Raw genomic sequence first — 86,861 nt, forward strand, 5'->3', positions numbered from 1 at the left:
AACAGAAAGATCAACTGGTAGTAATCCGTACTGAACATATTATACATTATTTTCAGTATAGTTGAGCTTATTATTGACTAGAGTCATGCTCCCCCAGCTACGCCCTGGATGAGGCGGTGGTGGACTACTATTACCGGGCAGCCCACCAGGCGGGGGCTCAATTTGCCCCCCGTTCTTTTCTCACCGGCAGGCTCAATTTGCCCATCCAAGACGACTTTCGCGTGGTGGCCAAGCCCATGGCTCTGGTCTGGGGAGAACAAAATCGTCTCACCGGCCCAGAACAGGCAGAGCGGTATCGCGCTTTGCGCCCGGAGGTGCCGATATACCGGTTGCCAGGGGCTGCTTTTCCGCACATTGAAGCGCCGCAGACCTTTTTGTCGGTGGCTTTGCGCTTCTTGGCCGAAGCCGATCCTGCCCTGCCGGGATAGACAGATGGGGGATCCCTTTGCCCCTTGGCAGAAAAAAGTGGGAGATTGGCGCAAGAAGCAGCCCTGACATCAGGGGGAACGACCGTACTCTCGGCTGACGCGACCACCCCCAGCCACTTCCCTGAGGGGAAAGGGGAGTTGATACAAGCCCGGCAACTTAAGTGGGCTCCCCGGCCTTATCTTCCCAGGGATCACCATCCACAGGAGTGGAGCTGGAAGGAGGAGGGGCAGGCTCAGAAGGAGGGGCCTCTTCTTTGGCATACTCCTGTTCCCAAGCCGGTTGTTCGGGGGCGGGTGCGGGCTCAGGCGGGCGTGGACGCACAGGCTGCGGCTCAGGTTCAGGCTCTTCTTCTGCGTAAACGTCTTCTTCTTCGGCTTCGTATTCCTCGTCGTATTCTTCTTCGTAATCTTCCTCGACGGCGGAACTCTCGACAGCACTGGGCAGGGCAGGAGCAGGGCTAACTCCGGCTTCCCAAGGGGGCTTGCCGATTCCCAGGGTTTCCAAAATCCCCTTGGCCAGTTGGGTTAGGCGGGTCTCGGCGCCATCGGCAACAATGAGGCGATCCCCGCCCACAGAGACAATCTCATCGGTGGAGAGCAGATAGGTGCTGAGGATGAAGCCGGGTAAAAAGGTGAGGCCGAGGTTGGAGAGCACCAAACCCGTGATGATGCCGGAGACGGAGTTGAACTCAAAATCTTTAACTTTGCCAAGGCGGATCCCTTCTTCGGTTACCACCTCGCTGCCAACCACGCGACTCAGGCCCTCCAAGTCCAAGTTGTCGAAAACTTCTTCGCTGGGGACAAGAACTGCATCCTGACCCAACGCTGTTACCTGCCGCAGCTCCATCAAACGGGGGGATCCGGCAAGGGCTTTTTCCAGCACCCCCAGCACCAGAACCTGCTTGGCTTCCAGATCCGCCCAAACTTCGCTGACTACCCCAAGCCGGGCTGCGTTGCCCTGGCTGATCACCTGCGTTCCCAGAACCTGTGACCGCCGACGAACCTCTGATCGCACCAGCGCAACAGATCCTTTCCCAGTCGTCATGATGGTTTCCCCGTCGTAAGTCAAAACGTTCCCGTTGTTGGGCTGCGTGTCTGACACAGTTCGCCAGAATTAAGTAAGTTAATAGTACCACTGCCTGTCTCCTCCCTCGCGGGCTGCCCAGGTGGGATCCCGGCCAATCTGCCTGCTCCAGGCCAGAAACTGCTCTGCCATCGCGCCCAGGGAATAGTGCTCTTCTGCCCGTTGCCGACAGCGGCTCCTGTCGATGTGATCTAGGCGCTCTACAGCCTCTGCCAAAGCTGCCACGTTGTCCGGCTCGACGATCCAGCCGGTTTCTCCATCGCTGACAATTTCCGCGGGCCCACCCCGGCGGTAGGTAATCACCGGCACGCCACAGGCCAAAGCTTCCACCGCCACCAAGCCAAAGGCCTCCACCCACTTGGGGGTCATGATCAAGGCTGAGCATTGCCCCAAGATCCGCTGCATTTGCGGGGTGGGCAAAAACCCTCGGTAATCCAATTGGGCATGCGGGTACTGCTCTTGGATCTGCTGCCAGTAGCCTGGCTCTTGCAGGTGGCCTAGGATCACCACCGGCCTTCCCGTCTTCTCGGCCAGGGCAGCACAGTCTTCTAGGCCCTTCTCCGGGGCAATGCGGCCAATCCAACACAGGGATCCATTCCCCTGGGGCACAAAGTCGTAGAGGCGCAGATCCACCCCGCAGGGCAGATAGACAAAGGGATCCCGACCTGCCGCCATCTCGGCTCGGGCAAAGGCAAAGGTCTGGGCTTGCGCCCGCGAATGCACCGCCAGCCGACCAGGATAGCGATGGGCAATGTGCTCTAGAGCCTGATCGACGGCATCGCTGAGGGATCCCATGCTAACAATGTGGGCCACCGGGGTGCGGAAAAAATCCGTCAAATAAAACGAGAGCCAATCGTAGCTCCAGTTCACGATTAGATCGAACTGATCTTGCAGGTGGGCAGCCCGCTGCCACAGGTTGGCCAGCAGAGAGGGGGTGTGGATCAGAACCGGCTGATCGCGGCGCTGGGTCTGCGCATAGGCCGGGGGAAGGCCCGCCACCGGCTCGATCACCTCCTCCGGCAACTCCGCCATTCGGGATCCCACAGGGGCCAACACCCGCACTTGGGATCCCATCTGGAGTAAGACACGCGTCAGGTTGGCAAGATTGAGCTCCACACCACCACCGGCCCCGGATCCCAGAGGTCCAACAGGGGTGGAGAGGAACAGATAGCGGTAGGGACGAGCCATAGGGAGAGCCTCGGTAGCTCAGCCCATTGTCTTCTCAATCCGGATACCCGACTCCTTTTGCCTGGCCTCAAAGCCCACAGCCTGCCCAGAACTTTATGAGGCTTTGGCTACAAAAATTTCTCCCTTCTCCACCTTGACCTTGTAGATGGCCAGGTCTGCATTGGCCGGGCCACGGGTACGGCTGCCATCGGCAGCAAAAGCCGAGCCATGACAGGGGCAGACAAAATTCTCGCCCCGCCAGTTCACATCACACCCCGCATGGGGACAGGCGGCATCCAAAGCCAGCAGAGAATCTTCTTTTTGCGGATCCCCGACCAGCCAGAGGGTGGCGGTGTTTTTCCCAAAGGCGTTTTCCACCTTGAAGGGGCCATCTTTGAGATCGGCCAGAGTGGCAACTTTCACAAACTCCGGCTCAGAAGCCTTAGAGCCAGAAGCAGTTCCCTGGGCCAGGGCAAAACGGCGCCGGGTAAACCCAGGTAACCAACCCACCAACGAGCCAAAACCGAGAGCCAGCCAGCGAAGAAAACCACGACGATTGTTGTACATGGCTATGTGTCCTTGGAGGTGTGCAAAATGTAGGTCATGAGCCAGCAAAAGACCGGCCCCTTCAGAAGGGATCCCCGTACAAATGCTGCCCTTAACATTTTGTTACACCGGAACAGTTTCGGCCAGGGCCAAGCCGCACTTTTTCCGGCTAGAGTACGCAGCAGCAGGCATCTTGGTTGCTTCATTGATTTGGCCGATGGGATGGGATCCCTTTCGGCTGTTGTACGCCTGGAGCCTAGGGTCGGGAGGTAAACAGCTCAGCAACCGTGCAGACAAAGCCGGGCAACAGGGGAGAAGACAACGCATCCTGAGCCAACAGCGTTTCTACCAAGACCAACTGGGCCTGTTGTCTGCGATACACCTCTACTCTCTGAGCCAGCCGATCGACGATCCAGTACTCTTGCACCCCATGCACAGAGTAGAGTTTCCGTTTTGCCAAGCGGTCTCGATCCTCATGAACTTTTCCAGGTGATAGGACTTCAACCACCAGCTCAGGGGCACCCCGAAAATGTCCTGCTTCATCTTGAATCTGTGATAGCCGCTCATAACTAACCCAAACAACATCGGGAGACACATTATCAAATTCGGAAAAGAGGATCCCTGGCATGATTGAGGGTTCTCCCAATCCTGTTTCTAGCGACCACCGATGCAGTGCGGAGAACAAACACCCGATAATGTGCTGATGTTTGTGATGAGGAGAGCGAGTCACCAGCAGTTCTCCGTCGATGATCTCGTAGCGGATCCATTCATTCTCTGGAAGAGCCTCGATATCCCGAGTGGTCCAGCGTACTTCTGTAGCAGTCATTAGCTATCCCTATAGCAATAAATGGTGCTATGCCCAGGGCACCCTGCTGCTGTACCTACGACACTGGGCCGACAACTGCAACGCTGTCGCAACAGCGGGAACCGCACTTGGCGTAGCCAAATCTTAGCCCAGGATCCCGTTCACAGAAGCGAGACGGAGTCCTTCCTCTCTAACCACGACGGCTCAATGGGTAGAGCTTCTACGGAGCTGAACTATCGGTTGAGCTATCGTGTGGGGCTAGTTGGGATAGATGCGCAAGCGGCGGTTGGGCTCTTCGCCAAAGCTTTGGGCCCGCAGGTGGTAATGTTCCACCAACTGGTGTTGGAGCTTGCGGATCAGAGGCGAACGGGGCAAAAGTTCCACCGGCTGAGACTTGGGAATGACAATTTGCTCCACCGCCAGGCGGGCTTCTTCCAGAGCTTCGGTTTCATCGCCTGAGCTGGCGCGAATGAACAGCTCCAGGTCGGAATCGGATCCCTCTTCGCTTTCAATGTTGAGAATATGGCGCAGGGCGCGAGCCAGGGCAATCAGAGTATTGGCCTTGACGGTGTGAATCGGGATCTGGCGGGAGTAGGCCATCTGCTGGATCTTGGAACGGCTGCGCACCTGGGATCGCAAGGCCAAGACAATGTCTGCCTCGTCTAGATCTTTGGTGACATCCGCCGACAGTTTCAGGGTTTGGATCACCTGCTCCAGGTAGAAGCGGCTCACTCCGTAGGGGTAGATCATCAGCGGCCCATCCGGATTCTGCTGCCGTCCTGTCGGGGCTAGGGCGGATCCCTCCCAGTCCAAATCTTCTTCATCAGAGCCCGATTCCGCTTTGGATTCGGCCACCACCTGAGGGGCAGGACGGGATCCCGCCGGCGTTAACGGGACAGAGTCCTCTTGCCTATCCAGGAGCAAACCCGATGCTCCTCCCTGCGGCGAGCGACTTTCAAGCGGCTCTGAAGGCAGAGCTTCCATCCGTCCAGAGCGTTGCCATCCTCCCCGCTCCCGTGCTGCGGAGATTGTGCTGCCGGCAGGGGGCCATTGGGGGCCAGATAGAGCCGGGCGCCCGTTTGCGCCAGCGGTGCTCCGCACTATCACCACCTGGCCGCGTTCGTCTAGACTGCGGGTTTGGGTCAGGGGCTCGCGGTTGCGCAAGAGGCGATCCACAGTGGCGGCCACATCTTCATGGATGACCCAGCGGGATCGCTCCAGCATCTCTATGGCAATCTCAAACGTAGGGGGAGCTTTGCGCTCCAACACACTCTTTTGAGAGCCGCGCCGCCGCGCCTCTTCATCTCCTAGGGTGACGGATTGGATCCCGCCTACCAAGTCGGAGAGGGTGGGATTTTTGATCAGGTTGTCGATGCGGTTGCCATGGGCGGTGGCCACCAGTTGTACCCCCCGCTCGGCAATGGTACGAGAGGCCAAAGCTTCCAGTTCAGTGCCGATCTCGTCGATAACTACCACTTCGGGCATGTGGTTTTCCACTGCCTCGATCATCACCTTGTGCTGCAGCTCTGGGCTGGCCACCTGCATCCGTCTGGCCCGACCAATACCCGGATGGGGCACGTCTCCATCGCCGGCAATCTCGTTGGAAGTGTCGATAATGACCACTCGTTTGCCCAGCTCATCCGCCAGCACACGGGCAATCTCCCGCAGGGCCGTGGTTTTGCCCACCCCTGGTCGGCCTAGCAACAGCATGGAGCGCCCCTGTTCCACCAGGTCGCGGATCATGCTGATCACGCCGATAACGCAGCGACCCACCCGACAGGTAAGGCCAATGATCGTGCCTTGGCGGTTGCGAATGGCACTGATCCGGTGCAGGGTAGAGGCAATGCCTGCGCGGTTGTCACTGCTGAACTCTCCAACCCGGCTGATCACCTGATCCAAGTCGGCCCGGGTGATCACGTCCTCGGAAAGGTAATCGGCAAAGCCGGGGAAGCGGGCTTCGGGGCGGCGACCCAAATCCAGCACCACCTCCACCAATCGATCCAAGTGGGGATGCTGTTCTAGGCGCTCGCGAATCGGAGCCGGCAGGATATCCAAAAGCTTGCTCAGGTCGTCGCTGTATTGAACCTGGCCGGGAAAGCCGGTACGTTCACGTAAGCGGTGCGGAGCACTTTCCGGATCCATCGACGGACTTGGGGTTGAGGGCTGTACGGGGAAACTCATGGCTGAGCAACGTCGTTAAACGCAGGAAAAACAGGTTTGCCTAAAAGCAACGGATCGCCGCTTTACTTGCTGCACCAACTGCTTGGCCAACGGGATCCCTGCCGCCAATCCGGGATTCCATCCTGACTCCGATGAGCTGTGAGCTGGCCCTTCCAGATAGGCTGACACCAACTGTCGCGCATAGCTGCCGAAGGCCACCCCCGCCACTGGCCATCGGGGATCCAACAGCGGCACCGTTTGGGCATTGGTTCCTCCCGCCAATTGCACATAGCCTGGCAGACCCATATTCAGTACCTTCTCGGCCAACTTTAGGGCAGCTTTGCCGGTGCCAGCTCCAATATCCCCACTCATAGGCCGGCCATCCACCTGCCAGATCAACACCTCCGGCAAGGGATCCATAAGAGCCAGCAAATCCCTCAAGTAAGCCTCTAGGCCCGGGCCATCGTTAAAGCTAATTGAGATTGCCTGGAGCTGAGGTAGCCAGGGCTTCAGGGATCCCCACAATTGCTCGAATGACCTCTGGCGACCGATGCAGGTGTGAATCTCCACCGCTTGAATGCCCAGCTCGACCAAAGGCGGCAAAACTTCTGACAAAGCGACCTGGTAGCCGAAGGTGGCAATGCGCCGGTGGGGGCAAACCGGCTCGCAGCGCCCACAGCCGTAGCACAGCTCTGTCTGGATGTGGACTTGAGCAGGAAGGGCTGCCTGGGTCAAGGCATGGGGAGGACAGACTGCCAAACAAGGCTGAGGACAGTCGGCAGGACAGACGGGAGCCGTCAGCACCGCCTTGCGGAAATGCACGTCTTCGCCGTCATTGACGCTGACCATCAACCAAGGGAACCCCGCCTGGGGATCTTCGGCTTGTGCCCGTCGGATCCCTTCTTGAGCGGCCCGCACAATGGCCGGATCGGCAGCAACATCAATGCAATCTGCCCCGGCCAGCGTGTAAAGGAAAGCCAGCTCCCGAACCGAGGGCAAGTGGTGGAAACTTGCACCGCAGATCAGCTTAAACCAGGTACCCTGTTGCAGCGAGGCGGTTGGCAAGGTCACAGGCACGAGAAACCGCTAGCAGGATGGGGATCTGAGCCGCAGGCCATCTACTTGAGATGGTAGCAAAGAAATTTCCAGGATCCTGAAGAGAGCATGACTCTAGTCAATAATAAGCTCAACTATACTGAAAATAATGTATAATATGTTCAGTACGGATTACTACCAGTTGATCTTTCTGTTTACTTTCGAGTCTGCCAACATGGTAGCCAAAGCAAAGCAGAAAATTGGTAGTAAGACGACACGGAAACTGCGCTTTGGGTATTCTACTCAAAGCTTTGCGGGATACCGCCATTCTGTTTGGACTCCGTCCCGCTGACGCGAATGGAAACAAACAGAATGCTATCGCTGCATAGTTGAACAGTGATGTTCAGCAGTGTTCAGCGTAAATGTATCAGGTTCAGGCGCTCTGCAGAGGTTGCCAACGAATTGACCGTTCTCGGCCCAGTTCCACCACAAACTTCACTCCCTTGTCTTCCCGACTCAGCTTCACCAGGTAGGAGAGTTCCTGTTGGCTGAACACATGCCCCTCGTAAAACCAAAACACCAACCCCTTAGCTTTTGGGGGCAAGGTGGCCCGATACTGCTCGATCAACGCGGGAAAGAAATAGGTGCGCCGCTCCGATTTGCCCAGCGTGGCAGGCCGTACCCCATGAATGCGCGTCAAATAGCTGGCCAGATCCCCGATTCCCTTACTGGAGAGGGTGACCACCTCATACCCAGCTCCGCGCAGCCGCCGCAGGTAGTGCCCTTCGGATCCCCCCTCTGGGGTTACAAAGATGGCCAAAGCCCCAGATTGCTCCAGTTGCTGCACAAACTTTGCACCTGAGCCGACCAGCAGCATAGGAAGAACTCCATGACTCGTCTAGGGTTGGACAAGCAGCCCACCTGCGCTCATTGTAACGGGATGGCGCCTGAAGCTGGGGATAGAAGCTGCCAATGGAACCCATAGAATACTGGCTATCTCCCTGTTTTGCAGAAGGGAGCGTAAAGAAGGGTTAAGATACGGGTAACCTGCTTGCAGGTCTCAACCCACAGGTGGCGGACAAAGGCGGATGGATCCCCCTAGTAGGGATGGCCTCCCCGCCACTTACACAGCGACAACAGATGAACCTCATCATGCGACGACGCGAGCTGTTGACCTTGGCGGTGGCCGGGTTGATTACAGCACCCCTCAGCTTAGCAGGAGAGCAAAGAGCAATGGCCCAACAGACTTATCCCTTCACCAAAACCGACGCCGAGTGGCGGCAACTGCTCACCGAAGAGCAATACTATGTGCTGCGCCGAGAGGGCACTGAGCCCCCCTTCCGCAACGCTTACTACGACAACAAGGCCCCAGGTATCTATGTCTGTGCCGGCTGTGGTCAGGAGCTGTTTTCCTCGGCGGCCAAGTACGACAGTGGCACCGGTTGGCCCAGCTTTTGGGAGCCGATTGCTCCCCATGTGATCGGCACCAAGACGGACTGGAAATTGTTTGTGCCCCGCACGGAAGTCCACTGCTCTAACTGCGGTGGGCATCTGGGGCATGTGTTTCGGGATGGCCCCCCACCCACGGGTTTGCGCTACTGCATCAATTCTGCTGCCCTCAAGTTCATCCCAGCCACCACTTAGAAATCCTCTTGGCTCCAGCTAAAACTGAGCCGCCTGTCTGGGTGAGCCTATGTCGGACTACACGTTCCTGGATGCTGCTTCGATTCTGCTGCGGGAGGGCCTGGAAGCTCTCTTGGTGCTGGTGGCACTGCTGGCCCTTATGAGCAAGAGCGGGCAATCGGCTCAGAAGCGCTGGGTGTGGATAGGGGGATCCGCGGGCTTGCTGGCAGCGGTGATGCTCGGTCTGCTGGTGAAGCTGTTTTTCCAGCAGATGCTCACCCACACGCGACAAGAGGTGCTGGAAGGGATCACCGGGCTGGTGGCAGCAGGTTTGTTGTTCTCGGTCAGCCTTTGGTTGCACCGCCGGGCTGCAGTGGCTTCTTGGCAAACCTTTGTGCGGGAACAGGCGCAGGCGGCACTGGCCACGGGTCAGGTTTTTTCCTTGGCTTTTCTGGCCTTTGTGGCGGCGTTTCGCGAGGGGGCGGAAACGGTGCTGTTTTATGTGGGGTTGGCCCCTTCCCTCTCGGCAAAAGATTTTTGGCTGGGGATCGGCCTGGGATCCCTGGTGTTGGTGGCGGTGGCGATCTTGCTGCTGCAGGTGGGGCTGAAATTGCCGCTGGGAGTTTTTTTCCGGGGTCTAAGTCTGCTGATTTTCTACTTGGGCTTTAAGTTTTTGGGCAGTGGCTTGCACGCTCTACAGGTGGCGGACTGGCTGCCCATCACTCCTCTTGTTGGGATCCCAAAGCTGCGCTGGCTGGGCATATATCCCACTTGGCAGACGCTGCTCCCCCAACTGCTGCTGCTGGGAATAGCCTTCGCCTTGTGGGTGGGGCAATGGCTGCGAGCTGATCCGGCTCGAAAGCTTTCTTCGTGAAAAACGTTCTCCACGAGCCCTGTGGATTCCACCAGCCTTGAGCTTGATGAGTCCTGGTTTTGGTTTCGATGGATGGCAACCAAAAGGCTGCACCCAGTCAAGCCTTCCAGTCCAAGAAAGCAAAGCCTACCGGCAGGGATCCGGCAGGCCGCTGGATTTTGTCGGAGATCCCCAGTAGGAAACCCTGTCGATCGCTACGGAATCGACAGAGAGCATCCACTCTGTGGGGTTCCCGAGAATCAGGTATCGTAGACCCGGCATTCAACAGCATCTGGGTTTTCAGCGCAGTGCTTCTCTAGGCTGCTGGGAGTCCTCGGCTGGTGGCTGCGAGCTGCCAGCACTTCTTCAACCGCATCCCAGGCCGCACGGCAGTGGGGATCCCCTTCGCCGTACTCAGAGCAGACGTTGCGAGCATTTTCCAGCTCTTTGGCGATCACTTCAGACAGTCCCATGTTCTCAAGCTCCTTTAGACTAGATGGGGCCGGTGGCCCGCTGATGTAACCGGTTGACGCAGAACCTGTAGGGATTCGGTGTAACCGAGGATCAACAGGTAAAAACCAGCCGATCCAGACGGGGAATAAGTTCAGGATAATGACCTTGTGCCAACCGAATTGATCAACCGGATACATTACCTATTCTAAACAGTGACGGCAGGGGGGTGCAGCTGCGCTTTCGCGATCTCTTTGGGATCAGGATGCGCAGGGATCCCTCAGGCTCCAAACAGTTGTTCAATCCGTTGCCGCACCTGCTCTGGGGATCCCTGTTGACGCACTTGACCTTCCGAGAGCAAAATCGCCCCGTCTGCCCATTCCAGTTCCGCCAGCCGATGGGTTACCCAAAGGGCGGTGATGCCTTCTTGATCCACCAGTTGCCGGATGCACCGCAGCAAATCCGCCTGGCTGTCGGGATCCAACAGGGCTGTCGGCTCGTCCAAAAGCAGCACCTCGCTGCGCCGGGCCAAAGCCCCTGCCACCGCCACTCGTTGCTTCTGTCCGCCGCTGAGGCCATGGATGGGCCGACGGATCAGGTGCTTTAATCCGACTTGCTCCAAGGCTGTTTCCACCCGCTGGTGAATTTCCGCCAAGGTCAGAGCCTCTGCTCCCAAGCCAAAGGCCACATCGGCTCCCACCGTGGGCATGAACAGTTGGTGATCCGGGTTTTGAAACACATAGCCCAGCCGACCGCGAATCTCCAGGTGGCCCGAAAGGGGCTGGGGATGGGTCAGGGATCCGGACAACAGTTGCAACAAAGTGGACTTGCCGCTGCCATTGGGCCCCAAGAGCATCCACAACTGGCCCTTGGGAATGACAAAACTGCACGCCTGCAAAACCGGCGGACGTTCCGGCCAAGCAAAGGTCAGGCTCTCCACCCGAATGGCCACCTCAGACATGGGGATCCCTTAGCGGCAGAGAGAAAAGGGCTGTCCTCAGCTTTGCAACTGGGCCAAAAAACCGGGACGGGCTCCCATGGGGCTGGCGCCGCCCGACTTGGAAGTCATTTGCACGCCACATAGCTCACCGGTGAGCAGGAAAACCTTTTTGCCGGTGCGGTCGCAGGTCAGCTCCAAACTCTGAGGGGATCCACTCTGCAGAGCATTGACGATGCTTTGGTAGGCCCGGTTGGCCGCTTCTTCCTCTTTTTGGTGGACAACGATGGGGGCAGGGTTCCCTTTCAGGAGCAGTTCCAGAGTGTACATGGCTGACCGTTGCGTAGTGGGCCGTGGGACAAAAGAGAGGCACCCAGAGGACGCCGTTGGCGACAGCAGGACGAAGTCCTTTTCCAGTATCGCAGGTTGGGCCAGGGTACCGGCAGGCTCAACAAATGACGGGGGAGTTTCTCTCGCCAGATTAGGCCAGGCCGGTGCCGAGAAAAGGCAGCAGGCTAATCAGCAACAGGCCCAACGTGGCCAGGGATCCCGCCAAGAAGGAGAGGGATCGCCCAATGGGAATATCGGCAATGTAGAAAAAGTTGTAGAGCAGCCGCGCCAGCAGAAACACCCCACACAGCACAGCTACCCCTTCATCTCCGCTGAGGCCAAAATACCAGGGATCCGAGTGAGGGCCGGTGATGTAGGCGATCAACGCTGCTGCCGCAAACATCCCAAAGGTCTCAAACCCGTTGGCGTGGGCCCAGGTGGCCCGTTGCCCGTAGGGAGGTAGCCTATCAAACATAGCCCGAGGAGCATGCAGGTCGTAGCCAACGCGGGCACGGGCATAGCCCACCACCCCCATGGGCAGATAGACCAAGAGCATGGCTGCCGCAATAGAGAACAGGGGGATAGCTGCGAGAGGAAGGCTTGGCAACATAAGGCAAAAGGGCGGTGCACAATGACAGAGGAGAGAAAAGAGCCCAGCTTGGGTGGGAGCTATTGCCGGGAAAATCAACACCAAAACCATTATCCATCTATCGGGCTGTCTATCCAGGCAGATGCTTGCGTCAGGAAATCTTGCGGATTTGCCGGCGGCGCTCCTCATATTCAGCGCGGGTGATCAAGCCCTGTTTCAACTGGCTTTCCAACTGCTGTTCGGGATCCCGGGCTTCTCGCCCTTCCACACTGGTCCATTCCAGCTCGATCAGCTCTCGGTTGAATCGAAAATCGAAATCGGCATTGCTCATGGTCAGGATCCACAGCCCTTCCAGCAAACAAAGGGCGCGTACCCCGTAGCTGAGAATCTGCAGCGGGATGGAGGGAACGAACACCATCAGCCCCACCACCAAGTAGCCCCAGCCCCAGCGTTGGTGCCCCATATAGAAGCGCTGCAACCCTGGAATGAACACCCCCAGCATCGCCAGCCAGCCGGCCACCTCGCGGACCAACCGCCGACGTTCCTGTGGGGGCATATCAGGGCCCCTGCTCTCGGCCATAGACTGCACCAGCTAGATGTGCCATTAAGCTAGCTCAGTTTTGGCCGCACAGGGCTCAGGAACTTGGATCCAACCTCAGAAGATTTTTGAGCAGAATCCTGCCGCCTATACTTGATGGGGGCAGTTCGGGGAAGGAACATGGCAGAGCGGGAGCTATCGGTAGCGATCTTGGCAGCGGGCAAGGGCACCCGGATGCGGTCGCAGTTGCCCAAGGTGCTGCACAAACTGGGATCCCTGTCTCTGATCGAGCGGCTGCTGCGCACGGTGCTAACCTTGAAACCCCACCGCTGTCTGGTGATTGTGGGTTATGAACAAGAGCAGGTGCGCCAAGCCCTGCGGGAGTACCCGGTTGAATTTGTGGAGCAGGCCCAGCAATTGGGCACCGGACACGCCGTTCAACAGCTGTTGCCCGTCCTGGGCGGTTTTCAGGGGGATCTGCTGGTGATCAACGGGGATGTGCCCCTGCTGCGGGCAGAAACCCTGCAAGCTCTGGTGGAGCGCCACCGCCAGATGAACCCAGAGGTAACCTTGCTCTCGGCTCAGGTGGCGGATCCCTATGGCTATGGACGGGTGTTCTGCGATGCCCAACAGCAAGTGCTGGAACTGGTGGAAGAGCGAGACTGCACCCCAGCCCAACGGCAAAATCGCCGCATCAACAGTGGGGTGTATTGTTTTCACTGGCCGGCTCTGGCTCAGGTTTTGCCCCATCTCAATCGCAACAACGCACAGCAGGAGTACTACCTAACAGATGCCGTCAAGCGGGTGGGCAAAGCCATCGCTCTGGATGTTGCCGATCCGCAAGAAATTGTGGGCGTCAACGACCGCCGCCAACTGGCCCAGGCGTACCAGATTTTGCAGGATCGCCTCAAAGAAGCCTGGATGGAAGCCGGGGTCACCTTTGTGGATCCCGACAGCAGCAGCCTGGAGGAAACGGTGGAATTGGCCCCCGATGTGATCATCGAGCCCCAAACCCATCTGCGAGGGGTGTGCCGCATTGGCTCGGGAACCCGCCTGGGGCCGGGCAGTTGGATCGAGTCCAGCGAGATTGGATCTGGGTGTCACATTCTCTACTCGGTGGTCAGCCACAGCCGCATCGGCAACCACGTCTGGATAGGCCCCTACGCCCACGTGCGCCCCCACAGCCAGATTGGGGATCATTGCCGCATCGGCAACTTTGTGGAAACCAAAAATACCCAGATTGGATCCCACAGCAATGCCGCCCACTTGGCCTACCTGGGAGATGCCAAGCTGGGATCCCAGGTCAACATCGGCGCGGGCACCATCATCGCCAACTACGACGGCCAGCAAAAGCACTTTACCGAAATTGGGGATCGCAGCAAAACAGGCGCCAACTCGGTTCTGGTGGCTCCTTTGCAGGTGGGATCCGATGTCACCATTGCTGCCGGCTCCACCATCCCTGCCCGCTACCCCCTGCCGGATGACTGCTTGGTGATCGCTCGCTCCCGCCCGGTGGTCAAGCCCGGTTGGCGACCCGGGATCCGCTCCTCCCGCCGCCAAGAGCTCCAGCCCATGCCACCGGGATCCCTCAAGATTTATCCCTTGCGCCTCTTCCCCGGCCAAGATCTCAAGCAGGAACTGGAGCGATTGGCCCGGCAGCAGCCCTTGCAAGCGGGGTTTGTCCTCAGCGCCGTCGGCAGCCTTAGCCAAGCCACCCTGCGCCTGGCCGACCAAATGGGGGATCACCTGCTGTCGGAACGCCTGGAGATCCTGGCCCTGAGTGGATCCCTGTGCCCTGACGGAGTCCATCTCCATCTCACCGTTGCCGATGCCCGAGGCCAAACCTGGGGGGGACACCTGCGCCCCGGCTGCCTCATCTACACCACCGCCGAAATTGTCCTCGCCGACAGCCCGGAGTATCGCTTCTCCCGTCAACCGGATCCGGCCACCGGCTACCTGGAGTTGCACATCCAACCCGTGGCAGGGGATCCCTGCTGGCCGTCCCCACCCCCCCAACCCCAGCAAAACCAGCAGACAAAACCAGAGGCTGACAACAGCAGGCCGAAAAGCTTACAGTAGTCAACATGAGTTACCTAAAGCTAAAGGGGGCTTGTGAGCGCCAAGCCGAAAGCTTCACGGAACTCATGGACGCTTTGCGGTGTGGCGGGCATGTTACTGGGTTTTCGGACGCAACTCATTCTTAACCGCAAGCAAACAACTCTAGCCGCCCAACACGCTGGGGTAGCCCGCCACGCCTATAACTGGGGCTTAGAAGTCTGTCGGCAAGCCCTGGAGAACCAGCAAAAACTTCCCACCGCCATTGACCTGCACAAGCGCCTAGTGGCCGAGGTGAAGAAAGAACATCGCTGGTACTACCAGGTCTCCAAATGCGCCCCTCAGCAGGCATTACGCAACTTGGAGCAAGCCCTTAAGCGCTGGCGGGGTGGGTTGGGGAAGTTTCCCCGCTTCAAACGCAAGGGAGTGCGAGACAGCTTTTACCTGGAAGGGAGTATTCGCACTTCTGGCAACCGCATCAAGGTACCTATCTTCGGTTGGCTGCGCTGTGCAGAGCTGCTCCCGGTGACCACACCCAAGAACGTGGTTGTTAGCTTGAGAGCATGACTCTAGTCAATAATAAGCTCAACTATACTGAAAATAATGTATAATATGTTCAGTACGGATTACTACCAGTTGATCTTTCTGTTTACTTTCGAGTCTGCCAACATGGTAGCCAAAGCAAAGCAGAAAATTGGTAGTAAGACGACACGGAAACTGCGCTTTGGGTATTCTACTCAAAGCTTTGCGGGATACCGCCATTCTGTTTGGAAACAAACAGAATGCTATCGCTGCATAGTTGAACAGTGATGTTCAGCAGTGTTCAGCGTAAATGTATCAGACGCGACAGGCACTGAACACTCTGGAAGTGTTTGTTAGCGTTTCGTAGGTCTTTCGGAGCGGTCATCAGTACCCCGTTGAGCAGCCAGAAATTGTTAAGCTTAACGCACGGATGGCAGTATCCGGCCATGCCCCGAGTGACAACTGCTGACGATCTGCTGACAGAATATGCCTCTGGCGAGCGCAACTTTCAAGAATCCAACCTGGTGGGGGTGGACTTGGTGCGCTCCAACCTGCAAGGGGTGAATCTGAGAGGGGCCAACCTCTCCTTTGGCAAGCTGAGTGGCATTAACCTGCAGGAAGCCGATTTGCGCGGCGCCGATCTCAGCTCGGCCAACTTGATGGGGGCCAACCTCCGCGGGGCCAATCTTTGGGAAGCCAACTTGATCGGCGCGGATCTCAGCTTTGCCGACTTGCGGGAAGCCAACTTGCACGGTGCCTACCTTTGGGAAGCCAAGCTAACCCGTGCACAACTGCAGGGATCCGATCTGAGCGGGGCAAAAATCGGCGGAGCAGTGCTGACCGGCGCTGACCTCAGGGGGGCCATCCTACCTGACGGGAGTGTGCTGGCTTGAGCCACCCCCCAGCAGACAAGGCAGAATGGAACTGTTGCGACGGGATCCCTGATGTTACTGCTGTTCAACTTGGTCTTGACACTGCTGCTGGCTTTGGGAGTGGCAGTCCTGGCCGGGCAAAACCCCACCACCCTGACCGTACATTTCTTAATGTGGCGCTCGGTGGAGCTGCCTTTGGGATTTCTCATCGCCGCGGCTGTCGGCTTGGGCCTGTTGACGGTGGGGCTGGGCTCTCTCCTCTGGCCTGGGCGCAGCTTTTCTGCCACCGCCCGCCAATTACAAGAGCGGGTGCGCCAACTGGAAATGCAGGATCAACCGCCCCAATAACGGCCAATTCCCAAAGGGATCCCTCTGCTTTCTGGCTTTGGCTCAACGGCTTCGATCCCCTGCAATTCTACCTGCAATTCTATAGTTGACTTGACAATCTTGTCGCTGGCCCTAGGGAAAGCATGCTGGAATGGCCCACCGATGCGAGACTGGGCGTAAGCTGAGATCAGGATCCCTTCGCCGTCTGCTTGAGCAGTGCATATCTCCAACCGTAACCATGGCTTATTTTCAACCTACTTCCCCGGATAGCTCTCCCCAAGACCCACGGGCCCTGCGCAAAGCCCTGCGCGGATCCAGCACCTACTTCGCCAAGGGGTTTGAAGAACACAAGGATCAGGCTCAACTGGAGCTGCAAACCACCTACAAAAGCCCCCTTGTGGAGCAAATCCGTGCCCAGTCCTACCGCTATCAGCGGGGCGACATTACCATTCACCTGGCCAGGGCCTTTGGCTTTTGCTGGGGCGTGGAACGGGCGGTGGAATATGCCTATGAAGCGCGGCGACGCTTTCCGGATCGGCAACTGTGGATCACCAACGAGATCATCCACAACCCTCTGGTAAACCAGCACCTGAAGGAGATGGGGATCCGCTTTGTGGAGAAAGGCCCGGACGGCAAGAAGGACTTTTCTCAGATCCGGCCCCAAGATGTGGTGATTTGGCCTGCTTTTGGGGCGAGTGCCTCGGAAATGGCGTTTTTTCGGTCGCAGGGCAATGAGATTGTCGATACCACCTGCCCCTGGGTTTCCCGCGTGTGGAACCAAGTGGACAAGCACCGCGCGGCCCAATTTACCTCTGTCATCCACGGCAAGTACAACCACGAAGAAACCGTAGCCACCAGCTCCTTTGCCGAAAAGTACCTGGTGGTGCTGAACCTGGAAGAAGCGGAATGGGTCGCCCGCTACATTTTGCAGGGCGGAGATGCGGCAGAATTTCGGCGGCGCTTCGGCAAGGCCACTTCCCCCGGTTTTGATCCGGATCGCGATCTGGAGCGGATCGGCATCGCCAACCAAACCACGATGCTGGAAGGGGAGACCCGCGCCATTGCCAAGCTGTTTGAGACCACCATGCTGCGCAAATATGGCCCCCAGGAGTTAGACAACCACTTCATGAGCTTTAACACCATCTGCAATGCCACCCAAGAGCGGCAGGACGCCATGTTCGAGCTGCTGGAGCAGCCTTTGGATGTGGTGGTGGTGATCGGGGGGTTTAATTCCTCGAATACCACCCACTTGCAGGAAATTGCCCTGGCCAAAGGCCTGCCCTCCTTCCATATCGATGGCCCCGACTGCATCCAACCCAACAACCGCATCCGTCACAAGCCTCTTCACCAAGACCCGACGGTTACCGAAGGGTGGCTACCCGATGGGCCGGTGCAAATCGGCATTACCTCCGGTGCCTCTACCCCAGACCGCGTTGTTGAAGAGGTGATTCAACGCATCTTCGCCCTGCGTGAAGAACCTCGGCGGATCCCTGCCTAGGGATCCCTTCCCTCTTCCCTTTGAGCGTGCTCAACACCCTTTTTCAGGTTTATCCTCCCTTGCTGGGCTGGACGCTGCTGGGTTTTTTTCTCCAGAAGGGGCTGCCCGGCGACTGGAAGCGTTGGCTGGATCCTCATGCTTTGGGGCGGTTCATGTTTTGGGTGGGGGTGCCCTTCAGCATTGTTGGGTTTATGCAGGGAGTGGATCTGTCGGGTCAAATCTGGGTCGCCCCTCTGATCTGTTGGCTGTCGGTGGGGCTGGGGTTTGCCTTGACCAGCGCTTGGCTGTGGTGGCAGCACCGTGGTGTGGGGGATGTCCCCAACTGTTGGAGCAGTGCCCAGCAGGGCAGCTTTCACCTAACCGCCACCCTGGGGAACACCGGGTATTTGGGCTATCCCATCTGTCTGGCTGTGGCCGGAAGGGCTTACTTTGGCTGGGCCCTGTTCTATGATCTGCTGGGCACTCTGTTCATGGCCTACGGGTTTGGCGTGTGGGTGGCCAGCCGCCACGGCAGTTCCCATGCCCAACCTTGGCAGGTGGGCCTCCACATTCTGCGCACCCCTGCTCTTTGGTCTTTTGCTATGGGCCTACTGCTGACCCGCGAACCCCTGCCGGGTTGGCTCTCTCAAGGGTTGGCGGCTTTTGCCTGGAGCATGATCCCGCTCAGTTTGATGATTTTGGGGATGCGGCTGGCCCAGGTGAAGCGCTGGGGATCCTTTCTTGCCGCCGGAGTGGCCCTCTTGATCAAAATTGTGATTGTGCCGCTCTTGGTGGGAATCGGCCTTGCCTTCACCCCCTACCCGCCTCTGGCCAAGCTGGTGCTGGTCCTGCAGAGCGGTATGCCCCCCGCCATCGCCACCCTGGTGCTCACGGAAGAATACGACTTGGATCGGGAAATTACCGTAACTGCCTTGGCCGTGGGGTACTTAGCCGCCTTGCTGACCTTGCCCCTCTGGCTGGGACTCTGGGGATCCTAATAGGCCAGGTGAGACAAGGTTTGCTCGAGGTAGCTATGCACCAGTTGATCCAGCTCTGCTTCCTGAGTGGGCAACTCCCGGCCCTGGAGCCATCCCCGAAAACCCGAGCTTTCCACAATGGCCTGCCGCAATGGCTTCCAAACTGCTTGCGTGCGCAGTGCTGTGAGGGCCTCTGGCTCGCTGGAGTGCTCCGCACCGCTGTTGCGAGCGTGAACGGAGCTGAGAGCAGGATTGGTCATGAGAAGAAGGTGAGTAGGAGTGATCCACCCTCAGAATAACTCGGATCCCAGTTGGCTTTGGCTCTCTAGGATACAAATCTCCCCCTCTGTTCTGAACAAGCCTTCTCTCAGTCGCTCAAGCCAAAAAATCCTCAATATAGTCATTCCAAACTAGATTGAGACACTCCCCAGGCGTTCCGCGCTGCTTCCGCGGCCACCCCCAGACCTTCTCCCAGAGGGAGAGAGGAGCTGGACAGAAATGTTTCATTCCTGTTTAAAATGACCATACATCCCATCAACTCGAGCAAGAGGCCCAGGGATCCCTAAACGAACAATTGGCTGCGCTGCTCGACCCGCAAAGTTGGCCCCAAGGCATTGAGAAGAGAGACGCCGTAGCTGCGGACGATAATGCGGCTATCCAAAATGGCCACCCATCGGGTGGATGAGCTGGAATCTTCTCCCGAATCAGAGCTTTGCCGCAGAGGCGCAACAGCCCGTTGCAACTGGGCAGCGGCCACCGGCAAAAGGTACTGACGGAACCAGTCCTGCTGGGTGCGTTGCAGATATTGCACCCGTCCGGCCACCCTCGGGTCTTCCACAGAAGGGAAGGGCAAAGTGGCGATCACCATCAGCTCAGGGCGCGGCAAGCCGGCCTTGTGGTGCAGCCAGTAGGGCCAGTCGCAGACCAAAATGCCCTTTTCGCCGGGGAACGGGCTGTTTACCCGCACCCGTGAGCCGAATTCGGCAGCCAAAGCCGCTCCCACCTGTGCTTGCAGAGGCTGATCCGACACCAACACCACCACAAAGCCTTGCGCTTGAGGGATCAGCTTTTTCAGCTCTTGCAGCAGGTGATCCCGAAATAGAGGGCTGTTGGGCAGGGGGAGGCGCGGCAAGTAAAGGGAAAGCTCCGCCCCGCCGGAACGGGGCCAACCCTCGCCTGAGGCAAACCGCAGCGGCGTCAGATCCGGCAAGCCCAACCGTCGCCGATAGGTTTCCGCCTGGCGATCCAGATCCAGCGCTTCCCCAATAATCACCACCGGCTGTGTGGCCCAAATGGGGGCCAACCAATCCTGCAGAGCCGTCGGGCTGTGGTGAAGGGTGAGGCGACCGGTTTCTCGGTCGGTTTCGGCCCACCAAATCCATTTGGAGACGGGATCCCCCTCAGAGCTGAGCCGCCGGCGGATTTGATCCCAGGGATCCGGCAGCCAGCCGGGGTAGCCTGTCACCAAAGACAGCACAGCATCCAGGTGAACCTGTTCATCCGCATGAAGCAGACAGCGGGAAAGAGGCCGCCGCAAAAGCTGAAGGGACAAATTGACCTGAACCTGGGAGAGCTGCTCCGCCTCGGCAGGGAAGATTTGCCGGAGCTGTTGCCAATGGCTGGCTTCCAGGGTCACCGTTAGCGCCTGGTAGGCCCAATCTTCCAGGTCTTCGGCTCCATCCAGGATCAAAGGGATCCCTGTCGGCACTTCCGAGGATCCCTTTCTCAGGCGAGCTTGCAGCCAATCCAGGGGATCCACCAACAGCAACCCCTGGAAATCGGGATCCGGCCAACGGTCTTTTTGCAGGACGGGCTTATGCAACTGCAGGGTGTGCTGTAGCCAGGGGATCTCTTCCCCCAAAATTTGCGCCTGCACAGGAGCTGTGGCACAGAGCAAGGTGGGGTTGGGCCACATCAGGGCCGGCAGCAGATAACTGAGGCGGTGCTGACCCCCAGCAGGCACCTGGATCAAGGTGCTGCGACCCAACCGCAACCCTCGCGCCACCATGCGAGCCATCGTCAACTGGTGGGGCCACAGGGCTTCGGGAGACTGCCGCAAAAGCTGCCGCAACTGTTGGTGGACTTCAACCTCAATCACAGTTCAGTACGCCGGGGATCTGCCACAGACGGTAGGGTGGACTAGCCTATTCTAGGGTAGAGAAGAAAACCAAATCCCATCTCTGGGGTGAGCGATGTCTCTTCTTTCTGCTGTTCCCACAGAGGGCCAACCCGTTGCACAGACGGGATCCCTGCTTCTGGATCGCTCCGGGTGGGGCCGTTTGCGCATGAAGGGATCCCCAGGCTTGGACTATCTGCACAACCGAAGCACCCAAAATCTGAAGGCCCTCAAGCCAGGGCAGGGGGCCGACACGGTTTTCGTGACCCCCACCGCCGGCATCCTGGATTTGGCAACGGTGTACGTGGGAGAAGAAGACTGCTGGATCTGGACTTCACCTCAGCGGCGCAGCCTGCTGATGCAGAGTTTGGGGCGCATGCTGCCTTTGGTGCGGGGAGCAGAGTTGAAAGATGAGACAGATCAGACCTTTGGTTTTGGGTTGCTCGGCCCCCAGAGTCAGGCTCTCCTGGAGCAAGTGGTGAGCTCAGAAGAGATTCCGACCAGGCTCAATGAGCACTGCGCCGTGGAGATCCAGGGGATCCCTGTCCATCTGGCTTGTGGCACGGGTCTTGCCCAGCCGGGGTTTACCCTCTGGGGCACCATTGACCAGAAAGTCGCTCTTGAAGAATGCTTGCTCCAAGCCGGAGCCAAGCTGGCCCCACCTGAGCTGTGGGAAGTCCTCCGCCTAGAAGCGGGTCGCCCCGCCGCCGACCGAGAGCTGACCTCAGACCACAACCCCCTAGAAGCCGGCCTGTGGCGAGCTGTTTCCCTTGACAAAGGTTGCTACGTTGGCCAGGAAGTCTTGGCCAAGCAAGTAACCTACAAGCGCATTCGGCAAACCCTGTGGGGGATCCGCCTTCAAGGAGAAGCTCGTCCTGGCACAGAGATTTTGCGGCAGGGGGAAAAGATTGGGCTGCTGACCAGTGCAGGCCTAACTTCGCAAGAGTACCTGGGATTGGGATACGTGCGCACCAAGTTTGAGCCCGCCGAAGGTCTACAAGTAGAAGTCGGCTCGGTGCCGGGAGTCCTGACTCGAATGCCGTTTTTGAGCTTTCCGCCTATTGTCTGAGGTTGTTTTTGCAGACCTCTCTCCTCTCTTTTCTAGAGGGAGAAGCGTAGGCGAAACACCGCAACTCACCAGTCAAAGTGGCGGCGAAAGCGGGGATCCCGTCGATCCTTTTTGCGTCGGTTACAGGTTTTGCACAACGTTTGCAGATTGCTGATGTCGTTGCTGCCCCCTTGGGCAATGGGGATGATGTGATCGATCTGAAGCTGAACCTCTGGGGGCGACTTTCCGCAACCGCGACAACGGAAGCCGTCTCTTTGGAAAACATACTCCCGCACGGCTGCTGGAATTAGAATCCTTTCGCCGGATTTTCTTTCTTTCATCGTTATTCATCCATACTGCGAAGATCGTCCAGTGGAGACTTTTCATCTAGAGGTTCTAATATCTCTTGGTCGGGTTCTTTTATCAGAAATTCAGGATTGTCAGGATAAAAGTCAATCGTAACTTCTACTCTTACTTTTACTCTACCGGTCTGCCAACCGTTAGTTTTAGGAGAAAGAATCGAGCATGGAACTCCTTTATAGAAAAAATGAACCTGATCTTCATGGGGAATACCTGTTTGTATCTCAGACGAACTCAAGTGACTGTTTAGTCCGCTTCCCATTTGGTCAAACCTCAGGAAATAAGAATTGATAGAATCGCAAAGCTTGGAAATCATGTAGACTTTCTGCTTATTGTTCTTGTTGATAAAAGTGATAACTCCGTCTCCCAGTTGGCTAAGATTAATGGATGTTTTTGTCATCTTATCGACCTCAAGACATAGAGACAACTTGAACAGCCCGTAAATCATCCAGTATAGAATCCTCTAGTTTTCTGGGAGCGCTATCTCCAGAATCTCTATATGGGTCATCAGGAACAAACTCGAGATAAACTTTGACTGATATCTTGCCAGAGATCCACGACTTTCTGGGCTGTAAGACTCTAGATTCTATTCCATCCACGAGCATTCTAATGTCCGCATAAACCTTTCTTGATTGAAGGTAACCGTTTGTCCGGAAAGTATCTGAAAGAAGGTAATTAATAATTGCACTATGCAAGCTACTTGGAAGGTAGACTTGATCACCAATTTCAACGACAGTTTCCCTATCATCTGACCTAAAAACTATCGGATCGGCCACAGCATTGTCTCCTATTGCTCACAGACTTTACTGACTGACATCTCCCCGAATGTCATCCAAAAGAGATCCAATGCCTCCTGATCTGGAGGGCTGTCGAGCTCGCTAAAGCAATCTTGAGCTTGTTCAGAAAGATTATCTGGCACTTGATCAACCTCCTGGATCAACCTCCTGGTGCATTTTTCCAGTTAAGTTATTCCTCACCTCCGCGAAGGTCATCCAGAGGGGATCCACTGCCGCCCTCTGAGACTGTATCCTCTGGCTCAAACTCTACAATGATCCGCAATCTGACTCTGCCTTTTTCCCAATCCTTCTTGCCTGGCACCAAGAGCTGACAAGCAAGTCCCTGCCCAAACCACTTCGCTTCTTGCAACAATTTTTCTTCTGGCTTGGGAGCAAGAAGGCTACTGGCAATGTTGAGCAAGTCTTCCGGCGGCAGGATCCCTGAGGATCTCAAGGCCGCAATGAACAAGCGATGCAGCTCTTCTTTCTTGGTCAAGTCCTCTTGGGCTGCTTTGACCAAGTTGGCAACCTTGAAAGTTTTTTCCCCTATGGAGAGGATCCCTTCTGGGTGCTGCTGTAGAGGTATCGATCTGGATCCCATGACTTTATCTGGATCAAGTGAAAGGCCAAAAACAAAGACAAGCCGCTCTATCTCAAATCATCGAGAATGCTATCCAACTCTGGAAAACTCTCGTCTATGGGTGTAGAACGACCAAGAGCGACTGCTTCGCTTGCATTGCTGTCACCTACTTGCTGTTCAGGAAGACTTGCCAAAATCTGAACTGACTCACCAACAGAGGAAGGTTCAGGACGAGTAATCAAGGGCAGCATCTCGCGATTGAGGCCCAAAGCTTGCAAGCAGAGGTTGATCCCAGAAACAGCTTGGTTGTACTTGTCTATGCTTGCCTCCAGTTCTTTCAGCCGCTGTTGGTTAAGCGCAATTTTCTCTTCAGCCTCTTTTCTGAGAGTTGCTTCCATGAACTGCTTTGCTTCTGGGTACTTTTGCAAAATCTCATCGGCTACTTGCTTGGCAACCGGCAATAGCTGAGTTTTTAGAGTATTGTTGGTCTCTTGTCGGAAGCTAGAACGCACTGTCTGGTTAATTTTCGGCTCAAAGTCAAGCTTGAGTAATTGTCGGATTCCAGGCTCTGCGTCGCGAATAGCAGAGATGTCGTATGATTGGCTGGTTTGTTTTAGGACTTCTCGAAACTGGTAGATCGAGAATGTTCCTTCGTCGTAGAAGCGGGGACTTTCTCTGAGGTAGCGGTCGCACTCTTTTCGGGCACCATTGACAAGAGAACTCAAAGTTACCTCCTTAACCAAAAGAAGCTTTTTCTCCAAGTCCCCATCGGATCCCAGTAGGCGAAACAACTGCCTGTAGTAGCTCGAGCTGCGAACTTCATCAACAAGGCGACGAAAGAAGTTCTCTACAAGCGTGCTGGCTGATTCTACCAGGATGTCTTCTAGATGGTTGGATAAATAGTAAAAGGCTTCGACCAATACAGCTAAAAATGGAGCTGTGGAGTTGCGGGGACGAATGCGAACGGCTTGACTGTAAACATTGTCCAACGAAAAAGTATCCAAAAGCTCATCTAGCCTCCGTACCATCCTAGCCTGCAATTTACGGAAATCGTTCTCAAATTCTTTGTTTTCTCCGTTAATAACTTTATTGACTACTGTCTGGATATGCTCGTCAAACTCTCGGCCAATACTGGCTAGCTGCTGATTGATCAGCGTCAGCTCATAGGAAATCATGCTGTCAATCTCTTTGGGCTGGCTATCAATGTCTCGGTAGAGATCTAGATAGGACTTCCTCATCTCGATGCAGAGAGGTTGCAAATCATCGGCCAGCGCGGAAAATAGCTGTGGCCGCTTTTCTTCCGTTAAATAACGAGTGATCCCAGCCCGAAAGTCTTCAATACCGCTATCTTTAATCATATACTCAATCAAAGGTTTTCCCCACTCCCTCAGAATCCGAACGTAGTTATTTATGGGTGTGTCGTACCCATGTACAGAAGGGCGGAACGGGGATCCAACTAGCCTACCCGACGTGCAGTACTTATTAAACTCGCTGACAAACTGGGGCGTTTCTTCCTCACCACCCAATTCTTTGATGCTTTCTGAAAAAATCGTATCCAGTCCAAATCGATCCTCGGGGGTAGTTGCCTTGATCTGGGAACCATAGAAGCCGAGAAGGCCGCTTGTCTTAAATACGCGGAGTTGACGAAACTGCTGGTCGATAATGTTTTCTAGTCTCTGCTTTAGTTGTGCGTTGTACCAAGTCTCGTCAATCCGGTTAAATACATAGAAGACCCGATCCCTGATGCTATCATTACTTTGAATATGCTCAATAAGCTCTGTCTCTTCCTTGGTCAGCTCACCCGTTGCAGCACACTTGAGAACGCAAACAACTGCGGACGTATCCGGATCGGCAATTTTTCGATAAGTACGCTCTGCATCCGCTTTGACTGGAGCATCGATCCCAGGAGTATCGACAATAACGTTTCCATCTTCCAGCAAGGGGTGGTGGCAATAGTATTCCACCTTTCGCAAAACTGCGCTATTGGCGCCGCGCCGGGCAAAACCCGCAGCTTCCCTTAGGTTGCCGAAGTTGAGCTGCTCCATTGAGAAAACTTTGTTCTCGGTAGGGTGAATTTTGTCCCGGTTCTGCTGGAAACCTGTAATCAACAAGCGGAGGGCATCTGCCTGCTTTGCCCGCTCTGACTTGCTTTTACCTCCCTCCTGTTGAATAATAGCCTCAGCACGCTCCTTCAGGGGATTCAGTGCAGTGTCTTCCAGCCTGCTGAGTGACGGAGCCAAGTTTAGGAAAGCGCAGAAGGCGGTCATCTGTTCTTGCACTTCCTGCTCGCTGAGAAAAGTGAGCACCACTCTCTCAGCATTTGGCTCTGCGTAGCCAATGTAGCACTCTGTCCCTGTGGCGTGCCCTTCGGCGCTGTAGAGAAGCTCTCTTTCTAAGAGGGCATTGATTAGCATAGACTTGCCAGCACTGAAAGCACCGGCAAAGACAATCTCGAAGGTTGGAGAAATAGCTTTGCTGAGGGAAGCTTGAATCCGAGTGGTATCTTGCTTGCCTGAAAAAGTGGAATCCTGATGCCAGAGTTGCAGGATAGCTTCAACCTGCTCTTTCAAGTTCTCACACTGAGGCAGGAGCTTTACAGACATAAGAGAGCAATCTCCACAGAGGCTGCCGGGATTATAACTTGCCTATGCTTGAGGTGAGGATTCCTACAACAATTTTCTTCAGTCCCGGAGCTGTGTGGCTATATGTGCATACACGTGAAGAGAGAAGAGCAGAACTCCCCAGACCGACATAGCAAAAAGGCTTAGGTCGTTGACCCAAGCCCGCCTCAGCATACTCATACCAGATGCCAGGAACCAGACTTGAACTGGTGACACGAGGATTTTCAGTCCTCTGCTCTACCAACTGAGCTATCCCGGCTTTGGACCTACTATCTTACGATGTCGAGGGGGGTTTTGACAACTGGTGGCGCCCCCAATTTAGCCAATCAATTTCTCCAAAGCCTCCATCTGGGGGATGCAGAGAACATCTCGGTTGCGATCCCGGCGGATCAGCTCCTCTTGCTCCAGCTTGGACAGGACGCGAGTGACCGTTTCCCGGGCTAGGCCACTTAGGCTGCTCAGCTCCCGATGGGGCAAGTTGGGGATCTCTACACCACTCCGGCTAACCCGGCCACGAGATTCGGCCAAGAACAGCAGGATATCGGCAACACGGGCCGTACTACTGGCCTCGCGCAACTGCAGACGACGGTTGATCTGCCGTAAGCGGCGCGACATGAGCTGAGCAAGGCGGATGCCGGCCTGAGGATCAGAAGCCAAAAAAGCCAGGAAGTGTTGGGCCGACAGACAACTGACTTTGGTGGCTGTTAGGGCTACAACGTCGGTGGAACGAGGCGCTTCGTCCAAAGCAGCCATTTCCCCGAAGATTTCCCCTGGACCAAGAATGGTGAGGGTGATCTCCCGGCCTTCGAGATCATGGGTGCGAATCTTGACCCACCCTTCCAGGATGAAATAAACGGCGTTACCCCAGTCATTTTGTAACAAGATGGCCTGGTTGACCGGGTGGGAGCGCAACGACATTTGCCCGGCCAGAGGCTCTAGCCTCTCAGGAGGAAAGCCCTCAAACAGGAGCATCAGGCGTAGGTCATCTGGAGTTACATCGCTCACCGTGGGATCCTCCTGCACGTGGTCAGTTCTGGTCGAGTGGGATGGGAAAAGGGTGGGCCTGCACAGACACGTCAACATGCCCCTCAGCCTACCGTCTCTCTCAGGTCTATGGCCCGCCGAGGCGAACTGCGTACCAATAGGACAGAGCTTTAGACCCAATTTTGACCTCTACTTTAGAAAGGGATCCCTGCCCAAAAAAGCTGCTGCCATCCTCTAGCCCAGAAACGGCAAAATCCATCTTGCTGATAGCAATTTTCTCGAGTTTGTGCAGTTTGAGTCGAGATCTAGACCTGCTGAAGTTGAGATGGCCAATCTTGGCTGGTATCCAAAACCTTTAAAAAAGGCCGTTCCGAATCGGAAAAATCCTGCCAGTGGGCCTGCTGTTGGGAGAGCATCTCGGCGGTGGCATCAGCAATGTCGGCAGAGTGCTGCTGATCTCCATCGCTGGAACCAGCTGGGGCCAAGAGGGGCTGAGGAGCTGAGCTGCGGCGTTGCAGGCGCTCCCGCAAAACAGGTTCAGGGGCGTAGCAGTGGAGGATGCGCAGTGGGATCCCTTGGCGTTGGGCCTGATCAATGGCCATCCCCCGCAGCGCCTGCCGGTCAAACTTGGCGTCCAGAATCACGGTGTAGCCTTCCTGGGCCAGCTCTACTCCCAACTGCACCAAGCGGCGGTAGGTTTTATCGGTCATCTCCGGGGTATAAACCTCCGGCCCCCCCCGTTGCCGCAGAGGGATCCCGGCCAAATGCTTGCGCACCGCATCGGAGCGAATGTGAATGGCTCCCCGCTGACGGGCCAAGTGGCGGGCTACCGTGCTTTTGCCGGATCCCGACAATCCCGACATCAGGAACAACTGCCCCCGCTTGGGGAGGGTGTATTCCCAGGCAAGACGGTAATAGCGGGCGGCAGTGCTAAAGGCTGTGGCCTTGGCTTCCTCTGCTGCAGTGGGATCCTCCAGCAAAAAAGAGGTGACCTTGGCCCGCACGTAGGCCTGCCGATTGAGGTAAATAGGCAAGATCTTCAACCCTTCCCAATCTCCGGTTTCTTCCAGGTAGGTGTTCAAATAGGCGTTTCCCAGATCGGGGCGATGGCGGGCATCCAGATCCATCACCCCATAGGATACGTCGTACATGACATCCACAAAGCGGAAGGCTTCGTTGAACTCGATGCAATCAAAAAGCAGGATCTTCCCTTCCCAAAAACAGATGTTGCCTAGGTGCAGGTCTCCGTGGCATTCACGAATGCGGTTTTGTTCTATTCTTTGTTGAAACAGCTCCTGCCGCTCAGCAAAAAAGCGATCGGTGTAGGCTTGGGTTTCTCGATATTGCTGAGCCGTTTGCGGGCCGCCGACGTAGCGCTGGGTTTGGGCGTAATTCTCGTCAAAGGCTTCTCGCACCCGTTCTGGCCGGCCAAAGCTGCGGATGTAGTCGTTGGTCTCGGTTTGGGCATGAAACGTCGCCACCACCCGCCCCAGCTCCTCCATCAAGGACGGCGTTAGCTCTCCCCGCTCAAACAGGTTGCTGAACAGTTGCTCTTGGGGAAATTGCCGCATTTGCAGAGCGTATTCTATGGGCTCGCCGCTGCCGTTGAACTGAAATCGGCCATCGGTCTGGACAATGGGCAACACTTGCAGATAAAGGCCGGGAGCACCGCGCTGGTTCATGCGCAGCTCTTCTTGGCAAAAGTGGCGCCGCCTCTCCAGGGTGGTGAAGTTCAAAAAGCCAAAGTCCAAAGGCTTTTTCACTTTATAGGCATAGTCGCCTGTCAGCAGAATATAGGAAATGTGGGTTTGAATAAGCCGAATGGGATCCTGTACCGGATGAGGGTAGAAGGCGGGATCCAGCATCGCTTGGATCAAGGGGGGCAGGTGGGTATCGACCATGAAAAACGATAGAGATGGAAAAAGGGCTTGGACGGGGATCCCTATCTTCCGCCGACAGAGCAGATTGTCCTCCACCTATTCCTTAAAGGGCAAGGCGGCTTCTTGGGGGGAAAGACGGATGAGGCTGATCCCCTGCTGAATTAGCGTATCTTGAGCAGCACCGGAAAGAGCGTAGGGCCAGACCAGATATTTGGTGTTGATGTAGTCTTGTCCGCGCTTGGCCAGGTTCACCTGTTCCGAGAGCATGCGCACGTCTGGCCCGCGGCTGATAGTGGCTTCGGCCCGGCGAATGCGCTGCATCAGTTGGCTGAACAGCTCTTGGGGCTGCTGTACAAACACCACAATGGCCAAGTCACAGGGGTTGTAATAGTTGCCGATGCCGCAGAGGAGCAGGGCTTCACTGGAGAGAACAAGGGTTTCTTGATCCCCCAGAGCCACCACCGGATACAGAAAGGTGCGCACATCCTCCAGTTGCCAGTGGTTAAAAGAGTGGCTATCTACCTCCCCCCGCACCCAAGAGGAGATGGCAGGAAAAACTGCTTCGCTCAACAGTCGATAGGCCGTCTGGGGTCGCCCTAGCCAGCAGAGGGCATTTTCGTAGAAGCTCTCGTTCTCCAGCAGGTGGGGGGTGAGAGGAGCAACCATGGGCAGATCCTCAACGGGCTTTCTCCAGAATGCCTACTCGGGGATGGTTAAGGCAATTTTGCCCAGAACGGATCCCTGCTCCAGCAACCGGTGGGCGGCAGCCGCTTCGGCCAGAGGAAAGGTGTGGCTGAGCTGGATCCGCAGTTGGCCTTGGTCGATGAGGCGGGCACATTGCCTGAGGATTTCCGCCTGATTTTGTTGGGCGTTGGTCAGGCTTTTCAGCATCGGGGTGAGCATCAGCTCAAATCCCACCCGCAAGTTGCGGTCGCGAGCCACCCGCCAGTCGATCTCTGGGGCCGGGGCCAGCAGGGTGACGATATCTCCGTACACGCGCACTGCGGGGAAGGTCTGCTCCAATAGCTTGCCGCCCAAGGTATCTAGGGCAAGATCCACCCCCTCTCCCCCTGTCCAGTCCAAAACGGCGCGCACAAAGTCTGTCTGCCGGTAGAAGATGGGCAAGCCGGCGCCTAGGGAACGGACAAACTCCGCCTTTTCCGGGGTGCTCACGGTGGTGGCCACTTTGGATCCCCGTAGACGGGCCAGTTGAATGGCCACATGGCCAACTCCACCCGCTCCCCCGTGGATGAGCACACTTTGGCCGGCCTGGAGACGCCCCCGGTCGTAAAGCGCTTCCCAGGCGGTGATCAGCACCAGCGGGGCAGCAGCAGCCTCCGCAAAGCTCAGAGTTCTGGGCTTGGGAGCCACAAAACGCTCGTCCACCACGATCAGCTCGGCGTAATTCCCCGCCTGCCTGCCCAGACCCCCGTGGCAGAAGTACACCTCTTCTCCCACTGTAAAGTGCCTAACTCCGGATCCCACGGCTTCCACAACGCCGGCACCGTCACACCCCAAAATGGCGGGCATCTCCTCTGGATAGAAGGTGCCCCGTTGCCGCAGTTTGGTGTCGATGGGGTTGACGCCGGCTGCCCTCAGACGGATGCGCAGCTCCCGCTCGCCGCGAATTTGGGGCTCAGGTACTTCTCGGAGCTGCAGAACCTCTGGCCCGCCGGGCACACTCATGACTACGGCTTTCATGCGCTCAAGTTGTCAGCTTCAGTTGGGTTGGCCCGCTCAAAGGATGCAGGGTAGAGTTTGTTCTGGTGATGAGAAGATGGGCATCTCCCCATTGGGGTGTTGCTTTGCAACCCTGCGGAGTCTTGCAGCTGCTCTCTAGCCTATTTTAGCTAAACCGCCGAGAAGCCCCGCGCTGTATGCGCAGGGTCAACATACCCACGCAAAACCGAAGCCGTCACCCCACTCCATGAAGCAATAAAAAGGCTAGTGGCTAGTCACTACGCACTACTCTACAGGGCGGTGGGGCATCCCGTCCTTTTCGCGTCAGCGGGACGTAGTCCTTAAGCTCAGGAAATGTGTAAACTACCCGACCCTGACTGCTTCGCAGTACAGAGCAGGCTTTCGGTAGCCCTGCAGTTGGCAAGCCAACCACGAACCTCTAGGCTGGTTTACAGCAGCCCCCAAAAGCGCAATCACATTCGCACCATTCAAATCCGCATCCCCTTCCCATCCACAGTGTCCACACTTAAACTTCTTTCCACTGCGATAGGATTGCGCAGGGTCGGGATGAATGTGCAAACACCGGTGGCAGGTCTGCGACGTGTAGGCAGGCGGCACAAGAATCAGAGCAACCCCCGCACGCAGAGCCTTGTACTCCAAAAATTGACGGAGTTGATAAAACGCCCAACTATTTGCCCGCCTACGCTCTGTCTTGCTGCGTGGCTGTTGATTGACCCTTTCCCGAATCCCTGTCAAGTCTTCCAGAGCAAGAGCGCTATTTGTCGCCTTTGCCCTAGAGACAATAGCTTTGGAGATGCGATGATTGACCCACGCCTGAAAGCGTCTCTCCTTGCCAGACAGCCGTTGCAACAGTTGACGGCATCTGCGCCGCGAACTGCGGGTGCCCTTACTGGCTTTGCGTTGGAGTGCCGCCCTCAGCTTGGAGTAGTGGTCTCGGACTCTGTTCAACTGCTGTCCATTCCAGTTGTCCCCCTCTGACGTATGGGCGATATCCGTCCTGCCCAAGTCCACCCCGATCACCTTGTCGGTATCTTGTTGCTTGGGCGGGTTTTTCTCTACGCAAATCTGGATGTAGTAGGAGCCGTCCTTCCGCTGGACTAGGGTGGCCGATTTGGGGTTAGAGCCAGCCAGCATTCCCCTCTGGTAGTTGCCAATGGCTAGCTCAAAGCGTTCTCTTCCATCAACCGTGGTCAGCGACACCGTCCAGTCTTTCTCGCGGAATGAAAAGATACGTGCGTCGTAGGTAACGAACCTACGCTTGAACTCTTTAACCGGACGGTTGCGCTGTCTCGCCACTTTGCGAGCGCCTGCCACCCGTCTGCACACCTGTTGAGCCAAGTTACTGGACAAGCCGAACCGAGCTCGAATCTCGTAGTAGCAAAGGGATTGCAGTTTAACCGCGTTGACGATCTTCTCCGGCGTGTTCTGGTTGACCCAGTTCAATGCCTGCACAAAGACATCCATCGTCGCGTCCAATTTGGCGGCTTGCGACTGGGACGCCTTGAGCTTACAGGATATGGTCAGGACTTGGCTCATAAGTTCATTGTACTTCATCAAAGCGCATTCCTCCCGGCACTGACCCTACGGGTACAGTGCGGGGCTCCTGCGATTTCTAGCTGAGAAGCCCGCGCTGTGTGCGTAGCAACCCTGCGGGAAGCTAGCTACAGCGTCGGGAGTATGTCACGCAGCCTGCGACTTCATGGGCTCCGAGCAGGCCAAAATGAACTGGTCGATCTCCAGCAGGATGCGTTCTGCCTCGGCCAGAGAGGCCGGTACGCTTGCCAGCACCTGGGCATCTACTTCCGCAGCCTGCTCCGCTTCTTGCAAGAGGTTCATCGAGTCATGGCCGAGCAGGAGCTCCAGCTCGTTCAGGGTTACCATAGCCAGTTGCTGTTCGGCTTGATGGAGCTTATTTCGTAAAGTCTGAACTTGTTCGGTTTGCGCCTTCAGCCCGACTTCCGCCTGCTCAGCGCGAGATACAGCCAGTTGTGCAGCTTGCTGGGCCTCATCCCGCTGAGCTTTCAGGAAGGCCATCTCTTGCTCCAATTGTGCCAATCGCTCTTGCAGGCTGTAAATGTGCTGATCCCGGTCTCCCAAAGCTCGCTCCAGCTCGCGATTTCGAGCCTCCATCTGCTGACAAGCTTCGTTCGCTTGGGCCAGCTGTTCCGCCAAGTTTGCCATTTCCTCTTCCATGTTGGTGAGCCGACTCAAGCGTTCCAAAACCTGAGCATTTTCGGCTTCCAGTTTCTCAATCAGCGCTTGAGCGCTCAACAGTTCTGCTTTGGTGGAGTCCAGCTCGCCACAGACTTGATCGTAGTTGGCGATTAGCTCGCCAAGCCGGGCTTCTTTGGCTTGCAGTTCTTCTCGCAAGGAGTTCATCCAGCGGTCGCTCTGCTCAATCCGCTGTTGCAAGAGCGGCAGTTGAACCAGAGCTTGTTGGGCAGCACTGAAATAGCCAAGGAGTCGTTTGAAGTGGCGCTGTAGGTGGCTGTGGGACTGATCCAATTTGTCGAAGGCTTCGTTGAGAGAAAGATAGGCCTCGCACAGTTTCATGTAGCGCCGAGCCACAGAATCAGGATGATCCATAGGGTTATAGAGTCCAGGTGGGGGTGCCGTGTCTATTTTATGCTGTTCATTCTATTGGCCAAGCCCGGAAAAGGAGGCATTCGATACAACAACTGGGGGCTTAATTTTACTTTAATATCCAGTGCCTCGATCTCTCTTGCGAGCCAAGGCCAAAGAGTCTGCCCAAATACAGCTTCAGACGTTACCCACAGGCTACACAGAGACTAAAGCGGCTCCTCAAAAGCAATTGAAATCTTGTCTTGACCAAACAACCGGTTCATCTACATATTTAGTGTTCATGAGAAGATGCCCACGAGCTCTAGCGCTAGATGTGCTGCAAAAGTAGGGCTCTTCATGGCTCAGACCGGCTGGGCATTGGGGATCCCTAGCTTCTCCAAATAGGCGGCTGCCCGCAGCAACTTGGCTTCTTGGTAGGGGGCGGCCACCAGTTGTACGCCAAAGGGCAGGGATCCGCTCTCGCGCAACGGCACTGAAAGCACCGGCAGGCCGATAAACGAGAGGGGCTGAGTGTAGAGGCCGAGGTTGGGCCGAGTGAGAACCTCTACCCCATCGATCACCATCTTCTCTTGGCCGAGCAAGGGGGCAAAGCAGGGGGTGGTGGGGGCGATGAACAGATCGATCTCCTGAAAAATGGCCTGCACCTGCTGGCGATACCAGCGGCGAAAGCGCTGCGCCTGCAAGATCCAACTGGCAGGCAACAGGGCTCCGGCCAAAAAGCGATCCCGGGTGGCCGGGTCAAAGTCGTGGGGGCGAGTTCGCAGGTTGGGCAAGTGCAGGTTGGCTCCCTCAGCAGCCGTGATCAGGAAGGCGGCGGCACGGGCGCGCTGGGCTTCCGGGATCCGCACAGTCTGGCCGACCCCCAAGGCTTGGGCCACCTTTTCTACCCCGGCCAAGATGGGGGGCTCTGCCCCTCGGGCAAAGTAATCATCCGCCACCGCGATGCGCAAGCCCTCGATCCCCTGCCCCAATTGCCCAAAGGTGGGATCTACAGGACGCCGGGTACAGACGGGATCTTGGGGATCCGGCCCTTGCATGACATCGAAGCTGAGGGCAATATCGGCCACCGAACGGGCCAAGGGGCCCACGTGGTCAAAGCTGGCGGCAAACAGAGCCGCTCCTGCCCGCGATAGACGGCCATAGGTGGGCTTGAGGCCGTAGACGCCACACAAAGAGGCCGGTACCCGAATCGAGCCGTTGGTGTCGCTGCCCAGGGCAAGGGGCACCAAACCTCCTGCCACCGCTGCTGCCGAGCCGCCGGAGGATCCCCCCGCACTGCGGCTGAGATCGTGGGGGTTGTGGGTGGGGCCGTAGTGGCTGTTTTCGGTGACGAAGCCGTAGGCGTACTCGTCCATGTTGAGGGTGCCCACCAAGATTGCCCCTGCCTGCTTGAGACGAGCCACCACCGTTGCATCTTGGATGGCCGGGGGATTTTCGCGGTTGATCGCCGAGCCAGCCAGGGTGGTGAGGCCGGCCACGTCAAATAAGTTCTTGACGGCAAAAGGCACCCCTGCCAACGGGCCTACAGGGATCCCTTGAGCCACCTGTCGATCCACCTGCTCCGCTGCTTGCAGAGCCGATTCCTCCAGCACGGCTGTGAAGGCATTGAGCTGGGGATCCCGCCGGCGAATCCGCTCCAGACAGTCGGCCACCACCGCTTGGGCGCTCACGGATCCCTGGCGGACAGCCCTGGCAATAGAGACCGCGTCAGCGCTGCCGAGAAGGTGGGGATCCCCGGTCATGGCTGAGGGTCAAAGGTGGGATCTGGCTCAACTATCGGCGGCAACGGGAACTCCAGCACCTGTTGAGCAATGGGCAAAAAGCGGGCAAAGTTTTCGATCACCCCTGCTCGGTGTTCAGGATGCAGGGGCAGTTGCAGCAGTTGGGCCATTTGATCGACGTAGGTTTCGGGATCCCAGGGCTGCATGGTTTTGGGGTCAGGGAGCCGATTGCAGCAAAAATACCACCACTAGCCTCCAACAACAAGACCGTCGTCGACTAGGGAGCGGACATTTGCACAGTGTTGCCCTGCAGCGACCAGAGACGCTCGTTGGGCAAGACAGGGCGGGTTATCGCCTGCCGTTCCAGCTCATTCAAAGCAACGCGACGGCTATGTGCAGAGCGATTGGAAGCAGCGCTGGCTTGCAGGCGTTTGCGGAACAGACGCAACTGCTGCTGCTCTGCTTCGGGAGAAACATGCTGGGCAAAGAGGGGATGCAAGATTTTCTCCTCCTGATCAAACTGAGCCCGCAATTGCCGATAGAAGTGAAGGGCAGCAGAAGGATCCACCTGCTGCGGGGTGCGCTCTGATTGGTGCAAAAAGCGCGTCAGCTCTGGAATCTGATCCCGCAGATGTTGCTCCAGCCGCTCAGTTTGGGCGCTAAGGTGGGGATCCGCCTGGAGAGCCGACCTGAGCAGGGGGTAGAGAACATGGCGCTCCAGTTGAATGTGGCGGGAGAGGCGCTGTCGCAACCTTTGTACACAGAGGCGTCGCTGCTCCAGATCCAACTCCGGCGCTCGAGACAGGCGAGTCAAAAACTGCAGGATGACGCGGTGCTGTTCAGCACAAAGGGCAACCAGCGTACCGGCAGGGGCTGCTCGCGTCAGCGGGAGGGACTCCTCAGAAGACATGGCAGTTGACAGCAGAGAAGTTTCATCTCAGCTTAACTTTGTCAAGAAATGATGGCCTGCGTAGGGGTACGGAAATGGCCTAGATGTTTTGTATACACCCGGACGGCAATCCCGAGAACGGCTGCCCTGATTTGAACTCCGGCCAGGTATTGCCGCTCCCTAGGCTTGCACAGGCCAGCGGCGTTTCCAAGCAGAAGTGGGCTCCAAAGGGGATCCCTGCTGTTCCTGCTGGCGTTGCAGCCGGATTTGGGATCGCTCCCCTTGCAAGGTGGGATCCCGGTAGGGCACGGCAGCGCGAGTTTTCAGGTGCTCCCACTCCATGGGGGAAAGAGGCGGCAGGTGGTCAGGTTGGGGCGAGGCCACTGTCCCCGGCCAAGGACGACCTACCGGGGGGGTAGAGCCGATGAAAAGCCCTGCTTCCAACAGAGCCGCTCGCACCGCCGCTGCACAGGAATAGGTGGCCAAAATCCCGCTGGGGCGCATCCGTTCGGCCACGGCCCGCAAGAAATCCACCGTCCACAGCTCTGGGCAAACAGAAGGCGAGAAGGGATCCAAAAACACCGCATCTGCCCACCCCAGCGGCACCTGCAACACCGTTTGCCGGGCATCGCCCCACAGCAGCGTTCCGCGCCAGCGCTCCGATTGCCAGGATCCCTGTTCAATCCAGTGTTGCCATTCTTGCCCAAAGCTCCAGGTGGATCCCACCCCCGCCTGCCAAGCCTGGCGAGGCACTTCCGGGGATCGCTCCAGGCCGATTACCTCCACAAGACAATCGGGCCGGATTTGCCAAATGGTTTCTAGGGCAAGGCCGGAGTTGTAGCCCAAGCCAAAGCAAATATCCAAAAGGCGAATGGGCTGGGCGGGATCCCGCTCCAAAGGCAGCCGATCCAGCCGGCAAGGGCGGACAAACTTCTCCAAAGCCTCCTGGGCGGCACCACTGACGTTGTGAAAAGCCTGTCCAAACTCTTCCGAGAAAAAGGTCAGGGATCCATCCCCTGTGGTCAGCACCTGCCACCGAGTCTCCATCGCTTGCTGTTGTCTCTATTTTCAGTCGGGCGATTCTTTGATAGCTTGAGAACGTTGAGATGTGTTTCGCAGCTCACCGGCAGGGCTCTCGACATCCCTGAGCAGGGAGGATATTTCAACAGCTATGTCTCTACTGGATTGGTTTGCGGAGCGGCGCAGACAAACCTCTCTAAACCTGACAGGTAGCAGCCCCTTCGACAAAGAGCGTCAGGTGAGAGAAATTGCCGATGGCCTCTGGCAAAAGTGTCCTGCCTGTGACACCCTGACCTACACCAAGGATCTGCAGCAAAACTGGCAAGTCTGCCCTAGCTGTGGGCATCACCATCGCATTACAGCTCCAGAGCGGCTGGAACAGCTTTTGGATCCCGGATCCTGGCAGCCCCTGGACGAACACCTGGCTCCCACGGATCCCCTACACTTTTTCGACCAAAAGCCCTACTCCGAGCGCTTGGCCACCTACCAGGAGCGCACCCAGCTCAAGGATGCCGTCCTGACAGGGTTGGGAAGCCTGGAAGGGATCCCGGTGGCGATTGGAGTGATGGACTTTCGCTTCATGGGCGGCAGCATGGGCTCGGTGGTGGGAGAGAAGATCGCCCGCCTCACGGAACGGGCCACCTGCGATCACCTGCCCTTGATCCTGTTTTCGGCTTCGGGGGGGGCCCGCATGCAGGAAGGGATCCTCAGCCTGATGCAGATGGCCAAGACCTCAGCCGCCCTACAAAGGCACCGCGACGCCAGACAATTGTTCATCTCCGTGCTCACCCATCCCACCTATGGCGGGGTAACTGCCAGCTTTGCCATGCTGGGAGATTTGATCCTGGCCGAGCCGGGCGCGCAGGTGGGGTTTGCCGGGCCCAACGTAATCGAGCAAACCATCGGCAAGGGCAAGCTGCCAGAAGGCTTCCAAACCGCCGAGTACCTGCTGGCCCAAGGGCTCATCGACGCGATTGTGCCCCGTACTGAGCTGCGCAAGCGGCTGGCCCAGTTGCTCTCTATGCACCGCCCCCGTTTGCATGTGTCCCTTCCCTCCATAGACTCGGAGGCTTTAACCCTGCAACCTATGCTGTAGGTAGATCTGGCTGGAACCTGAGATGGGTGGCCGAGGCCGGATCCCTTCCCTGCGGGGGATGGAGTTCCTGCTAAGCTCTGGGGCGGCTCTTACTTCATGGGTTTACACGGCTTCCCTCTGGCTTGTTGGGAGAGGAGCTGGGGGCGAGAGGGCAGATGTTTTTGGAGGGAGCCGCGCTGTCCCTGGGGATCTTCACAAGATTTCCTGGTGGGCGGTAGCGGATGGTGTTAAGGTGGGGCATGAGGTCTTCACTGGAAACGATGGATTTCAAGCTGCGCATCCGTACTGCTGAGACTCCACAAGGGCAAAAACTGGCGATTGTGCCGCTGGAGGGTCGTTTTGATGCCAAGGCCGCCTCAGAAGTTCGGCAATTGCTCCAGCAGGTTTTAGATTTCGGTTACACCAATATGTTGATCGATATGTCGTCGGTCACTTTTATGGACAGCTCTGGGCTGGGGGTGTTGATCTCTGCTTTGCGCAAGTGCCGTGCTGCTGGGGGCAACATTAGCCTTTGTTGCGTGCCGGAAAATGTGGCCCTCGTCCTCAACCTCACCTCTATGGAAAAGGTATTGACCTGCTTTAGCGACCTGGAGACCGGCATCGCCAACTTTTCCAGCGCTCCCACGGCTCGTTAGGCCGACATTAGGCCTTACTTTTGGGGATCCCCCGATGCTCTTTTCAGCCCATCAGCGAATTCTGGTGATCCCTCTAGCAATTTTCTCAACAATCTTCAGCCATGCCCCAGACCGGCCTCGATACCTTTCAGCTTCTCTACCAGCACCACCGTGGCCCCAGCTTCTGCGAGCGCATGCTGGCAACAGCTCCGGGGCGCTTTAACGAGGCGTTTTGGCACTTCTGGCAGATGCACATCGAGCCCTGCCTGCCTCCTGCACCGCGCTTGTTGGATCTGGGAACCGGGCCGGGGTTTGCTCTGGGTCAGTGGGCGCAACGCTATCCCGGAGGGCACTTCATCGGGGTGGATGTGATGCCCTACATGTTGGAGCGAGCGGCGGCAGATTTGAAGGGGATCCCTGGAATCCAGCTGCTGCAGGCCGACCTGCACGACCCTCACTTGCCGCTTGCGGCCAACAGCATCGATGCAGCTCAGGCAGTGGTGGTGTTGCACGAGATGGTGCAGCCCTTGCGCTTGTTGCAGGAGGTGTTGCGTCTACTCAAGCCGGGGGGGCGATTTTTGCTGGTGGATTGGGTGCGCGCCCCGCTCAGCCTCTACTTCGATGCCGATACAGAGGCCCAACTCTTCCAGCCCGATACCCCTTTGGAAACGCTGCTGGATCAGTTTACCCACTTCTACGAGCACAATCGCTTTAGCGCCGAAGACCTGGTGTGGTTGCTGGAGAGGGTGGGTTTTGCGGTGGTGGCTCAGCAGCTCTACAACCAAAATCGCTTTGTGCGACTTGCAGCCGAAAAGCCTATCTCCTAAATGTCCAACTGCCCATAACGAGATGTTTTGGACTACGGAGTGCAGAATAGACCAATAAACAGAACAGTGTCCAGATCAATTCAGATTACTCTCGCTGTTTTCGTTCATGGCTGCAGGGATCCGATGGTCAGGCTGCGCCTGGGCAAACACCTGCACTTCAGTGCTCATCTTGCGCAGTTGGCGGGCTAACTTGATTGCCTTGTCGCGGGGAAGGGGTGGGCTCACCACCGCCGGCAGACAGCCCAATAGGGGTTTCAGGGCCGTTTTGGGCAGGCGTGCGTAGAACGATAAAGCCGAGAGGATCTCCTCTTCAAAATAGGGGTTGCGATACTCTAGGAGGCGCACCTGATACAGCTCTGGGGGAAGAGGCCGTCCTTGGGTTAAACGAATCAGGGATCCCACCGTTCCCATCACATAGAGTTGATCGCCTTCTTTCAACAGGGTCTTGCCCTCTTTTTGCCAGATCTTGGGAAAAACACAGGGTTTCCCCGGTCGGGAGCGATGCAGCAAGATCACCAGGTCATAGTCCTGGGCCAGTTGGCGCAAGGATAGCCCCAGGTAGTGGCAATCGGCCGAGACCTCCAGCAGTGTCACCAGCAGAGTTTCCCCCTGCCAAGCCAGGGTGCCGTAGACGGATCCCACCAGTGCTGCGGTGGCAAAAGCCCGTGCCCCCAGCCCGGTAGCGCTGTAGCTGATCCCCAGGGTCTGCATGTGGCGCTGCATGCGAGCCGCCAATTCGGGATCGGTAACCCGCAAAATGGTGCGGATCCCCGGCTGCAGGCTGTGGGCCGTCAGGGCCGTCTCCAGGTTGGTGAGATCGTCAGGGGTGGTGCAGATCAGGCAGCGGCTGCCCTGAATGCGAGCCTGTTGCAGCGTGCTTGCCAGGGCGTAATCCCCACGAATCACCACTGCCCCCTCCCGTTCCGCCGCCTCCAAGAGAGGGTTCTCGCTATTGGGATCCACCACCACCACCTCGTAGCCCATCTGCCGCAACAACTGCAGCACCAAATAGCTCAGCCGCCCCAACCCTGCGATCACCACATGATCCTCTTTGGGCATACGGGCAGCCCGACCCAAGCCAAAGCGACTGCTCACCAATTTGTCGGTCACCAAGCCGTAAATCAACCCCACCAGGGCAGCCCCCACCAAGGTCATCATCACCGCCAGCACCTTCACCCCCAGCGGTGTTTCCGGCTGTTGAAAAGCCTCAATATCCCCGTAGCCCCCTGTCAGCACCACGATCGTCAGCAAAAGTCCATCGATGAGGGGTTTGCCGATCATCCTGAAGTTGATCACCCCCAGCACCAGCATGGCCCCCAAGGTGAAGGTGAGGGTGCGCACGATGGGCTTGACCTGTAGGAGTCCCTGCACTCCTCTGCGCAACCAAGACCCAAGGGATCCCCGCCCCAACGACCTGCCTTGCCGTTGTTGTCGCTTATCCTGCACCTGTTCGCTGGCCCAGCGCTGCGCCCGTGAGGAGCCCCGTCGCCCGTTGCGTTCCAGCAGTTGCAGGTAGGCTCTGGGATCGCAAATGACCAAAACGCGATCCCCCTCCAGCAGCTCTGCCTCGTGGTCAAAGTCGTCGAAAACTCGCTGTTTGGAAAAGTTAGAAAGCCCATCCACCGGGTAATGAAACAGCACCCGCGCCCCAAAAGTTTCCTCCAGCTCCGAGAGGGGCATATGCAGCAGGCGGGAGTTGTATCCGATGGTCAGCTCTACCACGTTCCAGAGGGTGGTCTCTCGGTCTGAGACAAAGTAAGCCGGATCTGCCAGCTCTGGCGGAAGCGTGGCCGGCTGGGCTTCCAGCTGGGGCAGCTCAAAGTAGCCAACAAATTCGTCGGAAACAGCCTTAAGGGCAAAAGCCGGGGCAGCCAAAGCCGCCACCGATAGGGAAAAATGCTGCGGCAAAGCCGAGTCGAGATAGCGGGCAAGGCTGTGGTTGAACAGACGGGAGACGACACGCACCTGTGGATTGAGATCTCGAATCAGCAAAGCCAGCTCGAAATTGGCTTGGTCGCTGTCCTCCAGGAGCAGCGCCACCCTAATCCGCTCGATCCCAGCCCGCTGCAACACCCCCGGCTGGCGGGGATCCGCCTGTAGGTATTGCCACTGCTCTTCCAAATGAGGGGGCAGGTCGGGAGCAACTACTACAGCGCGATGTCCAAAAGCTTCTAGGGCTTGGAGAGTGAGCTCCACCAAATCGTTGTAGCCGCAGACCAGGATAGAGACACCTGGATCCCTGCTACTCTCTTGCACCTGTGCATGAGGCGATCTCGAAAGGGAGCTCACCATAGCTCTGTCATCTACCCTGCTCCCTTTATACCCGAAGCCTCTTCAGCTTTCGCGAGTGCTGTCAATACCGCTGACCGCAAAGCCCTGGGTAGAGACCCGTTGCTCAACAAGACCGGCTGCGTTGCTGGCCATCTCAGGCGCTGTCGAGGACAAGGGGAAGCCACCCAGTTTCATCCCAAAGGGTGAGAAGTGAGAACAACTCCCAAGAGCTTGACCTGGTACTTGAGATCTCCTATCATTGCCTCAAGGCAAAGTTCTTGAATAAAAGTCTCAATAAGGTTGGCCCAAGATAAGAGCCAACAGAGTGAGGCTTGCGGGGACTGTCTTTGTCCTTTGGGCTTGGCTTTCCGGTGCTTTCTCAGAGAGAGCCTGGCCGGTGGAGCTGTGTCTCTTGAGATGTTTTTGAACTTAGGAGTTGGGTATGCGCTTATCGCGACGGCAATTTGTCAGTGGAGCCACGCTAGGTTCTGCGGCTCTGGCAGCAGGGTCTCTTCTGCGTCCGGCCCATGGCGCCAATCGGGAAGTGAACCTCTACACCTCGCGACACTACAGCACAGACGAGAAATTGTACGAACTTTTCCAGCAGAAAACGGGCATTACCGTGAATTGGGTGCAGGGCAAAGCCGATGAGATCATCGAGCGCATCCGCAGCGAGGGATCCAACAGCCCCGCCGACATCTTCATGACGGTGGATGTTGCCCGGTTGTGGCGGGCTCAGAACGAGGGCTGGTTTCAACCCATCCAGTCGGAGACGCTCTCCAAAAATATTCCCGAGTCTCTGCGGGATCCAGAGGGGTACTGGTTTGGCCTCACCAAGCGGGCGCGGGTGATCATGTACAACAAAGACAAGGTGGATCCCAAGGAGTTGTCCACCTATGAGGACTTGGCAAACCCCAAATGGCGGGGCAAGGTGCTCACCCGCTCCTCCAGCAACGTCTACAGCCAATCCTTGACGGCCTCGATCATCTTGGCCCACGGGATCCCGGAAACGGAGCAATGGGCCCGAGGCTTGGTGGCCAACTTTGCCCGTCCGCCGGAAGGGGGAGACACGGATCAGATCAAGGCCGTGGCCGCCGGGGTGGGAGACGTGGCTTTGGCCAACACCTACTATTTGCCGCGTTTGATCAAATCCGACAATCCAGAAGAGCGCGCCGTAGCCGAGAAAATCGGCGTCTTCTTCCCCAACCAGCAGGATCGTGGCACCCACGTCAACATCAGCGGGGCCGGCATTCTGAAAACAGCTCCCAACAAAGAAGCGGCCATCCAATTTTTGGAGTTTCTCTCCGGGCCAGAGGCGCAGGCCATTTTTGCCCAGAGCAACAATGAGTACCCGGTACTGCCCGGGGCTGAGATCGACTCGTTGGTGGCCAGCTTTGGCACCTTTAAGGAAGATACGATCAACGCCGCCAGCATTGGCCGCGTCACCCCTGATGCCCTAAAGGTAATGGATCGGGCCGGTTGGAAGTAGATCAGGCCTCCAGGACAGGCCCTGAGTGCAGCCTTTCATTGCTTGACGCCGTGAACGTTAAGCAGCTCGACGGTTCTTGGCCAAGCGTCGATACTCTAGGACGGCGTTGCTTCCGTTCGAGGCCGCTCAGGCGTCCTGTCTTTCTTTTTCAAAAGCTTCTGGAGGTTTGCCAAATGAAACAACTGCGAACAGCAGGCTTGTTCTTGCTCCTGCTTTCTTTAACTTCTTTCTACACCAATAGCCCGGCAAAGGCAATTGAAAACCTTCCCGAAAAGGCTCCTGTTCCAAAGCGGGATCTGCTTTTGAACACAGAAAACAAAGAAGAAGTATTTGACATTATGTCGATCCCCAATTATCCCCACGACAAGCCCGAGGGGTTGGCCATTCTCAACTCAACTACCCTAGCGATAGTTAACGACGACGACTTTGGCATCGTCTCGGAAAAGGGCGCGGTTCAAGAAAAAACTATGCCTTACCTTGGTAACAAGCAAGACGAGAACATCGTTTATTTCGTTAAGCTGCCCAAGAGCTTGTTTTGAGAGAAAACTTGGTTGGGGATCCCTGGAGGATCCCCTTTTCTTCCCCAGGAGTTGCTCAAGAGGTAGCTCCCGCCTGTTGAGATGGACAAAGAGATGAGGTTGAAGTTGTTGAGCAAATCTCTGCCGGGAAGTGGCTTCTTTCCTCTGAACGGCTGGGCGCTTCTGACTCTGACCCTCAGCGGTCTCATTCTCGTTCCTGTCCTTACGGTGTTGCTCAGCCTTTTTGCGGACGAGCGGCAGGTTTGGGAGCACCTGGCCGATACGGTCTTGGGGCTTTATGTGCGCAATAGCCTGGTGATGATGGCAGGGGTGGCGGCGGGGGTCATCCTGGTGGGCAGTGGCACTGCCTGGCTGGTGACCATGTGTCAGTTTTGGGGGCGGGCCTGGCTGGAGTGGATGTTGGTGCTGCCCCTGGCGGCCCCCACCTATGTGTTGGCCTACGCCTACACCGATTTTTTGCAGGTAACCGGCGGTTTCCAGATCTGGCTGCGGCGGGTAACAGGTTGGGGGATCGGCGACTACTGGTTCCCTAACATTCGCTCGTTGTGGGGGGCGATCCTGCTGCTGATCCTCACCCTCTATCCCTATGTTTACCTCTCGGCCCGGCTGGCCTTTCAGGAGCAATCGGTGGCCTGCTTAGAGGTAAGCCGCTCCCTGGGCTACGGGCCTTGGGCCAGCTTTTTCAAGGTGGCTTTGCCGCTGGCCCGACCGGGGATCGTGGCCGGCTGTCTGCTGGCCTTGATGGAAACCCTCAACGATTTCGGCACCGTCAGCTATTTCGGGGTAGATACCTTTACAACCGGCATCTACCGCACCTGGACGGCCCTGGGCAATCCGGTGGCGGCGGCTCAGCTTTCGGCGCTGCTGTTGCTGCTGGTGTTGCTGCTGATAACGATGGAGCAGGTCTCCCGCCGGCGGGCGCGCTACTATCGCCAAGGGTTCAAACCCACCCCAACCCGTTACCGCCTACAAGGGATCCGGGCGGTGGGGGCTTGGCTAGCCTGTGGGATCCCGATTGGGCTGGGCTTCGTCGTGCCGGCCTTGATCCTGCTCCACATGACCCTGCGGCAGGGGGAGTTGGGTCGCCGCTTTTGGAGCTACGCCCAGAACAGCTTTCTGCTATCCACCATCACGGCTATCATTGCTGTTTCCGTGTCGGTGGTGGTGCTTTACGGGCTGCGCATGCAGGGGCTAGGACGGGCGGGATCCCCGTGGGGCCTGCGGCTGGCAGTGCAGTTGTCTTCTCTGGGCTATGCGCTGCCTGGGGTGGTGATTGCAGTGGGGGTTCTGATTCCCCTAGGGTGGTTGGATCAACTGCTGAGCTACCTGCGGCAGGTGGTGCTGCAACAGCCACCTGGCCTGGTGATCAGTGGCACCCTCACGGCTTTGGTGTTCGGCTACCTGGTGCGGTTTTTGGCCGTGGCTTTGGCCACCGTCGAGGCCACGCTGCTGCGCATTCCCCCCAGTTTGGATGAAGCGGCCCGCAGCCTGGGACAGGGATCCCTGGGCACCCTGTGGCAGGTGCATTTGCCCTTGATGAGGGGTGGCCTCTTGGGGGCTATGCTGCTGGTATTTGTGGATGTGATGAAGGAGCTGCCGGCCACGATGGTGCTGCGGCCCTTCAACTTCGACACCTTGGCGGTGCAAACCTACCGCTTGGCAGCCGATGAGCGTCTGGCGGAAGCAGGGGCACCGGCTTTGGCCATTGTCTTAGTGGGGATTTTGCCGGTGGTTCTGCTCAACTCCCAAATGGCGCGGCAACGCAACCTCGGCTCCTCAGGGGATCTCCTTTGATAACCCTACAAGGCCTCCGCTCCGGCCACCACCTCCAGGATCTCCTGGGTAATAGCCGCCTGGCGAGCTTTGTTGTAGGCAAGACCCAGCGTGCGAATGAGCTCGCTGGCATTGTCGCTGGCGTTGTTCATGGCCGTCATGCGAGCTGCCAATTCGCTGGCCGCCGCCTCCTGCAAGGCCCGTAGCAACTGGTTGTTCAGGTACAGCGGCAGCAGTGCATCCAAAATCTGCACGGGATCCTGCTCAAAGATCATGTCCTGAGGTGGGGCCGAGACCGCTGCAATGACTTTGCTGCGCTCGACAGTAAACTCCCCACCCCGCACCAAAAGACGAAAAATTTCATCGTCTTGAGTGGCCAACCGCGACGGATCGAGGGGCAACAGGGATTGTACCACCGGACGGGAGCTGATCAAAGAGACAAAGCGGGTATAGAGCAGCTCTACCTTGTCCACCTTCTCCGACAAGAAGGCCGCCAGGAGCTGATCCCCAATCTGGGCAGCCTCAGCCGCCGTGGGGATCTGCGACAAATTCACGTAGGTCTTGGCGATGGGAGCGGAGCGCCGCTGGAAATACTGCACCGCCTTGCGGCCCACCAGGTAAAGCTGCACCTGCTGCCCTGTCTCCTGCAGCTCGCGAACCCGCTCCTCGGTGCGCTTAATCACGTTGGCGTTGTAGGCTCCGCACAAGCCCCGATCCCCGGCCACCACCAACAGCCCCACCGTCTGGATGGGCCGCTGCTTCAGCAGAGGCAAGTTGACATCCTCCAGTCGCAGCCGCGTCTGCAGTCGATAGAAAACCTGGGCCAGCCGGTCGGCGAAGGGACGGGTGGCCATCACTTGCTCTTGGGCGCGCCGCACCCGAGCTGCTGCCACCAGCCGCATGGCCTCGGTAATTTTGCGGGTGTTTTTCACCGCTTTGATGCGATCGCGGATGCGCTTGAGGTTTGCCATAACCTACTCCCTCTATTTTGGTGGTCGACAGGGATCCGGGCCAGGAGAGATCCGCGTCACCCTAGGCCGCCTTGGCCACGAAGCTCTGCTTGAACTCTGTGATGGCCGTTTTCAAGATTTCTTCTGCCTCGTCGGTGAGTTGCTTGGTGGAGAGGACGATCTCGCCATACTTAGGATGGGTGGTGCCCAGGTAAGCCAAGAGGCCCTGCTTGAAGCTGGAGACCTTCTCCACCGGAATGTCATCCAAATAGCCTCGCGTCCCCGCATAGATAATGGCCACCTGCTGATCCAGAGACAGGGGAGAGTATTGCGGCTGTTTCAGCAACTCCTGCAGCCGTTGGCCGCGGGCCAACTGCTTTTGGGTGGCCTCATCCAGGTCAGAGGCAAATTGGGCAAAGGCCTCCAGATCGCGGTATTGCGCCAGTTCCACCTTGATGGAGCCAGCCACCTTTTTCATCGCCTTGGTCTGAGCTGCCGAGCCGACGCGGCTGACGGAAATCCCGACGTTGATGGCCGGGCGGATGCCAGCGTTGAACAGATCCGATTCCAAGAAGATCTGCCCATCGGTGATGGAGATAACATTGGTGGGAATGTAGGCCGACACGTCATTGGCCTGGGTTTCCACGATCGGCAGTGCCGTCATGGATCCCTCTCCCAGTTGGCTGCTCAGCTTGGCGGCTCGCTCCAATAGCCGCGAGTGCAGGTAGAACACATCCCCAGGATAAGCTTCCCGACCGGGTGGACGGCGCAGCAGCAGCGACATTTGCCGATAAGCCACCGCCTGCTTGGAGAGGTCGTCATAGACCACCAGGGTGTGTTTGCCCTGGTACATGAAGTATTCGGCAATGGTGGCACCACAATAGGGGGCCAGCCACTGCAACGGAGCTGGACTATCGGCGCCGGCAGCCACCACAATGCTGTAGTCCATGGCCCCTCGCTCGGTCAGGATGCCCACCACCTGGGCGATGGTGCTCTGCTTCTGACCAATGGCCACGTAAATGCAGATCACATCCTGCCCTTTTTGGTTCAGAATTGTGTCCACAGCAACGGTGGTCTTGCCGGTTTGGCGGTCGCCGATGATCAGTTCCCGCTGCCCCCGCCCGATGGGGATCAGGGCATCGATGGCGGTAATGCCGGTTTGCAGGGGCTCGTACACAGAGCGGCGATCGACAATGCCAGGTGCCGGAGATTCGATCAGGCGAGACTCCGTACACTGGATCGGGCCTTTGCCGTCGAGGGGGTTGCACAGGGGATCCACCACGCGGCCCAAGAGGGCTTCCCCCACCGGGATGCTGGCAATCTTGCCCGTGGATTTGACGGTGGATCCCTCTTGGATATTCCGCCCGGAGCCGATCAGCACGGCACCGATGTTGTCTTCTTCCAGGTTGAGGGCAATACCGGTGGTGCCATCCTCAAATTCCAGCAGCTCGCTGGCCATCACCTTATCCAAACCGTAGATGCGGGCAATGCCATCCCCCACCTGCAGAACTGTCCCCACATTGGAGACCTGCATCTCCTGGTTGTACTGCTCAATCTGCTGTTTGATGATGGTGCTAATCTCGTCTGGGCGAATGGTAGGCATAGCAGTCCTCTCAAGTAATGGGAAGGGATCCTCAAAAACCAACTTAGGCCAACTGCAAGGCCAGCCGGCGCAACTGTCCACGCAAGCTGAGGTCGATCACCTGGGATCCAATCTTGATGACCACCCCTCCCAGCAGCTCCGGATCCTGAGTGGCTTGCAACTCCACACCGCTGGCCTGGGTGAAGTCCATCACCCGCTCGCGAATTGACTGCTGCTGAGCTTCCGTCAAGGGTATCGCCGTCGTCACCTCGGCCAGGACGATGTTCTGGAGCTTCCGTTGCAGATCCAAAAAGCGCCGGCAGACGGCCCCGAGAAACATGATACGGCGGCGGTCGGTCAACAACTTCAGCGCATTGAGCAGCAGAGGGTGGATCTGATCGGCAAATACTTGCTGCAGCAGGTTCTTTTTGGCCTCGGCCTTGATCACCGGGTTGGCGAGAAACTGGCCCAGCTCCGGCGTAGCCCGCAAAACCTCGGCAATAAAGCGCATATCGGCGGCAAAAGTGTCCAGCAATCCCTGGCCTGACCCAAGAGCAATGAGAGCCTCGGCATAGGGATCCACCACCTTCTCAGCCATTGTGCTGCTGATCATACCTTTCTCCTCCTTGAGAGCTAGCGGGCAATCATTTGGATCCCTTTCTCGATCAAGCTGCGGTGAACCTCTTCGTTGAGGTGCTGCGGCAACTCCTGCTCCACCTTGCTCAGGGCTTGGCGAACGATCTGCCGACGCAACTCTTGAAGAATCCGCTCCTGCTCGCTGGACAACTCTTTCTCAGCATTGGCCCGCAGCCGCTCCACTTCCCGCTCCGCCTGCTCCAACAACTCTTGCCGACGGGCTTCGGCGTTGGCTTCCGCCTGCTTGCGGATACGTTCAGCCTCCTGCTGAGCCTGGGCCAGCTTTTGCTGCTCCTCCGCCAGCTTCTCGATGGCTTCCTGTTTGCGCTGCTCCGCCTGCCGCAGTTCTTCTAGGATCCCCTCCCGCCGCTTGGCCAGGGCTTCTCCCACCACTTTGCGACCCAAGATAAACAGCAAGGTGAGAATGATCGCGATGTTGATCAGGTTGCTCTCGAGAATCTTGGCCAAGAGATCCCCCTCTCCTGCCTTGGCTTCTGGGAGTAGCTCCGTGGTCTCGGCCACAGCCAAGATCCAACCGGCCACCCAACTCCACACAGGCATCGCAAGCTCCTCCAAAAGTACTTCCAACCAGCGATCTAACGAGCACTGCCCAACAGTTTCTGGGTAATCTGGGCGGCAATGGCATCCACCTGCTGCTGCAGCTGTTCGAGGGCTGCCTGCTTCTCTTGCTCGACCTGTAGCCGCGCCGCCTCCAGCTTCTGCTGGATCTCTGCCTGCACAGCAGCCAGTTTCTCGGAACGAATGCGAGCAGCTGCAGCCTCTGCCTCAGCGATCACCTGCTGGGCTTGCAAGCGGGCCTGGCTGATCTCAGACTCATACTGTCGGGTCAACGACACCGCCTTGTCCAACCGCTCTTGGGCTTCCGCTTGAGTGGTGCGGATGTAGTCGCTGCGGCTGTCGATAGCCCGCGTAACCGGCTCATAGAAGAGGGAGTTGAGCACTGCCACCAACAGCAAAAACTGAATGGCAATCAGGGGCAGGGTGGCATCCAGATCGAAAAGACCACCTTTTTCAGCCGCTTCAACAGCCAATAGAGTTTGGAAGAGCATGGGTGTTATGACCCCAACAGAAACTTAGGTCTACCGTCAGGCCGGGTTGGGGGGCGGATATGGCTCACCTCGGCCATCGCTGCGGCCCGCCCCCGTAGGACACTAGGCGAAGGGGTTGGCAAACAAGAGCACCAAAGCCACCACCAAGCCGTAGATGGTCAGAGCTTCCATGAAGGCCAGGCTAACCAGCAGGTTGCCGCGGATCTTGTCTTCCGCCTCAGGTTGGCGGGCCACCCCTTCCATCGCAGCAGCAGCGGCGTTCCCCTGTCCGATCCCAGGACCCAGGGATCCCAGACCAATGGCCAGAGCAGCAGCCAGAACAGAAGCAGCAGAGGTTAACGGATCCATAGTGAGATGCTCCTTGGTGATTGACACAACAACAACGTCTCTTGAGCTTCAGAGGTGATCGGGTCTGATACACTACAGCCTCAAATCACTCCCTTGTCGGCGGCTTTCAGAACCAATCTGTCAGCCCCAACAAACCTTACCAAAAGAAGGGATCCCTTGCGCTGGCCCACTTGAGATGATCCTCCGTGAAAAGGCCAAGGTGATCGGCCAAACAGCGGGATCAATCGTGGTGATCCCCTCCTCCATGACCTTCCAGCGCCTCTCCAATGTAAGCTGCCGAGAGGGTTGAGAAGATCAAAGCCTGAATTGCCCCCGTAAACAGGAACAGAACCATCACCGGCACGGGGATAAACAAGGGCACCAGCAACACCAACACCGCTATCACCAGCTCTTCGGCCAGGATGTTGCCGAACAGACGGAAACTCAGGGAGAGGGGCTTGGTGAAATCTTCCAAAACATTGATGGGCAGCAGAATCGGGGTAGGCTCAATGTATTTTTTGAAGTAAGACAGCCCCCGCTTGCTGATGCCGGCTACGAAATACATGATGCTGGTAAGCAGCGCCAAGCCAGCAGTGGTGTTGATGTCGTTGGTGGGAGAGGCCAGCTCCCCTTCCGGCAGAGGAATCAGCTTCCACGGGAAGAGGTTGCCCATCCAGTTGGAGACAAAGATAAACAGGAACAAGGTGCCGACATAGGGTACCCAGGGCCGGAAGTTTTTCTCGCCAATCTGGGCACGGGCAATGCTCTGCACAAATTCCAGGGCATACTCGACAAAGTTTTGCAGACCAGCCGGCTCCCGCTGCAGTTGACGGGTGCCCAAGATAACCACCGTCAAGATCAGGGCAATGGCGATCCAGCTGGCGATCAAAACCTGCCCGTGAACCGTGAATTTGCCCAGGTGCCAGTAAAGGTGATGGCCGACCTCGAGTTCTGCCAAAAGAGGAGGAGAGGAGAAGGACAGGTTCATGGGCATCACACAGAAGAAGATGAACGGGTCAAGGTCTGGACAAGATGAATGAGCAGGGTGACCTTGTAGGTCATGAACCCCAGGAAAATGGGCAATATCTGTAAAGACTTCACCTGAGTGGCTAAAACGATCAGCCCGACAAACAGAGCCAAACGCGTCACCCCCAAACGGTTGCGGCTTTTGCCCAGCTCCGCTACGCCGCGGCCCAGCATGCGCAGATAAACCACGCCAACAACCGCCCCCAGCAAGTAGTTGGCAGCTACCCTCAGAGAGTAAACCAGGGCCACTCCCACGGCAATGGCCAGACTTACCCCCAAGGTAACCAGCACCAGCCACAGCTGCAGCGCTTCATAGCTCCCGCTGCCAGCAACTGCTGCCCCCCTAGCTCCACCCTTCACCTTCCTCGCCAAATCGGGCTTCCCCAGGGCAAGGGGTGGCTCTGACGCAACTGGATCCCCTGTCTCTTCCTCCCGCTTCGGAGAAGGAGGTGCATTCTCCAAGGGAGGCAGTGGTCTGGGCTTCCACTGGGTCGCCTTCCAACGGGTAGAACTGTGAGAGAGGAGTCTGGAAGAACGGGCCATGGTTTCGAGGTCATGCCTCTCAAGGTTTGACCTTAACCCAAGATAACACGATTAAGTAACAATACTTAATGAGATTAAGTTGGGCCAAGGTCTGAAGGAGACTCCGCTGGTCGCTCAGACAGGCAGCTGGCCTTCCGAACGACAGGGATACTGATACATTTACGCTGAACACTGCTGAACATCACTGTTCAACTATGCAGCGATAGCATTCTGTTTGTTTCCAACCAGAATGGCGGTATCCCGCAAAGCTTTGAGTAGAATACCCAAAGCGCAGTTTCCGTGTCGTCTTACTACCAATTTTCTGCTTTGCTTTGGCTACCATGTTGGCAGACTCGAAAGTAAACAGAAAGATCAACTGGTAGTAATCTGTACTGAACATATTATACACTATTTTCAGTATAGTTGAGCTTATTATTGACTAGAGTCATGCTCCTCTGAGGAGCTAGCTAAGAATCTACCACTTTCGGGGATCGGTAGCGGCAAAATGGAAAACTTTCTGAAAGCTGTCTGGTGTAAAGTTTTGCTGGGGATGGTCAGCAGGCGTTAACATTCCGTAACTCTCTGTGTCCCGTCCTGGATCCCCCAGGTTTCATATACTAAGGGGCAGGAGTGGCAGAGGGTGAGGATGACTCCCCAGAGTTGGCTGGTGGATGCAATCTGGCTGGACTACCGCTTGGCAGTGGCGCTGACGGTGGTGATGCCATTGCTGCTGCTGATTTGGGCTTTTGCGGTGGGGTTGCGGCCCTTGATTCAGCTATTGATCGTTTATTGGCGGGTATCGAGCCTCTTGGCGGTGACGGTGTACCTGATGATTGGGGGCCTGCCCGTCAGCTTTCTCAGTGGAGCAATGGCGCGGCTGTTGATCTTGGTTTGTCTTTGGTTTTGGCGGGACTGGAGTGCTGCTCTCGAGCAGTCGAGAACCTGGGCGGCGCGAGCCTTTTTGCTCTGGCGGTGGGGCCTGACTGGTTATATGGGGGCCGGGATCCTCTTTTCGGGGGCCTTTGTGCCCTGTGCTTTCCGCACTTCTCTGCCAGAGGAGTGCCGGGCTTGGTTTGGGCCACCGCTGGGGTTTCGGGAGATCTTCCATCCCAATGTATCGCCGGAGCTGCTGGGGAGCGTGGGGGCCTGGGGGCTGGTGGCCTACCTGCTCTACAGCCTCTACTTTGTCTGGCGGCTGCGACCCGGAACTGATAAGGGGGAACTGGAAGCATGAGGGCCCTGCCTTGGCCCTTGGCCTTGGAGCGCTATAGCCAAGACCACCCGCAAGAGGTGCTACGGGTGGAGGTGGAAAGCGAGGGAGAAATGGACTTGGTTCTTATCTACCGAGGCTACAGCAGCTCTTTGAGGCGAGCTACCCCCAGCGACCCCGAAGCGGCGGTGATCCCTCCCCAGGCCCGCTTTTTGCAGTTGGAGCGCTTGGCTGCCCCCTATCACCCCGATCGCTCACGGGTTCTGGCTGTCTATCGCAACTGGGGAGAGCTAACAGCATGGCTGGCCCAAGAAGGGATCCCAGTGACGGAGTAAGGGATCCCTGGCACCTACCGCCCCACAGGGCTGGGTTGCCGCTGGAGAATGGTATATTCTGCCGGCTGCAAAAGCGAGCGTCCTGTCATTTCGGGGGGCTGAGGCAGGCCCAAGATCTCCAGCAGGGTGGGGGCCACGTCGGCCAAAGTGCCGTTGGAGCGGAACTTGACATCGCCGCCACAGCCGGGGATTTTGCGCCTTTCCCCCTCCACCAGAATGCAGGGAACGGGGTTGGTGGTGTGGGCCGTCCAGGGGTTGCCGTTCTCATCCCACATCAGCTCTGCATTGCCATGATCCGCCAGGATCAAAGTGGTGCCTCCCGCATCTACCACTGCCGCCAGCAGCCGGCCCAAACAGCGATCCACCGTTTCCAGGGCGCGGATGGTGGCTTCGTAGTTGCCAGTGTGGCCCACCATGTCGGGATTGGCATAGTTGAGCACCACCAGGCTGTATTCGCGGCGGGCGATGGCCTCTATCGCTTTGTCGGTCACTTCCACTGCCGACATCTCTGGCACCTGGTCGTAGGTGGTCACCAGCGGGCTTTGCACCAGGATGCGATCTTCGCCGGGGAAGGGCTGCTCAATGCCGCCGTTGAAGAAGTAGGTGACATGGGCGTATTTTTCCGTCTCAGCAATGCGCAATTGCTTGAGGCCGGCCTCGCTCACCACTTGGCCCAGCAGGTGATCCAGGTTCTGCGGCTTGAAAAGCACCTGCACCGGCAGCTCCGCCTCGTACTGAGTCATGGTGATGAAGGTGAGATCCGGCAGCAAGGGGCGCTGAAAGCCTGAGAAATCTGGGCAGACAAAGGCTTGGGTAAGTTGGCGGGCGCGATCTGGGCGGAAGTTGAAGAAAAGCACTGCATCTCCCGGCTGCACAGCCCCCGGAGCCAGGCGGGTGGGCGGGATGAACTCATCTGTGAGATCCTGGGCATAGAAAGCTTCCATCACCTCCGCGGCGCTTTGTCCACGGCCAGGGCCGTCTTGGGTCATGATCTCGTAGGCCTTTTGGGTGCGCTCCCAACGGCGATCCCGATCCATGGCGTAGTAGCGTCCGCTCAGGGTGGCGATGACGCCATTGCCCAGCCATTGCAGCTCTTTTTCCAGGGCGGCCAGAACCCTGGCACCATCGCGGGGCAAGGTGTCGCGGCCATCGGTGATGGCGTGGACATAGGCCGGAATCTCAGCCTGGGCCGCCAGCTTGAGCAACCCATAGAGATGGTCGATGTGGGAGTGAACCCCCCCCTCGGAGCAAAGGCCAACGAAGTGAAAACGGCCCCCTCGCTCTCTGAGCTGGCGACAAACTTGCATCAACAAGGGATCCTGGAAAAGGGATCCTGTCTCTATCGCGTCGCTGATGCGCACCAATTCCTGCGGCACCACCCGCCCTGCCCCCAAGGTCAGGTGCCCGACTTCAGAGTTGCCCATCTGTCCTGCCGGCAGGCCCACGGCCCGACCCGAAGCTTGCAGCAGGGTGTGGGGATAGGCAGCCCAAAGGCTATCCAGGACAGGGGTTTCCGCAGCCAGCACCGCGTTGCCATCGAGAGCATCCCGATAACCCCAGCCATCCAGGATCACCAAAACCACAGGTGCTACCGATTGCGAATCCATGAAATGGCCTCTCGTTTTATTTAAGACATAATACCAGCCCAGGCAACACGATACCGGATCTTACATTTGCACTCAAGATTTCAATATTATCAATCTTCTTTTGAGAGGATAAGGAAGTGCCTGCACAGGCAGGATGGAGTCTTTAGAGCCAACTCCTATGGACAACTGTGCTGCGGTCAAGAGTATTTCTGCGGATGAAATTGCAGATGGGATCCTCAGGGGCTGGGCTGCAACCGTTTGCGCAGAGACTCCGAGCGCCGCTTGGCAATGGCATTTCGGGGATCCAACTTCAGGGCAGTTTCGTAAGCTTCCAGGCTTGGGCCATAGAGATTTTTCTTCTCATAGGCATGGGCCAGATTGTTCCAAGCAGTTACATAACCGGGATCCGCAGCCACGGCATCCTTGTAGTAACGGATGGCCAAGTCGTACTGCCCCTGGCTGAAGTAGGCAAAACCGAGGGCGTTGCAGACGGGGGGAATGTTCTCCCCGGCCACTTCTAGGGCTTTTTTAAGCTGGGCAACCGCCTGGTCGTAGAGGCCTTTTTGCAAATAGACGCTGCCCAACTCGTAGTGCTCCTGCGGGGATCCCTTGCCTTTGCTCAGGCGGGGCTGCAGCTCACGGATGACCTTTTCCTGGGCCCGTACCCGCAGCACCTCCCGCAGGACAAAGAAGCCCGCCACGCCGAGGATACTGGCCAGAGCCACCAAATACAGGAGGGGAACGTTAACGCCCATTTTGCTTGATCCACTTGCCTGTGACTGGCCTCGCTGGCGTCACGCCTGCAGGTGAGCCTCGATAAACCAAAGATCTTTGTCAATCTGGCGCGAGATCTCGGTGAACAGGTCTGCTGTGTCGGCATCCCCCAGTTCGGTGGTGCGGTCAATGTTGCGGCGGACGGAAGCTGCATATTGAGCGTAACGGGCTGCCAAAGCCTGCAGGTGATCCCGGCCCTCTTCAGCGGCCAGATCGTACTCCGGCAAGGTGGAGGTTTGGGCAACGATGCGAGCCGTGCCGCGGGCGATGCCCCCCAGCGCCGTAACCCGTTCCGCCAGCATGTCCACGTAGTTTTCCAGGGTGCTGGCAAAAGTGTCGAACATCTCGTGCAAGGCGATGAAGTGCATGCCTTTAACGTTCCAGTGGGCCTGTTTCACCTGCGTCTTCAGATCCAACGTGTCTGCCAAGGACTGGTTGAGCAGCTCCACCAGTTGCGCGCGAGCCTCTGCCGGCAAGTCGATCCGGGTGGGGTAGAGACGGGTTTTCTCGGCGGTAACCATGCCTAATCTCCTAATTGTGTTTCCATTATCGGGGATCCGCTTCGGCTTCCCAACTGAGCCCATGGTAACACAAACTCAGAATGAGTATGAGTTAGGAGGAGTCTATAGAGTTACTTGCCGATGCAGAAGCGGCTGAAGATCTGATCCAGCACTGATTCCGAGATCTCCTCGCCAGTGATCTGGCCAAGGGCATGCAGGGCGCCCCGTAGGTCGATGCTCCAAAAGTCCAGGGGGAGCTGAGCTTGGATGGCCTGCCCCACCTGTTCCAGGCTGGCTTGGGCTTGTCGGAGGGCAGCAGCCTGCCGCTGGTTCAGGCTTATCTCCAGATTGGGCTGGGGACGTCCCTGGGTGACAAGCTGCTCCAGGGCTTCTTCCAGCTCCGGGATCCCTTTCCCTTGGGCGGCAACGGCGGGGACGCGGTGGGCAATCTCGGGGGGGAGAGGGATCCCCTCTGGCGGGGCGAGGTCGGTTTTGTTGATCACCAGGATGAGGGGGCGATGGCGGATCGACTCGTAGATGGCGGCGTCGGCAGCCGTCCAGCCCGCTTGGGCGTCGATGACCAGCACCAGCACATCGGCAGCCTGGGCTAGGCGTTGGGAGCGCTCCACCCCCAGCCGTTCCACCGGATCTTCGGTGGCGCGGATGCCGGCAGTGTCCAGCAGTTGAACGGGGATCCCTTTCACCACCAGGTGGGATTCCACCACGTCGCGGGTGGTGCCGGGCAGATCGGTGACGATGGCCCGATCCTGTCCTGACCAGGCATTGAGCAAGCTGGACTTGCCCACATTGGGCCTCCCGACGATGGCCACCTTCACCCCGGTGCGCAGCAGTTGTCCCCGTTCTGCCGTGGCCAGCAGGGCTTGCATCTGGGCTTGAATAGCTTGGAGCCGGGCCTGCCAAGCGGCAACATCCAAGGGGGGCAGATCCTCTTCAAAGTCGAGGCGAGCCTCAATTTCTGCCAACAAACCCAGCAGCTCCTGGCGCAGGGCGCGAATGGATCCCCCTAACTTACCCTGCAAGCCTGCTAGGGCCATCCGGGCCGCCTGAGGGGAGCGGGCCGCCACCAGATCGGCCACACTCTCGGCCTGGGTGAGGTCAATGCGGCCATTCAGAAAAGCGCGCAGGCTAAACTCCCCCGGCTGAGCCAGCCGCGCCCCCTGCCGCAGGCATTGTTGCAACGTGGCCTGAACCACCATGATGCCACCGTGGCAATGCAGCTCTGCCACATCTTCGCGGGTGTAAGAACGGGGGGCCTGCATCCAAACAGCCAGCGCTTCGTCTAGGATTTGGCCTTTCTCGTCGCGGATCCAGCCGTAGAGGAGCCGATGGCTCTCCCAGACTGCGTTGCGGCGGGCAGGGGTGAAGATGGCTTGGACAATGGGAAGGGCTCGTGACCCGGAAAGGCGCACAATCCCCACACTGCCCTGTTCAGGCACCACCGCAGTGGCAATGGCAGCGATCGTATCGGCCAGGGGCGCAGTCGGATCCATCCTAAACAAAGCCCTGAGGGAGTTCGAGCAGCCGTTGGATTACAGCTCGGCATCCACTGGATTACAAATCGACATTCAAGTTAAAAAGCCACGCCCTCAGGCTGAGGGCAAGGTAGCCTGACAGTGGAAACAACGCTCTTCCCGGATTCTCTATGAAGCCGCTACGGACGTTCAAGGTCACTCCCTACCTGCCTACTCCGCTGGAAAGTCTGCGCTTGTTGGCTTACAACCTGCATTTTAGTTGGAACGTGGAAACCCGCAGCCTATTCCGGCGCATGGATCCCGATCTGTGGGATGCCTGTGCCCACAACCCGGTGGCTCTTCTGGGTCGGATCCGGCAGGAACGGCTGGATGAATTGGCGGAGGATCCCGGCTTTTTGGCCCAGTTGGAACGGGCCAGCCAACAACTGCAGAGCTATCTGCAGGAAGACACTTGGTACCGCAAGTATCGTTCGGCCCAAGCGGTGGAAGGGGAGTGCTACGCTTATTTTTCGGCCGAGTTTGGCTTGGCCGATTGTCTGCCCATTTACTCAGGGGGCTTGGGGGTGTTGGCCGGGGATCACCTCAAGGCGGCCAGCGACCTGGGCTTGCCCCTGGTGGGTGTGGGCTTGCTCTACCAAAAGGGGTATTTCCGCCAGTACCTCAACCCCGACGGCTGGCAGCAGGAACGCTACCCAGTTAACGATTTCTTTAACATGCCCCTGGAGCTGCAGAGAGATGCGGAGGGCCGCGAAATTCGCATTGAGGTGGATTATCCCAACCGCAAGGTGTTCGCCCGCATTTGGAAGGTGACGGTGGGGAGGGTGCCCCTCTATCTTCTGGACACCAACATCGAGCCCAACAGCCAGTACGACCAAGACATCACCGATGAGCTGTACGGTGGCGACCAAGATCTGCGCATCCACCAGGAGATCATGCTGGGGATCGGCGGCGTGCGGGCTTTGCGCGCCCTTGGCATCCATCCCACCGTCTACCACATGAACGAAGGGCACTCGGCCTTTTTGGCAGTAGAGCGGATTCGCCTGTTGATGGTGGAGCAGGGGCTGAGCTTTGAAGAGGCCTGGCAGGTGGCCAAGTCCAGCCAGATGTTTACCACCCACACGCCGGTGCCCGCCGGGATCGACCTATTCCCGCCCGACAAGATCGATTACTACCTCGGCTTCTACTACAGCCAGATGGGCCTGAGCCGGGAGCGCTTTTTGGCTTTGGGACGGGAAAATACTGGCGACTTCCAATCTCCCTTCAGCATGGCAGTGCTGGCCATCAACATGGCCTCTTTTGTGAACGGTGTGAGCAAGCTGCATGGGGCGGTTTCCCGCAAGATGTTCAGCCGGCTGTGGCCTGGGATCCCGCTGGAAGAAGTGCCGATTACTTCCATCACCAACGGGGTACATGTCCGCACCTGGGTGGGGGAGGAGAACCAAGCCCTCTACGACCGCTACCTGGGGCCGGATTGGGCAGAGGCTCCTCCTTCGGATCCCCTCTGGCAAAAGGTGGATCGGATTCCGGATGGGGAATTGTGGCGGGCCCACGAGCGCAGCCGCTCCCGCCTGATTAACTTTACCCGCGAGCGCTTGATGGAACAGCTCCAGAAACGGGCTGCCTCAGCGGCTGAGATCCAACGGGCCTCTGAGGCCCTCAACCCGGAGGTGCTTACCATTGGGTTTGCCCGCCGCTTTGCCACCTACAAGCGGGCCACCCTTTTGTTCCACAACCTGGAACGGCTCAAGGCCTTGCTCAACCATCCTCAGTACCCGATGCAGTTTATCTTTGCCGGCAAGGCCCACCCCCGCGACATACCCGGCAAAGAGCTGATCCGCCAGATCGTGCAGGTGTCGCGGCAGCCGGAGTTTCGCCAGCGCTTGGTTTTCATTGAGGACTACGACATGTATGTCACCAGCTTGATGGTGGCCGGGGTGGATGTGTGGCTGAACAACCCCTTGCGCCCCCGGGAGGCCAGCGGCACCAGTGGCATGAAGGCGGCAGCCAACGGTGGACAGAACCTCAGTATTTTGGACGGCTGGTGGGACGAGGCTGACTATTACCAGACCGGCTGGCCCATTGGCCGCGGTGAGGAGTATGAGGATCGCGCCTATCAAGATGAGGTGGAGTCGAATGCCCTCTACGACCTGCTGGAACAAGAGGTTGCCCCTCTCTTCTACCAGCGCGGCAGCGATGGCCTACCCCATCAGTGGATCCAGCGCATGAAGCAGGCGATTCGCCTCAATTGCCCCCAGTTCAGCACGCAGCGCATGGTGTTGGAGTACGTCCAGCGAGCCTACATTCCTCTCAGCAACTACTTCGACCGCATGCGCCGTGACCACTTCGAGTCGGCCCGCCAGTTCGTTCGTTGGCAAAACCACCTGCAGGAGCATTGGTACAACATCCAGGTTCTCAACGTCCAGATCGAAACCCCGAAGAAAGCTGCCGCTGCCGGCCTTGCCTTGGCACAGGATGACCAAGTGGTGATGGCCAGGGATCCCCTCACCGTGACGGTGGAAGTGCGGCTGGGATCCCTGCAACCTCAGGATGTGATTGTGCAAGCTTATCAGGGGCCGGTCAAGGATGATGGCCAGATTCAGAAAGGACAGGCAATCTCCCTGCGCTATGTGGAGATGCTGGAGGATCGGGCCATCTTTTCCGGCCAGATTTGCTATGAGGCCAGCGGCTTGCAAGGGTTAGCCATCCGCTTGCTGCCCTTTCACCCCGATATGCACGATCCCTATGAGCTGCGGTTGATGCTCTGGGCGTGACATACTCCCATCACTGACCCTACGGGTACAGTGTGGGCTTCTCGCTTCATCGGGGAGCCTACGCAAGAACCCTCTGCGAGCAGACACGGGATGTCCCACCGCGTAGCTGCACCAGATTCCGGCAAAGCCGTTTTGTGCAACTACTCTCATCATACACCATGTGGGGGTATCTGTATCCCGACACTGACGCTACGGGTACAGTGCGGGGCTTAGCTACCCCCACACCCCCACAAGCTAAAGGGTTGGGAGGAGCACGGGGATCCCCTTTCTACTCTTGATCCAAGTGAGCTACGGGAGCTTTTTGGGCTTGAGCTGTTCGGCGTTTTTCGCTGCCAAATCGGGCAGAATCAGAGAGAAGCTCGCGAGCAGATTAAAAAAACAGGATACGCTCGTAACAGCGGTGCAGAGCAGTATGTTCAGAGCCCACGACTCTGCCGGTTTGCGCCTTTTGATTGCGGTTGCCCTGTTGCTGGGGAGCATGGCCAGCTGGCGGCAGGATCGTCTTTTGGCAGTGATGGGCCTGGTGGGTGCAGCCGCCATCTCTGCCTTTACCCGTCCGGCCATCTTGGCCTACAACCGTGGTCGAGAACGGTGGCTGAACCGGGATTTGCTGGGGGCTATTGAACAGCTCAGCTTGGCTCTGCAACGGGATCCCTGCCTGGCCAACGCCTACATTTTGCGGGGAGAAGCCTACTTTGCCCTCGGCCAAGTTCCCCAGGCCCTGGAGGATTTCGGCCAGGCGATCCGGTTAGCCCCGCGGCGACCAGAACCCTATTTTTATCGCGGGCTGATTCGTCAATCTCAGGGGGATCTCCAGGGAGCAACGGCGGAGTTTGCTGAGCTGGTGCGCCTACACCCCAATGTCCCCCACCACCTCAGCTTGGCCAACCTGCTCATGCAACAGGGATCCCTGCCTTTGGCCCTAGCTCATCTGGATGAAGCCATTCGCTTGGATCCCACCTCAGCGCTTGCCCATTCCCAGCGGGCCCGTTTACACAGCTACCTGGGCACCTGGGAGGCGGCTTTGGCCGATTGGTCGCAGGCTATTGACTGGGATCCCAGCCCAGCCCACTACTACCAGCGGGGGGTGACCTACGCCTGTGGTGATTACTTTGACGAGGCCATTGCCGACCTCAGCCGCAGCTTAGAAAGAGAACCCCAGCAGCCCAACGTTCTCTACATCAGGGGCAACCTTCTCTATGCGCTGGGGGAGATCAAAGCTGCTTTGGACGACTACGAGCGGGCCTTTCGCCTGGAAGCGGATATGAACCGGATTGACCTCTCCGACGAGTATGGCTTGTACGGACGAGGCCTGGCCTACTGGAATATGGGAGATAAAGCAACAGCTTTTTCGGATTTGCAGGCAGCTTTGCAGGTCAGCCGCCGACATCACAACCTGGCCTTGGAGCAGCGGGTACGCCGGTCTCTGCTGCAACTGAGCGATCCCGACTGGGATCCTGCGCAATCTGCCTAGCGGGATTTGATTGATTGATTTGCAGGTGCCTCCCCTGACGCTGCGACTCCACGACGCTGCCGCTGAGGCCCAGATCCTGAATCGCCTGCAGCGGCTGACAGAGTTTTCTGTTCCTGAAGCAGCGGGGGGCTGAGGCCAAAGCAGTAGCCGACATTGCGCACTGTGTGGATCAAGCTGGGCTGGCGCGGATCCCGTTCCAGCTTTTTGCGCAACGAGAGGATATGGGTATCGACGGTGCGAGGGTTATCGGTGGAATCCGGCCATGCTCGCTCTAGTAGCTCTAGACGAGAGACGGGATCCCCGTCCGCCTGCACCAGCACCATCAGCAGGCTAAACTCCTGGGGCGTGAGGTCGATCCCTTCCCCAGCCAAGGCGACGCGCCGTTGCACCAGGTCAATTTTGAGATCCCCGTACTGCAGAAAGGTAGGGGGGATATGACGCTGTCGCCGCCGAGCCAAGGCTAGAAGGTGGGCATCCAGCAGTTGCATACTGAAGGGCTTGGTGAGGTAATCGTCCGCTCCTGCTTCTAGGCCGGCGATAATGTCCGCTTCGGATCCCCGGTGGGAGAGTAGCAAAATCAGCAGATCGTACTGGCGATGGGCCCACTGGCACAGTTGCAGCCCGCCGCGGTTGGACAGCTCCGCATCCAAAATCAGCAGGTGAATGGGCTGGTGTTGCAGCAGAGTCTTTGCTTGGCGAAGGGTCTCTGCTTCCCAAACTTGGTGTCCGGCCTGTTGCAAATGCCAACACAGCAAGCTGCGCAGATGAGGGTTGCCTTCTGCCAGCAAGATGTGCAAGGGTTGCATGGCTGTTCGGTTGGGATCCCGCCCACATCATAGTGCTCCGCACCGCTACCGCGACAGTGCTATGCCTCCGGCACCCTACCGGGAACCGCACCGCTGACGCGACAGTGCTATGCCTCCGGCACCCTACCGGGAACCGCACCGCTGTCGTTGTAGATAGCGAGTCACCTTGGACTCCGTCCCGCTAGCGCGAACGGGCAATGCTGTTCGCCTAAGGACTCCGTCCCGCTAACGCGATTGGCAGCGCACGGCGTTGTAGACTGACAATCTCTACCAAGACCAAGGTGCTCCGCACTGCTGACGCGATGGCCGATTCTCTCCCCCCCATTTCCGAGCGCAAACAGGATCACCTGGACATTGTTCTGCAGCAGGATGTGGCTGCCAAAGGGATCCGCACCGGGTTTGAGCGGTTTTTCTTTGAGCATGTGGCGCTGCCGGAGCTGCTGTTGTCGGAGATCGACCTGAGCTGCGAGTTCTTGGGAAAACGCCTACAGGCACCCCTGCTCATCAGCAGCATGACGGGGGGAACAGAGGCTGCCCATGAGCTAAACCGACAACTGGCCGCCGCTGCCCAACAGTTGGGTATTGCCATGGGGGTGGGATCCCAGCGGGCAGCCTTGGAACATCCAGAGCTAGCCCGGACTTACCAGGTGCGCCAAGTGGCCCCGAATATTCTGCTGCTGGCCAACCTGGGTGCCGTTCAGCTCAACTACGGCTATGGGTTGGAGCAGGCGCGACGGGCGGTGGAGATGATCGAGGCGGATGCGCTGATTCTGCACCTCAATCCTCTCCAGGAGGCGGTTCAACCCCAAGGGGATCCCGACTGGCGTGGATTGTATGGCCGCATCGAACGGTTGGTGGCGCAGTTGCCGGTGCCGGTGGTGGTGAAGGAAGTGGGCAATGGCCTCAGTGCTAAGGTAGCCCAGCGGCTGGCCGAATGCGGTGTGGCGGCCCTGGATGTGGCGGGGGCGGGCGGCACCAGTTGGAGCGAGGTGGAGGCCCATCGCCAAACAGATGCTCTCAAAAAACGCATTGCCCACAGCTTCAGGGACTGGGGGATCCCAACGGCTTTGTCCCTGCTGGAAATTCGTCGCCTGCTGCCGGACTTACCCCTGGTGGCCAGCGGCGGCATCCGCAATGGCATCGACGCGGCCAAAGCTATCCGTCTGGGAGCCGATGTGGTGGGTATGGCCGCCCCCGCTTTACACGCCGTCTCCCAAGGACAGATGCAGGCAGTGGTGGACACCTTTCGCGCCGTGATCGAGGAGCTGCGCATTGTTGCCTTTTGCACTGGATCGGCCAACTTGGCTCGGCTGCGACAAGCTACCCTGCGGCGGCAGGATACTTGGGATCCCTTGCCCTAAACTCCAAGCACTTGCCACAAAGTAAACTACCCGACTCCGACCGCTAAAGCGGTACGGAGCGGGCTTTCAGTAGCCCTGAGCCTGCTCTGCTCTACCAGAGAACAAAACAGGCCCGAACCTCTAGGCTGGTTTACGACAGCCCCCAAAAGCGCAATCACATTCGCACCATTCAAATCCGCATCCCCTTCCCATCCACAGTGTCCACACTTGAACGACTTGCCACTGCGGTAGGACTTACCCTGCTCAGGGTGGATGTGTAAGCACCGGTGACAGGTCTGCGACGTGTAGGCAGGCGGCACAAGAATCAGAGAAACCCCTGCAGCCCTCGCCTTGTATTCCAGAAACTGACGTAGTTGGTAGAACGCCCAACTGTTGGTCCTACGCCGCTCGGCTTTGCTGCGTGGCTGTTGATTGACCCTTTCCCGGATCCCTGTCAGGTCTTCCAGAGCAATAGCGCTGTTGGTAGCTTTTGCCCTAGAGACAATAGCTTTGGAGATGCGATGATTGACCCACGTTTGAAAGCGTCTCTCCTTGCCAGACAGCCGTTGCAGCAGTTGACGGCATCTGCGCCGCGAACTGCGTGTGCCCTTACTGGCTTTACGTTGGAGTGCCGCCCTCAGCTTGGAGTAGTGGTCGCGGACTCTGTTCAACTGCTGTCCATTCCAATTGTCCCCCTCTGACGTATGGGCGATATCCGTCCTGCCCAAGTCCACCCCGATCACCTTGTCGGTATCTTGTTGCTTGGGCGGGTTTTTCTCTACGCAAATCTGGATGTCGTAGGAGCCATCCTTCCGCTGGACTAGGGTGGCCGATTTGGGGTTAGAGCCAGCCAGCATTCCCCTCTGGTAGTTGCCAATGGCTAGCTCAAAGCGTTCTCTTCCATCAACCGTGGTCAGCGACACCGTCCAGTCTTTCTCGCGGAATGAAAAGATACGTGCGTCGTAGGTAACGAACCTACGCTTGAACTCTTTAACCGGACGGTTGCGCTGTCTCGCCACTTTGCGAGCGCCTGCCACCCGTCTGCACACCTGTTGAGCCAAGTTACTGGACAAGCCGAACCGAGCTCGAATCTCGTAGTAGCAAAGGGATTGCAGTTTGACCGCGTTGACGATCTTCTCCGGCGTGTTCTGGTTGACCCAGTTCAATGCCTGCACAAAGACATCCATCGTCGCGTCCAATTTGGCGGCTTGTGACGGGAACGCCTTGAGCTTACAGGATATGGTCAGGACTTGGCTCATAAGTTCATTGTACTTCATCAAAGCGCATTCCTTCCGGCACTGACCCTACGGGTACAGTGCGGGGCTCCTGCGATTTCTAGCTGAGGGTCAATACCAGAGCCCCCAGATGATAGGGCCACTGTATGCTTTGTCGAGATGCTTTGTCGAGCTATTTTGCCGGTCAGCACCCAGGAGAGAACCAGAGCCAAGATAGCGTGGATCCCTGGAAAAACCGAATCACCGCCCGGTAAACCTGCCAGAGATAGAAAGAAGGGATCCCGGCTGGGAGAAAGTTGCTCAGGTTACCAGCAGCACCTAACCTGCCTCCATCTGGACGGTCAAGGCAAGTGCAATTGTCGGCTAATCCGCACCATCGGCCCCAGTCCCAGTCCCGTTGGGTTCAAAGCCTGCATCTCAAACAAGGCCAGAATGTGGCGCACTTGCAGCTCTGGGCGCGTAGAATTCACCCCCATCGCCACCACCAAGCCGCAATAGCCACCCGTATCCCGGCAACGCCGCTCCCAGCGCTTGCGAGCCATGGAGTGAACGGGATCATCTTCGGGAAACTCTCCAAACAGGTGCAGATCGCGATTGCCCGTTTGCACAATTTCCAAGTCGTAGCGATCGCCATCGAAGGGATCCACCCCTGTGTTGAAACAAACGCCCTGGGGCCCGCCTTCCCCACGCAAATTCTCGATGAGCTGCTTTGCTTTTGATCGAGAGGTGCGCACAATCACCACCGGCAGCCCTTCTCCATTTTTCACCAGCTTGCTTTGGGGGAGAGGATGCCATTGCCCCGTGCGACGCAGCATTTCCACCGTTGTCCACGGCAAGACCCCCAGGCCTATCTGCGCGCCCTCGGGCACCAAATCATCCCGCAGCAGGGTTTGGGCAGGTTCTTCCTCCTCCCCTTCCAGCTCCAGCAGCTCTTCAGCCACGTCCGGCAGAGTGCGCACCTGCACCGAAAGGGTTGCTCCCTTCTCTTGGGGGTTGGGAATGCGGTACCGACCTTGATAGGAGCGAAAGTCATCTTCCAGCTTGCGGTGGTACTGCTTGAAGAAGCGATGCAAGGCTTCCAGGGCCACCGATAAGACCGCTGCCTCGTCCTCCTGCAAAGTCACGCGCAAGCCTTCCAAGGGGTGAATGGTGCCGAAGTTCGGCTCAATTTCCTCGGGATCCAACTCTGCCAAGTCCAGATCCGGCAGTTCGTTGAGTTCAGGATTGCCAGCTTGGAAGGTGAGATAGAGACAATCTTGCCTGAGGAAGGCTTCCTCCATCTCTTCGGGAGTATCCGGCTGGCCCGCATCCTGGCGAAACTGTTTGAGGGAGGGCAGCGAGCGATAGAAAAGTACCCCATACTCCATGCCCAACCGCCCCATGACCGAGACGTAAAGGGTTTGGATATCCCAGTGATTTAGGTCGATGGCCAGGATTTGGTGATCCTCCAGGTAATCCCAGGGAGCATCTCGCCAGAGGGTAAGGGCTTTGCCGGCCAGCAACTCAACATAGTGTTCCGGCAGAGGGGGAGGGATCCGCTCGTTGGCCTCTTCAAAGCTCTGCAGGATCTCGTCGATCAGAGGCAATTCCGGCTGGCATTCCACCTTAATGTCCAGCTCGTGCAGGATGCCGCGTAAGAAAAATTGCACCTCTCGATCCCGCACGATGATCTTCTGGGGGCGAGCAGGTGAGGCAGCATGGGGCCGCTCCATGGCCACAATCAAGGTTCGCACCATCGGCTCAAAGCCAGAATCGGCGGGCACCACTTCCATGGCCCGTACCACGCCCTGAACGCCATCTACCCAAAGAATGCACTCCCCTTCCGTTTGGGATCCCACGGGTGGCGATCCTGAGAGCTTGTGGCGATCCCCTTCCCACACGGAGGGCACCTGGGGCAGCTTTTGCAATCGACGAACCGTAGCGGCTGGGAGACCGGACATAGACATCCAAGAAGAATCAGGAGAACAATCCAATCGGCTGAGTAGGTATGCCAAACTGAGCAGGGATCGGCCTTGGCCTCCTGTCAACAAGACCCAGGGATCCCGCTAATGCCAATCTAACCACCAGTGTAGAAGCTGAGTTCGGCTTCAGCGAGAGGAGACAGCAGAGCCAAGTTCCATGGCACCAGAAGCTGATGGTCAGATTCGAACTGACGACCGCTCGATTACAAGTCGAGTGCTCTACCAACTGAGCTACACCAGCAATTTGGCTTTACCAAGCCTAGCATTTTCCAGGATTCCCCCTTGGCCTTGTCCTGTGGATCCCAGCACCACAAGAGAAGGGCTCGGACAGTTGCTGCTGAGAGCTTCTCCAGAGATGCAACCATAGTCATCTCAAATAGCCAGCTTGCTCCCTCAATCCCTGGCCGCCCTCTCCCTTTGGTAGGGCGGAAGCGGCTCGGAGCGTTTGGGCAGCAGCCTAGAGCCCTTGGGGAGGGCCTTGATCTTCTCTAAATCTAATCATAACTCACCCATCCGACTTCAAGAGTCGGCTACTGCCGATCCACTGCCGGGCGAGCAATGGGAGCTAGGTAGATCACCAAAGCCCCTGCCAGAAACCCCAAGACGTTGCGCAACACCGGGATCCAATCCTGCGTGCGTGTGACCACCGGCCCGATACCGAAGGCCCCGAACAGAATGAACCACAGGGGAGAAATGAGCAAGGCCCAACGCCAGTTAAACAGCTCCTCCGCATGGCGGGGCTTGCCGGCAAACCCAAGGACAATCCCCCCCAAAATCGAGGTCACCAGCGTCAGGATCCACTGCTCCTGAGGCAGGCCGGGCACCACACGGCAGCCCCCCTGATGAAAGCAGCGATCCAAAACATCCACGGTCTCTAAGATGGCGCGGTGGGTGCCGTGCTCCCGCACATAGAATTGGTTGCCAAAGCGAGATTGCAGCTCAATCCAAAAGGTACGTGGCAAGATCTCGCGCACAGCATCCCCCACATTAAACGCCAGCAAGTTGCCCCCCCTGGGATCCGCCACCATCAGAACGCTGCGCTCATTCAAGCCCCAGTACTCTTTCACCTGACGGCCTGGAGTTTGATCAAACTGAGTCAGCACCCGCAGCTTCCAGCCGGTGTCTTGCTCTAACTTGTTCAGATGCTGGGCCAGTTGAGCTTCCTGATTGCTGGTCAACTGATCCGCCAAGTCCAAGACCGGCACGGGCGGCTGAGGCAGCTCCATCGGCACCACCGGCAGGGCAGGTTGCGCCCAGGTCAGGGATCCCCCGCCCACCGCAATCAACAGCCCAAGGCAAAAGCCCACCCCAACGCGGAGTATCCGTTGCCACTCGATGCTCATGCTGATCCCTCTCTTAGCTTTGACGCTGAGATACTGAGAAATGATGTTAAGAAATGTTTCAATTTCTTATAGATCTATCATGCACCGGAACAAGACGTTTGGCCAGAGGGATCCCGGGGAAGGAGCGGTGACAGGGGCAGTGCCTATATCAAGCTGGGGCTAAAGGTGCCGGCGGGGTCGAAGTGCTGCTTCAGCTTGCGCATCAGACTTGCAGCCGGGCCAAAGTCATGGGCAAGAGCCTTCTTCAGAGCCGGCGGCGCCTCCAGAAGCAGGAGAAATCCGCCCGCAGACTTGAGGTAGCGCTGCAGTTGCATCAGGGATCCCACTTCTGGCTGAACCAGCCAAGCCCGCCCTAGCCCACAGCCTCGGTGCAGTTGCACCTGAGCTCCAGGAAACAGGGTTTGAAACTGCTCCAGTGTTGCCAAGCTCTGACTGGGCAGGCACCCGAACTTGGCCAGCACTGCTCCTGAGCCGGGTTGAGGCAGGGACAGAGAGCCGGGATTCACTTCCTGCAAAGTCAGCCCTGCAGGGGCCAGCCGCCGCGTTTGGGCTATCTGTTGGGCGATTGCTCGCTCCGATCCATGAAAGCTGAGCCAAACCTGGGATCCCTCTGCCCTCAGCCAGAGATCCACCCCCACAGGGTTAACGGGGCCGGTCAGCACCTGCCGACACAAAACCTCCAGCTCCGGCAGGGATCCTGTAGCCAGCAAAGCAGACTGAGCTGCCGGCAAGGGGTAAAGCCGCAGGCTCACCTGGGTCAAAATTCCTAGGCTGCCCAAGGATCCGGTGAACAGCTTCATCAGGTCATAGCCGGCAACATTCTTGACAACCCGCCCGCCCGCTTTGGCCACCTCCCCATCCGCCCGCACCCAGGCTATGCCCAGCAGCAAGTCGCGGATCCCGCCGTAACGCCAGCGCAGAGAACCCGTATCGGCAGTGGCGATAATGCCCCCCAGGGTAGCCCGCTCCGGATAGAGGGGATCCACCGGCCACCATTGCCCCCGCTCGGCCAAGATGTGTTGCAGTTCCGCCAAAGTCATGCCAGCTTCCACCGTGACGGTGAGATCAGCAGCCGCATGCTCGATGAGCCGGCGTAAGCCGCGCGTGCTGAGAACCAAATCCACCGGCTCCACAGAGTGGGCCCAGCCCCACTTGCTCCCCTGCCCCAGCGGCAGCACTTTCCGCCCTTGGCACTCCTTTAAGATTCCGGCCAATTCCGAGACCGTTGATGGAGTCTGGATCGGCAAGGGATCCCCTGGATCAGATAGCAAGGTCGCCAGTGAATGGGGAGAAGACATTGGGGAAAGCGAAGCAGAGATTAAACAGAAGCAGAGATTAAAGAGAGAAAACCTGTCCAAACCAGCCCAATTGCGGGGTTATCTCACCCTACCTCAGTCTGCGGGCAACAAGAACCTCTGTTTGGAGAGATGGCCCTCAACCAGAGCCGGCCTTCAGTGCAGTACCGCCCTTGCGCAGGTCTGCCGAAAATCTCGGAACCAAAGCTCTGTCTCGCCGCTGCTCACCCAGGAAGATCCTGAAGAGATCCATAAGTCTACACAACTTTCTTTCCCCCGCGAACTAGTATTTGATAGCGGTGGGAAGTCCGTGCACAGCGGATCGGGCTCCATAGGCAAAAATTTTGTAAGCCCTGTAAGCAATGTAAACAAAAACAAAAAACGGCAACAGTAGAAAACGTAGTCTGCAAACGCTGTGGGCGGATTGTCTGCTAGGGTAGATGCTCTCTGTATTGGGGAAAAGCAGTCGTGAGTGCGATTAGCAACATCATCTTGGTGGGTATGGGGATCCTCCTGACCCTTGCCAGCCTTTGGTACGGGCAAAACCACCATCTGCTTCCCGAATCTGCTGCCGAATCAGCCCCCTTGTTCGACAGCCTCTTTAACAGCACCATAACCATTGCCACAGGGATCTTTTTGGTGGTACAGGGTGTACTTCTCTACTGTATTGTCCGCTACCGCAAGCGGCGAGGCGACAAAGGCGACGGGGATCCCAGCCACGGCAATGTGCTGCTGGAGATCGTGTGGACGGCGGTGCCGGCGGTGATCATTCTTTGGTTGGGCTTGGCCAGCCTAGATGTCTATCAAGCTGTTTACGGGGGTGCTCACGTCGGCGGCCATATCCACGCAGCCATGGCGATGGAGTCTTCCCACGAAGCTGAGGCGGGGGATCCCGGCTACGCTTATACCCCTGTAGTGCTATCCGGGAAGGAAATGGGCCAGCCGGATCTGGTCGTCCAAGTGCAGGGCATGCAATATGCTTGGATGTTCACCTACCCGGATTCCGGCCTGGTGGCCAGCGAGCTGCACCTTCCTCTAAACAAGCGGGTGCGCTTGGATATGACGGCTCTGGATGTGAACCATGCCTTCTGGGTACCGCAATTTCGCCTGAAGCAGGATGTCATCCCTGGCCGAGAAACCCACCTGGAGTTTGTGCCTACCCAACTGGGGCAGTACCCCATCATCTGCGCAGAGCTGTGCGGCCCCTATCATGGGGTGATGGCAGGGCAATTGTTTGTGGATACGCCGGAAGACTTCGAGCGCTGGCAGCAGGAGCAAGTTTTGGCCGCCCGTGGCGAGGGCAGCACCTTGGCCCTCGTTTCAGATTTCTCGCCAGTCCATCCCTCTCCTCGGCCAGGCTCCCCTGAGGCCGAGTCTGCCTTTGCCCATGTCCACCACCAGCGTTTGGGCGTCTCCCCCTCAGATTTGAAGTCTCTCCAGTCCCATTCTGGATCCCTTCCTTCTGCAGGCTAGCCGGGATCCCTGACGCCCCTTTGGCCTGCGCTTGTGGGAACAACATTCTGCCAACGCGATATAGGAGCTTTTGTGCAATGACCCAGCTGCAAGACAGCCCAAGACTTGTTGCTGCACCGAAGGTTGAACTTGAACTTCCTGCTGAGCCTTGGTGGCGCTTCTTTACTTTTTCCACCGATCACAAGGTCATCGGGATCCAGTACTTGGTGACCACCTTTTTCTTCTACTTGGTGGGAGGGGCGCTGGCGACGGCAGTACGGGCAGAGCTGGCTACTCCAGAGGCCGACTTTCTCGGCTTTGAGCGGTACAACGGCGCCTTTACCCTGCACGCCACGATCATGATCTTCTTGTGGATCGTGCCGGCGCTGACAGGGGGCTTTGGCAACTACCTGGTACCGCTGATGATCGGGGCGCGGGATATGGCCTTTCCCAAGCTGAATGCAGTGGCCTTCTGGCTGGTTCCGCCCACAGGGATCCTGCTTTTGGCCAGCCTGTTCATAGAGGCTCCGGCTGCCGGCTGGACTTCCTACCCCCCCCTCAGCTTGATCAGCGGCAAAGTGGGCGAAGAACTCTGGATCCTGAGCATTTTGCTGGCAGGAACCTCCTCCATCCTGGCAGCCGTGAACTTCATCACCACCATCCTGAAGATGCGCATGCCCGGCATGAAGATGGAAGACATGCCGCTGTTTTGCTGGGCCATGCTGGCAGCGTCTATTCTTACCCTCATTGCAACGCCAGTTTTGGCTGGTGCGTTGATCTTGCTCAGCTTTGACCTGTTGGCGGGCACGGCCTTTTTCAACCCCAGCGGCGGCGGGGATCCGGTGGTGTACCAGCACATGTTCTGGTTCTACTCCCACCCGGCGGTTTACATCATGATCTTGCCGGTCTTTGGCATGATCTCCGAGATTTTGCCGGTGCATGCCCGCAAGCCCATCTTTGCCTACAAGGCCATCGCCTATTCCAGCTTGGCTATTTGCTTTTTGGGGTTGATCGTCTGGGCGCACCACATGTTTACCAGCGGCACCCCGGACTGGATGCGGGTGTTCTTCATGATTGCTACTATGTCCGTTGCTGTTCCCACGGGGATCAAGGTGTTTAGTTGGCTAGCTACTTTGTGGGGCGGCAAAATCCACTTCCGGTCGGCCATGCTGTTTAGCCTTGGCTTTATCTCGATGTTTGTCATTGGGGGGTTGAGCGGCATTATCCTCGCTTCAGTGCCCCTGGATATTCACGTCCACGATACCTACTTTGTGGTGGCCCACCTGCACTACGTGTTGTTTGGTGGCAGCGTGTTCGGGATCTATGCCGGCATCTACCACTGGTTCCCCAAGATGACGGGGCGGCTGCTGAACGAGTTTTGGGGGCGGGTGCACTTTGTGTTGACCTTTGTCGGCCTTAACATGTGCTTCTTGCCGATGCACAAGCTGGGCCTGATGGGGATGCCCCGCCGGGTGGCCCAGTACGATCCCCAATTTGCCGACCTCAACTGGATCAGCTCGGTGGGGGCCTTTGTTCTGGCCATTTCCACCCTGCCCTTTTTGGTTAACGCCATCTACTCCTGGGTGGCCGGGCCAAAAGCTGGGGATAATCCTTGGCAGGCCCTGACACTGGAGTGGACAACTTCTTCTCCCCCGCCCCATCACAACTTTTATGGGGATCCCATTCTGCTAACTGGCCCCTACGACTACGGCTTGCACAGCAAAGAGACGCTGGACTACTTTGCTGCTCAGTTGCAGAGCTTGCGGGAGCTGGCGCTGGCAGAAGCGGAGCCTACTTCTTCTTAGCAGGCCGGATGCCCGGTGGGCGGCTGATCCCCTGCTCACTGGGTATTCCAGTCTTGGCTGGGCTGCTTGTACAGCCTCAAGAAGTCTCAGGAATTCAGGAATTTAGGTGGAAAGGAATATGCAAGGATCCCTTGCCTCTGAAACGCTGATGGTTGGCCACTCAAGGGCCCACACTGCCCATGCTGAGCACCCGGATCATCGCGTCTTTGGCATCTTGATGTTTTTGGTGGCAGAAGGCTGTCTTTTCCTAGGGCTGTTCATGGCCTACCTGGCCTACAGCCTCACCGCCCCGGTGTGGCCGCCGGAGGGAACCCCAGAGCGGGAATTGCTTTTGCCTGGGATCAACACGGTGATTTTGCTCTCCAGCAGCTTCGTCATTCACAAAGCTGGGTCGGCCATCAAGGCCAATGATGTCAAGGGCCTGCGACTGTGGTTTGCCCTCACAGCCCTGATGGGGGCGGTTTTCCTGGCAGGGCAACTCTATGAGTACAGCAACCTGGAGTTTGGCCTCACCACCAATTTGTTTGCCAGCACCTTCTATGTTTTAACGGGGTTTCATGGTCTTCACGTGCTGGCAGGGTTGCTGTTCATTTTGGCGGTGCTCTGGCGCTCCTTTAAACCCGGCCACTACAGCGCTCAACATCATTTTGGCGTCGAAGCTGCTGAGATCTACTGGCACTTTGTGGATGGGGTTTGGGTTGTGCTGTTTATTCTGCTCTACTTGCTCTGAGCTCGGCCTTCACCCAATATAGCCACGATTTGGATCAGCGCTTCTTGAAAGGCATCTCGTTCCGGCTGTCCTTGCTTGAGGTTGTATTCCAATTGCAAAAGCTGCTGCATTGCTTTCAGTAAAGCTGTGGTCTTCAGGGATCCCACCTCTTTTTGCAGAAAGTAAACCCGGTTGGGATTCCCGATTTCTGCTTTCTGGGCGATGACTTTGGGATCCCGTTCTCCCTGATCCAGCAGCAGCCGCACCCATAGCCAGGTGCGAAATTGGCCTACCAACACCGCCAGAATCCTCAGGGCCGGCTCGTTGTGATCCAGCAGATGGGTCAAGATGCGTAGGGCTTGTTCCAGATTCCCTTTGCGCAGGGATCCCGCCAATTGAAAGCTGTTGTAGGCGCTGGCGGGAACTAACGCCTCGACTTGTTCAGGAGAAATGGGATCCTGTTGGCCTGCCGTAAACAGGGCCAGCTTTTCCAATTCCATCGCCAAGCGACGGGAGTCATTGCCCACCGCCTCGGCCAATTTCTGGGCGGCTGCCGGGCTGAGGGCCAGATCCCGTTGTTCAGCTTCCCGCTGCACCTGCTGGAGAATGCCCTCCTCATCCCAAGGGGCCAGTTGCGAAAACTCGCGGACAATGGCCGTTTTTTTGAGGATTTTGGTGGATTTCAGGCGCCCATCCGGTTTGCTGCTGGTGGTCAAGAGCAAATGGGTGGTGGGGGGCAACTGGGCCAAGGTTCGCTCCACTTCTTCCCACAGATCTTCCGGGCAATGTTGGGTGAGTGTTGTCTCTTCCAGCCAAACCAAGCGGGCGTTGGATCCCAGCGGCGGGGTCATGGCTTGGTTGAGCCCGGCAATCGTGGATTCCGGCGGCAGGCGATCGTAGTTAAAAGCTGCCCAGTGGGGATCCAGCACTTGATCCCGCAACTGCTGTACCGCCTGCATCAGGCGATAGGTATCATCCCCCCAGTACAGGTAAACGGGCACGCTTCGACCGAGTGATTTACGAGATGCTTTTCCCCTACTTCCTCCATTTTGCGTAGGTCAGTTCCCCTTGTCTAAGCGGTTTGGCCGGGATCCCTGCTCAACTTGGTGGAGGGAGCCAGTCCAAGTGAAGATACCGAGCCCAGCTTGACTCAAAAAGTTCTGTATTCCCACTGAAGAGGTTTCGTAGACCTTCTCCTACAGTTGAATTAGGAGCAGAGACTGCAGGGTTAAAGATTATGGATGGCATTGGCGAGTTTGAGTTTAAGGTGCAAATCTTAGCCCGTTGCATGGGATCTGCCCTAGGGCTGGGCCGCCCCACTCGTGTTCAGATTCACTATTCCAACCTCAATTCCCAAAACAAAACCAAAGCGAAGGAAGGTCAATCTGAGTCAAAAAGTCTATCCTCCCTAGGCGATCAGATCTCTTCGAGTCTCAGCAATCAGGGCAAAAGAGGATCCCAAGGTCAAGCTTTAGCCTATGTTGCCTGAAGAGTCTTTCGAGAATTAATCTGTGGTAATTCAGGAGGATTTTTGACTGCGGCGATCCAACACTTACTTAAAAATTGGGACAGATCTTTCTTGTGGTTTTTCTCGTTACTCTTTCTTTGCATTCTATAGCGATTTGTTCTTAAGACCGAAAGCTCAACTTTGACAATTCTTCTTTGACAATTCTTCGATGCTTTTCGTCTTGTAGAGTCTTGTGAGTTAGCCGATTCTTTATTTTTGTTAACGAGGACTTTGTCCGGCTGGCGCGATAAGAAGTTGCGCTCTTCTTCGTTGTCTCTTTGCCTCTGGGGATATAGACTAAAGCTTTGTCCCGCTGGTGAAACCAGTAGGATGACTTGAGGTGTGGGGATTTGGGCCCAACACGCCCCAGAGGATTATGGAACGAGCAACGCAACTGTGGCAGGGTTTTCTGCTGCGCGACTTTCCCATCAAGGCTTGGCAGCAGGGAAGCCTTTTGGGCCGCCTGTTGGGATCCCTGCAAAGTTGGGGGAAGAGCAGCATATTGGTTCAAACTTCCGACCGGATTGGCCTGGGGCTAGTGCTGCTCTACTGGATTTTCTCTGCACAAAGCTCCACCGGCATCCTGGGCCTGATTTTGCTGGCTATGGCCGCTCTGGTGGGCCTGTGCGCTTTGGTGGAAATGCCGATTGGGCTGCCGCTGCATCTGCCCCTGGGCCTTTTCTGGGGAATTGCCACCTTGGCAACGATTCTCTCTCCGGTTGCCTACGCAGCACGGGATGGCTGGCTGAAGCTGACTCTTTATCTAGCCGGCTATCTGTTGTTGCATCGTCTGCTGCGCAAACCCCAATTCCGAGATGGGATTGTGGGATCCCTGCTTTTGGTCAGCTTGGTGATGGGGATCCATGGCCTGCGGCAATACTTATATGGGGCAGCGGAACTGGCCACCTGGGTGGATCCGGAGTCGGGTTTGGCGGGTCTGACGCGGGTGTACAGCTATCTGCGCAATCCAAATCTGTATGGGGGCTACTTGATCCCGGTCATTCCTCTGGGGCTGGCCGCCACTTGGATTTGGCCCAGTTGGGGGGCGAAACTCCTGGCCGGGTTTACGACGGCGGTGAACCTGATTTGCCTGTTGCTCACCTACAGTCGTGGCGCCTGGATTGGGGGGCTGGCCATGCTCACCCTGATGGCCGTGCTGTTGGCACAGTGGCATTCTGTCGATTTGCCAGCCCGCTGGCGGCGTTGGGCCTTGCCGGCCCTGTTGGGCGGAGGGGGGGCTGCTCTGTTGCTCGGGATCCTGACGGTACGCTCCCTGCGGCTGCGGGTGCAGAGCCTTTTTTGGGGGCGGTTGGATACCAGCAACAACTTTCGCCTCAATGTCTGGGCGGCGGTGCTGGAGATGATCCGCGACTTTCCCATCTTGGGGATCGGCCCCGGTAATGTTGCCTTTAACCGCGTCTACCCCCTTTACCAACGAGGCAACTTCAGCGCCCTCGGAGCCTATTCGGTGCCGCTGCAGCTCACCGTGGAGACTGGCTTCATCGGATCTTTAACTTTCGCCTGGTTCCTCTTGGTGCTCTGGGATCACGGCTGGAGATGCTGGAAAACTTTGCTCAACTTGCGGGATCCCCAGGGTCTGTGGGTGGCAGCGGGCTTGGCCGCTTGCACCGGCATGATGGTCCACGGCTTGGTGGATACCATCTGGTATCGTCCACAGGTACAAATGCTGTGGTGGCTTGCGGTAGCGCTCATTACAGCCAGCTTGGCCTCTCTTAGCCCTCAGCCGCCCGTGGATGTTGGTGAGACCCCATCGGAGGCTTCCTCCCGTTAGGGTAGCTTAAGCTTGACCTTCCAGTCTTGACGGGAGCCAACCCAGAGTGGTAATCATCTTCAGTAGGAGATAAAAAATGTATCCGTTTTTACAATTCACAGGTGTTGGTAGTGTTAGAAATTAGCGGAACTGTTCAGGGTGCAGGAGGCAGATGAAAAAAATCGAGGCCGTGATCCGGCCATTTAAGTTGGATGAGGTCAAAATTGCTTTGGTCAATGCCGGGATTGTCGGCATGACCGTAAGTGAAGTGCGGGGTTTTGGCCGGCAAAAGGGACAAACCGAGCGTTACCGGGGATCCGAGTACACGGTAGAGTTCCTACAAAAGCTGAAAGTGGAGATCGTGGTTGAAGATGACCTGGTGGATACGGTGGTGGAGAAGCTGATTGCAGCGGCTCGCACCGGCGAAATTGGGGACGGCAAGATTTTCATCAGCCCCGTCGAAAAAACCATCCGCATCCGCACTGGCGAGCTCAACCAAGATGCCCTATGAGAAGGGATCACGTTCAGGGTTTGGGTTGCCCGGCCTGAGCCTCGTGTGAGTTTGCTTCATGTCTCTTTTGCTGTATATCTGATGAGGTGTTCTTGCCCTACTTTTCGGGTAATGTGTTGCGAGAAGTACTGTCACTTTAGGTGAGTCGAAAAGCATGAGTACAACAATGATCCAAAAGCTCAAGAGCCAGGTGCCCCAGTGGCTCTGGCGACCGGCCAGGTGGAGTCTGACTGCTGCTCTAATGGCTGCGCTGGTCTTTCTATTCGGCCAGGGAACTGCCTTTGCTCAAGAGGCCGAGGCAGTTCAGAAACACGCTGACATTGTTTGGACGATCGTGGCAGCAGCCTTGGTGTTCTTCATGCAGGCAGGGTTCGCCATGGTGGAGACGGGCTTTACCCGCGCCAAGAATGCCGCCAACATCATGATGAAGAACTTGATGGACTTCTGCATGGGCTGTTGCGCCTTCTGGTTCATCGGGTTTGGCCTCATGTTCGGCAAAAGTGCTGGCTTCTTCGGCACTGACTGGTTTGCTTTTGGCTGGCAGCAGGCTTACGAGGCAGATGGCTGGCCCTTTACTTTCTTTGTCTTCCAGATGGTGTTTGCCGCTACCGCCGCCACCATTGTTTCCGGAGCGATGGCAGAGCGCACTAAGTTCTTGGCCTACTTGATCTACTCCATCGTTATTTCTGGGCTAATCTACCCCATCTCTGGGGGTTGGGCCTGGAACGGGCTGTTCGGCGACTACAACGGCGGCACAGCCGGCTGGCTGGAAAATCTGGGCTACATTGATTTCGCTGGATCGGGGGTGGTGCATTTGGTAGGGGGCGCTGCGGCCTTGGCAGGTGCGATCGCGCTTGGCCCTCGCATTGGCAAGTACGGCCCTAATGGAGAGCCGCGGGCGATCCCTGGCCACAACCTGCCGCTGGGGATGTTGGGGGTGTTTATCCTCGCCTTGGGCTGGATCGGGTTTAATGCCGGTTCCACCACTGCAGCCTCTGTCGATATTGGCTGGATTGCCATGAATACGCTGCTGGCAGCTTCGGCTGGAGCAATTGGGGCGATGTTCACCTCTTGGGTTCATTTTGGCAAGCCGGATATGACCTTTGTCGCCAACGGGGTGCTGGCGGGCTTGGTGGGCATCACTGCCCCTTGCAATACAGTTCATCCGCTGGGGGCCTTGATCATTGGCTCGGTGGCCGGAATCCTCGTGGTGCTCTCCGCGGTGATTTTGGATACGGCGCTGAAAATTGATGACCCAGTGGGCGCGGTTTCCGTGCATGGCACCTGTGGTATCTGGGGGGTGTTGGCAGCAGGGATCCCTTGGTTTGCTCACGCCAATTCAGAGGTTACCTGGGCACAGTTCGGCGTGCAGGTGGTAGGCGCTCTCGCTCTCTTCTTCTGGCCCTTCATCACCTGTCTAATCCTGTTTTTAATCCTCAAGGTAACTGTTGGCTTGCGCGTCAGCGCCGAGGAAGAGATTGCCGGTTTGGATGTGGGCGAGCACGGCAACATAGCCTACCCTGACTTCGTTACTGCTGCCACCGAGGTGGAGGGAGCTTGAGCTGTTGCGCTCGGTTCGACGGGAGGCTGTCGGATCTGAGCGACACGGGACTGAAAATCAAGAGAGGGGGTCAGGTCTGGCCCTCTCTTTTGTGGCTTGTTGACCTCAAGCAGTACACTGGGATCCGGTTGAATGCGCTTTTGGATCCCATGCACCTTCTGATCCCGGCGGCTGGCAGCGGCAAGCGAATGGGGGCTGCGGTCAACAAGCTGTTGCTGCCGCTCTTGGGTCAGCCGATTTTGGCTTGGACGTTGCAGGCTGCGGATCAGGCCAGCTCCATCGAGTGGATTGGCATTCTCTCCCAACCCGGCGATTGGCCAGCCATCGAGCAGATCCTGGCGGCAATGGATCTGTCCACGCCGGTGCAGCTTTTACAAGGGGGGGCGACGCGGCAGGAGTCGGTTTACAGGGGGGTTGAGTATCTCTATAACCTGGGAACAGTAGAGCGGGTGTTGATCCACGATGGGGCCCGCTGCCTAGCTACCCCTAAGTTGTTCGATCGCTGTAGTGCCGCTTTGCAGCAGGTGGATGGTCTCATCGCGGGGATCCCTGTCAAGGACACGATTAAAGTCGCTGAGGCAGGCCCAAAAGGGATCCAAATTCAGTCAACCCCAGAACGCAGCCGGCTGTGGGCAGCGCAAACGCCGCAGGGGTTTCGCCTGTCGATGCTATGGCAAGCCCATCGGGAGGCTCTGGCCCAGGGTTGGCAGGTAACCGATGATGCAGCCCTATTCGAGAAGCTGGGTTGGCCAGTCTACATCGTCGAAGGGGAGGAATCCAATCTGAAGCTAACCACCCCCCTGGATGTGTTGCTGGCCGCACAAATCCTGCAGCAGCGTCTCGGACCAGCGCGTTAGCTCAATTCAATCCCGGTAGGGCCAGTCTCAACCTTGGGAATTAAAAGTAGGGAGGAAGAAATCTAGGTTCACTAAGAGCACTTTGATCACCCCATCTCTTGTGGTCCGTTGGAAATGAAAATGATAAGTCTGGCTGTTTAGAATCTAATGCACCCAAGACACCTGAAACCAAGCAAAAGATGAGATTAATGCACTTTTCACTTTCTTCATAAACTTGCCGTTCTGAGAACCGAACTACAACCCAGCCTCTATCCGCTAGATAAGCATCACGCTTACTTTGCTTAGGATCATTCACAGTATGGGCTGGCCTACACAGATTACCTTCAAGAAACCATGGCTCATCAATTTCAATGTCAATGAGTAAAACGAGTGATCTTTTTCCATCTCTAGATACCTGCATTGCGATATCAGGGGTATAGCACCGGACACTAGACTGCTCTATGCACCAGCACCAGTTGCCCATGCCGATTGCAGCTTGCCCATCAAAGGCTGGGGTAGCTCGGGTAGATTTGGCCTAACAGGGCGTTCCGGCATTCGAGGTAGTTCAGGTTCCGTTGGGCGCTCCGGCATCTGTGGCGGCTCAGGCTCCAGCGGACGGGCAGGCATCTGCGGCGGCTCAGGCTCCGGCGGGCGAGGTGGGAGATCTGGCCCCCTCAGGAGGAGAGCAATCGGCTGGGGTAAAACAACGTAGGGATAATAGTCTTCCCGAACGTACCTTAAGATGGGATGCGAGTGCCTGTCGTGATCTTGCATGCTTGAGCCTCCAGATAAGTTCCCTTGGAATCCAGTTTGAAAAGACTTTGGAAAAGGGATCTTCAAAGAGGCCCTTGAAGGGGTAGGAAGCAAGCAAATGCGCGAACCGACGTCGTGGCCTGTCTACATTGTCGGGGCTGGCCCCGGGGATCCGGAGCTGATTACCCTGCGGGGGCAAAGACTGCTGGCGGAAGCCGATGTAGTGTTCTACACAGGTTCTTTGGTGCCAGAGGGAGTGCTGGCCCATTGTCGCCCTGGGGTTGAGGCCATTGACACCCGCTCCTTCACGCTGGAAACGCTGCTGCCGCAAATTGTGGAACGGGTCAACGCGGGGCGGCGGGTGGTGCGGCTGCAGGATGGGGATCCCTGCCTTTACGGCGCTCTGCACGAGCTGCTGATCCGGCTGGCGGAGGCAGGGATCCCTTTTGAGATCGTGCCGGGAGTAAGCGCCTTTCAATTGGCAGCCGCCCGTTTGCAGGTGGAGTTGACCATACCCAAGTTGGTACAGACGATTATCCTCACCCGCGCCAGCGGTCGCACCCAGGTACCGGAAGCAGAAGCCCTGGCCAGTCTGGCAGCCCACCGCGCCTCTTTGTGTCTATATCTGAGCGCCCGCCACGTAGAACAAGCGCAGGCAGATCTGCTGGCTCACTACCCCGCCGATACCCCGGTTGCCGTTTGTTATCGCTTGGGTTGGCCGGACGAACAGATCTGGCTGGGATCCCTGGCCGAGATGGCCGCCCTCACCCGGCAAGCCGGCTTAGAACGCACAGTGCTCTATCTCGTCAGCCCTGCCTTGAAAGGCTTGTCAAGCTCCAGATCTGCCCGCTCGCGGCTCTACAGCCCTGACCACACCCACCTCTTCCGTCGCAAAATGGGCCAGCAGCCCCGTTTGTAACAGGCTCTTTCAGTATATTGACGGACTCCGGCAGATTGAGCACAATGAGGCAGCAAGATGAGGTCAGAGGCCTGGACTTCTGGCAAGGGGGTACTCGTTTTTGCCGAGAGAAGTGGATCCCTCTTGGATTGGAGTTGTTACAAGACCATTTTTTCACTCTCTAACTTAACTTTGCGAACTCTAACTTTATGGCTGGCTCATCTGCTGCTCGCAGCGTGGAAACCCTGATCAAGGCTCTGCAGAAGGCCCTGGCCCCCCTGCCAACCCGTTCGGCCCTGAAGCAAGATGTCCTTTACCTCATGGTGGATCTCCCACGGCAGGGGATGTTTAGCCGCTCTATGGTGTTGCATCGAGTTGCCAGCCAATTGGGGGGCTTGCCTGTGCAGGGAGTTAGCCAACTGGTGGTGTACGGTCGGCTTCAGGGGGAAACACAGCCGCAGTGGAAAAAAGTCTTCTACTTGTCCTCTGGGGAAAGCAGTGCCGATGCCACGCAGATTGTATTACCAGGCACCAAGATTTCTGAGATCAAGGTGCTGGAGGCCCAAAAACCTGTTGTGGATCCCGACCACAACTCCGATTTTCGCAAAGTTAAAACTCTGGGGGCACCGGTTCCCAAAATTCAGAAAGAGCGCTGGCCAGAAGCGGCTCCAAGCCAGCCCTCGGTTGCTCACGCCCCTTCCCAGACCGAGATCCCGACCCCTCTGCCTACAACTGCTCGCCCCAGTTCTCCTATCGACGTTCTGGCCAACTTTCCGACACTTGATCAATGGTTGCACAGGCCTGCTCTAAGGCCCTTCTTGGGGGGAGCTCTGGCTTTGTCTCTCCTGCTGGGGGCTGGGTTGGTGGTGCGCTCTTTTGGGCAAGCCGATGTCCCTGCCCGAACCAGATCGCTGGGGTTGGGGATCCCGCTGTTGATCTTGGCTGCAGGGGGGGGCTGGCTGGGTTGGCAAGGCCGGCGTGCCATCAACACCTTTGAGCGGGAGGGATCCCAGGATCCCTTTACAGAAGGGCTGTCCTTTTTACAGGCCAATCCAATTCCTGAGGCAGTGGAACGGTTTCAGGAGGCTGTGCGGCGACAGCCAGATCACGTAGAGGCCCACATTGAACTGGCCCATCTGTTGGCAAAAACCAACCGACTGCAGGAGGCATTGAGCCACTACCAACAGGCCAAACACCTGAACCCGAACTGGAGCGGCATCAACACCCACCTGGTGGAAACCCTGAAGGCTCTAGCACGGCAGTGGCTGGCCCAGCATCAGCCGGATGAAGTTCTGGCCCACTTACCCGAAGCATTCCCCCTCACCCAGGGATCCGCCCAAGCTGAGATCTATAGCCTGCTCGGCCAAGCCTGGGCAGAGAAGGGCAACTGGGCACAAGCTTTGGCCCAGCAACAAAAGGCCCTGGGGTTGGATCCCCACTTCAGCGAGGCTCATCTCTGCATTGCTCAAGTTCGCCTCAAGCTGGGGCAATGGGACGAGGCCATCGACTCCTGCTGGGCTGCTTTGGAGTTGAATGATCGCCTGGGCCTGGGCCACGCCGTGATGGGACAAGCGCTGATGCGCAAAGGACAGCTAAAAGCGGCAATCGCAGCCTTCCGAACTGCTCTCAACCTGGATCTCAGTCCTGAGTTGGCAGCCGCTGTGCGGGTGGATCTGGGTTTGGCAATGGTGCATGCAGGTCATCTGGCTCAAGCCAGCCAGGAGTTCAGCCAGGTGATCTTCAATGGCCAGTTCAAAAGACAGCAGGCTCGCGCCTACTACGGCTTGGGCCTGGTGTTGGCAAGCCAAGAGCAATACAGCGAAGCCATCAAGAACTACCGGCGGGCTTTGGAGCTGGCCCCCGATCTGCACGCAGCGATGGCCGCCATTGGCCTAGCCTACCTGGTGCCCAAACAACGGGATGCCTCTGGGCGCAAGTTCATCCAGCCCCAACAGTTGCAGCAGGCTATGCAGCAGTTTGAACAGGCCCTCGAAGGAGATTCAGAGTTGCCGGAAGCTCACTTTGGCCTGGGCGAAGTGGCGCGCATCAAGGGGGATCTAACCTCGGCGGAGGCCAGCTATCGACGGGCCATTCGCAGCAATGGCAGCTATGGAGCAGCTCACTATCGTCTGGGATCCATCCTTGCCCGCCAAGGCAAGCCGGAGCAGGCCATTGAACACTTTCGCTCGGCTTTGGAAATCGCTCCCAACTTCTCCGAAGCCAGAGTGAGCCTGCAACGGCTTCTCTCCAAACAGATGGAAGAGGCCCATACCGGCCTACTCGTCCCGTAAGGTGGGATAGGATCTTCCAGTTAAGGTTCTCTCAACCCATGACACCAACGCCAGGTTGGGTGGTCAGCCCTGCAACCGCCATCCAGCTCATCCAACAAGGGGCAACGCTTCTGGATGCACGCAGTGCGGAATTGCAAGCCGACGGGATCCTGAAGGGTTCAATTCCGGTGAACTGGACGGAGTTTACTCAACCAGAGGCTGCAAACAGCGGCAAGCTGTTGGCAGATGATGCCCTTCTCACCGAAAAGCTGCAAGGCATTGGCGTGTTTCAGGGGCGTCCGGTGGTAGTTGCTGCCGATCCGCTACAGGGCTGGGGAGAAGATGGCTGGATCGTTTGGATGTTGCGCAGCTTGGGTCATCCCCAGGCAGTCATGGTGGACGGGGGCTATCCGGCCCTGGTGAAGGAGGGAGTGCTGACCACAACCCGACAAAGCGCCGACGAACCGCAACGGGGCGACTTTGTAGTGCGGCGAACCGACCGGTGGGAGATCGACCGGGACACTCTGCGGGCCAGCCTTGGCTCCGACCGTGTGGCCATCCTCGACAGTCGCGAAGCCCAAGAATACGAGGGAGCCACTCCCTATGGTGAGGCACGTGGCGGACACATCCCCGGCGCTGTGCATCTCTACTACAAGGAGCTGATGGATGCGGCAGGATCCCTATTGCCGCCCGATGAAATTCACGCCCGCCTGCAAAAAGCCGGGATCCCTCCGGAAGCCGAGATCATTGCCTACTGCACAGCTGGGGTTCGCTCCGCTTGGGTCACGGTGGTTTTAACCCACTTGGGCCGGCAAGCCAAAAGCTATTCCGGCTCCATCCTGGAATGGGCGGCCGGGGATCCCCAGGAGTTCCCGCTCCAGCCATGAGGGGATCCCTGCCCACTGTGATCTTGGCCGGATGTGGCTATGGAGCCATCGACGCCTTGCGGGCGCTCAAAGGGCAGGCACGGGTGATCGCCATCAACCCCTATCCCTACAGTGTTAATTCAGGCATGTCCACACGGCTGCTGAGCGGTCGGTTTTCTCTAGAGCTGGTGCGGATCCCTTTGCTGGAGCATATTCAAGCCAACGGCGCCCAGTTTTTGCCGGGGCGAGTCACCCACATCCAACCCGAAGCTCGAACCCTGACCCTGGAGAGTGAAGCCGGGATCCAAACTCTGGCCTACGACTATCTGTTGGTGAATGTGGGCCGGGAGTTGCGCCCCATCGATGGGATCCAACATGCCTTTACCATTCGACCGGCAGAACAATTGGTGGCCGCCCAAACCTGGATCCGGCAGTGCTGGCAACGGGCAGCCCAGGGGGATCGGACGCCGGGCCTGCTGACCTTTGTGGTGGCGGGAGGAGGCTGTACCGGCACAGAGCTGATGGGGGAACTCTACGATCTTCGCCGGGAAATGAGCGCAGAAACAGGGATCCCCTTAGCTCAAGCCCGGCTGATCTTGATCCATCGCCAGGCCCATCTGGTCGAGGGCTTCTCGGAACCCTTCCGCCGGGCGGTGGAAAGGGAAATCCGCCGTCTGGGGGTGGAAATCTGGGCCGGATGTCAGGTGAAAGCCTTTGGGCCGGAGCACGTGTGGCTCTCGGATGGCACCGAGTTGATAGCTCAGACCCGCCTGTGGGCAGGTGGCTTCCAGGTGCCGAGCTGGTTGAGCACCTGCGGCTTGCCAACAGGGCCGACGGGAGCCCTGCTCGTGGACAAATACCTGCGGGTGCAAGGCTCAGAGCACATCTTGGCGGTGGGGGACTGCGCTGACTTTGTTTGGGGATCCCGCCTCTTGCCCAAGATCGGCGTGTACGCGGTGCGCCAGGGGCCAATTGCAGCCCAAAACCTGCTGCGGCTCATCCGCGGCCAACCTCTGATCCCCTACCGACCGCAGGCCACGGTTTTTGTTTGTGTAACGGTGGGGAACCGCGTTGCCGTTGCCGAGAAAGGCAGGCTGGTCTGGCGCGGCTATTCAGCCACGGTGCTGAAGAACTTTTTTGACTGGCTGTACATGCGCAAACTTAAGCCCCTGCGCTGGCAGGAGTTTTTCTACTGACTCAAGCTCTACCAAGAACGGGGTTAAGATCAAAACCAGATGGGCCAGGTCGGGCTCGCTTCCCAAATCCTGAATATCTGAGAACTATGGCTATTCCCGGCGGCAATGGGCTATGAGCGGATCGACTTTTGCCGACCGGCCAGAGTAGCGACCAACCAGGAGCAACAATGCCTCTAGATAACCTGCGCGGACTCTATCAGCAAGTCATTCTGGAGCGGTACAAAAAGCCCCACAACTTCGGCAGAGTGGATCCCGTCCACCGCCACCAACGTGGCCACAACCCCTCCTGTGGCGACACCATCGACCTCACCTTACAACTGGATCCCAGCCAGGAGCGGATTGTCGATATCAAATTCGAGGGGGCAGGCTGTGCCATTGCCCTGGCCTCTGCCGATCTCATGGCGGATGCGGTGCGGGGGCGCACCATCCCCGAAGCTCTGCAGTTGGTGGAGCGCTTCCAAGCCATGATGCGCGGTGGCGAAGAGTTCCCGCGGGAGCAACGGGCTTTGAACGCCATGAAAGGGGTAGCCCAATTTCCAGTGCGCATCAAATGCGCCAACCTGGCCTGGCATGCGCTCAAATACGCGCTGGAATCGCCCGAACCCCAGGCCAATGGGTCGGCCTTTGTGAGCAACGAAAACACCGACTGACCAAAAGGCGCGGCAAGCCCCGTCCTTCAGGGCGGGGAAGGATAGCGCCGACCGTAGCCGACGCCCTTTAAAAACGCAGTGCCGGCCATGTGAATATCGTTGTCATCACGCATAGGTCAAGAATACGATTGAGCGGTGCAACGACTTCAAGCCTTCAAGTACGAATTGCTGCCCAAC

General features: G+C 57.5%; 82 protein-coding genes, 2 tRNA genes and 1 pseudogene. 34 read left to right on the forward strand and 51 right to left on the reverse strand.

The window, feature by feature from the left end; genetic code table 11:
* Positions 1-116 precede the first annotated feature (116 nt).
* Positions 117-428 (forward strand): alpha/beta fold hydrolase, encoded by a 312-nt coding sequence (locus ACVW0C_RS05625; protein ID WP_414419818.1) that lies wholly within the window; start codon positions 117-119, stop codon positions 426-428.
* A 157-nt stretch (positions 429-585) separates the two neighbouring features.
* On the opposite strand, the gene ACVW0C_RS05630 is transcribed toward ACVW0C_RS05625, so the two are convergent.
* The 7 genes from ACVW0C_RS05630 to ndhN all read right to left on the reverse strand — a co-directional run bounded on the left by ACVW0C_RS05630 (position 586) and on the right by ndhN (position 8,102).
* Positions 586-1,473, reverse strand: a complete 888-nt coding sequence (locus tag ACVW0C_RS05630; RefSeq protein ID WP_011434176.1) for a PRC-barrel domain-containing protein — start codon at positions 1,471-1,473, stop codon at positions 586-588.
* A 78-nt stretch (positions 1,474-1,551) separates the two neighbouring features.
* Complete coding sequence (locus ACVW0C_RS05635; RefSeq protein WP_414330180.1) at positions 1,552-2,700, reverse strand: glycosyltransferase; 1,149 nt, start codon at positions 2,698-2,700, stop codon at positions 1,552-1,554.
* A 93-nt stretch (positions 2,701-2,793) separates the two neighbouring features.
* The gene (locus ACVW0C_RS05640; RefSeq protein WP_414408871.1) at positions 2,794-3,246 is read right to left on the reverse strand and encodes a QcrA and Rieske domain-containing protein; all 453 of its coding nucleotides are present in this window, start codon (positions 3,244-3,246) and stop codon (positions 2,794-2,796) included.
* A gap of 235 nt (positions 3,247-3,481) precedes the next feature.
* Positions 3,482-4,051, reverse strand: a complete 570-nt coding sequence (locus ACVW0C_RS05645) for a Uma2 family endonuclease (RefSeq protein WP_414422398.1) — start codon at positions 4,049-4,051, stop codon at positions 3,482-3,484.
* A gap of 237 nt (positions 4,052-4,288) precedes the next feature.
* Positions 4,289-6,172 (reverse strand): R3H domain-containing nucleic acid-binding protein, encoded by a 1,884-nt coding sequence (locus tag ACVW0C_RS05650; protein ID WP_457384633.1) that lies wholly within the window; start codon positions 6,170-6,172, stop codon positions 4,289-4,291.
* A 54-nt stretch (positions 6,173-6,226) separates the two neighbouring features.
* The gene (locus ACVW0C_RS05655; RefSeq protein ID WP_457384593.1) at positions 6,227-7,267 is read right to left on the reverse strand and encodes a Light dependent period protein LdpA domain-containing protein; all 1,041 of its coding nucleotides are present in this window, start codon (positions 7,265-7,267) and stop codon (positions 6,227-6,229) included.
* 391 nt (positions 7,268-7,658) lie between these two features.
* On the reverse strand, positions 7,659-8,102 hold the full coding sequence (gene ndhN / locus ACVW0C_RS05660; protein WP_414344253.1) for an NAD(P)H-quinone oxidoreductase subunit N: 444 nt from the start codon (positions 8,100-8,102) through the stop codon (positions 7,659-7,661).
* A gap of 275 nt (positions 8,103-8,377) precedes the next feature.
* Between ndhN and msrB the strand changes: the two genes are divergently transcribed.
* Positions 8,378-8,869 carry a peptide-methionine (R)-S-oxide reductase MsrB gene (gene msrB, locus ACVW0C_RS05665; protein WP_414380695.1) on the forward strand — a complete coding sequence of 164 codons (492 nt, stop codon included), beginning with the start codon at positions 8,378-8,380 and terminating at the stop codon, positions 8,867-8,869.
* 49 nt (positions 8,870-8,918) lie between these two features.
* The gene (locus tag ACVW0C_RS05670; RefSeq protein ID WP_457384594.1) at positions 8,919-9,722 is read left to right on the forward strand and encodes an FTR1 family iron permease; all 804 of its coding nucleotides are present in this window, start codon (positions 8,919-8,921) and stop codon (positions 9,720-9,722) included.
* 239 nt (positions 9,723-9,961) lie between these two features.
* Here ACVW0C_RS05670 and ACVW0C_RS05675 read toward each other — a convergent pair whose 3' ends face one another.
* The 5 genes from ACVW0C_RS05675 to ACVW0C_RS05695 form a co-directional block, all read right to left on the reverse strand.
* Positions 9,962-10,174, reverse strand: a complete 213-nt coding sequence (locus ACVW0C_RS05675; RefSeq protein ID WP_457384595.1) for a CP12 domain-containing protein — start codon at positions 10,172-10,174, stop codon at positions 9,962-9,964.
* Between the two features lie 257 nt (positions 10,175-10,431).
* Positions 10,432-11,112, reverse strand: coding sequence for an energy-coupling factor ABC transporter ATP-binding protein (locus tag ACVW0C_RS05680; RefSeq protein ID WP_414331746.1), 681 nt, complete (start codon positions 11,110-11,112; stop codon positions 10,432-10,434).
* Positions 11,113-11,148: 36 nt separating this feature from the next.
* Entirely contained in the window at positions 11,149-11,418 is a 270-nt protein-coding gene (locus ACVW0C_RS05685) for a hypothetical protein (protein ID WP_414332008.1), read from the reverse strand.
* 151 nt (positions 11,419-11,569) lie between these two features.
* Entirely contained in the window at positions 11,570-12,028 is a 459-nt protein-coding gene (locus ACVW0C_RS05690; protein WP_414344246.1) for an MAPEG family protein, read from the reverse strand.
* Positions 12,029-12,158: 130 nt separating this feature from the next.
* On the reverse strand, positions 12,159-12,587 hold the full coding sequence (locus ACVW0C_RS05695) for an SHOCT domain-containing protein (RefSeq protein ID WP_414384099.1): 429 nt from the start codon (positions 12,585-12,587) through the stop codon (positions 12,159-12,161).
* A gap of 138 nt (positions 12,588-12,725) precedes the next feature.
* Here ACVW0C_RS05695 and glmU point away from each other — a divergent pair.
* From glmU to ACVW0C_RS05730, 7 genes and pseudogenes are all read left to right on the forward strand, one after another.
* Positions 12,726-14,081: pseudogene (gene glmU, locus ACVW0C_RS05700) on the forward strand (bifunctional UDP-N-acetylglucosamine diphosphorylase/glucosamine-1-phosphate N-acetyltransferase GlmU); the annotation flags it as partial.
* Positions 14,082-14,117: 36 nt separating this feature from the next.
* Positions 14,118-14,624, forward strand: coding sequence for a PPC domain-containing DNA-binding protein (locus ACVW0C_RS05705; protein WP_457384634.1), 507 nt, complete (start codon positions 14,118-14,120; stop codon positions 14,622-14,624).
* A 90-nt stretch (positions 14,625-14,714) separates the two neighbouring features.
* On the forward strand, positions 14,715-15,167 hold the full coding sequence (locus ACVW0C_RS05710; protein WP_414355920.1) for an RNA-guided endonuclease InsQ/TnpB family protein: 453 nt from the start codon (positions 14,715-14,717) through the stop codon (positions 15,165-15,167).
* A 401-nt stretch (positions 15,168-15,568) separates the two neighbouring features.
* Complete coding sequence (locus ACVW0C_RS05715; protein WP_457384596.1) at positions 15,569-16,015, forward strand: pentapeptide repeat-containing protein; 447 nt, start codon at positions 15,569-15,571, stop codon at positions 16,013-16,015.
* A 51-nt stretch (positions 16,016-16,066) separates the two neighbouring features.
* Positions 16,067-16,342, forward strand: a complete 276-nt coding sequence (locus ACVW0C_RS05720; protein WP_011434193.1) for a lipopolysaccharide assembly protein LapA domain-containing protein — start codon at positions 16,067-16,069, stop codon at positions 16,340-16,342.
* A gap of 217 nt (positions 16,343-16,559) precedes the next feature.
* Positions 16,560-17,819: a 4-hydroxy-3-methylbut-2-enyl diphosphate reductase gene (locus tag ACVW0C_RS05725; protein WP_414388748.1), complete on the forward strand. Its 1,260-nt coding sequence runs from the start codon at positions 16,560-16,562 to the stop codon at positions 17,817-17,819.
* Positions 17,820-17,845: 26 nt separating this feature from the next.
* A complete protein-coding gene (locus ACVW0C_RS05730) occupies positions 17,846-18,796 on the forward strand; it encodes an AEC family transporter (RefSeq protein WP_457384597.1) in 951 nt (316 codons plus the stop codon).
* Here the strand turns inward: ACVW0C_RS05730 and ACVW0C_RS05735 are convergent.
* On the reverse strand, positions 18,793-19,035 hold the full coding sequence (locus ACVW0C_RS05735) for a hypothetical protein (protein ID WP_414423841.1): 243 nt from the start codon (positions 19,033-19,035) through the stop codon (positions 18,793-18,795). The genes ACVW0C_RS05730 and ACVW0C_RS05735 overlap by 4 nt on opposite strands.
* 302 nt (positions 19,036-19,337) lie before the next feature.
* The gene (locus ACVW0C_RS05740; RefSeq protein ID WP_457384598.1) at positions 19,338-20,873 is read right to left on the reverse strand and encodes a hypothetical protein; all 1,536 of its coding nucleotides are present in this window, start codon (positions 20,871-20,873) and stop codon (positions 19,338-19,340) included.
* Between the two features lie 94 nt (positions 20,874-20,967).
* Here ACVW0C_RS05740 and ygfZ point away from each other — a divergent pair, with 94 nt between their 5' ends.
* Positions 20,968-21,960 (forward strand): CAF17-like 4Fe-4S cluster assembly/insertion protein YgfZ, encoded by a 993-nt coding sequence (gene ygfZ, locus ACVW0C_RS05745; protein ID WP_457384599.1) that lies wholly within the window; start codon positions 20,968-20,970, stop codon positions 21,958-21,960.
* 65 nt (positions 21,961-22,025) lie between these two features.
* Here the strand turns inward: ygfZ and ACVW0C_RS05750 are convergent, their stop codons facing one another.
* From ACVW0C_RS05750 to ACVW0C_RS05825, 16 genes are all read right to left on the reverse strand, one after another.
* Complete coding sequence (locus tag ACVW0C_RS05750) at positions 22,026-22,280, reverse strand: HNH endonuclease (RefSeq protein ID WP_011430012.1); 255 nt, start codon at positions 22,278-22,280, stop codon at positions 22,026-22,028.
* A 2-nt stretch (positions 22,281-22,282) separates the two neighbouring features.
* Entirely contained in the window at positions 22,283-22,699 is a 417-nt protein-coding gene (locus tag ACVW0C_RS05755; RefSeq protein ID WP_049749739.1) for a KGK domain-containing protein, read from the reverse strand.
* Positions 22,700-22,709: 10 nt separating this feature from the next.
* Positions 22,710-23,075 (reverse strand): KGK domain-containing protein, encoded by a 366-nt coding sequence (locus ACVW0C_RS05760; protein WP_168173352.1) that lies wholly within the window; start codon positions 23,073-23,075, stop codon positions 22,710-22,712.
* Between the two features lie 190 nt (positions 23,076-23,265).
* Positions 23,266-23,676, reverse strand: a complete 411-nt coding sequence (locus tag ACVW0C_RS05765) for a KGK domain-containing protein (RefSeq protein WP_457384600.1) — start codon at positions 23,674-23,676, stop codon at positions 23,266-23,268.
* Between the two features lie 47 nt (positions 23,677-23,723).
* Complete coding sequence (locus tag ACVW0C_RS05770; protein WP_457384601.1) at positions 23,724-26,258, reverse strand: dynamin family protein; 2,535 nt, start codon at positions 26,256-26,258, stop codon at positions 23,724-23,726.
* 204 nt (positions 26,259-26,462) lie between these two features.
* Positions 26,463-26,535 (reverse strand) — tRNA-Phe (locus tag ACVW0C_RS05775).
* 59 nt (positions 26,536-26,594) lie between these two features.
* Positions 26,595-27,248 carry a Crp/Fnr family transcriptional regulator gene (locus ACVW0C_RS05780; protein ID WP_011434200.1) on the reverse strand — a complete coding sequence of 218 codons (654 nt, stop codon included), beginning with the start codon at positions 27,246-27,248 and terminating at the stop codon, positions 26,595-26,597.
* 317 nt (positions 27,249-27,565) lie between these two features.
* A complete protein-coding gene (locus ACVW0C_RS05785; RefSeq protein WP_457384635.1) occupies positions 27,566-29,161 on the reverse strand; it encodes a bifunctional aminoglycoside phosphotransferase/ATP-binding protein in 1,596 nt (531 codons plus the stop codon).
* Between the two features lie 75 nt (positions 29,162-29,236).
* The gene (locus ACVW0C_RS05790) at positions 29,237-29,806 is read right to left on the reverse strand and encodes a hypothetical protein (RefSeq protein ID WP_414332236.1); all 570 of its coding nucleotides are present in this window, start codon (positions 29,804-29,806) and stop codon (positions 29,237-29,239) included.
* Positions 29,807-29,839: 33 nt separating this feature from the next.
* Positions 29,840-30,841 (reverse strand): zinc-dependent alcohol dehydrogenase family protein, encoded by a 1,002-nt coding sequence (locus ACVW0C_RS05795; protein WP_457384602.1) that lies wholly within the window; start codon positions 30,839-30,841, stop codon positions 29,840-29,842.
* Between the two features lie 342 nt (positions 30,842-31,183).
* On the reverse strand, positions 31,184-32,377 hold the full coding sequence (locus ACVW0C_RS05800; RefSeq protein WP_457384636.1) for an RNA-guided endonuclease InsQ/TnpB family protein: 1,194 nt from the start codon (positions 32,375-32,377) through the stop codon (positions 31,184-31,186).
* 144 nt (positions 32,378-32,521) lie between these two features.
* Complete coding sequence (locus ACVW0C_RS05805) at positions 32,522-33,427, reverse strand: hypothetical protein (RefSeq protein ID WP_457384603.1); 906 nt, start codon at positions 33,425-33,427, stop codon at positions 32,522-32,524.
* Positions 33,428-33,765: 338 nt separating this feature from the next.
* Positions 33,766-35,166, reverse strand: a complete 1,401-nt coding sequence (locus ACVW0C_RS05810) for an AtzE family amidohydrolase (RefSeq protein ID WP_457384604.1) — start codon at positions 35,164-35,166, stop codon at positions 33,766-33,768.
* Positions 35,163-35,351 (reverse strand): DUF4089 domain-containing protein, encoded by a 189-nt coding sequence (locus ACVW0C_RS05815; RefSeq protein WP_011430915.1) that lies wholly within the window; start codon positions 35,349-35,351, stop codon positions 35,163-35,165. The genes ACVW0C_RS05810 and ACVW0C_RS05815 overlap by 4 nt, the downstream gene beginning before the upstream one ends.
* A gap of 71 nt (positions 35,352-35,422) precedes the next feature.
* A complete protein-coding gene (locus ACVW0C_RS05820; RefSeq protein ID WP_457384605.1) occupies positions 35,423-36,055 on the reverse strand; it encodes a hemerythrin domain-containing protein in 633 nt (210 codons plus the stop codon).
* A 159-nt stretch (positions 36,056-36,214) separates the two neighbouring features.
* Entirely contained in the window at positions 36,215-37,081 is an 867-nt protein-coding gene (locus ACVW0C_RS05825) for a tRNA (5-methylaminomethyl-2-thiouridine)(34)-methyltransferase MnmD (RefSeq protein ID WP_457384606.1), read from the reverse strand.
* Positions 37,082-37,205: 124 nt separating this feature from the next.
* Here ACVW0C_RS05825 and accD point away from each other — a divergent pair, with 124 nt between their 5' ends.
* The 3 genes from accD to ACVW0C_RS05840 all read left to right on the forward strand — a co-directional run bounded on the left by accD (position 37,206) and on the right by ACVW0C_RS05840 (position 39,591).
* Positions 37,206-38,150 (forward strand): acetyl-CoA carboxylase, carboxyltransferase subunit beta, encoded by a 945-nt coding sequence (gene accD, locus ACVW0C_RS05830; RefSeq protein ID WP_414328771.1) that lies wholly within the window; start codon positions 37,206-37,208, stop codon positions 38,148-38,150.
* 239 nt (positions 38,151-38,389) lie between these two features.
* A complete protein-coding gene (locus ACVW0C_RS05835) occupies positions 38,390-38,785 on the forward strand; it encodes an STAS domain-containing protein (protein WP_457384607.1) in 396 nt (131 codons plus the stop codon).
* Between the two features lie 101 nt (positions 38,786-38,886).
* Positions 38,887-39,591, forward strand: coding sequence for a class I SAM-dependent methyltransferase (locus ACVW0C_RS05840; RefSeq protein ID WP_457384608.1), 705 nt, complete (start codon positions 38,887-38,889; stop codon positions 39,589-39,591).
* A 75-nt stretch (positions 39,592-39,666) separates the two neighbouring features.
* Here the strand turns inward: ACVW0C_RS05840 and ACVW0C_RS05845 are convergent, their stop codons facing one another.
* Positions 39,667-41,847, reverse strand: a complete 2,181-nt coding sequence (locus ACVW0C_RS05845; RefSeq protein ID WP_457384609.1) for an NAD-binding protein — start codon at positions 41,845-41,847, stop codon at positions 39,667-39,669.
* Between the two features lie 457 nt (positions 41,848-42,304).
* Here ACVW0C_RS05845 and ACVW0C_RS05850 point away from each other — a divergent pair, with 457 nt between their 5' ends.
* The 3 genes from ACVW0C_RS05850 to ACVW0C_RS05860 all read left to right on the forward strand — a co-directional run bounded on the left by ACVW0C_RS05850 (position 42,305) and on the right by ACVW0C_RS05860 (position 45,684).
* On the forward strand, positions 42,305-43,351 hold the full coding sequence (locus ACVW0C_RS05850) for a Fe(3+) ABC transporter substrate-binding protein (RefSeq protein WP_457384610.1): 1,047 nt from the start codon (positions 42,305-42,307) through the stop codon (positions 43,349-43,351).
* 173 nt (positions 43,352-43,524) lie between these two features.
* Positions 43,525-43,890 carry a hypothetical protein gene (locus ACVW0C_RS05855; protein ID WP_414344453.1) on the forward strand — a complete coding sequence of 122 codons (366 nt, stop codon included), beginning with the start codon at positions 43,525-43,527 and terminating at the stop codon, positions 43,888-43,890.
* Positions 43,891-43,983: 93 nt separating this feature from the next.
* The gene (locus ACVW0C_RS05860) at positions 43,984-45,684 is read left to right on the forward strand and encodes an ABC transporter permease (protein ID WP_457384611.1); all 1,701 of its coding nucleotides are present in this window, start codon (positions 43,984-43,986) and stop codon (positions 45,682-45,684) included.
* 5 nt (positions 45,685-45,689) lie between these two features.
* Here the strand turns inward: ACVW0C_RS05860 and ACVW0C_RS05865 are convergent, their stop codons facing one another.
* The 8 genes from ACVW0C_RS05865 to ACVW0C_RS05900 form a co-directional block, all read right to left on the reverse strand.
* A complete protein-coding gene (locus ACVW0C_RS05865) occupies positions 45,690-46,634 on the reverse strand; it encodes a F0F1 ATP synthase subunit gamma (RefSeq protein WP_011434217.1) in 945 nt (314 codons plus the stop codon).
* 61 nt (positions 46,635-46,695) lie between these two features.
* Positions 46,696-48,216: a F0F1 ATP synthase subunit alpha gene (atpA, locus tag ACVW0C_RS05870; RefSeq protein ID WP_011434218.1), complete on the reverse strand. Its 1,521-nt coding sequence runs from the start codon at positions 48,214-48,216 to the stop codon at positions 46,696-46,698.
* Positions 48,217-48,259: 43 nt separating this feature from the next.
* Positions 48,260-48,808: an ATP synthase F1 subunit delta gene (gene atpH / locus ACVW0C_RS05875; protein WP_414330491.1), complete on the reverse strand. Its 549-nt coding sequence runs from the start codon at positions 48,806-48,808 to the stop codon at positions 48,260-48,262.
* A gap of 20 nt (positions 48,809-48,828) precedes the next feature.
* Entirely contained in the window at positions 48,829-49,392 is a 564-nt protein-coding gene (locus ACVW0C_RS05880) for a F0F1 ATP synthase subunit B (RefSeq protein WP_457384612.1), read from the reverse strand.
* Positions 49,393-49,427: 35 nt separating this feature from the next.
* Positions 49,428-49,901, reverse strand: a complete 474-nt coding sequence (locus tag ACVW0C_RS05885) for a F0F1 ATP synthase subunit B' (RefSeq protein WP_414349846.1) — start codon at positions 49,899-49,901, stop codon at positions 49,428-49,430.
* 102 nt (positions 49,902-50,003) lie between these two features.
* The gene (gene atpE, locus ACVW0C_RS05890; RefSeq protein ID WP_235280127.1) at positions 50,004-50,249 is read right to left on the reverse strand and encodes an ATP synthase F0 subunit C; all 246 of its coding nucleotides are present in this window, start codon (positions 50,247-50,249) and stop codon (positions 50,004-50,006) included.
* 220 nt (positions 50,250-50,469) lie between these two features.
* The gene (atpB, locus tag ACVW0C_RS05895; protein WP_414349847.1) at positions 50,470-51,216 is read right to left on the reverse strand and encodes a F0F1 ATP synthase subunit A; all 747 of its coding nucleotides are present in this window, start codon (positions 51,214-51,216) and stop codon (positions 50,470-50,472) included.
* Positions 51,217-51,221: 5 nt separating this feature from the next.
* Complete coding sequence (locus ACVW0C_RS05900) at positions 51,222-51,626, reverse strand: hypothetical protein (protein WP_457384613.1); 405 nt, start codon at positions 51,624-51,626, stop codon at positions 51,222-51,224.
* A gap of 796 nt (positions 51,627-52,422) precedes the next feature.
* Here ACVW0C_RS05900 and ACVW0C_RS05905 point away from each other — a divergent pair.
* Both ACVW0C_RS05905 and ACVW0C_RS05910 read left to right on the forward strand, forming a co-directional pair.
* Positions 52,423-53,010 (forward strand): DUF3177 family protein, encoded by a 588-nt coding sequence (locus ACVW0C_RS05905; protein ID WP_011434226.1) that lies wholly within the window; start codon positions 52,423-52,425, stop codon positions 53,008-53,010.
* Positions 53,007-53,321, forward strand: coding sequence for a DUF7734 family protein (locus ACVW0C_RS05910; protein WP_457384614.1), 315 nt, complete (start codon positions 53,007-53,009; stop codon positions 53,319-53,321). The genes ACVW0C_RS05905 and ACVW0C_RS05910 overlap by 4 nt, the downstream gene beginning before the upstream one ends.
* Before the next feature lie 14 nt (positions 53,322-53,335).
* On the opposite strand, the gene gpmI is transcribed toward ACVW0C_RS05910, so the two are convergent.
* The 4 genes from gpmI to mnmE all read right to left on the reverse strand — a co-directional run bounded on the left by gpmI (position 53,336) and on the right by mnmE (position 57,692).
* Entirely contained in the window at positions 53,336-54,928 is a 1,593-nt protein-coding gene (gene gpmI, locus ACVW0C_RS05915; protein WP_457384615.1) for a 2,3-bisphosphoglycerate-independent phosphoglycerate mutase, read from the reverse strand.
* A 215-nt stretch (positions 54,929-55,143) separates the two neighbouring features.
* On the reverse strand, positions 55,144-55,662 hold the full coding sequence (locus tag ACVW0C_RS05920; protein ID WP_011434229.1) for a tetratricopeptide repeat protein: 519 nt from the start codon (positions 55,660-55,662) through the stop codon (positions 55,144-55,146).
* A 39-nt stretch (positions 55,663-55,701) separates the two neighbouring features.
* On the reverse strand, positions 55,702-56,202 hold the full coding sequence (dps, locus tag ACVW0C_RS05925) for a DNA starvation/stationary phase protection protein Dps (protein WP_414330477.1): 501 nt from the start codon (positions 56,200-56,202) through the stop codon (positions 55,702-55,704).
* 110 nt (positions 56,203-56,312) lie between these two features.
* A complete protein-coding gene (gene mnmE / locus ACVW0C_RS05930; protein WP_457384616.1) occupies positions 56,313-57,692 on the reverse strand; it encodes a tRNA uridine-5-carboxymethylaminomethyl(34) synthesis GTPase MnmE in 1,380 nt (459 codons plus the stop codon).
* A gap of 152 nt (positions 57,693-57,844) precedes the next feature.
* Between mnmE and glgP the strand changes: the two genes are divergently transcribed.
* On the forward strand, positions 57,845-60,445 hold the full coding sequence (gene glgP / locus ACVW0C_RS05935; RefSeq protein WP_457384617.1) for an alpha-glucan family phosphorylase: 2,601 nt from the start codon (positions 57,845-57,847) through the stop codon (positions 60,443-60,445).
* A gap of 412 nt (positions 60,446-60,857) precedes the next feature.
* Entirely contained in the window at positions 60,858-61,919 is a 1,062-nt protein-coding gene (locus ACVW0C_RS05940) for a tetratricopeptide repeat protein (RefSeq protein ID WP_414406483.1), read from the forward strand.
* Here ACVW0C_RS05940 and ACVW0C_RS05945 read toward each other — a convergent pair.
* On the reverse strand, positions 61,916-62,725 hold the full coding sequence (locus ACVW0C_RS05945; RefSeq protein ID WP_457384618.1) for a response regulator transcription factor: 810 nt from the start codon (positions 62,723-62,725) through the stop codon (positions 61,916-61,918). The genes ACVW0C_RS05940 and ACVW0C_RS05945 overlap by 4 nt on opposite strands.
* Positions 62,726-63,027: 302 nt before the next feature.
* Between ACVW0C_RS05945 and fni the strand changes: the two genes are divergently transcribed.
* Positions 63,028-64,086, forward strand: a complete 1,059-nt coding sequence (fni, locus tag ACVW0C_RS05950; RefSeq protein WP_414330465.1) for a type 2 isopentenyl-diphosphate Delta-isomerase — start codon at positions 63,028-63,030, stop codon at positions 64,084-64,086.
* A 26-nt stretch (positions 64,087-64,112) separates the two neighbouring features.
* On the opposite strand, the gene ACVW0C_RS05955 is transcribed toward fni, so the two are convergent.
* From ACVW0C_RS05955 to ACVW0C_RS05975, 5 genes are all read right to left on the reverse strand, one after another.
* On the reverse strand, positions 64,113-65,324 hold the full coding sequence (locus tag ACVW0C_RS05955) for an RNA-guided endonuclease InsQ/TnpB family protein (protein ID WP_457384637.1): 1,212 nt from the start codon (positions 65,322-65,324) through the stop codon (positions 64,113-64,115).
* A 317-nt stretch (positions 65,325-65,641) separates the two neighbouring features.
* Positions 65,642-67,240, reverse strand: coding sequence for a DUF6930 domain-containing protein (locus tag ACVW0C_RS05960; protein WP_457384619.1), 1,599 nt, complete (start codon positions 67,238-67,240; stop codon positions 65,642-65,644).
* A 189-nt stretch (positions 67,241-67,429) separates the two neighbouring features.
* Positions 67,430-67,502 (reverse strand) — tRNA-Thr (locus ACVW0C_RS05965).
* 289 nt (positions 67,503-67,791) lie between these two features.
* Positions 67,792-68,604 carry a TPM domain-containing protein gene (locus ACVW0C_RS05970; protein ID WP_457384620.1) on the reverse strand — a complete coding sequence of 271 codons (813 nt, stop codon included), beginning with the start codon at positions 68,602-68,604 and terminating at the stop codon, positions 67,792-67,794.
* Positions 68,605-68,747: 143 nt separating this feature from the next.
* Positions 68,748-69,875, reverse strand: a complete 1,128-nt coding sequence (locus tag ACVW0C_RS05975; protein WP_457384621.1) for an FAD-binding oxidoreductase — start codon at positions 69,873-69,875, stop codon at positions 68,748-68,750.
* A 492-nt stretch (positions 69,876-70,367) separates the two neighbouring features.
* Here ACVW0C_RS05975 and ACVW0C_RS05980 point away from each other — a divergent pair, with 492 nt between their 5' ends.
* The 3 genes from ACVW0C_RS05980 (at position 70,368) to ACVW0C_RS05990 (ending at position 73,886) form a co-directional block, all read left to right on the forward strand.
* The gene (locus ACVW0C_RS05980) at positions 70,368-71,372 is read left to right on the forward strand and encodes a cytochrome c oxidase subunit II (RefSeq protein WP_457384622.1); all 1,005 of its coding nucleotides are present in this window, start codon (positions 70,368-70,370) and stop codon (positions 71,370-71,372) included.
* Positions 71,373-71,449: 77 nt separating this feature from the next.
* Positions 71,450-73,156 (forward strand): cytochrome c oxidase subunit I, encoded by a 1,707-nt coding sequence (ctaD, locus tag ACVW0C_RS05985; RefSeq protein ID WP_457384623.1) that lies wholly within the window; start codon positions 71,450-71,452, stop codon positions 73,154-73,156.
* A 118-nt stretch (positions 73,157-73,274) separates the two neighbouring features.
* A complete protein-coding gene (locus ACVW0C_RS05990; protein ID WP_457384624.1) occupies positions 73,275-73,886 on the forward strand; it encodes a cytochrome c oxidase subunit 3 in 612 nt (203 codons plus the stop codon).
* On the opposite strand, the gene holA is transcribed toward ACVW0C_RS05990, so the two are convergent.
* Entirely contained in the window at positions 73,874-74,866 is a 993-nt protein-coding gene (gene holA, locus ACVW0C_RS05995; RefSeq protein WP_457384625.1) for a DNA polymerase III subunit delta, read from the reverse strand. The genes ACVW0C_RS05990 and holA overlap by 13 nt on opposite strands.
* Positions 74,867-75,748: 882 nt before the next feature.
* Between holA and ACVW0C_RS06000 the strand changes: the two genes are divergently transcribed.
* The 4 genes from ACVW0C_RS06000 (at position 75,749) to ispD (ending at position 80,072) form a co-directional block, all read left to right on the forward strand.
* Entirely contained in the window at positions 75,749-77,164 is a 1,416-nt protein-coding gene (locus ACVW0C_RS06000) for an IctB family putative bicarbonate transporter (protein ID WP_457384626.1), read from the forward strand.
* Between the two features lie 151 nt (positions 77,165-77,315).
* Entirely contained in the window at positions 77,316-77,654 is a 339-nt protein-coding gene (locus ACVW0C_RS06005; protein WP_011430352.1) for a P-II family nitrogen regulator, read from the forward strand.
* Between the two features lie 154 nt (positions 77,655-77,808).
* The gene (locus tag ACVW0C_RS06010; RefSeq protein ID WP_457384627.1) at positions 77,809-79,215 is read left to right on the forward strand and encodes an ammonium transporter; all 1,407 of its coding nucleotides are present in this window, start codon (positions 77,809-77,811) and stop codon (positions 79,213-79,215) included.
* 149 nt (positions 79,216-79,364) lie between these two features.
* Positions 79,365-80,072, forward strand: coding sequence for a 2-C-methyl-D-erythritol 4-phosphate cytidylyltransferase (ispD, locus tag ACVW0C_RS06015; RefSeq protein ID WP_041437650.1), 708 nt, complete (start codon positions 79,365-79,367; stop codon positions 80,070-80,072).
* 40 nt (positions 80,073-80,112) lie between these two features.
* Here the strand turns inward: ispD and ACVW0C_RS06020 are convergent, their stop codons facing one another.
* Positions 80,113-80,535, reverse strand: coding sequence for a DUF559 domain-containing protein (locus ACVW0C_RS06020; RefSeq protein ID WP_457384628.1), 423 nt, complete (start codon positions 80,533-80,535; stop codon positions 80,113-80,115).
* Positions 80,536-80,922: 387 nt separating this feature from the next.
* Between ACVW0C_RS06020 and cobM the strand changes: the two genes are divergently transcribed.
* From cobM to sufU, 5 genes are all read left to right on the forward strand, one after another.
* A complete protein-coding gene (gene cobM / locus ACVW0C_RS06025) occupies positions 80,923-81,723 on the forward strand; it encodes a precorrin-4 C(11)-methyltransferase (protein ID WP_457384629.1) in 801 nt (266 codons plus the stop codon).
* Positions 81,724-81,911: 188 nt separating this feature from the next.
* Positions 81,912-83,993, forward strand: coding sequence for a tetratricopeptide repeat protein (locus ACVW0C_RS06030; RefSeq protein WP_457384630.1), 2,082 nt, complete (start codon positions 81,912-81,914; stop codon positions 83,991-83,993).
* Positions 83,994-84,031: 38 nt separating this feature from the next.
* On the forward strand, positions 84,032-84,859 hold the full coding sequence (locus ACVW0C_RS06035; protein WP_457384631.1) for a sulfurtransferase: 828 nt from the start codon (positions 84,032-84,034) through the stop codon (positions 84,857-84,859).
* Entirely contained in the window at positions 84,856-86,034 is a 1,179-nt protein-coding gene (locus tag ACVW0C_RS06040) for an NAD(P)/FAD-dependent oxidoreductase (protein WP_457384632.1), read from the forward strand. Before ACVW0C_RS06035 ends, ACVW0C_RS06040 begins: the two co-directional genes overlap by 4 nt.
* A gap of 167 nt (positions 86,035-86,201) precedes the next feature.
* Entirely contained in the window at positions 86,202-86,684 is a 483-nt protein-coding gene (gene sufU / locus ACVW0C_RS06045; RefSeq protein WP_011434254.1) for a Fe-S cluster assembly sulfur transfer protein SufU, read from the forward strand.
* The last annotated feature ends 177 nt before the right edge of the window (positions 86,685-86,861 follow it).

Source organism: Thermostichus sp. OS-CIW-26, from assembly GCF_054058395.1.

Excerpts from the sequence above, each read along its gene's own strand:
- ACVW0C_RS05630 (WP_011434176.1), bottom strand. The coding sequence starts at position 1,473 with ATGACGACTGGGAAAGGATCTGTTGCGCTGGTGCGATCAGAGGTTCGT.
- ACVW0C_RS05635 (WP_414330180.1), bottom strand. The coding sequence starts at position 2,700 with ATGGCTCGTCCCTACCGCTATCTGTTCCTCTCCACCCCTGTTGGACCT.
- ACVW0C_RS05640 (WP_414408871.1), bottom strand. The coding sequence starts at position 3,246 with ATGTACAACAATCGTCGTGGTTTTCTTCGCTGGCTGGCTCTCGGTTTT.
- ACVW0C_RS05645 (WP_414422398.1), bottom strand. The coding sequence starts at position 4,051 with ATGACTGCTACAGAAGTACGCTGGACCACTCGGGATATCGAGGCTCTT.
- ACVW0C_RS05650 (WP_457384633.1), bottom strand. The coding sequence starts at position 6,172 with ATGGATCCGGAAAGTGCTCCGCACCGCTTACGTGAACGTACCGGCTTT.
- ndhN (WP_414344253.1), bottom strand. The coding sequence starts at position 8,102 with ATGCTGCTGGTCGGCTCAGGTGCAAAGTTTGTGCAGCAACTGGAGCAA.
- msrB (WP_414380695.1), top strand. The coding sequence starts at position 8,378 with ATGCGACGACGCGAGCTGTTGACCTTGGCGGTGGCCGGGTTGATTACA.
- ACVW0C_RS05670 (WP_457384594.1), top strand. The coding sequence starts at position 8,919 with ATGTCGGACTACACGTTCCTGGATGCTGCTTCGATTCTGCTGCGGGAG.
- ACVW0C_RS05675 (WP_457384595.1), bottom strand. The coding sequence starts at position 10,174 with ATGGGACTGTCTGAAGTGATCGCCAAAGAGCTGGAAAATGCTCGCAAC.
- ACVW0C_RS05680 (WP_414331746.1), bottom strand. The coding sequence starts at position 11,112 with ATGTCTGAGGTGGCCATTCGGGTGGAGAGCCTGACCTTTGCTTGGCCG.
- ACVW0C_RS05685 (WP_414332008.1), bottom strand. The coding sequence starts at position 11,418 with ATGTACACTCTGGAACTGCTCCTGAAAGGGAACCCTGCCCCCATCGTT.
- ACVW0C_RS05690 (WP_414344246.1), bottom strand. The coding sequence starts at position 12,028 with ATGTTGCCAAGCCTTCCTCTCGCAGCTATCCCCCTGTTCTCTATTGCG.
- ACVW0C_RS05695 (WP_414384099.1), bottom strand. The coding sequence starts at position 12,587 with ATGGCCGAGAGCAGGGGCCCTGATATGCCCCCACAGGAACGTCGGCGG.
- ACVW0C_RS05705 (WP_457384634.1), top strand. The coding sequence starts at position 14,118 with ATGCCACCGGGATCCCTCAAGATTTATCCCTTGCGCCTCTTCCCCGGC.
- ACVW0C_RS05710 (WP_414355920.1), top strand. The coding sequence starts at position 14,715 with ATGTTACTGGGTTTTCGGACGCAACTCATTCTTAACCGCAAGCAAACA.
- ACVW0C_RS05715 (WP_457384596.1), top strand. The coding sequence starts at position 15,569 with ATGCCCCGAGTGACAACTGCTGACGATCTGCTGACAGAATATGCCTCT.
- ACVW0C_RS05720 (WP_011434193.1), top strand. The coding sequence starts at position 16,067 with ATGTTACTGCTGTTCAACTTGGTCTTGACACTGCTGCTGGCTTTGGGA.
- ACVW0C_RS05725 (WP_414388748.1), top strand. The coding sequence starts at position 16,560 with ATGGCTTATTTTCAACCTACTTCCCCGGATAGCTCTCCCCAAGACCCA.
- ACVW0C_RS05735 (WP_414423841.1), bottom strand. The coding sequence starts at position 19,035 with ATGACCAATCCTGCTCTCAGCTCCGTTCACGCTCGCAACAGCGGTGCG.
- ygfZ (WP_457384599.1), top strand. The coding sequence starts at position 20,968 with ATGTCTCTTCTTTCTGCTGTTCCCACAGAGGGCCAACCCGTTGCACAG.
- ACVW0C_RS05750 (WP_011430012.1), bottom strand. The coding sequence starts at position 22,280 with ATGAAAGAAAGAAAATCCGGCGAAAGGATTCTAATTCCAGCAGCCGTG.
- ACVW0C_RS05755 (WP_049749739.1), bottom strand. The coding sequence starts at position 22,699 with ATGACAAAAACATCCATTAATCTTAGCCAACTGGGAGACGGAGTTATC.
- ACVW0C_RS05765 (WP_457384600.1), bottom strand. The coding sequence starts at position 23,676 with ATGGGATCCAGATCGATACCTCTACAGCAGCACCCAGAAGGGATCCTC.
- ACVW0C_RS05770 (WP_457384601.1), bottom strand. The coding sequence starts at position 26,258 with ATGTCTGTAAAGCTCCTGCCTCAGTGTGAGAACTTGAAAGAGCAGGTT.
- ACVW0C_RS05780 (WP_011434200.1), bottom strand. The coding sequence starts at position 27,248 with ATGCTCCTGTTTGAGGGCTTTCCTCCTGAGAGGCTAGAGCCTCTGGCC.
- ACVW0C_RS05785 (WP_457384635.1), bottom strand. The coding sequence starts at position 29,161 with ATGGTCGATACCCACCTGCCCCCCTTGATCCAAGCGATGCTGGATCCC.
- ACVW0C_RS05790 (WP_414332236.1), bottom strand. The coding sequence starts at position 29,806 with ATGGTTGCTCCTCTCACCCCCCACCTGCTGGAGAACGAGAGCTTCTAC.
- ACVW0C_RS05795 (WP_457384602.1), bottom strand. The coding sequence starts at position 30,841 with ATGAAAGCCGTAGTCATGAGTGTGCCCGGCGGGCCAGAGGTTCTGCAG.
- ACVW0C_RS05800 (WP_457384636.1), bottom strand. The coding sequence starts at position 32,377 with ATGAGCCAAGTCCTGACCATATCCTGTAAGCTCAAGGCGTCCCAGTCG.
- ACVW0C_RS05805 (WP_457384603.1), bottom strand. The coding sequence starts at position 33,427 with ATGGATCATCCTGATTCTGTGGCTCGGCGCTACATGAAACTGTGCGAG.
- ACVW0C_RS05810 (WP_457384604.1), bottom strand. The coding sequence starts at position 35,166 with ATGACCGGGGATCCCCACCTTCTCGGCAGCGCTGACGCGGTCTCTATT.
- ACVW0C_RS05815 (WP_011430915.1), bottom strand. The coding sequence starts at position 35,351 with ATGCAGCCCTGGGATCCCGAAACCTACGTCGATCAAATGGCCCAACTG.
- ACVW0C_RS05820 (WP_457384605.1), bottom strand. The coding sequence starts at position 36,055 with ATGTCTTCTGAGGAGTCCCTCCCGCTGACGCGAGCAGCCCCTGCCGGT.
- ACVW0C_RS05825 (WP_457384606.1), bottom strand. The coding sequence starts at position 37,081 with ATGGAGACTCGGTGGCAGGTGCTGACCACAGGGGATGGATCCCTGACC.
- accD (WP_414328771.1), top strand. The coding sequence starts at position 37,206 with ATGTCTCTACTGGATTGGTTTGCGGAGCGGCGCAGACAAACCTCTCTA.
- ACVW0C_RS05835 (WP_457384607.1), top strand. The coding sequence starts at position 38,390 with ATGAGGTCTTCACTGGAAACGATGGATTTCAAGCTGCGCATCCGTACT.
- ACVW0C_RS05840 (WP_457384608.1), top strand. The coding sequence starts at position 38,887 with ATGCCCCAGACCGGCCTCGATACCTTTCAGCTTCTCTACCAGCACCAC.
- ACVW0C_RS05850 (WP_457384610.1), top strand. The coding sequence starts at position 42,305 with ATGCGCTTATCGCGACGGCAATTTGTCAGTGGAGCCACGCTAGGTTCT.
- ACVW0C_RS05855 (WP_414344453.1), top strand. The coding sequence starts at position 43,525 with ATGAAACAACTGCGAACAGCAGGCTTGTTCTTGCTCCTGCTTTCTTTA.
- ACVW0C_RS05860 (WP_457384611.1), top strand. The coding sequence starts at position 43,984 with ATGAGGTTGAAGTTGTTGAGCAAATCTCTGCCGGGAAGTGGCTTCTTT.
- ACVW0C_RS05865 (WP_011434217.1), bottom strand. The coding sequence starts at position 46,634 with ATGGCAAACCTCAAGCGCATCCGCGATCGCATCAAAGCGGTGAAAAAC.
- atpA (WP_011434218.1), bottom strand. The coding sequence starts at position 48,216 with ATGCCTACCATTCGCCCAGACGAGATTAGCACCATCATCAAACAGCAG.
- atpH (WP_414330491.1), bottom strand. The coding sequence starts at position 48,808 with ATGATCAGCAGCACAATGGCTGAGAAGGTGGTGGATCCCTATGCCGAG.
- ACVW0C_RS05880 (WP_457384612.1), bottom strand. The coding sequence starts at position 49,392 with ATGCCTGTGTGGAGTTGGGTGGCCGGTTGGATCTTGGCTGTGGCCGAG.
- ACVW0C_RS05885 (WP_414349846.1), bottom strand. The coding sequence starts at position 49,901 with ATGCTCTTCCAAACTCTATTGGCTGTTGAAGCGGCTGAAAAAGGTGGT.
- atpE (WP_235280127.1), bottom strand. The coding sequence starts at position 50,249 with ATGGATCCGTTAACCTCTGCTGCTTCTGTTCTGGCTGCTGCTCTGGCC.
- atpB (WP_414349847.1), bottom strand. The coding sequence starts at position 51,216 with ATGAACCTGTCCTTCTCCTCTCCTCCTCTTTTGGCAGAACTCGAGGTC.
- ACVW0C_RS05905 (WP_011434226.1), top strand. The coding sequence starts at position 52,423 with ATGACTCCCCAGAGTTGGCTGGTGGATGCAATCTGGCTGGACTACCGC.
- ACVW0C_RS05910 (WP_457384614.1), top strand. The coding sequence starts at position 53,007 with ATGAGGGCCCTGCCTTGGCCCTTGGCCTTGGAGCGCTATAGCCAAGAC.
- gpmI (WP_457384615.1), bottom strand. The coding sequence starts at position 54,928 with ATGGATTCGCAATCGGTAGCACCTGTGGTTTTGGTGATCCTGGATGGC.
- ACVW0C_RS05920 (WP_011434229.1), bottom strand. The coding sequence starts at position 55,662 with ATGGGCGTTAACGTTCCCCTCCTGTATTTGGTGGCTCTGGCCAGTATC.
- dps (WP_414330477.1), bottom strand. The coding sequence starts at position 56,202 with ATGGTTACCGCCGAGAAAACCCGTCTCTACCCCACCCGGATCGACTTG.
- mnmE (WP_457384616.1), bottom strand. The coding sequence starts at position 57,692 with ATGGATCCGACTGCGCCCCTGGCCGATACGATCGCTGCCATTGCCACT.
- glgP (WP_457384617.1), top strand. The coding sequence starts at position 57,845 with ATGAAGCCGCTACGGACGTTCAAGGTCACTCCCTACCTGCCTACTCCG.
- ACVW0C_RS05940 (WP_414406483.1), top strand. The coding sequence starts at position 60,858 with ATGTTCAGAGCCCACGACTCTGCCGGTTTGCGCCTTTTGATTGCGGTT.
- ACVW0C_RS05945 (WP_457384618.1), bottom strand. The coding sequence starts at position 62,725 with ATGCAACCCTTGCACATCTTGCTGGCAGAAGGCAACCCTCATCTGCGC.
- fni (WP_414330465.1), top strand. The coding sequence starts at position 63,028 with ATGGCCGATTCTCTCCCCCCCATTTCCGAGCGCAAACAGGATCACCTG.
- ACVW0C_RS05955 (WP_457384637.1), bottom strand. The coding sequence starts at position 65,324 with ATGAGCCAAGTCCTGACCATATCCTGTAAGCTCAAGGCGTTCCCGTCA.
- ACVW0C_RS05960 (WP_457384619.1), bottom strand. The coding sequence starts at position 67,240 with ATGTCCGGTCTCCCAGCCGCTACGGTTCGTCGATTGCAAAAGCTGCCC.
- ACVW0C_RS05970 (WP_457384620.1), bottom strand. The coding sequence starts at position 68,604 with ATGAGCATCGAGTGGCAACGGATACTCCGCGTTGGGGTGGGCTTTTGC.
- ctaD (WP_457384623.1), top strand. The coding sequence starts at position 71,450 with ATGACCCAGCTGCAAGACAGCCCAAGACTTGTTGCTGCACCGAAGGTT.
- ACVW0C_RS05990 (WP_457384624.1), top strand. The coding sequence starts at position 73,275 with ATGCAAGGATCCCTTGCCTCTGAAACGCTGATGGTTGGCCACTCAAGG.
- ACVW0C_RS06000 (WP_457384626.1), top strand. The coding sequence starts at position 75,749 with ATGGAACGAGCAACGCAACTGTGGCAGGGTTTTCTGCTGCGCGACTTT.
- ACVW0C_RS06005 (WP_011430352.1), top strand. The coding sequence starts at position 77,316 with ATGAAAAAAATCGAGGCCGTGATCCGGCCATTTAAGTTGGATGAGGTC.
- ACVW0C_RS06010 (WP_457384627.1), top strand. The coding sequence starts at position 77,809 with ATGAGTACAACAATGATCCAAAAGCTCAAGAGCCAGGTGCCCCAGTGG.
- ispD (WP_041437650.1), top strand. The coding sequence starts at position 79,365 with ATGCACCTTCTGATCCCGGCGGCTGGCAGCGGCAAGCGAATGGGGGCT.
- ACVW0C_RS06020 (WP_457384628.1), bottom strand. The coding sequence starts at position 80,535 with ATGGGCAACTGGTGCTGGTGCATAGAGCAGTCTAGTGTCCGGTGCTAT.
- cobM (WP_457384629.1), top strand. The coding sequence starts at position 80,923 with ATGCGCGAACCGACGTCGTGGCCTGTCTACATTGTCGGGGCTGGCCCC.
- ACVW0C_RS06030 (WP_457384630.1), top strand. The coding sequence starts at position 81,912 with ATGGCTGGCTCATCTGCTGCTCGCAGCGTGGAAACCCTGATCAAGGCT.
- ACVW0C_RS06035 (WP_457384631.1), top strand. The coding sequence starts at position 84,032 with ATGACACCAACGCCAGGTTGGGTGGTCAGCCCTGCAACCGCCATCCAG.
- ACVW0C_RS06040 (WP_457384632.1), top strand. The coding sequence starts at position 84,856 with ATGAGGGGATCCCTGCCCACTGTGATCTTGGCCGGATGTGGCTATGGA.
- sufU (WP_011434254.1), top strand. The coding sequence starts at position 86,202 with ATGCCTCTAGATAACCTGCGCGGACTCTATCAGCAAGTCATTCTGGAG.